Source organism: Pseudomonas sp. BN607 (assembly GCF_029871175.1).
In the GTDB taxonomy this organism is placed as follows: Bacteria; Pseudomonadota; Gammaproteobacteria; order Pseudomonadales; family Pseudomonadaceae; genus Aquipseudomonas.
Map to the genome: position 1 here is coordinate 115,344 of NZ_SSOE01000019.1, position 105,263 is coordinate 220,606.

The 105,263-nt window shown below is 62.6% G+C and carries 92 protein-coding genes and 1 tRNA gene (1 of these 93 only partly in view); 41 read left to right on the forward strand and 52 right to left on the reverse strand.

Annotated features, from left to right (window positions below; all coding sequences use genetic code 11):
- The 4 genes in view from rfaP to E8E68_RS02275 are tightly spaced (each overlapping or abutting the next) and all read left to right on the forward strand, a layout consistent with a single transcriptional unit that may run on beyond the window.
- Positions 1-747, forward strand: the 3' portion of a protein-coding gene (rfaP, locus tag E8E68_RS02260; protein ID WP_110745904.1) for a lipopolysaccharide core heptose(I) kinase RfaP. 60 nt of this gene lie to the left of the window's left edge; the window shows 747 of its 807 coding nt (coding positions 61-807); its start codon lies off the left edge, out of view; its stop codon occupies positions 745-747.
- On the forward strand, positions 747-1,481 hold the full coding sequence (locus E8E68_RS02265) for a lipopolysaccharide kinase InaA family protein (RefSeq protein ID WP_110745903.1): 735 nt from the start codon (positions 747-749) through the stop codon (positions 1,479-1,481). Before rfaP ends, E8E68_RS02265 begins: the two co-directional genes overlap by 1 nt.
- Positions 1,478-2,230, forward strand: a complete 753-nt coding sequence (locus tag E8E68_RS02270) for a lipopolysaccharide kinase InaA family protein (RefSeq protein WP_266030628.1) — start codon at positions 1,478-1,480, stop codon at positions 2,228-2,230. Before E8E68_RS02265 ends, E8E68_RS02270 begins: the two co-directional genes overlap by 4 nt.
- Positions 2,230-3,672, forward strand: coding sequence for a lipopolysaccharide kinase InaA family protein (locus tag E8E68_RS02275; protein WP_280339477.1), 1,443 nt, complete (start codon positions 2,230-2,232; stop codon positions 3,670-3,672). The genes E8E68_RS02270 and E8E68_RS02275 overlap by 1 nt, the downstream gene beginning before the upstream one ends.
- 18 nt (positions 3,673-3,690) lie before the next feature.
- Here the strand turns inward: E8E68_RS02275 and E8E68_RS02280 are convergent, their stop codons facing one another.
- The 8 genes from E8E68_RS02280 to E8E68_RS02315 all read right to left on the reverse strand — a co-directional run bounded on the left by E8E68_RS02280 (position 3,691) and on the right by E8E68_RS02315 (position 14,773).
- On the reverse strand, positions 3,691-6,477 hold the full coding sequence (locus E8E68_RS02280; RefSeq protein ID WP_280339479.1) for a DUF6543 domain-containing protein: 2,787 nt from the start codon (positions 6,475-6,477) through the stop codon (positions 3,691-3,693).
- A 67-nt stretch (positions 6,478-6,544) separates the two neighbouring features.
- The gene (locus E8E68_RS02285; protein WP_280339480.1) at positions 6,545-6,730 is read right to left on the reverse strand and encodes a hypothetical protein; all 186 of its coding nucleotides are present in this window, start codon (positions 6,728-6,730) and stop codon (positions 6,545-6,547) included.
- Entirely contained in the window at positions 6,727-7,839 is a 1,113-nt protein-coding gene (locus tag E8E68_RS02290) for a PepSY-associated TM helix domain-containing protein (protein WP_266030635.1), read from the reverse strand. Before E8E68_RS02290 ends, E8E68_RS02285 begins: the two co-directional genes overlap by 4 nt.
- A gap of 56 nt (positions 7,840-7,895) precedes the next feature.
- Positions 7,896-10,328 carry a TonB-dependent siderophore receptor gene (locus E8E68_RS02295; RefSeq protein WP_280339482.1) on the reverse strand — a complete coding sequence of 811 codons (2,433 nt, stop codon included), beginning with the start codon at positions 10,326-10,328 and terminating at the stop codon, positions 7,896-7,898.
- Between the two features lie 137 nt (positions 10,329-10,465).
- On the reverse strand, positions 10,466-11,422 hold the full coding sequence (locus E8E68_RS02300) for a FecR family protein (protein WP_280339484.1): 957 nt from the start codon (positions 11,420-11,422) through the stop codon (positions 10,466-10,468).
- Positions 11,419-11,937: an RNA polymerase sigma factor gene (locus tag E8E68_RS02305; protein WP_110745895.1), complete on the reverse strand. Its 519-nt coding sequence runs from the start codon at positions 11,935-11,937 to the stop codon at positions 11,419-11,421. The genes E8E68_RS02300 and E8E68_RS02305 overlap by 4 nt, the downstream gene beginning before the upstream one ends.
- Before the next feature lie 191 nt (positions 11,938-12,128).
- Positions 12,129-12,839 (reverse strand): 3'-5' exonuclease, encoded by a 711-nt coding sequence (locus E8E68_RS02310; RefSeq protein ID WP_110745894.1) that lies wholly within the window; start codon positions 12,837-12,839, stop codon positions 12,129-12,131.
- Positions 12,836-14,773, reverse strand: a complete 1,938-nt coding sequence (locus E8E68_RS02315) for a putative nucleotidyltransferase substrate binding domain-containing protein (protein ID WP_266030641.1) — start codon at positions 14,771-14,773, stop codon at positions 12,836-12,838. The genes E8E68_RS02310 and E8E68_RS02315 overlap by 4 nt, the downstream gene beginning before the upstream one ends.
- Before the next feature lie 116 nt (positions 14,774-14,889).
- Between E8E68_RS02315 and E8E68_RS02320 the strand changes: the two genes are divergently transcribed.
- A complete protein-coding gene (locus tag E8E68_RS02320) occupies positions 14,890-15,429 on the forward strand; it encodes a response regulator (RefSeq protein ID WP_110745892.1) in 540 nt (179 codons plus the stop codon).
- 44 nt (positions 15,430-15,473) lie between these two features.
- On the opposite strand, the gene E8E68_RS02325 is transcribed toward E8E68_RS02320, so the two are convergent.
- A complete protein-coding gene (locus E8E68_RS02325; RefSeq protein WP_266030644.1) occupies positions 15,474-17,651 on the reverse strand; it encodes a malate synthase G in 2,178 nt (725 codons plus the stop codon).
- 450 nt (positions 17,652-18,101) lie between these two features.
- On the opposite strand from E8E68_RS02325, the gene E8E68_RS02330 reads away from it, so the two are divergent.
- The gene (locus E8E68_RS02330) at positions 18,102-18,620 is read left to right on the forward strand and encodes an ACT domain-containing protein (protein WP_110745890.1); all 519 of its coding nucleotides are present in this window, start codon (positions 18,102-18,104) and stop codon (positions 18,618-18,620) included.
- A 240-nt stretch (positions 18,621-18,860) separates the two neighbouring features.
- Here E8E68_RS02330 and rarD read toward each other — a convergent pair whose 3' ends face one another.
- From rarD to E8E68_RS02350, 4 genes are all read right to left on the reverse strand, one after another.
- Positions 18,861-19,748: an EamA family transporter RarD gene (gene rarD / locus E8E68_RS02335; RefSeq protein ID WP_266030645.1), complete on the reverse strand. Its 888-nt coding sequence runs from the start codon at positions 19,746-19,748 to the stop codon at positions 18,861-18,863.
- Positions 19,749-19,812: 64 nt separating this feature from the next.
- Complete coding sequence (locus E8E68_RS02340) at positions 19,813-20,787, reverse strand: serine/threonine protein kinase (protein WP_280339489.1); 975 nt, start codon at positions 20,785-20,787, stop codon at positions 19,813-19,815.
- 78 nt (positions 20,788-20,865) lie between these two features.
- Positions 20,866-21,612: a TOBE domain-containing protein gene (locus E8E68_RS02345; protein ID WP_280339491.1), complete on the reverse strand. Its 747-nt coding sequence runs from the start codon at positions 21,610-21,612 to the stop codon at positions 20,866-20,868.
- Between the two features lie 95 nt (positions 21,613-21,707).
- Positions 21,708-22,439 carry a ComF family protein gene (locus E8E68_RS02350; RefSeq protein ID WP_280339493.1) on the reverse strand — a complete coding sequence of 244 codons (732 nt, stop codon included), beginning with the start codon at positions 22,437-22,439 and terminating at the stop codon, positions 21,708-21,710.
- An 89-nt stretch (positions 22,440-22,528) separates the two neighbouring features.
- On the opposite strand from E8E68_RS02350, the gene bioB reads away from it, so the two are divergent.
- The 9 genes from bioB to E8E68_RS02395 all read left to right on the forward strand — a co-directional run bounded on the left by bioB (position 22,529) and on the right by E8E68_RS02395 (position 32,909).
- The gene (bioB, locus tag E8E68_RS02355) at positions 22,529-23,587 is read left to right on the forward strand and encodes a biotin synthase BioB (protein WP_110745885.1); all 1,059 of its coding nucleotides are present in this window, start codon (positions 22,529-22,531) and stop codon (positions 23,585-23,587) included.
- Position 23,588: 1 nt separating this feature from the next.
- Positions 23,589-24,761 (forward strand): 8-amino-7-oxononanoate synthase, encoded by a 1,173-nt coding sequence (gene bioF / locus E8E68_RS02360; RefSeq protein ID WP_280339495.1) that lies wholly within the window; start codon positions 23,589-23,591, stop codon positions 24,759-24,761.
- Positions 24,754-25,485: an alpha/beta fold hydrolase gene (locus E8E68_RS02365; protein ID WP_266030656.1), complete on the forward strand. Its 732-nt coding sequence runs from the start codon at positions 24,754-24,756 to the stop codon at positions 25,483-25,485. Before bioF ends, E8E68_RS02365 begins: the two co-directional genes overlap by 8 nt.
- A complete protein-coding gene (gene bioC / locus E8E68_RS02370; RefSeq protein ID WP_266030657.1) occupies positions 25,478-26,296 on the forward strand; it encodes a malonyl-ACP O-methyltransferase BioC in 819 nt (272 codons plus the stop codon). Before E8E68_RS02365 ends, bioC begins: the two co-directional genes overlap by 8 nt.
- Before the next feature lie 10 nt (positions 26,297-26,306).
- On the forward strand, positions 26,307-26,987 hold the full coding sequence (bioD, locus tag E8E68_RS02375; RefSeq protein WP_110745881.1) for a dethiobiotin synthase: 681 nt from the start codon (positions 26,307-26,309) through the stop codon (positions 26,985-26,987).
- A gap of 140 nt (positions 26,988-27,127) precedes the next feature.
- A complete protein-coding gene (locus E8E68_RS02380; RefSeq protein WP_266030659.1) occupies positions 27,128-27,424 on the forward strand; it encodes a pyrroloquinoline quinone biosynthesis protein PqqE in 297 nt (98 codons plus the stop codon).
- Between the two features lie 302 nt (positions 27,425-27,726).
- Positions 27,727-29,532, forward strand: coding sequence for a phenylacyl-CoA dehydrogenase (locus E8E68_RS02385; RefSeq protein ID WP_266030661.1), 1,806 nt, complete (start codon positions 27,727-27,729; stop codon positions 29,530-29,532).
- 189 nt (positions 29,533-29,721) lie between these two features.
- Positions 29,722-31,005, forward strand: coding sequence for a GGDEF domain-containing protein (locus tag E8E68_RS02390; protein ID WP_280339499.1), 1,284 nt, complete (start codon positions 29,722-29,724; stop codon positions 31,003-31,005).
- Between the two features lie 125 nt (positions 31,006-31,130).
- Positions 31,131-32,909, forward strand: coding sequence for an acyl-CoA dehydrogenase C-terminal domain-containing protein (locus E8E68_RS02395; RefSeq protein ID WP_280339500.1), 1,779 nt, complete (start codon positions 31,131-31,133; stop codon positions 32,907-32,909).
- Between the two features lie 379 nt (positions 32,910-33,288).
- Here the strand turns inward: E8E68_RS02395 and E8E68_RS02400 are convergent, their stop codons facing one another.
- Positions 33,289-34,212 (reverse strand): LysR family transcriptional regulator, encoded by a 924-nt coding sequence (locus E8E68_RS02400; RefSeq protein ID WP_266030666.1) that lies wholly within the window; start codon positions 34,210-34,212, stop codon positions 33,289-33,291.
- A 210-nt stretch (positions 34,213-34,422) separates the two neighbouring features.
- On the opposite strand from E8E68_RS02400, the gene E8E68_RS02405 reads away from it, so the two are divergent.
- Positions 34,423-35,703, forward strand: coding sequence for an aminotransferase class III-fold pyridoxal phosphate-dependent enzyme (locus E8E68_RS02405; RefSeq protein ID WP_280339502.1), 1,281 nt, complete (start codon positions 34,423-34,425; stop codon positions 35,701-35,703).
- A 147-nt stretch (positions 35,704-35,850) separates the two neighbouring features.
- Positions 35,851-36,009: a YqaE/Pmp3 family membrane protein gene (locus E8E68_RS02410; protein WP_003177654.1), complete on the forward strand. Its 159-nt coding sequence runs from the start codon at positions 35,851-35,853 to the stop codon at positions 36,007-36,009.
- A 61-nt stretch (positions 36,010-36,070) separates the two neighbouring features.
- On the opposite strand, the gene E8E68_RS02415 is transcribed toward E8E68_RS02410, so the two are convergent.
- The 10 genes from E8E68_RS02415 to E8E68_RS02460 all read right to left on the reverse strand — a co-directional run bounded on the left by E8E68_RS02415 (position 36,071) and on the right by E8E68_RS02460 (position 47,076).
- A complete protein-coding gene (locus tag E8E68_RS02415) occupies positions 36,071-37,894 on the reverse strand; it encodes a S9 family peptidase (protein WP_280339504.1) in 1,824 nt (607 codons plus the stop codon).
- Entirely contained in the window at positions 37,860-39,020 is a 1,161-nt protein-coding gene (pqqE, locus tag E8E68_RS02420; protein WP_266030670.1) for a pyrroloquinoline quinone biosynthesis protein PqqE, read from the reverse strand. Before pqqE ends, E8E68_RS02415 begins: the two co-directional genes overlap by 35 nt.
- Positions 38,992-39,267, reverse strand: a complete 276-nt coding sequence (gene pqqD, locus E8E68_RS02425) for a pyrroloquinoline quinone biosynthesis peptide chaperone PqqD (RefSeq protein ID WP_266030673.1) — start codon at positions 39,265-39,267, stop codon at positions 38,992-38,994. The genes pqqE and pqqD overlap by 29 nt, the downstream gene beginning before the upstream one ends.
- The gene (gene pqqC / locus E8E68_RS02430; RefSeq protein WP_012270176.1) at positions 39,264-40,019 is read right to left on the reverse strand and encodes a pyrroloquinoline-quinone synthase PqqC; all 756 of its coding nucleotides are present in this window, start codon (positions 40,017-40,019) and stop codon (positions 39,264-39,266) included. Before pqqC ends, pqqD begins: the two co-directional genes overlap by 4 nt.
- Before the next feature lie 100 nt (positions 40,020-40,119).
- Entirely contained in the window at positions 40,120-41,031 is a 912-nt protein-coding gene (gene pqqB, locus E8E68_RS02435) for a pyrroloquinoline quinone biosynthesis protein PqqB (protein WP_110745871.1), read from the reverse strand.
- A gap of 83 nt (positions 41,032-41,114) precedes the next feature.
- On the reverse strand, positions 41,115-41,186 hold the full coding sequence (pqqA, locus tag E8E68_RS02440) for a pyrroloquinoline quinone precursor peptide PqqA (RefSeq protein ID WP_003243383.1): 72 nt from the start codon (positions 41,184-41,186) through the stop codon (positions 41,115-41,117).
- A gap of 158 nt (positions 41,187-41,344) precedes the next feature.
- The gene (gene pqqF, locus E8E68_RS02445) at positions 41,345-43,645 is read right to left on the reverse strand and encodes a pyrroloquinoline quinone biosynthesis protein PqqF (RefSeq protein WP_280339507.1); all 2,301 of its coding nucleotides are present in this window, start codon (positions 43,643-43,645) and stop codon (positions 41,345-41,347) included.
- 143 nt (positions 43,646-43,788) lie between these two features.
- The gene (locus E8E68_RS02450) at positions 43,789-44,583 is read right to left on the reverse strand and encodes a carbon-nitrogen hydrolase family protein (RefSeq protein WP_280339509.1); all 795 of its coding nucleotides are present in this window, start codon (positions 44,581-44,583) and stop codon (positions 43,789-43,791) included.
- Positions 44,584-44,597: 14 nt separating this feature from the next.
- Positions 44,598-46,280: an NAD(P)/FAD-dependent oxidoreductase gene (locus E8E68_RS02455; RefSeq protein WP_280339510.1), complete on the reverse strand. Its 1,683-nt coding sequence runs from the start codon at positions 46,278-46,280 to the stop codon at positions 44,598-44,600.
- Positions 46,281-46,614: 334 nt separating this feature from the next.
- The gene (locus E8E68_RS02460; protein ID WP_110745867.1) at positions 46,615-47,076 is read right to left on the reverse strand and encodes an Lrp/AsnC family transcriptional regulator; all 462 of its coding nucleotides are present in this window, start codon (positions 47,074-47,076) and stop codon (positions 46,615-46,617) included.
- Between the two features lie 172 nt (positions 47,077-47,248).
- Between E8E68_RS02460 and E8E68_RS02465 the strand changes: the two genes are divergently transcribed.
- Positions 47,249-47,803: a serine acetyltransferase gene (locus E8E68_RS02465; RefSeq protein WP_280339513.1), complete on the forward strand. Its 555-nt coding sequence runs from the start codon at positions 47,249-47,251 to the stop codon at positions 47,801-47,803.
- A 126-nt stretch (positions 47,804-47,929) separates the two neighbouring features.
- Here the strand turns inward: E8E68_RS02465 and E8E68_RS02470 are convergent.
- From E8E68_RS02470 to rpsU, 5 genes are all read right to left on the reverse strand, one after another.
- A tRNA-Ile gene (locus tag E8E68_RS02470) sits at positions 47,930-48,006 on the reverse strand.
- Positions 48,007-48,022: 16 nt separating this feature from the next.
- Positions 48,023-51,766 (reverse strand): bifunctional diguanylate cyclase/phosphodiesterase, encoded by a 3,744-nt coding sequence (locus E8E68_RS02475; RefSeq protein WP_280339515.1) that lies wholly within the window; start codon positions 51,764-51,766, stop codon positions 48,023-48,025.
- A gap of 223 nt (positions 51,767-51,989) precedes the next feature.
- On the reverse strand, positions 51,990-53,840 hold the full coding sequence (gene rpoD, locus E8E68_RS02480) for an RNA polymerase sigma factor RpoD (RefSeq protein WP_266030683.1): 1,851 nt from the start codon (positions 53,838-53,840) through the stop codon (positions 51,990-51,992).
- Positions 53,841-53,907: 67 nt separating this feature from the next.
- On the reverse strand, positions 53,908-55,890 hold the full coding sequence (gene dnaG, locus E8E68_RS02485) for a DNA primase (protein WP_280339518.1): 1,983 nt from the start codon (positions 55,888-55,890) through the stop codon (positions 53,908-53,910).
- 303 nt (positions 55,891-56,193) lie between these two features.
- Positions 56,194-56,409: a 30S ribosomal protein S21 gene (gene rpsU, locus E8E68_RS02490; RefSeq protein ID WP_003255575.1), complete on the reverse strand. Its 216-nt coding sequence runs from the start codon at positions 56,407-56,409 to the stop codon at positions 56,194-56,196.
- Positions 56,410-56,613: 204 nt separating this feature from the next.
- On the opposite strand from rpsU, the gene tsaD reads away from it, so the two are divergent.
- A complete protein-coding gene (tsaD, locus tag E8E68_RS02495) occupies positions 56,614-57,639 on the forward strand; it encodes a tRNA (adenosine(37)-N6)-threonylcarbamoyltransferase complex transferase subunit TsaD (protein ID WP_110745858.1) in 1,026 nt (341 codons plus the stop codon).
- A 3-nt stretch (positions 57,640-57,642) separates the two neighbouring features.
- On the opposite strand, the gene plsY is transcribed toward tsaD, so the two are convergent.
- Positions 57,643-58,212, reverse strand: a complete 570-nt coding sequence (gene plsY, locus E8E68_RS02500) for a glycerol-3-phosphate 1-O-acyltransferase PlsY (protein ID WP_266030684.1) — start codon at positions 58,210-58,212, stop codon at positions 57,643-57,645.
- A gap of 74 nt (positions 58,213-58,286) precedes the next feature.
- Here plsY and folB point away from each other — a divergent pair, with 74 nt between their 5' ends.
- Together folB and folK are read left to right on the forward strand one after the other, a co-directional pair.
- Positions 58,287-58,643, forward strand: coding sequence for a dihydroneopterin aldolase (gene folB / locus E8E68_RS02505; RefSeq protein ID WP_004576188.1), 357 nt, complete (start codon positions 58,287-58,289; stop codon positions 58,641-58,643).
- Positions 58,634-59,143 (forward strand): 2-amino-4-hydroxy-6-hydroxymethyldihydropteridine diphosphokinase, encoded by a 510-nt coding sequence (folK, locus tag E8E68_RS02510; protein ID WP_280339524.1) that lies wholly within the window; start codon positions 58,634-58,636, stop codon positions 59,141-59,143. Before folB ends, folK begins: the two co-directional genes overlap by 10 nt.
- A 64-nt stretch (positions 59,144-59,207) precedes the next feature.
- Here the strand turns inward: folK and E8E68_RS02515 are convergent, their stop codons facing one another.
- The 11 genes from E8E68_RS02515 to E8E68_RS02565 all read right to left on the reverse strand — a co-directional run bounded on the left by E8E68_RS02515 (position 59,208) and on the right by E8E68_RS02565 (position 73,200).
- Entirely contained in the window at positions 59,208-60,314 is a 1,107-nt protein-coding gene (locus E8E68_RS02515) for a multifunctional CCA addition/repair protein (protein ID WP_266030686.1), read from the reverse strand.
- A 55-nt stretch (positions 60,315-60,369) separates the two neighbouring features.
- On the reverse strand, positions 60,370-61,938 hold the full coding sequence (locus E8E68_RS02520) for a SpoVR family protein (RefSeq protein ID WP_110745853.1): 1,569 nt from the start codon (positions 61,936-61,938) through the stop codon (positions 60,370-60,372).
- Positions 61,935-63,209, reverse strand: coding sequence for a YeaH/YhbH family protein (locus tag E8E68_RS02525; protein ID WP_266030689.1), 1,275 nt, complete (start codon positions 63,207-63,209; stop codon positions 61,935-61,937). The genes E8E68_RS02520 and E8E68_RS02525 overlap by 4 nt, the downstream gene beginning before the upstream one ends.
- A gap of 130 nt (positions 63,210-63,339) precedes the next feature.
- Positions 63,340-65,262: a PrkA family serine protein kinase gene (locus E8E68_RS02530; protein WP_110745851.1), complete on the reverse strand. Its 1,923-nt coding sequence runs from the start codon at positions 65,260-65,262 to the stop codon at positions 63,340-63,342.
- Positions 65,263-65,545: 283 nt separating this feature from the next.
- Entirely contained in the window at positions 65,546-65,875 is a 330-nt protein-coding gene (gene glpE / locus E8E68_RS02535; protein ID WP_110745850.1) for a thiosulfate sulfurtransferase GlpE, read from the reverse strand.
- Between the two features lie 14 nt (positions 65,876-65,889).
- Positions 65,890-66,756, reverse strand: coding sequence for a symmetrical bis(5'-nucleosyl)-tetraphosphatase (locus E8E68_RS02540; protein ID WP_266030696.1), 867 nt, complete (start codon positions 66,754-66,756; stop codon positions 65,890-65,892).
- Entirely contained in the window at positions 66,756-67,136 is a 381-nt protein-coding gene (apaG, locus tag E8E68_RS02545; protein ID WP_110745848.1) for a Co2+/Mg2+ efflux protein ApaG, read from the reverse strand. The genes E8E68_RS02540 and apaG overlap by 1 nt, the downstream gene beginning before the upstream one ends.
- Positions 67,137-67,279: 143 nt before the next feature.
- Entirely contained in the window at positions 67,280-68,083 is an 804-nt protein-coding gene (gene rsmA, locus E8E68_RS02550; protein ID WP_266030697.1) for a 16S rRNA (adenine(1518)-N(6)/adenine(1519)-N(6))-dimethyltransferase RsmA, read from the reverse strand.
- The gene (gene pdxA / locus E8E68_RS02555; RefSeq protein WP_280339532.1) at positions 68,080-69,069 is read right to left on the reverse strand and encodes a 4-hydroxythreonine-4-phosphate dehydrogenase PdxA; all 990 of its coding nucleotides are present in this window, start codon (positions 69,067-69,069) and stop codon (positions 68,080-68,082) included. The genes rsmA and pdxA overlap by 4 nt, the downstream gene beginning before the upstream one ends.
- Positions 69,066-70,391, reverse strand: a complete 1,326-nt coding sequence (surA, locus tag E8E68_RS02560; protein ID WP_177410784.1) for a peptidylprolyl isomerase SurA — start codon at positions 70,389-70,391, stop codon at positions 69,066-69,068. Before surA ends, pdxA begins: the two co-directional genes overlap by 4 nt.
- Positions 70,366-73,200: an LPS-assembly protein LptD gene (locus tag E8E68_RS02565; protein ID WP_280339535.1), complete on the reverse strand. Its 2,835-nt coding sequence runs from the start codon at positions 73,198-73,200 to the stop codon at positions 70,366-70,368. The genes surA and E8E68_RS02565 overlap by 26 nt, the downstream gene beginning before the upstream one ends.
- A gap of 130 nt (positions 73,201-73,330) precedes the next feature.
- On the opposite strand from E8E68_RS02565, the gene E8E68_RS02570 reads away from it, so the two are divergent.
- Genes E8E68_RS02570 through E8E68_RS02580 form a run of 3 tightly spaced genes read left to right on the forward strand, consistent with a single transcriptional unit; the run spans position 73,331 to position 75,787 of the window.
- The gene (locus E8E68_RS02570; RefSeq protein ID WP_266030704.1) at positions 73,331-74,350 is read left to right on the forward strand and encodes a phosphotransferase; all 1,020 of its coding nucleotides are present in this window, start codon (positions 73,331-73,333) and stop codon (positions 74,348-74,350) included.
- Complete coding sequence (murU, locus tag E8E68_RS02575; protein ID WP_280339538.1) at positions 74,347-75,018, forward strand: N-acetylmuramate alpha-1-phosphate uridylyltransferase MurU; 672 nt, start codon at positions 74,347-74,349, stop codon at positions 75,016-75,018. Before E8E68_RS02570 ends, murU begins: the two co-directional genes overlap by 4 nt.
- Position 75,019: 1 nt before the next feature.
- Positions 75,020-75,787 carry a TerB family tellurite resistance protein gene (locus tag E8E68_RS02580; RefSeq protein ID WP_266030705.1) on the forward strand — a complete coding sequence of 256 codons (768 nt, stop codon included), beginning with the start codon at positions 75,020-75,022 and terminating at the stop codon, positions 75,785-75,787.
- Positions 75,788-75,825: 38 nt separating this feature from the next.
- On the opposite strand, the gene E8E68_RS02585 is transcribed toward E8E68_RS02580, so the two are convergent.
- Positions 75,826-76,824: an alpha/beta hydrolase family protein gene (locus E8E68_RS02585; protein WP_266030707.1), complete on the reverse strand. Its 999-nt coding sequence runs from the start codon at positions 76,822-76,824 to the stop codon at positions 75,826-75,828.
- Between the two features lie 95 nt (positions 76,825-76,919).
- On the opposite strand from E8E68_RS02585, the gene E8E68_RS02590 reads away from it, so the two are divergent.
- The 9 genes from E8E68_RS02590 (at position 76,920) to trpE (ending at position 87,704) form a co-directional block, all read left to right on the forward strand.
- Positions 76,920-79,307: a transporter substrate-binding domain-containing protein gene (locus E8E68_RS02590; protein WP_280339541.1), complete on the forward strand. Its 2,388-nt coding sequence runs from the start codon at positions 76,920-76,922 to the stop codon at positions 79,305-79,307.
- 10 nt (positions 79,308-79,317) lie between these two features.
- Positions 79,318-79,947 (forward strand): response regulator transcription factor, encoded by a 630-nt coding sequence (locus E8E68_RS02595; RefSeq protein WP_110747261.1) that lies wholly within the window; start codon positions 79,318-79,320, stop codon positions 79,945-79,947.
- A gap of 203 nt (positions 79,948-80,150) precedes the next feature.
- Complete coding sequence (locus E8E68_RS02600; protein WP_110747263.1) at positions 80,151-81,275, forward strand: ABC transporter ATP-binding protein; 1,125 nt, start codon at positions 80,151-80,153, stop codon at positions 81,273-81,275.
- 40 nt (positions 81,276-81,315) lie between these two features.
- Positions 81,316-82,350: an ABC transporter substrate-binding protein gene (locus E8E68_RS02605; RefSeq protein WP_266030711.1), complete on the forward strand. Its 1,035-nt coding sequence runs from the start codon at positions 81,316-81,318 to the stop codon at positions 82,348-82,350.
- Between the two features lie 61 nt (positions 82,351-82,411).
- The gene (locus tag E8E68_RS02610; RefSeq protein WP_266030713.1) at positions 82,412-83,659 is read left to right on the forward strand and encodes an ABC transporter permease; all 1,248 of its coding nucleotides are present in this window, start codon (positions 82,412-82,414) and stop codon (positions 83,657-83,659) included.
- Positions 83,660-83,670: 11 nt separating this feature from the next.
- Positions 83,671-84,498, forward strand: coding sequence for an ABC transporter permease (locus tag E8E68_RS02615; RefSeq protein ID WP_266030714.1), 828 nt, complete (start codon positions 83,671-83,673; stop codon positions 84,496-84,498).
- 165 nt (positions 84,499-84,663) lie between these two features.
- The gene (rpe, locus tag E8E68_RS02620) at positions 84,664-85,338 is read left to right on the forward strand and encodes a ribulose-phosphate 3-epimerase (RefSeq protein WP_027917448.1); all 675 of its coding nucleotides are present in this window, start codon (positions 84,664-84,666) and stop codon (positions 85,336-85,338) included.
- Positions 85,335-86,153: a phosphoglycolate phosphatase gene (locus E8E68_RS02625; protein WP_280339550.1), complete on the forward strand. Its 819-nt coding sequence runs from the start codon at positions 85,335-85,337 to the stop codon at positions 86,151-86,153. The genes rpe and E8E68_RS02625 overlap by 4 nt, the downstream gene beginning before the upstream one ends.
- Before the next feature lie 69 nt (positions 86,154-86,222).
- Positions 86,223-87,704: an anthranilate synthase component I gene (trpE, locus tag E8E68_RS02630; RefSeq protein ID WP_280339551.1), complete on the forward strand. Its 1,482-nt coding sequence runs from the start codon at positions 86,223-86,225 to the stop codon at positions 87,702-87,704.
- A 198-nt stretch (positions 87,705-87,902) separates the two neighbouring features.
- On the opposite strand, the gene estP is transcribed toward trpE, so the two are convergent.
- Positions 87,903-89,792: an esterase EstP gene (gene estP, locus E8E68_RS02635; RefSeq protein WP_280339552.1), complete on the reverse strand. Its 1,890-nt coding sequence runs from the start codon at positions 89,790-89,792 to the stop codon at positions 87,903-87,905.
- A 368-nt stretch (positions 89,793-90,160) separates the two neighbouring features.
- Here estP and E8E68_RS02640 point away from each other — a divergent pair, with 368 nt between their 5' ends.
- From E8E68_RS02640 to E8E68_RS02655, 4 genes are all read left to right on the forward strand, one after another.
- Positions 90,161-90,754: an aminodeoxychorismate/anthranilate synthase component II gene (locus E8E68_RS02640; RefSeq protein WP_110747287.1), complete on the forward strand. Its 594-nt coding sequence runs from the start codon at positions 90,161-90,163 to the stop codon at positions 90,752-90,754.
- Between the two features lie 9 nt (positions 90,755-90,763).
- Positions 90,764-91,813: an anthranilate phosphoribosyltransferase gene (trpD, locus tag E8E68_RS02645; RefSeq protein ID WP_266030725.1), complete on the forward strand. Its 1,050-nt coding sequence runs from the start codon at positions 90,764-90,766 to the stop codon at positions 91,811-91,813.
- Positions 91,810-92,643, forward strand: coding sequence for an indole-3-glycerol phosphate synthase TrpC (gene trpC, locus E8E68_RS02650; protein WP_110747293.1), 834 nt, complete (start codon positions 91,810-91,812; stop codon positions 92,641-92,643). The genes trpD and trpC overlap by 4 nt, the downstream gene beginning before the upstream one ends.
- Before the next feature lie 167 nt (positions 92,644-92,810).
- Complete coding sequence (locus E8E68_RS02655) at positions 92,811-93,515, forward strand: lipoate--protein ligase family protein (protein WP_110747323.1); 705 nt, start codon at positions 92,811-92,813, stop codon at positions 93,513-93,515.
- Here the strand turns inward: E8E68_RS02655 and crp are convergent.
- Positions 93,512-94,156 (reverse strand): cAMP-activated global transcriptional regulator CRP, encoded by a 645-nt coding sequence (crp, locus tag E8E68_RS02660; RefSeq protein ID WP_110747296.1) that lies wholly within the window; start codon positions 94,154-94,156, stop codon positions 93,512-93,514. The two genes, E8E68_RS02655 and crp, sit on opposite strands and share 4 nt — an antisense overlap.
- A gap of 191 nt (positions 94,157-94,347) precedes the next feature.
- On the opposite strand from crp, the gene E8E68_RS02665 reads away from it, so the two are divergent.
- Positions 94,348-94,770, forward strand: coding sequence for an OsmC family protein (locus E8E68_RS02665; protein WP_004376171.1), 423 nt, complete (start codon positions 94,348-94,350; stop codon positions 94,768-94,770).
- Between the two features lie 128 nt (positions 94,771-94,898).
- Here E8E68_RS02665 and E8E68_RS02670 read toward each other — a convergent pair whose 3' ends face one another.
- The 6 genes from E8E68_RS02670 to hemJ all read right to left on the reverse strand — a co-directional run bounded on the left by E8E68_RS02670 (position 94,899) and on the right by hemJ (position 99,325).
- Positions 94,899-95,939 carry a DUF2157 domain-containing protein gene (locus E8E68_RS02670; RefSeq protein ID WP_266030731.1) on the reverse strand — a complete coding sequence of 347 codons (1,041 nt, stop codon included), beginning with the start codon at positions 95,937-95,939 and terminating at the stop codon, positions 94,899-94,901.
- 10 nt (positions 95,940-95,949) lie between these two features.
- Positions 95,950-96,597 carry a 2-polyprenyl-3-methyl-6-methoxy-1,4-benzoquinone monooxygenase gene (coq7, locus tag E8E68_RS02675; protein ID WP_110747301.1) on the reverse strand — a complete coding sequence of 216 codons (648 nt, stop codon included), beginning with the start codon at positions 96,595-96,597 and terminating at the stop codon, positions 95,950-95,952.
- Positions 96,598-96,662: 65 nt separating this feature from the next.
- The gene (locus E8E68_RS02680) at positions 96,663-97,001 is read right to left on the reverse strand and encodes a histidine triad nucleotide-binding protein (protein WP_016484636.1); all 339 of its coding nucleotides are present in this window, start codon (positions 96,999-97,001) and stop codon (positions 96,663-96,665) included.
- A gap of 63 nt (positions 97,002-97,064) precedes the next feature.
- Positions 97,065-97,847, reverse strand: coding sequence for an SDR family oxidoreductase (locus E8E68_RS02685; protein WP_266030736.1), 783 nt, complete (start codon positions 97,845-97,847; stop codon positions 97,065-97,067).
- Between the two features lie 67 nt (positions 97,848-97,914).
- The gene (locus E8E68_RS02690) at positions 97,915-98,871 is read right to left on the reverse strand and encodes a nitronate monooxygenase family protein (protein ID WP_266030738.1); all 957 of its coding nucleotides are present in this window, start codon (positions 98,869-98,871) and stop codon (positions 97,915-97,917) included.
- Between the two features lie 28 nt (positions 98,872-98,899).
- Positions 98,900-99,325, reverse strand: coding sequence for a protoporphyrinogen oxidase HemJ (gene hemJ, locus E8E68_RS02695; protein ID WP_280339558.1), 426 nt, complete (start codon positions 99,323-99,325; stop codon positions 98,900-98,902).
- A 142-nt stretch (positions 99,326-99,467) separates the two neighbouring features.
- On the opposite strand from hemJ, the gene argC reads away from it, so the two are divergent.
- Both argC and erpA read left to right on the forward strand, forming a co-directional pair.
- Positions 99,468-100,502, forward strand: a complete 1,035-nt coding sequence (argC, locus tag E8E68_RS02700) for an N-acetyl-gamma-glutamyl-phosphate reductase (RefSeq protein ID WP_110747311.1) — start codon at positions 99,468-99,470, stop codon at positions 100,500-100,502.
- A gap of 147 nt (positions 100,503-100,649) precedes the next feature.
- On the forward strand, positions 100,650-101,000 hold the full coding sequence (erpA, locus tag E8E68_RS02705) for an iron-sulfur cluster insertion protein ErpA (RefSeq protein WP_003255511.1): 351 nt from the start codon (positions 100,650-100,652) through the stop codon (positions 100,998-101,000).
- Between the two features lie 59 nt (positions 101,001-101,059).
- Here erpA and E8E68_RS02710 read toward each other — a convergent pair whose 3' ends face one another.
- Both E8E68_RS02710 and E8E68_RS02715 read right to left on the reverse strand, forming a co-directional pair.
- A complete protein-coding gene (locus E8E68_RS02710) occupies positions 101,060-102,151 on the reverse strand; it encodes an anhydro-N-acetylmuramic acid kinase (protein WP_280339561.1) in 1,092 nt (363 codons plus the stop codon).
- Between the two features lie 3 nt (positions 102,152-102,154).
- Complete coding sequence (locus E8E68_RS02715) at positions 102,155-103,576, reverse strand: peptidoglycan DD-metalloendopeptidase family protein (RefSeq protein WP_110747317.1); 1,422 nt, start codon at positions 103,574-103,576, stop codon at positions 102,155-102,157.
- Between the two features lie 213 nt (positions 103,577-103,789).
- Here E8E68_RS02715 and tyrS point away from each other — a divergent pair, with 213 nt between their 5' ends.
- On the forward strand, positions 103,790-104,989 hold the full coding sequence (tyrS, locus tag E8E68_RS02720; protein ID WP_280339564.1) for a tyrosine--tRNA ligase: 1,200 nt from the start codon (positions 103,790-103,792) through the stop codon (positions 104,987-104,989).
- Positions 104,990-105,263 lie beyond the last annotated feature (274 nt).

Below are 105,263 nucleotides of genomic sequence, written 5' to 3' on the forward strand. Positions count from 1 at the left end.
GCCGTGGAGGAACTGCAAGGCGAGGTCTATCGCGAGCTGGAAGGGCGCCGCACGCTGCGTACCGAGGTGGCTGGCGAAGGCTTTTTCGTCAAGATCCACCGCGGCATCGGTTGGGGCGAGATCTTCAAGAACCTGTTCACTGCCAAGCTGCCAGTGCTGGGCGCCGGCCAGGAATGGCGGGCGATCCAGCGGCTGCATGAAGTGGGCGTGCCGACCATGACCGCAGTCGCCTACGGCGAGCGCGGCAGCAACCCGGCCGCGCAGCACTCGTTCATCATCACCGAAGAGCTGGCGCCGACCATCAGCCTGGAAGACTTCAGCATCGACTGGGTCAGGCAGCCGCCACAGCCACGCCTCAAGCGTGCGCTGATTGCCGAGGTGGCGAAGATGACCGGTGGCATGCACCGTGCCGGGGTCAACCACCGTGACTGCTACATCTGCCACTTCCTGCTGCACACCGACCGCCCGGTGACGGCGGATGACTTCAAGCTGTCGGTGATCGACCTGCACCGCGCGCAAACCCGGGCGACAATCAGCCGGCGCTGGCGCGACAAGGACCTGGCGGCGCTGTATTTCTCCGCGCTGGACATCGGCCTGACGCAACGGGACAAGCTGCGCTTCCTGCGTGGTTACTTCCAGCGCCCGCTGCGGCAGGTCCTCAAGGACGAAGCTGCTCTGCTTGCCTGGCTGGAGCGCAAGGCGCAGAAACTCTACGATCGCAAGCAACGCTATGGGGACGCACTCTGATGGCGAGTTGGACACTGGCGCCGGGCTACGAACACCTGGCGGCGGACTTCGGCAGCCTCGATGCAGTATTTGCCATCAAAGGCGAACGCCTGACCCGCGACCCGCTCAGCGAGGTGGTGCGCATCGAGCGTGACGGCGTCAACTATTACGTCAAACGTTATACCGGCGCCGGCAAGCACATGCGCCGCTACCTGGGTCGTCCGCGCATCAAGGCTGAATGGCAGAACCTCAAGCAGTTCGCCAAGTGGGGCATTCCCACGGCCGAAGTGGTGGCCTGGGGGCTGGAGCGCAAGGGCCTGGCCTTTGGTCGTGGGGCGATGATCACCCGCGAGTTGCCGAATACCGAAGACCTGTCGGCACTCGCCGAGCGCAACGATGCGCGCCTGGCCGACCGCGCCTGGGTCGACCACCTCAGCCGACAGCTGGCACGCCATACCCGGGTGATGCACGAGCACCGCTTCGCCCACAACGACCTCAAGTGGCGCAACCTGCTGGTCGATGACCAGGGCACGCTATTCTTCATCGACTGCCCCACTGGCGACTTCTGGCGCGGCTTCATGTGGCGGCACCGGATGATCAAGGACCTGGCATGCCTGGACAAAGTGGCCAAATACCACCTGTCGGCCACCCAGCGCCTGCGCTTCTACCTGCAATACCGTGGCCGTGACCGGCTGAATGTGCGCGACAAGAAGCGCATTCGCCAGGTGCTGGGCTTTTTCGAGGGAAGGGAATGACCGATTACCTGGCCAGCGCGGACGTCGCGCTGCTCAAACGCCATGGCCTGGACGATTTCGAGGCGCTGTGGGCGCTGCAACTGGACGCCGTGGATGAACCCAACACCGGCCGTGGCGGCTGGAGCAGCGTGTTCCGCCTGGAACTCGAAGGCAAAGGTTATTACCTCAAGCGCCAGAGCGACTACCTGACCCGCACCCTGCACAGGCCCTTTGGCGAGCCGACCTTCGCCCGCGAATTCCGCAACATCAGCCGCTATCAGAAGCTGCACATTCCGGCCCTGCAAGCGGTGTTCTACGGTGAGCGCAAACAGGCTGGCAAGCACCGGGCGATCCTGATGACGCGTGCCCTGGACGAATGGACTGACCTCGACAGCCTGCTGGCGCAATGGCCGCAACTGGGCAGTGCCGAGCGTACGGGCATCCTGCAGGCCTGCGGCCAGCTGGCGCGCACCCTGCACAGCGCCGGGCAGGTGCACGGCTGTTTCTACCCCAAGCACATTTTCCTGCGCCAACGCCGCGAAGGCTGGGACGCGCAATTGATCGACCTGGAAAAGACCCGGCCGCTGCTGTTCGGTATGCGTGACCGCCTCAAGGACCTGGAACCGCTGCTGCGCCGCGCCCAGGTATGGAGCGAGCAGGATGTGCGCACCTTGCTGGCCACCTACCTGGTACAACCGGCCGACAGCTCGTTGGTCGATACCTGGCTACAACGCCTGACGCAACGCCGTCGTGAAAAAGAGGCCCGTTGATGCGTTTGTCTGAACTGAAGGATGCCGGGCGCAGCCCGTCGCTACCCCTGAGTATCAACCTGGCCGATGCCGCCGGCAGTGCCGACCTGCAACTGCTGACCCTGCTGCGCGTATTGCCGGGCCAGCGCTATGTGGGTGCTGGCGTATGGCGTGGTACCCCGGTGCTGGCCAAGCTGCTGGTTGGCGGGAATGCCGCCAGGCATTTCCAGCGTGAGTTGCAGGGTGTGAAGTTGCTGGCCGAACAGGGTCTGACCACGCCGAAATTGCTGGCCGACGGCCTCAAGGAAGGCGAGGGTGGCTGGCTGCTGTTCGAGTTCCTCGATGGCGCCGAAAGCCTGGCTGACGCCTGGGCGGCGGTAGAAGCCCAGCCGGTGCTGGCCGACGAGCAGCACCTGGTGCTGGGCGAAGCGCTGACCGCCGTAGCGCGTATGCATGCCCAGGGCTTGTGGCAGGAAGACCTGCACCTGGATAACCTGCTGCGCCACGGCGGCAAGCTTTACCTGATCGACGGCGCTGGCATCAAGGCGGAAACGCCTGGCCAGCAGTTGTCGCGCCCACGGGTGCTGGAAAACCTCGGGGTCTTCTTCGCCCAACTGCCCAAACGGCTGGAGCCCTTCATCGAAGAGCTGCTGGTGCACTACCTGCTGGCCAACGCCGAGCATGCGTTACCCTTGGAGGCCCTGCAGAAACAGGTGGACAAGGTCCGTAACTGGCGCCAGAAGGATTACCTGGAAAAGGCTGGCCGCGAGTGCAGCCTGTTCAGCGTGCAGCGCACCCTCTCGGGCTTGCAGGCTATCCGCCGCAGTGAGGTCCAGGCCATGCAGCCGGTACTGGAGCAGGCCGATGCGCTGATCGACCAGGGCCATTTATACAAGACCGGTGGTGCTGCCAGCGTGGCGCGCATCGAGGTGAATGGTCGCCCGCTGGTGATCAAACGCTACAACATCAAGAACACCGCGCATTGGTTCAAGCGCTTCTGGCGCCCTAGCCGGGCGTGGCATTCATGGATCGAAGGCCACCGCCTGGAGTTTCTCGACATCGCCACGCCACGCCCTCTCGCGGTGCTGGAACAGCGGGTGCTGGGCCTGCGTAGCCGTGCCTATCTGGTCACCGAATATGTCGACGGCCCGGACCTGACGGCATGCTTCGCGCCCTACGTCGAAAGTGGCGATGCACCCGAGGTGCAGGTGGATGCCTTGGTCCATGTGATGCAGCAACTGATTCGCGAGCGTATCAGCCACGGGGACTTCAAAGGCCATAACCTGTTCTGGCACAACGGCCAGTGGTCGCTGATCGACCTTGATGCCATGTGCCAGCACGCCACCCAGCTCAGCTTCGCTCCGGCCTATGCCCGTGACCGGGCACGGCTGCTGCGCAACTGGCCGAGTGGCAGTGCCTTGCATCAGCGACTGGACCGGCTTTTGCCAAAACTGGTCGAGTAAGGCAGCCGGTTCGAGCCTTCATTGCGCTGGCGGTGGTTGGTCTGGCAGTGTCAGCCAGTCACTGCTGCGCCCTGCCTGGCGAACGCGTATCAGCCACTGGCCGTTTTCGTGACGCATCACCGCCCATGGCACCACCCCGGCATTGTTGGGGCTAGCCATCTGCAAGTGGTAATGATCCGGCAGCAGGTGGCGGCGTACCGGCAACTGCCCGTTCTCCAGCCCCAGGTACAACTGATCGTCAGCCTCGAAGAGCCCTTGTTCGATGTTCAGTGGCAGGCCGGCCACAGGCACTTGCAGGTAGCAGTCTTCCAGTAACTGCTTCAGGTCGGGGAGCCCGTCGTACCAGAGTACCGGTGAGTCGATGACCCACTGCCCGTCGGCCTTGCGCTTGAGCGGCTGCTGCAGGTAGGCGTCTGGCTGGCCAGGGTCGATGGCCCGCCAGCGGTAGCCATCGAAGCTGACCTGGTAATAGCGGTTGTCGTTGTCCTTGACGAAGTACAGCGATTGCCCGCCAAACGCCGAGCTTTGCTCGTATACACCTTCACCGTAGATACCGTCTATGCGATAGCGCAGGCTGCTGCTGCCCGGTTCTACCTGGAGGCGTGCGGGCAGCGGCAGTGGCGGTTGTTTGGGGATCCCGCGCAGGGATCGGCGTAGCACTCTGGAACCCAGAAAGCTGGTACCGGCATCGTTGAGGTGGCTAAGCGCCTGATAGGCATGTCGCATCATCCCTTCGACATCCTCTTGCTTGAAGGCCTCGGCGCCGTCCCAGATATCGATTGCCATGCGGCCGATCGAAAGCACCAGCAGCGCACGGTTCGGCAGCAGCAGGCTGATCAAGTCCAGTAAGCGCCAGCTCAGTACAATGACCGATTCCACGTTCACTTCCCTGGTCGTCATGCTATCGGCATCGGCCTGAGCGATCAGCGCCCGGGCTTCGGCCATGTAGTAGTCGAAGAAAAGGTCGTCCTTGATCTCGGGGGTCGTCAAATGCGTGCTCATGCGCCCCTTGTCCAGCAGCCGCTGCACCGTGGCGGCAGGCAGTAATGGCAGGCGCTGGGCCACGTAGGCTTTCAACGCGGGCTGTTGGCGCAATGTGCGGAGCAGTTCGCGGGTTGTTCGGAAACGGCGCCAGGCCCTGCGGTCCGGGGCATCCGGGGTGTACAGCACACATGCCGGAGACTTGTAGGTGATGCTGTTGAGCAGAAGCACGCCCTGCAGGGTATGGCCCATGATGTTCAGCTGCCGGACAGTGACCGGGTAGCCGGCTACCGGCGCACGCAAGGCATTGTGTGGTTGGTCCAACACTGCGCGCACCCAGTTGTAGCCGTGTTCGAAAGGGTCTTCGCCAAAGTGCCCTGCGTAGCGCGCCTTGACGGCTTCAGCGCGCATGCGTGCACGGTTGAGCTTGCTGTGCGCAGTGAGGCGCCATTTGCCCGCTCTGGAACTGATCAGTTGGGTGTGCAGGTACTTTGCGTAACTGTCACCCACGTTCAGTTCCCTGACCATGTGCTTGACATATTGCGGCGTGAGCCCGGCGGGCAAGACTTTGCCATGGGCATGGGTCACTCGGGCCGTAAGCCAGTAGTCGGTATCGAACCACGGCAAATTCTTGAGGGCGATCTCTTCGAGGGTGTTGATTTCCTCGACCATTTCCACCATCTCGTCGCCCACGCGTCGCATGCCTGCGTAGGTGACATAGGATGAGATGGCGAAGGGATGCATGATGGCGCCAGTGCGGCGGGCACGCACGACCACGATCTTGATATCGCGTGGATCTGCGGCGTACCCCAGCTCATGGCTCAGGCGCTCGCGAAGGCGTGCGTTGGCCCAGCCCAGCAGGCTATTGCGTTGCTTGAAGTCGTTGAGGCTCAGCACTCCCGGGGCGGCAGCCTGCTCGGCGATTGCCACCAGCTCTTGCATCGCCTGCATCATATGGCTCAGGCCTTGCGCAGAGGTATTGCGCAGCCAGTTCGGCAGGTTCTTCTCAAGCAATCGGGAGTAACGTGTCTGCAGGATGGGTTTGGCGCCGACTTCGTGCCCTAGCGCCAGGGCTTTATGTATTCGGGTGTGCTGGTCGGGTGAGCCGTTGCTCCACAAGCCGGTGTCACTCAGGCGTTGGCGTTGGGCTTCTATCACACTGTCGATCTGGGCCTCCAGCAGGCTGTCGGCGTACCAGTCATAGCGCAGGCGCTGTGACCGGCGAGCGCGGTCCGCCTGCGGGTCAGTGTACAGATGAAGCAGCGGTTTGCTCTGGAGTGGGTCTTCCAGACGTTCGCAAAGCTCCTGGTGCAGTGCGTCAAGGGAGTCGAAGGCCTCGATGCCTTGTGACAGGCTGCACAGCAAGGCAGCGCCTGCGGCATCCTGAGGCGTGAGCATGTGGCCCTCGGCGGTGCCGGCAACGATGATCAGTGTGCCTGGCAGGTAGCTTCGCCAGTTGGGCCGTAGGCCTTCCAGCAGAACGCGGTAGACCTGTGGCCTTTTGGCCAGGGGCATATGCCTGCGCTGGGAGGGGAGTGGCTGTTGCAGGCAGGCCCATAGTTGATCGGCTGAGCGGTAGCCCAAGGTCTCGTCGCCCAGGCGCAATTCAACCTCGGCCAGCATCAGCGCCTTGCGCAGTGCCAGCAGCTTTTGTCGTGGGGTTGCGCCCTGCTCATCGGCCGTGGTCCAGAAGCTGGCCAGTTCGCCGTGCAGCCAGGTGCGTGTGTCGGGATTGATGGGGTGCTGAAGGTCAACAGTCGGAAGGCCGCCGAGCAGGTCGCTGATCTGTCGGTCGATCTGTTCCAGTTGTTCGAGGGGGCGCATGTGGCGGGTCCTTGGTTGAGGAAAACCCCATGCTTGGCAATACCTGCGGTTGCGTGGCGGTAGCGGGCTAGCGCCCCCGACGCCACAGCAGTCCGCGCAGGCCCAACAGGGCCGGCAGGCCCAGGCCGGCCCATGCCAGAACGTCCCAGCCACCGTCGCCGAGCAGTGCGGCGAACAGGCCCAGGAACCCAAGCATGGCAATCAACGCTGGCCAGGCGAAGAGGCGTGCAGTGGGTTGCGACCTGTGGCTCATGCGCGCGCCTCCCTGGGCTTGCGCTGCTTGCCCCACCACAGGTAGAGGCCGCTGCCGAGCACGATGATGGTCAGCACGTCCAGCAAAGCCCAGAGGATTTGCATTGGTCGCCCGCCGTAATCGCCGAAATGCAAAGGCTGCGACAGGCCCAAGGCATCCATGTACCAGGGACGGTCGCCTACGGCAGTCACAGCAAGGGTGCGAGCATCGATCAATACCGGCGTGAACAGGTGCGAACTCAGGTGTGTGGCACCGTTCATGAATACCGCATAGTGGTGCTCGCTGGAGAAACGCGTGCCTGGAAAAGCGATGAAGTCCGGGCGCATGCCGGGGGCGGCCTGTTCGGCAATTTCCAGCAGGCGAGTGGCTGGGGCGCGATCGACGAGCGGCGGGGCGTCGCGGTAGGGTGCAACCATCGCTGCCAGGCTGTCGTTGCGCCAGGCCGCGATGACCAGGTCGGACAGCGCACTGATCACGCCCGTCACCCCCACGGTCAGCGCCCAGGCCAGGGTCACTACGCCGATCAGGTTGTGCAGGTCGAGCCAGCGCAGGCGGCGGGACTTGTCGTGGCGTACCGTGGCGAACTGCAGGCGGCGCATGAACGGTGCGTAGAGCACGGTGCCGGAGACGATGGCGACGATGAACAGCACGCCCATGAAGGCCAGCAGCAGCTTGCCGGGCAGGCCGGCGAACATGTCCACGTGCAGGCGCAGCATGATCATCATGAAGCCGCCATTGGCAGCCGGCATGGCCACTGCTTCGCCAGTGCGGGCGTCGAGCATGAAGGTGTGCGACAGGTTGGGGTCGGTGCCAGCGGTAGCGGCGGTGATAGCCACCACGCCGTTGGGTTCGTCCTCCTCGTAGCCGAAATACTGCACCACCTCGCCGGGACGGTGTTGTTCGGCTTTCAGTACAAGCTGCTGCAGGTCGAGGTGCGGGGTGCCAGCTGGCATTTCACGTAGTTCGGGTGCGTCGCCGAGCAGGTGTTCGAGTTCGTGGTGGAAGATCAGCGGCAGCCCGGTGAGTGCCAGCAACAACAGGAACAGGGTACAGACCAGGCTGCTCCAGGTATGGATCACGGACCAGCGGCGGATGGTTAGGCTTTTCATCACGGTACCGATTTTTGTCTGTTGGATCGTGGGGCCGCAAAGCGGCCCCCGCTCACTCAGAACTTGTAAGTGGCGCTGGCGACAACGCTGCGCTCATCGCCGTAGTAGCAGTAGTACGAGTCACAGGTAGAGAGGTAATCCTTGTTCAGCAGGTTGGTGGCATTGACCGCCACCGACGCGCCTTTCAGGCTGCTGTTCAGGCGACCCAGGTCGTAATGCACCGATGCATCGAACACGGTGTAGGCCTTGGCCTTGCCCAGGTAGGTATTGGCCTGGTCACCGTAGGTGTTGCCCGTGTAGCGCGCGCCCAGGCCGATGCCGAAGCCGTCGAGTACGCCGGAGTGCCAGGTGTAGTCACTCCATACCGAGGCTTGCTGGTTAGGCATCAATTGCAGGCGGTTACCTTTGTAGAGGCCGTCCTGCACTTCAGATTTGGCCAGGGTGTAAGCTGCAATCACTTTCAGGTTTTCGGTAACGTCGGAAACCGCTTCAAGCTCAAGGCCGTGGACTTTCACTTCGCCGGTCTGGCTGGTGACGGTTACGCCTCCCACGTTGTTGGTGACCGAGACGTTCTTCTGGGTCAAATCATACACAGCGGCCGAAAGCAGGGTGTTGGAGCCCGGTGGCTGGTACTTGACGCCCAGCTCCCACTGCTGGCCTTCGGTCGGCTTGAACGATTCGGTCGCGGAAGCGCTGGCATTGCTGGCAGGTTGGAAGGACTCGGCATACGAAAGATACGGCACGAAGCCCGAATCGAACACGTAGCTGATGGCCGCGTTGCCGCTGAATTTCTTGTCGCGCTGTGTATTGGTGGCATCGCCCTGGTTGAAGTACTTGGTACCGGTGTGCACCCAGTCCTCACGGCCGCCCAAGGTCAGCCGCCAGTTGCCAAGCGCCATCTGGTCCTGCACGTACAGGCCGGTCTGGCGGGATTTCTGGTTGTAGTCGTAGAACGCCGTGGAGCGGTCAGGGCGGGTGATCGGCACCCCGTACACCGGGTTGATCACGTTGCTGGCCGGCACGTTGAAGTCGAAGATCGACAGGTAGTTGGTGTTGATGCGCTGGTGATCCAGGCCAAGCAGCAGGGTGTGGGTAATGTCCCCGGTGGCGAAGTCGGCCTGGAAGTTATTGTCCACGGCGAACTGGCTGATGTCTTCGTCCGTGTTGGTCGATATGCGGCTGACTGTGCCATCGTCCTGTACTGGCGGCGAGCTGGCGTTGTAGCTGCCCGGGGTGATGGTCTGGAACGACAGGTCGGTCTTGGTGTAGCGCAGGTTCTGACGGAACTGCCACACGTCGTTGATGCGGTGTTCGAAGGCATAACCCAGTGCGTAGTAGGTGCGGTCGTAGAACTCGTAGTCCGGGTCACCCAGGTTCTTGTGGTGGGAGATCTTGCCGAACGGCATGTCGATCTTGGTGCCCTGGATCGGGCGGAACTGGCTGGTGGCACCGGTATCGTCGCGGGTGAACTGGGTCAGCAAGGTCAGCGTGGTGTCCTCGTCCATGTTCCAGGTCAGGCTTGGGGCAATGTTGTAGCGCTTGTCGTCGATATGGTCGATCTGCGTGCCGCCATCGCGGACTACACCACTGACGCCATACAGAAAGCGGCCTTCGTCGTCGATTTTGCCGGTGCTGGCGAAATTGATCTGGCGGTGGTTGTCGCTGCCGTACTGCAACTCGATTTCGTGCTCGCTCTCTGCTTGTGGGCGGCGGCTGACCATGTCCAGCAGGCCACCGGGCGGGGTCTGGCCATACAGCGAGGATGCCGGGCCCCGAAGCAGTGCAAGGCGGTCGAGGTTCCAGGTTTCGGCCTTCGGGTTGGCGTACACGCCGCGGGGCAGCGGCAGGCCATCGAGGAACTGGGTCGGTTCGAAGCCGCGCACGCGCATCCAGTCATAACGGGTGTCGCTGCCGAAACTGGCAGAGACGATGCCCGGCATGTAGCGCACGGCGTCGTCGAGGCTATGCACGCCACGGTCTTTCATCTGCTCGCGGGTGGCCACGGAGATTGACCGGGGGACTTCGACCAGCGCGGTGTCGGTCTTGGTGCCAGCAGCGGTGCGCTTGGCCAGGTAGCCTTCGACCGGCCCCCAGGCGCTTTCGCTCGCGCTGGTGGCATTCACCGTGGTTTCCGGCAAGGCCAGGCTGCCGTCCGGCACGGCCACCAGGCTGTAGCTGCCGACGCTGCTCTGCTGCAGTTGCAAGCCGGTGCCGAGCAAGGCTGCATGCAAGGCGCCGAGGCCGTCGTACTGGCCGCTTACAGGGGCCGAAATGCGACCGTTGACCAGTGCGGGGTCGATGGCCAGGGCGATGCCGGCCTGGCTGGCGATCTGGTTGAGAGTACTGGCCAGCGGCGCGCTGGGCAGGTTGTAGGCGCGCGGAGCAGATTGCTCGGCGGCCGACAGGGCAGTGCTGGCCAGTGGGGCAGCCAGACCAATGGCCAGGGCCATCAGGCTAGGGCGCAGGATACGATCAACGGCACGGGACATGCGGCGGTTCCTCGACGGGTAAGTACTTGCTGCATCCTTGCCGAGCGAGAGTTGAAAAGTGACAGGGCGAATCTGAAAAAAAGTGAGAATTATTTGGAGTTGGTTTTGTCGGTACCGGCCCTATAGCCGGTACGGGTTTACTTGGGAACGACGTTGATCCACCACTGGGTATGCCGCTCGATCTTCACCGGCAGTGCCGGTACCAGCGAGGCCAGCGCCAGGTCGGTGTCGGTCAGCGGGAAGCTGCCGGTCACGCGCAGGTCGGCGACCTTGGCGTCCACCCCAAGGTAGCCGCTGCGGTACTGGCCCAACACCGCCACCAGGTCGCCCAGGCGCACGTTGTCCACCACCAGCATGCCGCGGGTCCAGGCATCGGCACCGGCTGGTACCGCGCCGATCTGGCCAAGGCCGTTGGCGTTCATCAGCACCTGCTGGCCTTCGCTCAGCACTTGTTCGTCGCCGCTGTTGTGCGGCATGGCGGCAACCGAGGCTTGCAGCACTTCCAGCCGGGTGCCGTGCTCTTCCCGCCGCACCAGAAAGCGCGTACCCAGTGGGCGCAGACGGCCATCGTCAGTGCGCACCAGCAGCGGGCGTGGGTCAAGGTGGCCGGTTTCGACCGAGATTTCGCCCTGATGCAGCACGATGACCCGCTGGTTGCCTTGGTAGTCGATGTCCACGGCAGTGTGCGTGTTCAGGCTCAGCAGGGTGCCGTCTTCCAGGCGCAGGGTGCGCAGTTCACCGGTGGCGGTCCGCTGGTCGGCCAACCAGTAGGCAGGTGCCAGCGACGGTGCGCCTACCCAGGCCAGCAGCGAACCGAGCAGGAACATGCTGGCCAAGCCACCGCCCAACTTGCCGATGCGTCGGCGCAAGCTCACCCGCGATTGCAGCAGGGCCTGGCGAGCCGGCCCGGCCGCCGCGCCGACGCGCTGGTCCAAGGCGCCGAGCTGGCGCCAAGCGCGTGCGTGTTCCTCGCTGGCCGCATGCCAGCGCATGAATTCGTTGCGTTCATCAGGGGTGCCGCTGGCCTCGTCGAGGCTGAGTTTCCAGGCGATTGCGGCTTCCAGCACCCGTGACGAAACCGGTGCGTTGCTCACGTCGGCTCCCCATACAGGGCCACGTAGCACTGACGCATGCCTTGGGCGATGTACTGGCGCACCCGCGATACCGAAACGCCCAGGCGCTCGGCGATTTCGGCATGGCCCATGCCGTCCAGACGGTTGTGCAGGAATGCCGCGCGGGCCTTGCTGGACAGCTTGCCGAGCAGCCGGTCGATGGCCTTGAGGTCTTCGAGGATCAGGTGCTGCACTTCTGGCGAAGGGTGTTCGGCTTCCGGGATCAATGCCAGTTCCGCCAAATAGGCCTGCTCCAGTGCTGCGCGGCGGAAATGGTCGAACATCAGTCCCTTGGCTACGGCAGCGAGAAACGCGCGGGGTTCGCGCGGCGTGTCCAGCTGCTCGCGGCCGAGCAGGCGCACGAAGGTGTCCTGGCTCAGGTCTTCGGCACGTTGGCGGCAGGCCATGCTGCGTTGCAGCCAGGCGAGTAGCCAGCCGCGGTGGTCGCGGTACAGCGCACCGACCAGATCGGCGTGTGGGCTCTGTGCTGAAGACAAGCAGCGTCCCCCCCGGAACGTATGCATTAACTAACGATAATTATTCGCGATTGTTGCAGAGGGGAGGGGTTGGGTGCAATGGACGCTTATCGGATTGCCATCATGGGGTTTGGTTTGAGTTATGTGGCGCCGGTGAGATCGAGCGCCGCGCGGGCGGCGCTCGATCCCACCGGCGCTGCAATTTCCACGCCCTACAAACCGTGGCTCTGCACCTTGCGCCGTCGCCACCCGCGCAACCGCTGCTCCAGCTGCAACGGGCTGTCCAGCTGCTGGCGCCGGGCCTGGCTGAACAGGATCAGCGCCAGCTCTGCGGTCACCTGGGCATCGGCGCTGGCATGGTGACGCTCTTCTACCTGCAGACCAAAGCGAGCCACCCAGTCATCCAGCCCCGCCTCCCGCAGCACCGTGTCCGGGTTGAGCATCGGTGCCAGTTCGGCAACGTCGAGGAACATTGACTGCAAGCGATGCCCAAGGGTCTCTTTTAGCGCGCGGGCGAGCATGCGCTGGTCGAATGGCGCGTGAAACGCCAGCACCGGGCTGTTGCCAATGAAATCGAGTAAATCCAGCAAGGCCTCGGCCGGGTCGCACCCCGCAGCAAGGGCGCCGGGGCCCAGGCCGTGGATCAGCACGCTGGCGTTGGTTTTCTGTAAAGGTCGGTGCAGGGTACGTTCGAACTGCTGGGCAAAATCGATGGCGCCATCCTCGATCGCCACTGCGCCAATCGACAACACTTGGTCCCGGTTGGGGTTGAGCCCGCTGGTTTCCAGGTCCAGCACCACCCAGCGCTGTTCGCGCAGGGTACATACGCCCAGCGGCACGGGCTTGGGCAACTTGGCCAGGCGCTGGCGCGTGGCGTGGTCCAGTTCGGGTGCGCTGGGGCGCAGCCAGGCGAACAGGCTCATAGCTGGTACCGCAAGGCCAGGCTGCTTTGCAGGCGCTGGGCCTGGCGCAGCGACTCGCGCAGGATGCGCCGGTCCAGGTGATTGAGGCTGTCTGGGTCGAGCCGGTTGGAGTACGGCAGGTTGTCGCGGGTCTGGCGTTGGTGCTGCTGCATGCGGGTCTGCTGGATGAAGTGGTAGGCCTCTTCATAAGCGGCGCCGTCCAGTGGTTCGATCACCCCCTTGGCCACCAGCTGGCGCAAACGCTCCAGGGTATTGCAGGCGCCGATACCATTGGCCAGGGCCAGCAAACGGGCGCCGTCGACGAAGGGCGTCAGCCCTTGGACCTTGAGGTCGAGGGTGGCCGCCTTGTCGTTGCCTTGGCGGGTCAGCACGAACTCGCGCAGGCGGCCCACCGGCGGGCGCTGGCGCAGCGCGTTCTCGGCCATCATGCGTTGGAAGATGCGGTTGTCGGCTACCTGTGCCAGCAGGCCCTGGCGCAGTTGCTCGCAACCCTGATCGTCGCCCCATACCACGCGCAGGTCGAAGTAGATGCTCGAGCCCAGCAGATTCTCCGGGCTGGCTTCGCGGACAAAACCGGCAAACCGACGCGCCCACTCTTTGCGCGACAGGCATAGCTCCGGGTTGCCGGCCATGACATTGCCCATGCACAGGGTGAAGCCGCACTGGGCCAGGCACTGGTTGATGTATTGCGCCAGTGGCAGCAGGCGGGCGCGGATGGCGTCAGCCTCGGTTTTATCTTCGGCTTCGAAGAGGATGCCGTTGTCCTGGTCGGTGTGCAGGGTCTGTTCGCGGCGCCCCTCGCTACCAAAGCACAGCCAGCTGAATGGCACACCTGGGTCGCCACGCTCCGCAAGGGCCAGCTCGATGACTCGGCATACGGTGTGGTCGTTGAGCAGGGTGATGATCTGGGTGATCTGCGTCGACGATGCGCCGTGGGCGAGCATGCGCTCTACCAGTTGGCTGATCTCTCCGCGTAGCGAAACCAGGCTGTCCAGGCGTGGCGCATGGCGGATGGTGCGCGCCAGGTGCACCAGGTCGACCCGTTGCAGGGAGAACAGGTCGCGTTCGGAAACCACCCCGCACAGGCGGCGGTTGTCCACCAGGCACACGTGGGCGATATGCCTCTCGGTCATGGCCATGGCGGCATCGAAGGCGCTGGCCTGGGGGCTCAGATAGAACGGTTTAGCGGTCATGTGCCGCTCGATCGGCGCGCCCAGGTCGGCATCGGCCGCAGCCACCACCTGGCGAAGGTCACGCAGGGTGAAAATGCCGATGGGGTAGCGCTGCGGGTCGACTACCACGATGCTGCCGACCTGTTGCTCGTGCATCAGCCGCACGGCTTCGCGCAATGGCGTATCGGCGCTGCACACTACCGGGTGACGCATGGCCAGTTCACCCAGCGGTGTGTTCAGCGAATACTGGGTGCCAAGGGTTTCTACCGCACGTTGGCGCACTTGCTGGTTGACCTGGTCAAGGAGGCTGCTGACCCCGCGCAGGGCAAAATCCCGGAACACTTCCGACATCGAGAACACGCGGATGAATGCCGCCTTGTTCAGTTGCAGGCAAAAGGTGTCTTCCCCGGCCAGGTGCTCAGTGCGGGTTGCTCGCTCGCCCAACAGCGCGGCCAGCGGGAAGCACTCACCGCTGGTAATTTCGAAGGTGGTCTCGACCCCAGGTTTGACCAGGTGCTGGCGCTCGCCAACCACCCGCCCTTGCTTGACGATGTAGAAGTGCTCGACCGGGCCGTCGGCGGGCTTGACGATGCTTTCGCCGCAAGCATAAAAGCGCAGCTGGCACTGCTCGACCAGGTAGGCCAGGTGGCTGTGTTCCATTTGGTTGAACGGCGGAAAGCGCTGCAGAAACTGCAGCGTGCCCTGGATGTTCTGCAGCACTGCCGTCCTGCCTGCCTGGCTGTAGGCGTCATTTTTGCTCATGAAACTGACCGTATCGCTATGCCGAACTATATATATCTATATATAGGTACCGGCCATGTTGTTCTCTGCCTCCATGGTCGGCTTGCAGCGAAGTGGTGCCCATTGGACGTAAGTCTATGAGCGCCTCTGTCAAAGACCCGACGAAAGGCGAAACGGGTTACGCGAGTAATGTGGTCCTAAGGCTGAAGCGGAATTTTTTTGACGAGATGAGCATGCCTGAGCAAACCGACATACTGAGCGATGCCGAGCGCGAGGCGTTGGCCGTGGTCAGTGCGCCTGTGGCACCCAAGCCACTGGTGCTGGTGGTGGATGACAACGCGGTCAACCGTGAGGCGTTGATCCTTTACCTGAAAAGCCGGGGGATCGATTGCGTAGGTGCGGACGGTGCCGAGGAGGCCAGGTTGTACCTGCATTATCAGCAACGCATCGGGTTGATGATCACGGACTTGCGCATGCAGCCGGTCGACGGTCTTGACCTGATTCGTTGGATTCGCGAATCGGAAAGGGCGGCGTTATCGATCATCGTGGTGTCGGGCGACACCGATGTGAAAGAGGCCGTGGATGTGATGCATCTGGGGGTGGTGGATTTCCTGCTCAAGCCGGTGGACCTGGGCAAGCTGCTGGAGTTGGTGAAGAAAGAACTTAAAATCGACTGATGCGCAGTGGGGGCCGCAAAACGGCCCCCTGGCGCAGATGCTACTTACAACCCGTTACGCGCCTTGAACTCGCGGCGACGGCGGTGCAGTACCGGCTCGGTATAACCGTTCGGCTGCTTGCCACCTTCCACCACCAGCTCCACAGCCGCCTGGAACGCGACGTTGTCGTCGAAGTTCGGCGCCATCGGGCGGTACAGGGCGTCACCAGCGTTCTGCTGGTCAACCACCACGGCCATGCGCTTGAGGCTTTCCAGCACCTGCTCCTGGCTGACCACGCCGTGGCGCAGCCAGTTGGCCAGCAGCTGGGCCGAAATACGCAGGGTGGCGCGGTCTTCCATCAGGCCGACGTTGTTGATGTCCGGCACCTTCGAGCAACCCACACCCTGGTCGATCCAGCGAACCACGTAGCCGAGGATGCCCTGGGCGTTGTTGTCCAGCTCATTGCGGATCTCTTCGTCCGACCAGTTGGTGTCGGCAGCCAGCGGGATGGCCAGGATGTCGTCTACCGAAGCCGGGGTACGCGAGGCCAGTTCACGCTGGCGTGCCTGCACGTCAACCTTGTGGTAGTGCAGGGCATGCAGCGTGGCGGCAGTCGGCGACGGTACCCAGGCGGTGTTGGCGCCGGCCAGCGGGTGGGCGATCTTCTGCTCGAGCATGGCGGCCATCAGGTCCGGCATGGCCCACATGCCTTTGCCGATCTGGGCACGGCCCTGCAGGCCGGTGGCCAGGCCTACGTCGACGTTGTTGTTCTCGTACGCGCCGATCCACTTCTCGTTCTTCATGGCGCCCTTGCGCACCACGGCGCCGGCTTCCATCGAGGTGTGGATCTCGTCGCCGGTGCGGTCGAGGAAGCCGGTGTTGATGAACGCCACGCGCTCGGCAGCTGCCTTGATGCAGGACTTGAGGTTGACCGTGGTACGGCGTTCCTCGTCCATGATGCCGACCTTGACGGTGTTGCGCGGCATACCCAGCAGGTCTTCGACCTGGCTGAAGATCTCGGCGGCGAATGCCACCTCTTCAGGACCGTGCATCTTCGGCTTGACGATGTATACGCTGCCGCTGCGGGTGTTCTTGCGGCTGGTGTTGCCGTTGAGGTTGTGCAGGGCGATCAGGTTGGTGAAGAGGCCGTCCTGGATGCCTTCTGGGATCTCGTTGCCTTGGGCATCCAGAATCGCCGGGTTGGTCATCAGGTGGCCAACGTTACGCACGAACAGCAGCGAACGGCCGTGCAGGGTTACGCTGCCACCGTTGGGTGCGGCGTACTCGCGGTCCGGGTTCATGGTACGGGTGAAGGTCTTGCCACCCTTGCTCACGCTTTCGGCCAGGTCGCCTTTCATCAGGCCCAGCCAGTTGCGGTAGACGATGACCTTGTCGTCGGCGTCGACGGCGGCAACGGAGTCTTCGCAGTCCATGATGGTGGTCAGCGCCGACTCCATCAGGATGTCTTTGACGCCGGCCGCGTCGGTGCTGCCGACCGGGGTGCTGGCGTCGACCTGGATTTCGAAATGCAGGCCGTTGTGCTTGAGCAGCACGGCAGTCGGTGCCGCGGCGTCGCCGTGGAAGCCAATCAGCTGTGCGTCATCACGCAGGCCACTGTTGCTGCCGCCCTTCAGGGTGACCACCAGCTTGCCGCCTTCAATGCGGTAGGCGGTAGAGTCGACATGCGAGCCGGCAGCCAATGGCGCGGCTTCATCAAGGAAGGCGCGGGCGAAGGCGATGACTTTGTCGCCACGCAGCTTGTTGTAACCCTGGCCTTTCTCGGCGCCACCTTCATCGCTGATGGCGTCGGTGCCATACAACGCGTCGTACAGCGAACCCCAACGGGCGTTGGCGGCGTTCAGGGCGAAACGGGCGTTCATCACCGGAACAACCAGCTGTGGGCCGGCCATGTGGGCGATTTCTTCGTCCACGTTCTGGGTGGTGGCCTGGAAATCGTCGGCTTGTGGCAGCAGGTAGCCGATTTCCTGGAGGAATGCTTTGTAGGCTACGGCGTCGTGGGCCTGGCCTTTACGTGCCTGATGGTAGGCGTCGATCTTGGCTTGCAGCTCGTCGCGCTTGGCGAGCAGGGCTTTGTTCTTTGGAGCGAGGTCATTGATGATCTTCTCTGCACCCGCCCAGAACTGCTCGGCGACGATGCCGGTCCCGGGGATGGCTTCGTTGTTCACGAAGTCGTACAGGACCTTGGCGACCTGAAGGCCACCGACTTGAACGTATCCAGTCATTGCTTGCCTCACTCTGCTCAGCTATTTCGCTCTTCTGTATTAAGCCTGTAGCGCTTCTCTAAACACGTACCAGTGCTTGCTCCCGGGGGTGAGCCCGAGCGCGGCTGGGTGCAGCCTGCCAGACGGGCTGGCAGGCAGTGTGCGTATTTTCACAGGCGCCTTGGCAGACATCCAAACGACGTTTTGTAGTCCGCGCCACGGGATACTACATGAAGCAGTAGGCGGGGCAAAATCAGACTAAAAGCGCCGTTATGCGACCCGTTGGTCGCGTATGGTCACGCTGGGAATGGGTATGTTCGCAAAAAACTGGTGGATTGTTCCAGATAAATCTTGAAACAGTACACGATTGGCTGTGCGGATTGCCCTGCGGCAGGTTGCCGCGCCTTGCCTATACTGAGCGGATCCCCCGATTATCTGCCGCCCGGCGCGGTCCGACACGAGGAAGGGCTTGTGGATCATCTTGTACTGACTGTGATTGCCCCTGACAAGGCCGGCCAGGTCGAACGCATTGCCCAGTGCATCGCCGACCACAGTGGCAACTGGCTGGAAAGCCGCATGTCGCGCATGGCCGGCCAGTTTGCTGGCATCCTGCGGGTGGCGGTGCCGGCAGAGAATTACGCCGAACTCGTGGCCTCGCTGCAGGGGCTGGCCAGGTATGACATACGCGTGCTGATTGCCGAGAGCGGGATCGAGCCATCGTGCACCTGGAAGCCGATTGCCATGGAGCTGGTGGGTAATGATCGGCCGGGGATCGTGCGGGACATTACCCGCTTGCTGGCCGAGCTGCAGGTAAACGTCGAGCGGTTTTCCACAGAAGTGCGGCCGGCGCCGATGAGCAGTGAGCCGTTGTTTCACGCCGACGCATTGCTGGCGCTGCCGTTGACATTGCCGCTGGATGAACTGCAGCAGCGGCTGGAGAGCCTGGCGGATGACTTGATGGTGGAGTTGAAGCTGCGGGCGGAGGATTGATCAGGGATTGCCGAAGCGGCCCCCTGCGGTTATCCCGATATCACGGGGAAGGCCCTGTGGATAACCTGGGGGTGTACCTCTCCAGGCCAATAACGGCGTGCCTTCCACGGCTTTGATCAAAAAACATCCAGAAATCAGCAGCTTGTGCACAAACTACGGGGACGAGGGTGTGGATAACCTTTGGAGATGTCTCTGCAGGCCACGAACTACAGGGCCTGCAGAGTTTTGATTGTTTTTTGATCAGCTACGCTTGCGCAAACTCAACCACGCATCGACGCTGTATATCGCCAGGCCCGCCCAGATGAACATGAACGCCACCAGTGTGCTCGACGACAGATGTTCATCGAACAGTAGCACTGCTTGCAGCAGCACCAGGGTCGGCGCCAGGTATTGCAGGAAGCCCAACGTGGTGTATGGCAGGTGCCGCGCTGCTGCGTTGAAGCACACCAGCGGCACCAGAGTTACCGGCCCCGCTGCCATCAGCCACAAGGCCTCGCTGCTGGTGTAGAACGCGCCTTGGGCACTCATCGCCGCCGGGTGCAGCAATAGCCAGCCGAGCGCCAGCGGCACCAACATCCAGGTTTCCACCACCAAGCCGGGCAGCGCAGCCACCGGCGCCTGCTTGCGGATCAGCCCGTAGAAGCCGAAGCTCAGCGCCAGCGCCAGCGATACCCACGGTAGGCTCCCCACCTGCCATACCTGCTGGGCCACGCCGATGCCGGCCATGCTCACCGCCAGCCATTGCAGGCGGCGCAGGCGTTCGCCAAGAATCAGCATGCCCAGCAGCACGTTGATCAGCGGGTTGATGTAGTAACCCAGGCTGGCTTCGAGCATGCGGCCGTTGTTCACCGACCACACGTAGGTCAGCCAGTTACCGGCGATCAGCGCCCCGCTCAGGGCCAGGATGCCCAGCCGGCGTGGGTTTTCACGCAGTTCCCGCCACCAGCCGGGGTGTTTCCACACCAGCAGCAGTAGCGAGCCGAACAGCGCCGACCAGAGCACCCGGTGGACGATGATCTCTACCGCCGGGACGCTCTGTATTGCCTTGAAGTAGAGGGGGAACATGCCCCAGATGATGTAGGCGCTCAGGCCCAGAATGTACCCGCGACGCGGGTTTGCGGCGTGCATGCAGAATCCTTGCTTAGGTAGCTAAATAAAGCGACGCCTATTGTAGACAGAGGCGGGTACGCTTCTAGAACAATTTCAGCGGTGCTTCATCCAGTGCCGCCATTTGTTCGCGCAGGGCCAGAATCTGATCGCCCCAATAACGTGGCTGGCCGAACCAGGGGAAGCTGCGCGGGAACGCCGGATCATCCCAGCGGCGTGCCAGCCAGGCGCTGTAGTGCAGTTGGCGCAAGGCACGCAGCGGTTCGATCAGGGCCAGCTCGCGCGGGTCGAAATCGTGGAACTCGTTGTAGCCGTCGATCAGTTCGGCCAGTTGCCCTAGCCGCTCTTCGCGGTTACCGGCCAACATCATCCACAGGTCCTGCACCGCCGGGCCCATCCGGCAGTCGTCGAGGTCGACCACGTGATACACCTCGTCCCGGTGCATCAGGTTGCCAGGGTGCAGATCGCCGTGCAGGCGGATGAGCTGGTGCGGGGTACGGCTGTAGATGTCCTCGACGCGTTTGAGCAAGTCGCGAGCCACGGATTGGAACGCCGGTAGCAGTTCGCGCGGGACAAAATCGCCCTCCAGCAGGGTTTTCAGCGAGGCATGGCCGAAGTTGTCCACAGCCAGCGCTTCGCGGTGCTCGAAGGGTTTGCTGGCGCCCATGGCATGCAGGCGGCCAAGCAGCTGGCCCAGGCGGTAGAGCTGGTCGAGGTTACCCGGCTCTGGGGCATGCCCGCCGCGGCGAGGGAACAGGGTGAAGCGGAAGCCCTGGTGTTCGAACAATGTGCGGCCATCGTGCTGCAGGGGCGCAACCACCGGCACTTCACAGTCGGCCAGTTCGGCGGTAAAGCTGTGTTCTTCGAGTATCGCCGCATCGCTCCAGCGGCCTGGGCGGTAGAACTTGGCAATCAACGGCTGGGCGTCTTCGATGCCCACCTGATAGACGCGGTTCTCGTAGCTGTTCAGTGCCAGCACCCGGGCATCGCTGAGAAAGCCAATGCTTTCCACGGCGTCCAGGACCAGGTCGGGGGTGAGGGTGTCGAAGGGGTGGGACATGGGAACTCCGGGGGTAAGCGGCTGGAGGCCATGGTACCGCGTTATACCTGGGCCGGCCTCCTCGCGGGCGAGCCCCGGTTACGCAGGTATCCCTATCAACACATAAGAGGGATGGAATTGCACCCTTACCTGCTGCCCAGCCAGCCAATCAGCCTCGGCCATGGCACACAGCGTCTGCCCATTGCCAAGCGCCAACCTGACTTCACTGGGTTCATCGACCTCAGCCAATACTTCCTCCACTGTCGCCCGCAGGCAGTTGCTTCCCGCTTCTGCCTCTTCCTCCTCTGCCAGCAACCGCACCCACCCCGCCTTGAGCAGGGCCACCACCATCGTTCCCAGTGTCAGCTCAAGCCGCGCGGTGCTGTCGTGGGTGATCAGCGCCTCGATCTCCAGCCCGCCACCCAAGGCCAGGCTCACGCGGTCATAGCGGCCTTCTCGGCGCAATCCGCTGACCTGTCCCTGCAGTTGGTTACGCGCACTGGTGCGCAGCATGAGGCGCCCGAGCAGGTCGAGGTCGCTGGATTCTTCAGCGGCGTCGAGCATTTGCGCCTGCAGGGCCTGCAGCCTCTGATACAGGCGCAGAACGCGCTCACCTTCTGCAGACAGGCGCGCGCCGCCACCGCCGCGGCCACCGGTGCTGCGCTCGACCAAGGGCTGGCTGGCCAGGTTGTTGAGCTCATCGATGGCATCCCAGGCCGCTTTGTAGCTGATGCCAGCAGCCTTGGCGGCGCGGGTGATCGAGCCTTGCTCGGCAACGTGCTGCAGCAGCGCGATGCGCTGTGGGCGGCGGGCGATGTGCTGGGTGAGGAGGGTGGGTAGGGGCATAGGGAGTCAGTCGATGTAAGGGGTAGCCAAGTGTGAATTGCGCAGCCACAGCTGTCTCGCAAAATCCTGAGGTCGGTCCCACAGGGGCCGTCGAGTCATACATACCCCGGCTTGGGCGTTCGTGCCAGGCAATACACATCGACCTTGTGCGCCCCGGCCTCGCGCAGCACCTGGGCAATCGCCTGCGCGGTGGCACCGGTGGTCAACACATCATCGATGATGGCGACATGTTTGCCCGTCACGTCACCGGCGACCGTGAACGCCTGGCGCAAATTGCGCCGTCGTGCCTTGGCATCCAGCCATTGCTGCGCTGGCGTCTCGCGCGTGCGCAGCAACAACCGATCGTCGCAAGGTAGCCCCAGCTGCGATGACAACCAGCGCCCAAGCATCCCCGCCTGGTTGAACCCCCGCTCGCGTAGTCGACGCCTGGCCAAGGGTACAGGCAACAGCAGGTCGGGGCGTGGCAGGCCCTCAGCAAAGCGGTGCAGCAGCCCGTGCCCCAACAACTCGGCCAGCAACCGCCCCACAGGCCACAGCCGGTTGTGCTTGAAACGGCTGATCAATGTGTCCACCGGAAAGCCGAAATGCCACAGCGCAATGACCTGTTCGAATGCCGGCAAGCGGCGACAGCACTGGGCACAGGCCAGGTCCGCCATGGGCAGGGGCAGGGCGCAATAACGGCATTGGTCACCCAGCCAGGGCAGTTCTTGTTCGCAGGCCATGCACAGTGGGTAGTGCTGCCCGGCAGGTACATCACAAAGCAGACACATCTGATTAATAAGTGACCACTTGTAAACCAGCCTTTTCAAGTACGGTTGACAGTTCATGGGCCTTCCCTGACTATGCGAGCTATCCGTGATGCGCTGGCGGGCTTACCTGTCCCGGCGCCAGCTTCAGCCTAAACAAGGAAACGCCGATGAGCGCCAGCACAACTGCAACAATACGTCACGACTGGTCCCTGGCCGAGGTCAAGGCGCTGTTCCAGCAACCCTTCAACGACCTGCTGTTCCAGGCGCAGACCGTGCACCGCGCGCATTTCGACCCGAACCGCGTGCAGGTTTCGACCCTGCTGTCGATCAAGACCGGCGCCTGCCCGGAAGATTGCAAATATTGTCCGCAGTCCGGCCACTACAACACCGGGCTGGAAAAGCAAAAGCTGATGGAAGTGCAGAAGGTGCTGGAAGAAGCCGCCCGCGCCAAAGCCATCGGCTCTACCCGCTTCTGCATGGGCGCGGCGTGGAAGCACCCGTCGGCCAAGGACATGCCCTACGTGCTGGAGATGGTCAAAGGCGTGAAGGCCATGGGCCTGGAAACCTGCATGACCCTCGGCAAGCTCGATGAGGAGCAGACCAAGGCCCTGGCCCAGGCCGGCCTGGACTACTACAACCACAACCTCGACACCTCGCCAGAGTTCTACGGCAGCATCATCACCACCCGCACCTACAGCGAGCGCCTGCAGACCCTGGCCTATGTGCGTGACGCAGGGATGAAGATCTGCTCCGGCGGCATCCTTGGCATGGGCGAGTCGCTGGACGACCGCGCGGGCCTGCTGATCCAGCTGGCCAACCTGCCCGAGCACCCAGAGTCGGTGCCGATCAACATGCTGGTCAAGGTGGCCGGTACGCCGCTGGCCGAGGAAGAAGATGTCGACCCGTTCGACTTCATCCGCATGCTGGCAGTGGCCCGGCTGTTGATGCCCAAGTCGCACGTGCGCCTGTCCGCCGGCCGCGAGCAGATGAACGAGCAGATGCAGGCCCTGGCCTTCATGGCTGGCGCCAACTCGATCTTCTACGGCGAAAAACTGTTGACCACTGCCAACCCGCAGGCCGACAAGGACATGCAGCTGTTCGCACGCCTGGGCATCAAGCCCGAAGCGCGTGAAGAGCACGCCGATGAAGTGCACCAGGCTGCCATCGAGCAGGCGCTGGTCGAGCAGCGCAGCAGCGAGATGTTCTACAACGCCGCGACAGCCTGAGATGGCCTTTGACCTGGCGGCGCGCCTGGCCGAACGGCGCGCCGCAGACCTGTATCGGCAGCGGCCACTGCTGCAGAGCCCACAGGGGCCGGACGTGGTGGTCGACGGCCAGCGTTTGCTGGCTTTCTGCAGCAATGACTACCTGGGCCTGGCCAATCACCCCGATGTGATCGCGGCCTGGCAGGCGGGTGCCGAGCACTGGGGTGTCGGTGGCGGCGCTTCGCATCTGGTAATCGGCCACAGCTCTCCACACCATCGGGTGGAAGAGGCGTTGGCCGAACTCACCGGCCGCCCGCGTGCGCTGCTGTTCTCCACCGGTTACATGGCCAACCTCGGCGCCATCACTGCGCTGGTGGGGCAGGGCGACACCGTGCTGCAAGACCGTCTGAACCACGCCTCGCTACTGGACGGCGGGCTGCTCAGTGGTGCCCGCTTCAACCGTTACTTGCATAACGACCCGACCAGCCTGGTCAGCCGCCTGGACAAGGCCGTCGGCAATACCCTGGTGGTGACCGACGGTGTGTTCAGCATGGACGGCGACCTTGCCGACCTGCCGGCGCTGGCCGATGTCGCCCGTGCCCGCGGTGCCTGGCTGATGGTCGACGACGCCCATGGTCTGGGCACCCTGGGCGCTCAGGGCGGCGGTATTGTCGAGCACTTCGGCCTGGGCGTGGATGACGTGCCGGTGCTGATCGGCACGCTGGGCAAGGCCTGCGGTACTTCCGGTGCCTTTGTTGCCGGCAGCGAAGAGCTGATCGAGACGCTGGTGCAGTTCGCCCGCCCGTACATCTACACCACCAGCCAGCCACCTGCATTGGCCTGCGCCACGCTCAAGAGCCTGGAGCTGCTGCGCAGCGAAACCTGGCGCCGCGAGCACCTGGCGGCGTTGATCCGGCAGTTCCGCGAAGGCGCGCAGCAGATCGGTTTGCAATTGATGGACAGCCCGACGCCGATCCAGCCAATCGTCATTGGTGACAGCGCGCAGGCCCTGCGCCTGTCGCGCATGCTGCGCGAGCGGGGGTTGTTGGTCACTGCAATCCGCCCACCCACCGTGCCGGCTGGCAGTGCCCGCCTGCGGGTGACCCTGAGCGCCGCACACAGCGAGGCGCAGGTGCAGCTATTGTTGAATGCATTGGCCGAGTGTTATCCACAGTTGGAGAACGCCGATGCGTAATCGTCTTGTACTGCTGCCCGGCTGGGGCCTGGGCACTGCCTCACTGGAACCGCTGGCCGCCAGCCTGCGTGCCCAGGATGCCCGCTTGCAGGTTGAACTCATGCCCCTGCCGGAGTTGCCTCACAGCGACGTTGAGAGCTGGATCGAGCACCTCGACCGCAAGCTGCCCAGTGATGTCTGGCTAGGCGGCTGGTCATTGGGTGGCATGCTTGCCAGCGCGCTGGCGCACAAGCGGGGCGATCACTGCTGTGGCCTGCTGACGCTGGCCAGCAACCCCAGTTTCGTCGCCCGTGCCGATTGGCCGCATGGCATGGCCGAAGACACTTTTGGCACCTTTCTCGACGGCTGCCGCAGCCATACCCAAGTAACCCTCAAGCGCTTCCGCACCCTGTGCAGCGACGGCGCCCAGCAACCGCGAACCCTACTGCGCCAGCTGGGTGTCGGCGTGCCGGATACCGACCCGCTGTACCTGGCGACCGGCCTTGAAGTGCTGGCCAAGCTGGACACCCGCCAAGCCCTGCAGGCCTATGGCGGCCCGCAACTGCACCTGTTCGCCGGCAGCGATGCGCTGGTGCCGGCAGAGGCGGCAAAGGCATTGAGCGAACTGCTACCCGATGTGGAAGTGGGCCTGGTCGAAGACAGTTCCCACGCGTTCCTGCTGGAGTACCCGCAGGAGCTGGCGGCGGGCATCAAGAGTTTTCTGCATGAGAGTGGCGATGACTGACCTATCCCGTCCGACCCTGCCCGGCGCATTGCCCGACAAACGCCAGGTAGCGGCTTCGTTTTCCCGCGCTGCGGGAAGCTACGACAGCGTGGCTGCGCTGCAGCGTGCCGTCGGTTTGGGGCTGTTACAGCACTTGCCCGCGGGCCTGCAGCCATCGCGCTGGCTGGACCTGGGCAGTGGCACCGGCCACTTCAGCCGTATCCTGGCCGAACGTTTCACCCAGGCCAGCGGCGTAGCGGTCGATATTGCCGAAGGTATGCTGCGTCATGCCCGCAATGAGCAAGGTGGGGCGCACTATCACGTGGCCGGCGACGCCGAGCGCTTGCCGCTGCGCGATGCCAGTGTTGACCTGGTGTTCACTAGCCTGGCTGTGCAATGGTGCGACCAGTTCGCCAGTGTGCTGGCAGAAGCCCTGCGCGTGCTGCGCCCGGGTGGCGTGCTGGCTTTCAGTAGCCTGTGCGTGGGCACCCTCGATGAACTGCGCGCCAGCTGGCAGGCCGTGGATGGCCTGGTGCATGTGAACCGCTTCCGCCGTTTCGAGGACTACCAGCGCCTGTGTGCCGACAGTGGCTTCGAACACCTTGAGCTGCAGCGCTGCCCACACGTGCTGCATTACCCCGATGTGCGCAGCCTGACCCACGAACTGAAGGCGTTGGGTGCGCACAATCTTAACCCTGGGCGGCCTTCCGGCCTTACCGGGCGGGCACGCATGCAGGGCCTGTTGCAGGCTTATGAAGCATTTCGCCAGCCTGCGGGGCTGCCAGCCACCTATCAGGTGGTCTATGGTGTGTTGCGCAAGCCACAGGCGTAAGGGGAGCGAGATGAGCCAGGCCTATTTCATTGCCGGTACCGATACCGATGTCGGCAAGACCACCATTGCCGCCGGGCTGCTGCATGCGGCGCGCTCGCAGGGCATGAGCACCCTGGGCGCCAAGCCGGTGGCCTCTGGCTGTACGATGACGCCCAAAGGCTTACGCAACAGCGATGCGCAGGCCCTGATCGATGAAAGCACGATCAAGTTGCCTTATGAGCAGGTCAACCCGTTTGCCTTCGAGCCTGCCATCGCTCCGCATGTGGCGGCGCGCGAGGCGGGGGTGACGCTGGCAGTGCCGGAGCTGCTGGCGGCGATGCGCAACGTGTTGCAACAAAATGCCGACTTCACATTGATTGAAGGGGCGGGTGGCTGGCGTGTGCCATTGTCTGGTCTGGAGAACCTGTCCGACCTTGCCGTAGCGCTGAAGCTGCCAGTAATACTGGTCGTCGGGGTGCGGCTGGGGTGCATCAGCCATGCCTTGCTCAGTGCCGAGGCGATCGAGCGCGACGGGCTGCAGTTGGCGGGTTGGGTGGCCAACATCATCGAGCCGCGTACTTCAAGGCTGGAAGAGAACCTGGCCAGCCTGGCCGAACGGTTGCCTGCACCCTGCCTGGGGCGGGTACCCAAGCTCAAGCAGGCCAGTGCCGACATGGTGGCTGAACATCTGCACCTGGATCTGCTGGATTAGCTGTTTTCAGGCCCGGCTTCATCGCAGGGATACCCAAGGCCTATCAACTGGCACCGGGCCATTAGCGATTTAAACGGGCCTTTTCGCTGATCGCCTGCTTTAATTGGCGTGTTCCTATCCAGCGTCAATGGAGTCCTGACATGGAAATCACCGGTAGCTCCGCCTATTACGCGGGCTTGAGCGCAATCCAGTCCGGCCAGAACCGTCTCGATCAGGCCGCCGGCCAGATCGCCAATACCAGTGCTGAACGCACTGCCACCAGCCAATCCAGCGATTATCAGGCCGAACGCCTGCGCGCTGTGGACCGCAGCCAGCAGATGGACCTTGCTACCAGTGTCGTGCAACAGGCAGTGGGCAAGACCGAAGTCGAGCTTGGCGCAAAAGTGGTCAAGGCATCCGACGAAATGCTCGGCCGGATCATCGATACCTACGCCTGACACGCCGCGCCAATCAAGTTCCCTACCCGCTCAGCCCCTGTGGGAGCCTGTGCGAGAGGGCGTGCCCGCGCATCGGCAGGCATGCACCTCTTTTGCCTGGCCTGTCTGTTTAGCGGCATGTCGGCTCCCAAGAAGGGGGCTTTTGCCTGCGGTTGGCGCATACGCCATTTTCCGTGGCGTAAATGGCACCATAGTCCCTCCTTGACATAAGCGGGAGCTAAACGTAAGTTTCAAACAACTGTTTGACAGACGTCGCGCCGAGCGCGAGTCACCCCACAGAACTCACCTAGAGGTTCATCGCAATGCCTGATTACAAAGCCCCCTTGCGTGATATCCGCTTCGTTCGCGACGAGCTGCTCGGCTACGAGGCGCACTATCAGAGCCTGCCGGGTTGCCAGGACGCAACGCCCGACATGGTCGATGCGATCCTTGAAGAAGGCGCGAAGTTCTGTGAGCAGGTGTTGTCGCCGCTGAACCGCGTGGGTGACCAGGAAGGCTGCACCTGGAGTGAGTCGGGTGTGAAAACCCCGACCGGCTTCAAAGAGGCGTACCAGCAGTTCGTAGAAGGCGGCTGGCCGAGCCTGGCGCACGACGTCGAGCACGGCGGCCAAGGCCTGCCGGAGTCGCTGGGCCTGGCCCTGAGCGAAATGGTTGGCGGTTCGAACTGGTCGTGGGGCATGTACCCAGGCCTGTCGCATGGCGCGATGAACACTATTTCTGCGCACGGCACTGCCGAGCAGCAGCACACCTACCTGACCAAGCTGGTGTCTGGCGAGTGGACCGGCACCATGTGCCTGACCGAGCCGCACTGCGGTACTGACCTGGGCATGCTGCGCACCAAGGCCGAGCCACAGGCCGACGGCAGCTACAAGGTGTCGGGCACCAAGATATTCATTTCGGCCGGTGAGCATGACATGGCCGAGAACATCGTCCATATCGTCCTGGCCCGCCTGCCGGACGCACCGGCCGGTACCAAGGGTATCTCGCTGTTCATCGTGCCGAAGTTCCTGCCCAACGCCGCAGGCGGTGTGGGCGAGCGCAACGGCGTGAGCTGCGGCTCGATCGAACACAAGATGGGTATCCACGGCAACGCTACCTGCGTAATGAACTTCGACGCAGCCACCGGCTACCTGATTGGCCCAGCCAACAAAGGCCTGAACTGCATGTTCACCTTCATGAACACTGCACGCCTGGGTACCGCGCTGCAAGGCTTGGCCCACGCCGAAGTGGCGTTCCAGGGCGGCCTGAAGTACGCCCGTGAGCGCCTGCAGATGCGTTCCCTGACTGGCCCGAAAGCGCCGGACAAGGCTGCCGACCCGATCATCGTCCACCCGGACGTGCGTCGCATGCTGCTGACCATGAAAGCCTTCGCCGAAGGCAACCGCGCGATGGTGTACTTCACCGCCAAGCAGGTGGACATCGTCAAGTACAGCCAGGACGAAGAAGAGCGCAAGAAGGCTGACGCCCTGCTGGCGTTCCTGACCCCGATTGCCAAGGCGTTCATGACCGAAGTCGGTTTCGAGGCCGCCAACCACGGCGTGCAGATCTATGGCGGCCACGGCTTCATCGCCGAGTGGGGTATGGAGCAGAACGTACGCGACAGCCGTATCTCGATGCTGTACGAAGGCACCACCGGCATCCAGGCCCTCGACCTGCTCGGCCGCAAGGTGCTGATGACCCAAGGCGAAGCCTTGAAGGGCTTCACCAAGATCGTGCACAAGTTCTGCCAGGCCCAGGAAGGCGTTGAGGCGGTGAAGGAATTCGTCGAGCCACTGGCCGCGATCAACAAGGAATGGGGCGAGCTGACCATGAAAGTGGGCATGGCTGCCATGAAGGATCGTGAAGAGGTGGGTGCGGCCTCGGTTGATTACCTGATGTATTCCGGCTACGCCTGCCTTGCCTACTTCTGGGCCGACATCGCCCGTCTGGCCGCCGAAAAACTGGCAGCCGGCACCAGCGAAGAGGCGTTCTACACCGCTAAGCTGCAGACGGCGCGCTTCTACTTCCAGCGCATCCTGCCACGTACCCGTACCCATGTGGCGACCATGCTGTCGGGTGCCAACAACCTGATGGCAATGGACGAAGAAAACTTCGGCCTGTCCTACTGACCCTGGCGCGGTAGCCAAAACCCGCCTGCCCTCACCGGCAGGCGGGTTTTTTATTTTTTCAGGTTCAGCACGGCCCTTTGCTGGAGGCCGGCGCTTCGTTCATTGAATCGCAAACTCAACTGTTCATGTGCACTGCCGATGAAGTAAGGGCACAATGCCATCATTGATCTGCCGGGTTGGAGATTACCCTTGTTTCGTCTTAACGCTGTACGCGCAAGCCACTTCCTGCCTTCACTGCTCCTGTTGGTGGCAGGGCTCGCCGCAGCCTATGTGAGAGACCTCAGTGTTTTCTTCACATCGCTGTTCAACGTCCTGCCCACCTTGGTCCTGCTACTGGGGGGCGCCTATTGCGCGGTGTACCGCCGTCAGCGTGAGCTGTTCCTGATGCTCACGGTGTACATTGCCTACTTTCTGCTCGATACGCAGACGGACTTCTACCGTGACCATGGCCGCGTGCGCGAGGACGCCGCGGTGATCTTCCACCTGGTGTGCCTGCTGCTGCCGGCGCTGTTCGGGCTGTACGGAGCCTGGCAGGAACGCACCCACCTGCTGCAGGACCTGATCGCCCGTGGCGCCGTGCTGTTCGCTGTCGGCAGCGTGGCAGTGGCCCTGGAGCAAAGCTACCCCGAGGCGTTGCTCAGCTGGCTGGCGGAGATCCGCTGGCCGGCGTTGCATGGCCAGTGGATGAGCCTGATCCAGCTGGTCTACCCGCTGTTCTTCGGTGTGTTCATCCTGCTGGTGGTGCAATACCTGCGCGCCCCACGGCCGCTGCACGCGGCGCAGGTGATTGGCCTGCTGGGCATCTTCTGGATGCTGCCGCAAACCTTCATCCTGCCGTTCACCCTGAACATCATGTGCAGCCAGGTGATGCTGATGATTGCAGCTGCGGTCGCTCACGAGGCTTACCAAATGGCCTTCCGCGACGAACTGACCGGGCTGCCGGGGCGGCGTGCGCTGAACGAGCGCATGCAGCGTCTGGGGCGCAATTATGTGATCGCAATGACCGACGTCGACCACTTCAAGAAATTCAACGACACCCACGGCCACGACGTCGGCGACCAGGTGCTGCGCCTGGTCGCCAGCCGCTTGTCCAAGGTCACCGGCGGTGGCCGCGCCTACCGTTATGGTGGCGAGGAATTCGCCTTGGTGTTTGCCGGCAAGACCGCCGAGGAATGCGTGCCGCACGTCGAGGCCGTGCGCGAAGTGATCGCCAACTACGTGATGCACCTGCGCGACCAGCATAGCCGCCCGCAGGATGATAGCGCCGGGCGCCAACGCCGCGCGGGCAGCAGCGGTGGCACGGTGTCGGTCACCATCAGCATTGGCGTGGCCGAGCGCCAGGCCGATCATCGCAACCCCGATGCGGTATTGAAGTGCGCGGACCAGGCGCTGTACAGCGCCAAAGGCGCAGGGCGCAATTGTGTCATGGTGCACGGTCAGCAATCGCTGCGCGGAGCCGTGCGCACTGCGTGACCAAAATTGACTGTACAGTCTACTGATGACCCTATGTCTCGTAAAAGTTGTTCGGTTACACTGGCAGTAACCCCAGTGTCGCGGTTCCTCCGAGACCGCCCCGACCCGACTATCGAGAGGTTGTCATGGCTGACTATAAAGCGCCCCTGCGCGACATGCGCTTCGTACTCAATGAAGTGTTCAACGTGGCCGAGCAGTGGGCGCAGTTGCCCGGGCTGGCCGAAGTTGTCGATGCCGATACGGCCATGGCCGTGCTGGAAGAAGCCGGCAAGGTCACCGCCAGGTCTATCGCACCGCTCAGCCGCGCGGCCGATGAAGAGGGTTGCCACTGGGACAACGGCGCGGTACGCACCCCGGCCGGCTTCACAGAGGCCTACAACACCTACGCCGAAGGCGGCTGGGTAGGTGTGGGCGGCGACCCGGTGTTCGGTGGCATGGGCATGCCCAAGGCCATCTCGGCCCAGGTCGAGGAAATGGTCAATGCGTCCAGCCTGTCCTTCGGGTTGTACCCGATGCTGACCGCCGGTGCCTGCCTGTCGATCAACGCCCATGCCAGTGAAGCGTTGAAGGAAAAATACCTGCCGAACATGTATGCCGGCGTTTGGGCTGGCTCCATGTGCCTGACCGAGCCGCATGCCGGCACCGACCTGGGCATCATTCGCACCAAGGCCGAACCGCAGGCTGACGGCAGCTACAAGGTCAGCGGCACCAAGATATTCATCACCGGTGGCGAGCATGACCTGACCGAAAACATCATCCACCTGGTGCTGGCCAAGCTGCCGGATGCACCGGCGGGGCCGAAAGGCATTTCACTGTTCCTGGTGCCGAAGTTCCTGGTGAACGAAGACGGTAGCCTGGGCGCGCGCAACCCGGCTACCTGCGGCTCGATCGAGCACAAGATGGGCATCCAGGCCTCGGCTACCTGCGTGATGAACTTCGACGAGGCAGTCGGCTACATCGTCGGTGAGCCGAACAAGGGCTTGGCGGCCATGTTCACCATGATGAACTACGAGCGCCTGGGCGTTGGTATCCAGGGCCTGGCCTCGGCTGAGCGTTCCTACCAGAACGCCGTGGAATACGCCCGCGACCGCCTGCAGAGCCGCGCCCCGACCGGCCCGCAGGCCAAGGACAAGGCCGCCGACCCGATCATCGTCCACCCGGACGTGCGGCGCATGCTGCTGACCATGAAGGCGCTTATCGAGGGTGGCCGCGCCTTCTCCACCTATGTGGCCATGCAGTTGGACAGTGCCAAGTTCAGTGAAGACGCCAGTGTGCGCAAACGCAGCGAAGAGCTGGTGGCACTGCTGACGCCAGTGGCCAAAGCCTTCCTCACTGACCTGGGCCTGGAGTGCACCGTGCATGGCCAGCAGGTATTTGGCGGGCATGGCTATATTCGCGAGTGGGGCCAAGAGCAGTTGGTACGTGATGTGCGCATCACCCAGATCTACGAAGGCACCAACGGTATTCAGGCCCTCGACTTGATGGGGCGCAAGGTGGTGGCGAGCGGCGGGGCCTACTACAAGCTGTTCTCTGACGAGATTCGCCAGTTCATTGCCAGCGCGGGTAGCGAGCTGAATGAGTTTGCCAAGCCCTTGGCAGCTTCGCTCGACCAGCTCGATGGGCTGACCGAGTGGGTGCTGCAGCAAGCCAAAGGGAACCCGAATGAAATTGGCGCGGCGTCGGTCGAGTACCTGCATGCCTTTGGCTATGTTGCCTATGGCTACATGTGGGCACTGATGGCGCGGGCTGCGCAGGCGGGTGAGGGGGATGCTGCGTTCTATTCGGGCAAGCTGGGTACCGCGCGGTTCTACTTTGCACGTTTGCTGCCACGGGTGGATTCGCTGGTGGCATCGGTGAAGGCGGGGAGCGAGTCGCTTTACCTGCTGGATGCCGAGCAGTTCTGACAGATTCTGGGGCCGCTTTGCGGCCCATCGCGACGCAAGGCCGCTCCCACAGGTATCGCGTAGATTTGGACAGTTGCGCGGTCCCATGTGGGAGCGGCCTTGTGTCGCGATGGGCTGCGCAGCAGCCCCAATTCCCGGTATATCTGGGAATAAATCCCTTTGTAAGCTTTTTCCTACACGACGTGGTGACTTTTCACCACTGTTCTCAGATTGGATCCACGGTTAATCTTTAACACATGGACGTTGCGCAGGAAGCGCAAAGGACAGATCAAGGACGACGACGAAGGACCACCTGCCAGGATGGCGGGGCGATACGGATGTCACAGGGAAACAGTCTGGGAAACCCCGCTTCGGCGGGGTTTTCTTTGTGCGCGTTTTTTCAGGCCAGCACATCCAGCGGCGATGCTCCCAACAGCCGGACATCCGCCTCTTCCTCGAGCAGCGTGCGCAGCAGCTCCACCGAGGCCTGCTGGCGCTGGGCATCGCGGAACACCAGGCCAACCTTCAGCGGCACCCGCGGCTCGCTCAACGGCTTCCACAGCAAGCCCTGATCATCTTCGGCAGCGTCCTTGGCCCGGCCCGGCAGAATCGTTGCCAGCGCCGTGTGCGCCAGGCTGTCGAGAATCCCCGCCATGTTGTTCATCTCTGCCTGCACCTGCGGCCGTCGCCCTTGGCTGGCCAGCTGCGCCTGCCAGATCTGGCGGATCTGGAACTCCTCGCCCAGCATCAGCATGGGCAATTCGGCGGCTTGGCGGATGGACACCTTCTTGAAGTCCTTCAGTGGGTGTGTGGCCGGGATCACCAGTTGCAGCTCATCCTCATACAACAGCAGGCCATGCAAGCCAGGCTGGCGCGGCGGCAGGTAGCTGATGCCGATGTCCAGGCTGCCGTTGAGCAAGCGCCTCTCGATCTCCAGCCCCGATAGTTCGTAGATCTGCACGACAAGGTGCGGCTGCGCCTTGCGCAGCCGTTCCAGCAGCTGCGGTACCAGGCTTGGCCGCACGGTCTGCAATACACCGATGGCCAAGGTGCGCAGCGACTGGCCCTTGAAGTTGCGCATGGCCTCATGGGCGCGTTGCAGGCCGTCGAGTAGCGGCAGGGCATGGTTGTACAAGGTATGGGCCGCCAGGGTCGGCAGCAGGCGCTTGTTGCTGCGCTCGAACAGGCTCAGGTCAAGGCTATGTTCCAGCTGACGGATCTGCTGTGAAAGCGCCGGCTGGGACAGCGACAGGCGCTCGGCGGCGCGGCCGACATGGCCTTCTTCGTAGACCGCGACGAAATAACGCAGTTGGCGGAAATCCATAAGTAACACTTATCGAAAATGCTGGAAAAACGAAATGGTCGAAAACCCTTCTGAGGCCTAGTCTATCGCCGTATTCCAACGGGTTACAGCGATCAATCGATCGATTGTTACCCCGGATGAAAAACACTTTTGATAGGCAAGGCAAAATATCGAGTGGCGGCACCAAGACCGCCCCGTGCCCGCCCCTTACCGTGCATGGCTGGAGCCCTGATGAACCTGTTCAACCTGCGCCGCTCGGCCGCTGTTGCGGCCGCCGAGCCCAAGCGCGCGGCGGTGATCGTGCCGCCAGCCGACGAGATATCGCGGGAGCGCCTGATGCCCAGCGCGGAACGCGCAGCGCAGGTTTTCGTGCGTGGCCAGGGCTCATGGTTATGGGACAGCGACGGGCATGCCTATCTGGATTTCACCCAAGGTGGCGCGGTGAACAGCCTGGGCCACAGCCCCAGCGCGTTGGTGAAGGCGCTGGGCAATCAGGCCCAGGCATTGATCAACCCGGGTTCTGGCTTTCACAGCCGTGGCCTGCTAGGGCTGGTCAACCGCCTGTGCCAGAGCACCGGCAGCGACCAGGCCTATTTGCTCAACAGCGGTGCCGAAGCTTGCGAGGGCGCGATCAAGCTGGCGCGCAAGTGGGGCCAGCTGCACCGCAACGGCGCCTATCACATCATCACCGCTACCCAGGCCTGCCATGGCCGCAGCCTGGGCGCACTGTCGGCGTCTGACCCCCTGCCGTGCAACCGCTGCGAGCCCGGCCTGCCGGGTTTCAGCAAAGTGCCGTTCAATGACCTGGCGGCCCTGCACGCCGAGGTGGACTCGCGCACCGTGGCGATCATGCTGGAACCTGTCCAGGGCGAGGCAGGGGTAATTCCGGCCACACAGGAATACCTCAAGGGTGTGGAAACGCTGTGCCGCGAACTGGGCATCCTGCTGATCCTCGATGAGGTGCAGACCGGCATTGGCCGCTGTGGCGCGCTGCTGGCCGAAGAAACCTACGGGGTGCGCGCCGACATCATCACCTTGGGCAAGGGCCTGGGCGGCGGCGTACCGCTGGCGGCGTTGCTGGCCCGAGGTACTGCGTGCTGCGCTGCGCCGGGCGAGCTGGAAGGCAGCCACCACGGCAACGCGCTGATGTGCGCCGCAGGCCTGGCCGTGCTGGATACCGTGCTGGAGCCTGGTTTCTTTGCCCAGGTGCAAGACCATGGCCGCCATTTGCGCGAAGGGCTGAGCCGCCTGGCCGGGCGCTATGGCCAGGGCGAAGTGCGCGGGCAAGGGCTGCTGTGGGCGCTGCAACTGAAAGAAAACCTGGCCCGCGAGCTGGTGGCGGCGGCCTTGCACGAAGGCTTGCTGCTGAATGCTCCCCAAACGGATGTGGTGCGCTTTTCACCGGCCCTGACCGTGAGCAAAGGCAACATCAATGAAATGCTGCTGCGCCTGGCACGTGCCTTCACCCGCCTGCATGCCCAGCAGCAGGCCCGCCACGTAGTGCCGGCATAGCGGCCTGGCAAAGAATTCAACGAACCGTCTGGCGTTCCTGCGCATCGCCCCTGGCCTGTTTCATTCGGCCCGGGGCGTTTTTTTTTGCCTGTGGAACCTCTGTGGCGGGCGGCTAGTCTTTGATGTAACCCTTTAGGAGAGACTCGCATGGACTTTATTCGCATCATCATCGCCATTCTTCTGCCACCGCTGGGCGTGTTTCTGCAGGTGGGGTTTGGCGGAGCGTTCTGGCTGAATATTCTGCTGACCCTGCTGGGGTACATTCCGGGTATCGTGCATGCGGTGTATATCATCGCCAAGCGCTGATACAGGCAGAGATTGGCCCCTGTAGGAGCAGCACAAGGTTGCTTCTACAGGGTGCGCTGGGCTACTGCATCAACACCCGGCAATAGAATTTCCACTCTTCCTCCAAGGCGTGCGCCAGGTTCTCCGCGTTGCGGAACCCATGCCGCTCCCCCGCATAAAAGTGCCCTTCAGCGTCGATCCCGTTGGCCTGCAACGCTGCCAACATCGAGCGTGTCTGCTCCGGCACCACTACCGCATCCAGCTCGCCCTGGAAGAAAATCACCGGCACCTTGATCTGCTCCGCATGCATCAGCGGCGTGCGCTGGTGATAGCGTTCAGCGTCCTGCTGCGGGTCGCCGATCAGCCAATTCAGGTAATCCCCCTCGAACTTGTGGGTGGCACGGCCCAGGGCTACCGGGTCGCTGACCCCGTACAGGCTGGCGCCCGCGCGAAACATGTCATGGAACGCCAACGCGCAGAGCGTGGTGTAGCCCCCGGCGCTACCGCCGCGGATGAACGCCTTGCGTTTGTCGACCACCCCTTGAGCCGCCAGGTATTCGACCACCGCGCAGGCATCGGCCACATCGCTTTCACCCCAGCGTAGGTGCAGTGCCTGGCGGTATTCCCGGCCATAGCCGGTGCTGCCCCGGTAGTTGAGATCGGCCACGGCAAAGCCGCGCTGGGTCCAATATTGGATGCGTGGGTCGAGCACGGGATAGCAAGCCGAGGTTGGCCCGCCGTGAATGAATACGACCAGGGGTGCTGCACCTTTCGACTGCGCCGGCGGGTAGAAGAAACCATGGGCCAGTTCGCCTTCACCGCCATAGTGGATCGACTGAGGCAGACTGATTTGCCCTGCCGGCAGTATTTCGGCACCACCGGCCAGCACGCGCACTTCGTGGTTGCTGCGGTCAATGGCAATGACTGCCGGCGGGCTGATGGGCGAGGCGGCAATGGCATAGAGGTTCTCGGCGTCCATGGCCAGGCTGCGAAAGCGTGTATAGGCACTGGCGAAGCGCTCCATGCGGCCGTCTTCACCACGTAGACCCAATTGCCCGAAGCCTTCTTCGAACCAGCTGGCCAAGTAGCGTTGCGGGCCCAGTGCCAACCAGGTACAGGTGCCCAATTGCCAAGGCGCAGCCGCATGGTCTGCCGGTGCGGCAGGCAACGCCTGCCATTGGCCATCGACCTCACCCCAAGGTTGCCAGAAGCCATTGCGATCGGACAGGCAGTAGAGCCGCCCTTCGCCATCGAAGCGTGGCTGTTGCAGCGATTCCTCTGCGGCGGCTACACAGTGCGCCGGCCCCCAGTGGCCGCTGGCATCCCTCTCGCGATACATCAGCCGGGTGACGGTCCAGGGCTGTGCCGGGCGATCCCATTCGACCCATGCCAGGCGCTGGCCATCGGCACTGACAGTAGGCGAGGCGTAAAAGTCGGCGCCCTCTGCAAGCACCTCGCGGCTGCTGTTAGCCAATGCGACCAGGCGATGCTCTACCTGCTCGGCATGGCGTTCTTCGACGGCCAACACTTGGCCGTCGTGCCACTGCACATCGCCGTAGCGGCAGCTGACATCCTGAGTCAGCGCACGCGGTAGCGAATCGTCCAGCGGCTGGGTGTAGACCTGCTGGTCCTTTTCGTTGACGAACACCAGCCCGTCGCCACCCAGGCAGAAGCTGCCGCCGCCATACTCATAGACCCGGCTACGTACGCTGAAACCGTCCGGGGTGAGGCAGCGGGCCTGGTAGTGCAGCCAGTGCCAGACACGGCAAGCACCATCGGCGGGTCGGAACTCGTTCCAGAACAGCCCGTCGGCACTGACTTTGAGTTCAGCGAAGTCGGTGCCGGCAGCAACCGCCTGTGCCGCGCTGAATTCAGCCACGGGCGATGACACGGGAGTTTCGATCATTGCGGAAAGTCATCTGTTCAATGGCGAGCTCGGCGGTTTCCGCCTCCTCGCGGGCCTTGAGGATGATGCCGTGCTCGGCCGACTTGGCGCACACCGGGTCGGCGTTGCTGGCATCACCGGTCAGCATGAAGGCCTGGCAGCGACAGCCGCCGAAGTCCTTTTCCTTCTCGTCGCAGGAGCGGCACGGTTCGCGCATCCACTCGTATCCCCGGAAGCGGTTGAAACCGAACGACTCATACCAGATATGGTGCAGGTCGTGGTCGCGTACGTTGGGGAACTGCACCGGCAGCTGGCGGGCGCCGTGGCAGGGCAGCGCGGTGCCGTCCGGGGTAATGGTGAGGAACAGATTGCCCCAGCCGTTCATGCAGGCCTTGGGGCGTTCTTCATAGTAGTCCGGGGTGACGAATATCAGCTTGCACGGGTTGCCATCGGCCTTCAGCTTGTCGCGGTATTCGTTGGTGATGCGCTCGGCCCGTTCCAGCTGCGCTCGGGTTGGCAGCAGGCCCAGGCGGTTGAGGTGCGCCCAGCCGTAGAACTGGCAAGTAGCCAGCTCGACGAAATCGGCCTCAAGGGCGATACACAGCTCGATGATGCGGTCGACCTTGTCGATGTTGTGCCGGTGGGTGACGAAGTTGAGCACCATCGGGTAGCCGTGGGCTTTCACTGCACGGGCCATTTCAAGCTTCTGCGCAAAGGCCTTCTTCGAGCCGGCCAGCAGGTTGTTGACCTGTTCATCGCTGGCCTGGAAGCTGATCTGGATATGGTCCAGGCCGGCCTTCTTGAAGTCGGCGATTCGCGCTTCTGTCAGGCCGATGCCCGAAGTGATCAGGTTGGTGTAGTAACCCAGCCGTCGGGCCTCACCGATCAGCTCGACGAGGTCCTGGCGTACCAGTGGTTCACCGCCGGAAAAGCCGATTTGCGCGGCGCCCATTTGCCGAGCCTCGGCCATTACCTTGAACCACTGTTCGGTGCTCAGCTCCTGGCCCTGGGCGGCGAAGTCCAGCGGGTTAGAGCAGTAAGGGCACTGCAGCGGGCAGCGGTAGGTCAGCTCGGCGAGCAGCCACAGCGGCAGGCCGACTTCGGGCGTAGGCGGCACATCAGGCGAGGACGATCCAGTGTTCGGCACGGGCCACCTCCATAAACTGCTCGATGTCTTCGGCTACTTCGGGCACATCGGGGAATTGCTGCTCGAGTTCGCTGATGATTGCGGCCACGTCGCGCTGGCCGTCGATCAGGCCACCGATCAGGCTGGCGCTGTCGTTCAGCTTGATCATGCCTTCGGGGTAGAGCAACACATGGCCCTTTTGCGCTGGCTCGTACTGGAAGCGGTAGCCTGGCCGCCAGCTCGGCACCTGATTGCGATCAAAACTCATAGGGTAATCCCCTTGTGCCACACCCGGTCCTGGGTGACGGAGTGATAAGGCGGGCGGTTCAGCTCGTAGGCCATGCTCATGGCGTCGAGCATGCTCCAGAGGATATCCAGCTTGAACTGCAAGATCTCCAGCATACGCTCCTGGCCCGCGCGGGTGGTGTAGTGCTGCAAGGTAATCGCCAGGCCGTGCTCCACGTCACGCCGGGCCTGGCCCAGGCGGGTGCGGAAGTACTCGTAGCCAGCGGGGTCGATCCACGGGTAGTGCTGCGGCCAGCTGTCCAGGCGTGACTGGTGGATTTGCGGGGCGAACAATTCGGTCAGCGAGCTGCTGGCCGCTTCCTGCCAGCTGGCCCGCCGGGCAAAGTTGACGTAGGCGTCCACGGCAAAGCGCACGCCAGGCAATACCAGTTCTTGCGAGCGCAATTGGTCCGGATCCAGCCCGACCGCCTGGCCCAGGCGCAACCAGGCTTCGATGCCGCCATCCTCACCGGGGGCACCATCGTGGTCGAGCAGGCGCTGGATCCACTCGCGGCGCACTTCACGGTCCGGGCAGTTGGCCAGGATCGCAGCATCCTTCATCGGGATGTTGACCTGATAGTAGAAACGGTTGGCAACCCAGCCCTGGATCTGCTCGCGGGTGGCGCGACCTTGGTACATCGCCACGTGGTAGGGGTGGTGAATGTGGTAGTAGGCGCCCTTGGCGCGCAGGGCCTGCTCGAATTCGGCAGGGGACATTGGCAGTGCGTCGCTCATTCGGCTGGCTCCTGTAAAGCGATTGTCAGGCCTGACACTATTCACCCTGTGGAAGCGGGCAGGCCGCTTCCATAGAGTCTGTGTCGCTTCACGGACTGTTTTACAACTCGATGCTCATGCCGTCGAAGGCCACTTCCACGCCCCGGCGCAACACTTCGGCGCGTTCGGGCGAGTCTTCATCGAGAATCGGGTTGGTGTTGTTGATGTGGATAAGCACTTTGCGCTGGCGCGGGAAGGCATCGAGCACCTCCAGCATGCCGCCCGGGCCGTTCTGCGCCAGGTGGCCCATCTCGCGGCCAGTGCGAGTGCCGACACCACGGCGTTGCATTTCATCGTCCTCCCACAGGGTGCCGTCGACCAGCAGGCAGTCGGCGCCGTGCATCATCGCCAGCAGCTTTTCGTCGACCTGGCCCAGGCCCGGGGCGTAGAACAGCTTGCCGCCAGTGCGGGTGTCCTCGACCAGCAAACCGAGGTTGTCGCCCGGGTGGGGGTCGAAGCGATGCGGCGAGTAAGGTGGTGCGGCGCTGCGCAGCGGGAACGGGGTGAAGCGCAGGTTGGGGCATGCGTCGATCACGAAGCTGCCTTGCAGTTCGATGCGGTTCCACTGCAGGCCGCCGTTCCAGTGGCTGAGCATGTTGAACAGCGGGAAGCCGGTGGTGAGGTCCTGGTGGACCATGTCGGTGCACCACACCTGATGCGGACAGCCTTCGCGCAGGCTCAGCAGGCCGGTGGTGTGGTCGATCTGGCTGTCCAGCAGGACGATGGCGTTAATACCGGTGTCGCGCAGGGCACGGGCCGGCTGCATGGGCGCAAAGGCCTGCAGCTGGGCGCGGATGTCGGGCGAGGCATTGCAGAGCACCCAGTGGACGCCGTCGTCAGACAGGGCGATGGACGATTGGGTGCGCGCCGTCGCACGCAGGGTACCGTCACGGTAGCCCTTGCAGTTGGCGCAGTTGCAGTTCCACTGCGGGAACCCGCCACCGGCGGCGGAGCCGAGAACCTGAATGTACATGGCCACTCTCTTTGCTGTGCGAAATCCGTATCTGAAAAACGAAAACGCCCCGGCGGGCCGAGGCGTGGAACCGTAAGCCGGGCTTAGCGGTTAGCGAAGTACATGGTGACTTCGAAGCCGATACGCAGATCAGTGTATGCAGGTTTGGTCCACATGGGATTACTCCTTCCGGATGGGTTTGAGGTTGCTCAGCTACTACTTGGGTACCGCCAGACGCAGGAGGTTCCCGGAACTGGGATTGCGCTATCTTACAAGAAAAATTTGTACCGAAAGGTTAATTATTCGAAAAGTGCCATTGCAGTTGGCGTAACAATTAATGCCTTGCGACCTGCCAGGAAGTATCTGGCGCGGCAGCGTTGGCCAGGCATAGCCAGCTGGCACCCGCATCGAGCAGGTTGCCTAGCAACTGGTCCAGATCCGACTGCCGCGTGTTCAGGATAGCTGCGCGTAGGGTATCCAACCTGACGGGTTGTGTGGCCAGGTGTGTCTGCCATGCCCATTCGGCGACGTCTGCGTTGGCCATGGCGGCCTCGTCGAATTGTTCGGCCAACGCCTGGCGAGCTGCCGGGTCAAGGGTAACGCCTTGGCCTAGCAAGGTGCGCAGGTGGTCGAGGACCTGTGCCTGGCTGGTGTGTGGTGATTGCACCCCGAACAGCAGGCCGCCGACGCCTTCGACCTGACGAAAGGCGCTGAAAATCGCATAGCCAAGTTGCAGCTCGACCCGCAGGCGTTGGTAGATCGGCCCTTGTAGCAACTGGGCGAGCAAGCGGCCCGGCGCTTCTTCGGCCGCCGCCAGGGGGCAGAACAGCAGCAGGGCGTGTTCACTGCCTGACACAGCGGCGTGCTGCCAGCGATGGTTGACCCAGCTGGGCACAGGCTCAGGTTGCCCGCCTTGCCCCGGGCAGTGCTGCAAAACGTTCCCCAAGGTATTTAATGCGGCATCGTCGAAGCCTGCGGCCAAGCCCTGCCAGTGCGACTGCTGCCACAGGTGGTCGAGTTGATCTTGTTGCAGCGTGCAGGCAGGTGCGGCGGCGGGCAGGGTGCCCAGTACTGCATCCGGCAGCTGCTTGAGCAAGGCCCGAATCGGGATCAGGGCCGGCGGCTGCGGTGTGCAGGGCTGCCAGCAGCTAGCTGGCGGCTTGACCACCAATGCCAAGGCTTGCTCCACGGCGTGCAACACCGCTGCCGGCTGCCCGGTGCAGCGTAACTGCCAGTATTCCCCGGCAGTCGTGAACTGCAGTTGCACCGAGGCCCTTGCACAGCGTTCTTGCAGGGGCACCAGTGCCTGTTCAAGCACGCCGTGCAGGTGATGGCGCAGCGGCGAAGGTACGTGCCAGCGCAGATAGAGTGCCGCGTATTGGCGGGCAGCAGGGAGCTGGTCACAGATTTTCAGTGCTGCAGGCACAGGCTGCGTGCTGGCGTGGGGCAAATCAGCCATCAGCAATGGTTCGACCTGGGGCAATTGCCACTGGCCTTGATCGCTGCGTGGCAAGCCATCAAGCAAGGCACGCAGCGCCTGCAAGCCCTGTGCATCCAGTTTGGCGAACGGCTGGCCGGAGCTGTCCCGGCGGGCGAGTTCAAGCGCACTGGCGGCCTGCTCGCGGCTGCGCAGCAGCAGGCCGAATTCCTGGTTCAACTGCTCAAGATCAGCCCGGTGGATGAGCCCGAACCAACCGTGCAGCAGGGTGCAGGCGTCGTCCGGGCAGGCGTCGGCGCTGAGCTTCAGGTCGAGCTGCCACAACAGTTGCCCGGCATGGGCATACAGTTTTTCGGCCTTGAAGCCCTGCACCCAGCCACGTTCGCGAAGTGCACCCAGCCAAGTGCCGGGGCGGCTGTCGTCAAGGCAGGCTATCAGCAGTTCCAGCGCCTGCTCGGCCCCGCTGGGAAGGTGCTCGTGCGAGAAGACCAGCGGGGTAGCCGTCGCTGGCAGTGGCGGCGGCGGCATTTGCGGCACCTGCTCACCTGCGGCGAATAGCTCGGCATGTTGTCGGCCAAGTTGCTCAAGCTCATCCAGCGGCTGCGGCCCGCACAGGCTCAAGGTGACCTGGCCGCCTTGGTAGAAACGCTCGTGAAAGCCTGCAAGCGCTTGCTGGAAGGCTGGATGCTGCAGGGCCAGCGTGTATCGATTGCCTGCCTGAAAACTACCCAGCGGATGCCCCGGTGACACTGACTGCAGTAAGGCGAACTGCTGCTGGGCCTGGGGGTTGCGCGACCAGGCGATGAACTCGGCGTGGATCACTTCCCGCTCGCGGCGTTGGCGTTCAATGCCCAGGTCCGGGGCGGCCAACATCTGGCACAGGCGCTCAAGGCCTCCGCTCAGGGCATTGGGTGGCACTTCGAAGAAAAAGTCGGTGGCACGTTCGCGGGTGCTGGCGTTGACCTGGCCGCCCAGAGCCTGCACATAGCGCATCAAGCCATCTTCCAGCGGGAAGCGCTTGGTGCCCAGAAAGAACAGGTGCTCAAGGAAATGCGCCAGGCCGGGCCATTGCGTCGGGGCATCGTGGCTGCCCGCGTGCACCCGCAGTGCGGCGGCCGAACGCTTCAGGCGCGGGGCGTGGCGCAGGGTCAGTTGCAGGCCGTTGGCGAGGGTGAGGTGGCGGGTGGTTTCAGGCATGGGAACTCCGGGCAGGTGTTCATGCTAACCCATTTGTGTGAGCAGGCCCGGCCTCTTCGCGGGCGGGCCCGCTCCCACAGGTTCAGTGTGATGTGCAGATCGACACCAATTCTGTGGGAGTGGCCATACCCGCGAGTGGGCCGTCAGCCTCTACGCAGGTGCAGCGCCTGGCGCAGGTCTGTCAGGTAAGGAAATGCCTCCCGCCCCTGCACCACCCGCTCATGTTCCAGTTCCGCCAGCAGCAGGCACTCATCCCGCCCGGCCATCGCCAGCAGGCTGCCATCCGGGCCGATGATGCTGCTCTGCCCGCAATAATGGATCGGGTCTTCCGCGCCGCAATAGTTGGCATACACCAGGTAGCACTGGTTTTCCTGCGCCCGCGCCCTCACGGTGACCTGGCATATGAAGTCGTACGGGGTCATGTTCGCCGTCGGTACCAGGATCAGTTCGGCACCGTCCAGCGCCAAGCGTCGGGCATTCTCCGGGAACTCGATGTCGTAACAGATCAGCAGCCCGACCTTCCAGCCCTCCAGTTCCACCACCGGGAAGTGATCGGAGCCGGCGCTGAACATCGAGCGGTCTAGCTCTCCGAACAGGTGAGTCTTGCGGTAGTTGCTCAGGTTGCGGCCCTGTGCATCGATCAACTGCACACTGTTGTAGATCGCCCCATCATCGCCACGCTCGGGGTAGCCATAGACGATAGCGATACGGTGCGCCTGGGCAATCTCCACCACGTCCATCGCCGCTGGGCCATCGTTGGCTTCGGCCAGCCGCTCCACCTGGGCCAGGCCGATGTTATAGCCGGTCAGGAACATTTCCGGGCACACCAGCAGCTGTGCGCCGCGTTTGGCTGCCAGCTGCGCCTGGTCGCGCAGCCGTTGCAGGTTGCCGGGCACGTCCAGTGGCTTGGGTTCGCCCTGGAACAGAGCAATGAGCATGGCGTCTCCTTGTGTCAGTCTGCCAGGGCGATCGGGCCGATTTCATCGAACACGTCACCCGGGCCTGGGTTGTCCGGGTGGGTGCTGCCACCGAAGTGATTCATGATACCCCACACCGCATTCAGCGATGTCTGCACTGCGCCTTCCACCCAGGCCGGCGTCCACGACACGTCGTCACCGGCGATGAACATGCCGCGCTGCTCGGCTGGCATGTCCTGCTGCATGAAGTGCGCGTACATGCGCTGGTTATAGCGGTAGTGGCCCGGCAGTGCGCCCTTGAAGGCGCCCAGGAAATGCGGGTCGGCCTCCCAGGAAATGGTGATCGGGTCGCCGATGATATGCCCGGCAATGTCGGTCTTCGGGTAGATTTTCTTCAGCGCATCCAGGGCCAGTTGCACGCGCTTTTCCACCGGGTGCGGCAGCATCTTCAACGCATCGCTCATCCACGCGTAGGACAGGCAGATCACCCCCGGTTTGTCGTCACCGTTGTCGAACAGGTAGGTGCCGCGGGTGAGCCGGTCGGTAAGGGTCATGCTCATCAAGTCGCGCCCGGTTTGCGGGTCCTTGTCCTTCCAGAACGGCCGGTCGACCATGACGAAGGTCTTGGACGACTGCATGTAGCGGGTGCGGTCCAGGGCCATCCACATCTTCTGCGAGAACAGCGATTCCTCGCAGTCGATCTGGGTGGTCAGCAGCCAGGTCTGGCAGGTGGCGAGCACGGCGCTGTAGTGGCGGGTATCCCCCCAGTTGTCGGTGACGGCCAGGCGGCCATCAGCGGCGCGTGCGATGCGCTTCACCCCGGTACGTGGCGCGCCACCATGCAGCGCGCTCAGGCTGGTGCCCTCTAGCCAATGTACGCAGCGCTCCGGCACATGGCGCCAGATACCTTGTGGCACTTGCTCCACCCCGCCGACCACCAGGTGCTGGTGATCGTCGCAGTTGGTCATCACCACGCGGAAAATTTCCAGCATCGAGTTGGGGAAGTCCGAGTCCCAGCCGCCGGTGCCGAAGCCGACCTGTCCGAACACTTCGCGGTGCTGGAAGCTCAGCTTGGCGAATGAACGCGAGGTAGCGACGAAGTCATAGAAAGTGCGGTCGTCCCACAGCGGTACCAGCTTGTTCCACAGCGCTTTCAGGCGCGGTACGTCACGGTCGCGGATGGCTTGCTGGATATCGGCGAACTGGGCACCGCTTTCCAGCGCGTCGGCCCAGGCATCAGCGACTTCGTGGAACAGTTGCGGCAGGTCTGTGGCTTTTTCGGCGTAGTAGGTCTGGCCTTCCAGGTCGATCACGGTGCTGCCCGACGCCGGGGTCAGCGGGTTGGGGAAAGGCTTGGTCTCCAGGCCCAGCTTGTCTACGTAGTGATAGAAGGCGGTGGACGACACCGGGAAACGCATGCCACCGAGTTCGGCGATGATCCCGTCGGTGCCGTTGAAGGCTTGCGAGCGCAGCCGGCCGCCCAGCTTGGAGGCCTCGTACACCACCGGCTTCAAGCCCATTTTCATCAGCTCGTAGGCCGCCACCAGGCCAGCGATACCGGCACCTACGATGGCCACTTCCTCACCATGGCGCTCAGCCGGAATGCTGCCCAGGCCTGCCGGATGCTCCAGCCAGTCGTCGAAGGCGAAGGGGAAGTCCGGGCCGAAGATGGTGATCGGCTTCTTGCCGTCGGCGGGGTGGCGGTTTTTCTTGTTCATGAAGTGACCTTGCCAGAGAGGCTGGGCGGGTAGCGGAGCCTGAGTATAGGAGATGCCTGGGGGTCATTTTAGGGAGTGGGCTGTTCGTTATTAAGGTGCAGAGTGTTGTCTTAATGTCGTTTGTTTCGTCTATTTGACGATAGTGATGTTGTTTTTGACGAAGTGCTTGTCTTTAGCTTTGGGGTGGGTGTGAAATCGAGCGCCGCCCGCGCGGCGCTCGATCTCACAGGCGCTGCAAATGTCTGGCTCTTACCACCTGTCAAACTGCAACCCACCACACAAAGTCCTTCGGCAATTCTGCAGGGACTGCTCGACGGGCAGGAGGCCTGATTGATCACAGCGGTTGCCCGCGATCCACCTTGCTGCTGAGAATGATCGACGTGGTGGTCTTTTCCACGCCGTCGACGCTGCCGATCTGGTCGAGCAATTGGTCCAGTTGTTCAGGCGAGTCTGTACGCAACCAGGCCACATAGTCGAACTCGCCGCTTACCGCACACAGCTGCTGCACTTGCCCCATGGCACTCAGGCGCCGCACCACCTCCTTCCCGGAACGCGGCTGCACCTTGATCCCGACATACGCCTGCAGCCCGCCGCCTGTCACGCTTTGGCCCAGGCGTACCCCATAGCCGGAAATAACCTTGTTCTTCTCCAGCCGCTCCAGTCGCGAGTTGACGGTAGTGCGGGCGATACCCAGCTGGCGGGCGAGGGTGGCAACGCTTTCGCGGGCGTTGATCTGCAATAGGGCAATCAGCTGGCGGTCGATTTCATCCAGCGTGATGGAGCGGAAGTCCGACATGGCAAGTCTCTACGGTTGGCCTGATAGCCTAGCCAGCCAGTGCCAGTCAGGGCAAGGCTAGTTCCCCACCCCCTGCTAACGCGGTCCCACAATGGGAACGCATACGCTCCGGGGGCTGCGTCTTCGGCAGTAATTCGGCATGATGAAGTGCTAGTCCAACTGGAACCTGAGCGTGAACCTCGACCACCTGCTCGAATGCTGGCGACTGGAAGTCTCCAACAAGAAAAGGCCCGGACGCCGCATCAGCCTGCTGTTCAACGTGCTGCGCCGCGCACGCAAGGACAACAAACTACATTTTCTCTTCACTTACCGCCTGGCCCAATATCTGGACGCTCGCGGTGGCCTTGCCCGGCGCCACGCTAGGCGCATGCAGCAGCGCCTCAACCTGAAGTACGCCGTGGATATCGACATCTGCGCCCAGATCGCCCCCGGCCTGCGCATCGCGCACCTGCCGGGTGTGGTGATTACCCGGCACGTGAGCATCGGGCGCAATTTCTTCATCCGCCAGAACTGCTCGATCGGCATCAAGACCCTGGGGCTGGATGAGTACGCCCTGCGCATTGGTGACAACGTCAGCATGGGTGCCGGCAGTTGCATCGTTGCCGACCGTATCGACATTGGCGATGACGTGGTGATTGGCGCGATGTCGTTGGTTAACCGAGATATTCCGGCAGGTATGACTTTCTATAACCAGCGGCAGGTCAAGATGTGGTTGCGGGAGGGGTAGGGGATCGTTGCCTGGCAGCGATGGGCAAGGAACAGTCCCTACCTTACTGCGTACGATGGAGATGCGAGCGTAGCCATCTGATCGCCAGACAAGAAAAAGCCGCGCATTGCGCGGCTTTCTGGTATCTGGTGGGCCCACACGGACTCGAACCGTGGACCAAAGGATTATGAGTCCTCTGCTCTAACCAACTGAGCTATAGGCCCTCAGTAAGTGGCCGGATTATAACGAGGGTTTCGCAGCTGTGCCATCTGAAAGATCCGATAGTGCTATGCGAAGAAACGTAGCCGCGAACTCTTCTGGCGGCAGCGGCAGGCTGACGATGTAGCCTTGGATTTGTTCGCACCCTTCGGCCGCCAGAAAACGCTGCTGGGCCTGGTTCTCCACACCTTCTGCAATGATCGTCAACTGCATGCTGCGGCCCAGTGCGATGATTGCGCGGGCGATGGCGGCATCGTGGGGATCGTCGGGCAGGCCGCGGATGAACGACTTGTCGATCTTGAGGATGTCCAGTGGCAGGCGCTTGAGGTAGCTGAGCGAGGAATAGCCCGTGCCGAAGTCGTCGATGGCCAGCTGTACGCCGAGTTTCTTCAACTGGTACAGCACGGCCAGGGCCTCTTCGGCCTGGCTCATGATGAAGTTTTCCGTGATCTCCAGCTGCAAGTCGCCGGCCTTGAGTTGGTAGTGCTTGAGCAGTTGCTCGATGCGCCGGGCCAGGTGCGGGTGGCGTAGCTGGGCGCCGGCGAGGTTGATCGACAGCGGGCCGAATGGTTCGTAGTGCTGCTTCCAGGCCTGCATCTGCCGGCAGGCTTGCTCCAGCACCCAGTCACCGAGCTGGAGAATGGTGCCGTTTTCTTCCGCCAGGTGGATGAAGTGCTCTGGCGGCACTTCACCGAAGGTCGGGTGGCTCCAGCGGATCAGCGCTTCGGCGCCCACCAGGTTCTGGGTCTTGAGGCTGAGCTTGGGCTGGAAGCACAGGCTCATTTCGTTGCGTTCCACGGCGCGGCGCAGTTCATGTTCCAGGGCAATGCGCTCACTGGCCTGGGCGGTGAGGTCGAGGGTGTAGGCTTCGACGCGGTTGCGGCCCTTGGCTTTGGAGCGATACATGGCGGCGTCGGCATTGCGGATCAGCGTGGCGACGTCGGTGCCGTCCTGTGGATAAAGGCTGATGCCGATGCTGGCGCTGGTAAAGAACTCGTGCTCGCCAGCCTGGAACGGTGCGTTGAAGCAGGCCAGCAGTTTGTTGGCGATGGTGCTGGCGTCGCTCGGCTTGTGCAGGCCGGGCAGCAGGATAATGAACTCGTCGCCGCCCAGGCGGGCCACGGTGTCTACGTCGCGTACCTGCTCCTTAAGGCGCTGGGCGATACCCTTGAGCAGCAAGTCGCCGACCGGGTGGCCGAGGCTGTCGTTGATGTGCTTGAAGCGGTCGAGGTCGAGGAACAGCACCGCGCCCTGGCGGTTGGATACCTGCGCGCAGGTGAGCACAGCCTGCAGGCGATTTTCGAACAGGGCGCGGTTGGGCAAGCCGGTCAGTGGATCGTGGTGGGCCTGGTAGTCGAGTTTGGCCTGGGCGTGCTTGATGCTGGAGATGTCGGCGAAAACCGCCACAAAGTGGGTGACCTCGCGTTCGCTGTTGCGCACGGCGCTGATGGTTAGCCAACTGGGGTACAGTTCACCGTTCTTGCGCTTGTTGTAGATTTCGCCCTGCCAGTGGCCTTCAGCGGTCAGCTGGTGCCACATGGCGACATAGAAGGCACTGTCGTGCTGGCCGGAGGCGAGCAGGCGTGGGGTCTGGCCGAGGGCTTCGATCTCGCTGTAGCCGGTGATTTCGCTGAAGGCGCGGTTGACGGCACTGATGCGCTGGTCGATGTCGGTAATCAGCACGCCTTCGGCGGTGTTCTCGAATACGGTGGCGGCCAGCTGCAGTTTTTCCTGCATCAGGTGGCGTTCGGTGATGTCACGGGCGATGGTCAGCATGCAGTCCACGCCGGTAATCGGCAGCGGCCGCGCAGATAGCTCACAAAGGCGGATCTGCCCGTCGCTGCGGCGGATATGGCAGGTGAAATCGCGCACGAAGCCGTCGCGGTTGAGCTGGTCGATCAGGCGCTTGCGCTCGTTGAGGTCGACCCAGATGCCCAGGTCCAGTGACGTCTGGTCAATGGTCGGGTTGAGGTCGTAGCCGGTGAGGCGGCAGAAGCCTTCGTTTACTTCCAGCAGCAAACCGTCGCTCTGGCGTGACAGCAGCAGGCCGTCGGGTGACGCATGGAACGCCTTGGCGAATTTTTCTTCCGAGGTTTGCAGTTGCTGCTGAGTTTCCTTGAGCTGGCTGATGTCGCGTACCGCCACCACCAGCGCCGGCGTGCCGTCGAGTTCGAAGGTTTCGGCGGAGGTCAGGCCGGTGAACAGTTGGCCGTTGCTACGGCGGAAGCTCATCTCCAGATTGCGGATACCGCCCTGGTGCAAGCGTTCGAGCACCAGCGGCCCGCTGCCTTCAACACCCCACAGGTTAAGGTCGGTGGCTGTGCGGCCAATCACCTGGCCCGGCGTCAGGCCGATCTGTTCTTCAAAAGCCTCGTTTACCTCCAGCAGGCAGCCATCACTGTGGCGCGCTATCAGCAGGATATCGGGGCACTGCTGGAATACCGAAGCGAACTTCTGCTCGGACAGGCGCAGGGCGTCCTCGGTACGCTTGGTTTCGCTGATGTCGATCATCAAACCGCGCATTACCGGCTGATGGCCGTGCTCGATCATGCTGACAATATTGCGCACCCACAGTGGCTGGCCATCGGCGCGTATTACCCGGTAGTCCAGGCTGTGGTCACGCCCGGCGGCGGTTTCACTGTCGCAGTACGCCTGAGCCCAGAGGGCGTCCTCCGGGTGCAGTATGTTGCGCCAGAAGCCAGGTTTCAGCCAGTCAGCCAGGGGGTAGCCCAGCAGGCCTTCGGCATGCGGCGATACATAGCTGTAGGTGAAGTCGTTGGCATCTGCTTCCCAGGCGATGGCTGACAGGCTCTCGACCAGGCCGCGATAGTGGTACTCGCTGCTGCGCAGCTCCTGTTCCAAGGCAATGCGTCGGGAAATTTCCGAGCTGAGCCGACGGTTGATGCGGATGACCACGGCCAGTACGCCCATCAACAACAGCACTGTCGGCAAGCCGTACACCAGCAAATCCGACCAGAACATCCGCTGGTCTACCACATTGCCCACCCAACGCTGCTGGATCTGGCTGATTTCGCTGCTGCTCATGTCGGCCATCACTTTATCCAGAATGCCGACCAGCACCTGGTTGTTGCGGGGCACGGCCATGGCCAGCTGATAGCGGTATGGCGTTTCGCCGCTGACATAGAGGCCATCAAGCTTCAACTGGCGCAGGCTCCAGATGCTTGACGCGAGGTCACCGACGACAGCGTCCACCTGGTCAGTGGCCAAGGCCTGCAATGTCGAGCTGACGTTGGGCAGGGCGACCAGGTTGAGATCGGGGTGGTGGGTACGTAGCAGCTCGTGCGGCGCGTAGTTTTCGACCACCGCGACTTTCAGGCCATACAGGTCATCCAGGTTTCGCGGTTGCGCGCCGCCTTTGTGCGCGAGGATCACGATGGGGAAATCGAGATAGGGGCGGGTGAAGGCCAGGTAAACCTGGCGTTCGGGGGTGGACATGATGCCTGGCAGCAGGTCGATGCGGTTTTCCCGCGCCTGCGCCAGTACCTCGGTCCAGCTGCTGGGCTCGACCGGCTTGAACGCTACGCCCAGGCGTTGCTGGATCGTGGCGATGTAATCGGCGGCCAGTCCCTGGTAACGGCCCTCCTGGTCGCGAAACTCGAACGGTGGCCAAGAGGCGTCTACGCCCAGGCTGAGCTGCGGGTGGGCAGCCAGCCAGGCTTTCTCCTCGTCTGTCAGGGTCAGCGCGCCGGCCGTTGTGTTCCACAAAACCAGGAGCAGCAACAGGATGGCCGGCTTGAAGGGCATGGCGGCCTCGCATTCAGATGGTCTGAAGTCGAGTGTAGACGGGCATTGCGGCAGGTGTACGGTGGAAGGAGGGGTCTTTTGTCCGATACAACAGGGCCTTGCGGCCTTGGGTAGGGCACATTGCCTTCATGGCATGCACCGCTCCTGCAACGATCACCATAAAAACCGGATTCTGCGCGACAGGCGGAAAAGAAAAACCCCGGCCTGGGCCGGGGTTTTGTCATCACTCGTCGAGGAAGCTGCGCAAGTGCTCGCTGCGAGTCGGGTGGCGCAGTTTGCGCAACGCCTTCGCTTCGATCTGACGGATACGCTCACGCGTTACGTCAAACTGCTTGCCCACCTCTTCAAGGGTGTGGTCCGTGTTCATGTCGATACCGAAACGCATGCGCAGCACTTTGGCTTCGCGTGCGGTCAGCCCTGAGAGCACGTCACGGGTAGCTTCTTTCAGGCTTTCGACCGTGGCCACGTCAATCGGGGACTGCATGGTCGAGTCCTCGATGAAGTCGCCCAGGTGCGAATCTTCGTCGTCACCGATCGGGGTTTCCATGGAGATCGGCTCTTTGGCAATCTTCAGTACCTTGCGGATCTTGTCCTCAGGCATTTCCATGCGCTCGCCCAGCTCTTCCGGGGTCGGTTCGCGACCCATTTCCTGCAGCATCTGCCGGGAAATACGGTTGAGCTTGTTGATCGTCTCGATCATGTGCACCGGAATACGGATGGTGCGTGCCTGGTCGGCGATCGAACGGGTGATCGCCTGACGAATCCACCAGGTGGCATAGGTCGAGAACTTGTAGCCGCGACGGTATTCGAACTTGTCCACCGCTTTCATCAAGCCGATGTTGCCTTCCTGGATCAGGTCGAGGAACTGCAGGCCACGGTTGGTGTACTTCTTGGCGATGGAGATCACCAGACGCAGGTTCGCCTCGACCATTTCTTTCTTGGCGCGGCGGGCCTTGGCTTCACCGATCGACATGCGACGGTTGATTTCCTTGATCTCGGCAACGGTCAGGCCGGTTTCGGTCTCAAGGTCGATCAGTTTCTGCTGGCAAGCGACGATGGCAGCGTCCTTTTCACCCAGGGCTGCAGCCCATTTGGTGTTGCGCTTGGCCAGGTCACCGCTCCAGGTCTGGTCGGTTTCGTTGCTCGGGAACATGCGCAGGAAGTCGGCGCGTGGCATGCGGGCATCACGGACGCAAAGCTGCATGATGGCGCGTTCTTGCTGGCGCAGACGGTTCAAGGCGTCACGTACACGTTCAACCAGTACTTCGAACTGCTTCGGTACCAGCTTGATCGGCATGAACAGGTCAGCCAGGGCCTGCAGGGCCTCGATGCTTTCCTTGTGGCCGCGACCGTTTTTCTTCAGGACCTTGTTGGTGACCTGAAGCTGGTCGTTGACCGCGCCGAAGCGCTGGGCTGCGACAACTGGGTCGGGACCGCTTTCGGCCTCTTCCTCGTCGTCACTGCCTTCGCTTTCTTCGTCTTCGTCGTCCGATTCTTCCTTGGCCGCAGGGGCCTTGGCACCGGGGACCGGCACTTCGTCGGTCGGGGCGGCGATATTGTCATCAGGGTCGATGTAACCACTGAGGACATCGGACAGACGGCCGCCTTCGGCGGTGACGCGGTCATATTCGCCGAGAATGTAGTCGACAGTACCCGGGAAGTGGGCGATAGCGCCCATGACTTCACGGATGCCTTCCTCGATACGCTTGGCGATTTCGATCTCGCCTTCGCGTGTCAGCAGCTCGACAGTACCCATTTCGCGCATGTACATGCGCACCGGGTCGGTCGTGCGGCCGATATCGGTTTCAACTGCCGCCAACGCAGCAGCGGCTTCTTCGGCCGCGGCTTCGTCGGTGTCGGCTTCCGCCAACAGAAGGGCATCCGCATCCGGAGCACTCTCGAATACGTTGATCCCCATGTCGTTGATCATGCGGATGATGTCTTCCACCTGTTCTGGATCTGAAATATCCTCAGGCAGGTGGTCGTTGACCTCCGCGTAAGTCAGGTAGCCCTGCTCACGACCGCGGGTGATCAACTCTTTGATACGAGACTGCTGTTGCGCTTTTCCGGACATAACACCCTATCCACTGAAGGTCTTGGCGGGCAAAAAACAAGCCGAGGATTATACCCGAGCATGGGCCTCACGCGCCAGATGAGGTCGGCGTTTGTGCGGGAACATTCCGGCTCAGCAGGGCGAGGAGCTGGGTTTTTTCCTCGCTGGTCAATTCGCTTTGACGTGATTTCCTGAGCAGTTGTTCCAGGCTGCGCTCGCGTTGGCGGGCGGACAAGCTAGTTATAGTGTCGAAAAACTGTTGTTCAAGGTTGTCGGCCACGATCAGCCATTCCTTTTCTGCCAGGGCCCGCAGCAGGCGGCCCTGTTCGGTGCCATGCCAGCGTGCGATCAACTGCATTGAGCTTAGCCCAGGATTTTTCTGTGCGGCTTCGATCAGTGATACCAGCAGCTGGCTGTACAGGTGTTCTTCGTCGGCGAAGTGGCTGGCGTCTTCAACCTTGCCGGCCAGTAGTGGGTGGTGCAGCAAGGTGCGCAGGGCCGCCAGCGTAGGTGGCTCAACCGGCGCGGGCACCCGCGGAGGCGCTTCGTCGCGGTGCTGCCAGGGCTTGCCGCCCTTGCGATTCTTGTCCCACGGTTTGTCGCTCCACGGCTTCTTGCTGCCACCCTTGTTCGGCTTCCACTCCTGCTCCTGGTGTACAGGGGCATGGTCGTACTGTGGCATGTCGCCGTAGTCGGGGGTGTAGCTGGCCATGGCGTCATAGTCATAACCAGGGTCGTAGTCCGGCACGCTGTTGGCAGCTGGCGCCTGCTGCGCCAGTTGCTCTACCTGCTGTGGGTCGAGGCCGGTAATTTCCTTCAGGCGGTTGCGCATCAACTGGCGCAGGTTGGCGCCGGGGATCTTTTCGATCAACGGTGCGGCCAGGGTTGCCATGTGCGCCTTGCCTTCCAGCGAGCGCGGGTCGGCTTCGACGCCCAGTTGCTCGAAGAAGTAGTCAGCCAGCGGCTGGGCGTGTTGGTTGATGCGGGCCATGAAGGCATCGGTGCCTTCGGCGCGCACCAGGCTGTCCGGGTCTTCGCCTTCGGGCAGGAACAGGAAGCGCGCACGGCGGCCGTCCTGCAGGTTCGACAAGGTCGACTCCAGCGCTCGCCAAGCGGCCTTGCGCCCGGCCTGGTCACCGTCGAAGCAGAACAGCACGCTGGGCACCACGCGGAACAGCCGCTTGAGGTGCTCTTCGCTGGTGGCGGTGCCGAGGGTGGCCACGGCATTACGCAGGCCTTGCTGGGCAAGCGCGATGACGTCCATGTAGCCCTCGACCACGATGATTTCATCGAGGTTGCGGTTGTGCTTGCGCGCTTCGTAAAGCCCGTACAGTTCCTGGCCCTTGTGGAACACCGGGGTTTCCGGGGAGTTCAGGTACTTGGGCTTGTCGTCGCCGAGCACCCGGCCACCGAAGGCGATGATGCGCCCGCGGCTGTCGCGGATCGGGAACATCACTCGGTCGCGGAAGCGGTCGTAGCGCTTGCCGCTTTCGGCGTTCTCGATCAGCAGGCCGGCGTCGATCATCACCTTCTGTTGCAGGGTATCGGCACCCAGGTGCTTGAGCAGGTTGTCCCAGCCGGGCGGGGCAAAGCCCAGGCCGAAGTCGCGGGCGATTTCCCCGGACAGGCCGCGGCCCTTGAGGTAATCCACCGCCGCCTTGCGAGTCGGGTGGCTGCGCAGGGCCTGGCGGTAGAATTCCGAGGCGGCATCCAGCAGTGGGTACAGCGGCGAATCGGTAGGCTGGCGGGGCTTGTTGTCTCGGCGGCCTTGTTCGCGGGGTACTTCCATGCCTGCTGCGCGGGCCAGTTCCTCGACCGCCTGGGGGAAGTCCAGGTTGTCGTGGTCCATCACGAAGCCCAGGGCGTTGCCACCGGCGCCGCAGCCGAAGCAGTAGTAGAACTGCTTGTCGGGGCTGACCGTGAAGGAAGGGGTCTTTTCCTTGTGGAACGGGCAGCAGGCGGAGTAGTTCTTGCCGGTCTTTTTCAGTTGGACGCGCGAACTTACCACGTCGACGATGTCGAGGCGGTTGATCAGGTCGTCAATGAAACTCTGGGGAATCAGCCCGGCCATGGCAGTCTCGTCATCTGGCAACTGGCAAGTCTAATCGCTCGCGCGCCGAATGGGGCGGGTGCCGCTTGGGGAAGTGCGAGGGAATGTGTGCTCGTCGCCAGCCCTGGGGGCTCGTCAGTCGGACGTGCACGTCTGGTCATACAGCAAGGAGGACCAGCTCTGACGTTTCAGGCAGGTTGCCCTTTATGCAGTTCGCATGAAGCTTGTGCAGGGCCTTGGGCTAGCTGCCCAAGTGTAAAAAGACCACTGCCATCGCCCGGCGGTTAGCCGGGCAGGGCAGAAGCTTTGCGATGAACGTCTGTATTAGTACAGACGAACGGCGCGGCGCTGTTCGCGCTGAACTTTCTTGGCGTGACGCTTAACAGCAGCTGCTGCTTTGCGCTTACGCTCTGCGGTCGGCTTCTCGTAAAACTCGCGGCTACGAACTTCAGCCAGTACACCGGCTTTTTCGCAGGAGCGCTTGAAACGACGCAGAGCTACGTCGAAGGGTTCGTTCTCTTTAACTTTGACGGCTGGCATCCAGGGCTACCTTAATTCATTACCGGGGTAGACGTGCTCCTGGCAAAACAAAGGTGTGCTGGAGAACGTCGGTTTTCAAGGGTTGCGGATGTTAACCCTTAGCAAGCCGGAATGCAAAGCCTCTGATCGAAAACCGCTGGTCGGCATCCGACACGGGGACTATCATGCGCGGCTTCGAACTCAGCCCCCACAAGGGACGAACCCATGCTAGTACTGGGATTGGAAACATCCTGCGACGAAACTGGCGTCGCATTATACGACAGTGAGCGCGGTTTGTTGGCCGACGCACTGTTCAGCCAGATCGACCTGCACCGCGTCTTTGGCGGGGTAGTGCCCGAGCTTGCCTCGCGTGACCACGTCAAGCGCATGCTGCCACTCATCCGCCAGGTGCTGGACGAGGCGGGCTGTGTCGCCACCGAAATCGACGCCATCGCCTACACCGCGGGCCCCGGCCTGGTCGGGGCCTTGCTGGTCGGCGCCTCCTGCGCCCAGGCGCTGGCTTTTGCCTGGGACATTCCGGCCATTGGCGTGCACCACATGGAAGGCCACCTGCTGGCGCCCATGCTCGAAGAAAACCCACCGGCGTTTCCGTTCGTCGCTTTGTTGGTTTCTGGCGGTCACACCCAGCTGGTCCGGGTCGATGGTATCGGCCAGTACGAGCTGTTGGGCGAGAGCCTGGATGACGCCGCTGGCGAGGCATTCGACAAGACTGCCAAGCTGATCGGACTCAACTACCCAGGCGGCCCGGAAATCGCGCGCCTGGCAGAGCAGGGCGTGCCTGGCCGCTTCGTGTTCCCGCGGCCGATGACCGATCGTCCGGGCCTGGAGTTCAGCTTCAGCGGCCTCAAGACGTTCGCCCTGAACACCTGGCAGCAATGCAAGGATGCTGGCGACGACGGTGAGCAAACCCGTTGCGACGTGTCCCTGGCATTCCAGCAGGCGGTGGTGGAGACTTTGACCATCAAGTGCAAGCGTGCCCTCAAGCAGACCGGCCTCAAGCGCCTGGTCATCGCGGGTGGCGTAAGCGCCAACAAGGCACTGCGTGCTTCGCTGGAAGATATGCTTGCCGGCATGAAAGGCAACGTCTATTACGCGCGTCCGCAGTTCTGCACAGACAATGGCGCGATGATCGCCTACGCCGGTTGCCAGCGACTGCTGGCCGGGCAGCAGCAGGACCTGGCGATCAGCGTGCAGGCGCGTTGGCCGATGGAGCAGTTGCCGCCGCTGTAAAGATCAGAAGTGGCGCTCGCGCCCGGCAAACAGGTCGCGCAGGTTGTTGCGGTGGCGCCAGACAATCATCACCGTCAGCACGCTGATCGGCAGCAGCGCCTCTGGCTCGCGCCAGGCCAGCAATGGCAGGGTCAACGGCGTGGCGATAAGCGCCGCCAGCGAGCTGGTGCGGGTAAGGTAGAAGGTCAGCAGCCAGGCGCCGATGGCCAGCAGTGCAGCCGGGAAGTACAGGCCCATGAGCATGCCGGCGGCGGTTGCCACGCCCTTGCCGCCGCGGAAGCAGAAATACAGCGGGAACAGGTGGCCCAGCACCGCGCACACGCCCACCCAGGCCTGTGCCTGCAGGTCCAGCCCGGCAAGGCGGGCAAGCAATACTGGCACCAGGCCCTTGCACAGGTCGCCAAGCAGGGTCAGGATCGCCATTTTACGGCCTGCCAGGCGTAGCATGTTGGTGGCGCCGGCATTGCCTGAGCCGCTGGAACGCGGGTCCGGGCTGCCCGAAAGGCGGCTGAGGACAATGGCGAAGGACAGCGAGCCGAGCAGGTAGGCGAGCAACGCCAGTAACCAAAACATGCTAACTATTCCGGGCGAGGACGCCCTGATTCTAACGGCGCCAGTCGCCCTTGTCGTGCTGTGGAGAGAAGTGCTTGGACAGAGTGTTCATCGAAGGCCTGGAAGTCGATACCGTCATTGGTGCCTATGACTGGGAGCGGGATATTCGCCAGTGCTTGCGCCTGGACCTGAGCTTTGCCTGGGACAACCGCCCGGCGGCCGCTGGTGATGACCTGAACTTGGCGCTTGACTACGCCAGCGTTTCGGCGCGCATCCAGGCGTTTGCCGAGCAGGCCCGTTTCGAGTTGGTAGAAACCTTTGCCGAGCGCCTGGTGGCCACCTTGATGGACGAGTTCCACATCCCTTGGGTGCGCTTGAAACTGACCAAGCCAGGCGCGGTACCGGCAGCCCGTGGTGGTGTAGGCGTGGAGATCGAGCGCGGATGTCTCTGAGCACGGTTTACCTGGGCCTGGGTAGCAATATCGACCGTGAGGCGCATTTGTGTGCCGGGCTCGACGCGCTGGCCGGCATCCTTACCGACATGCGCTGTTCGCCGGCGTTCGAAAGCCAGGCGGTAGGGATCAAGAGCGGCCCATTCATCAATTTCGTGGTCACCGGAAAAACCGCGTTGCCGTTGATGGAGCTGGACCGTCGGCTGAAGTTCATCGAGGCCGATAATGGCCGTTATGCGCCGGACCGCAGAGGCTTGCCGCTGGATATCGACGTGCTGATGTATGACGACCTGCATGGCACGTTCGATGGGCTGGTGTTGCCCCGGGCCGAGATACTGAAGAACGCTTTCGTGCTGTGGCCGCTGTCGTTGCTGGCCCCTCAGCTGATGCATCCGGGTGCGGGCAAAACCATGGCCCAGTTGTGGCAAGAGGCGCAGATTGACCAGGTACTGGCCCCGGTCGCCTTCGAGTGGCGCGGGTTGCAGCTGACGCCTGCCTGACGGTCTGGCGCGGCACGGTATCTGTGGGCGCGCCTCAAGGCCGCCACCACAGATACCGCGCTGGTCAACTGAATTTGTAAGCCTCAAGCGCTTTCAGCCGCTCAGCTTTGAGCGCTTCCCCCAGTGCCTGGCCCGTCAGCCCGGCCTGCACCAACGGCTTCACATCCACCGCGCGCGCCGCCACGGCTGCGCCCCGCAGGTAATCGCCCTGTGGATAACCCTGCTCGCCATCGCCCAGCGCTGCCATCTCGCAAACGACCACAAAATCCTCGAACCGCTGCGGCCGTCGGTAAACATCGAACTTCTGCAAAAGCTCCAGCAGTGCCGTGGCAGGCAGTTCCCGCGCCTGATTGGCTTGCGCCAGGCATTCCCCTGTCAGCAAGGCCAGTTCCTGACATTCCCGCGGTGCCTTCAGGCGCTGGTTGACGGCTTTGATCGATGCAGGTGCCAGCCCCCGTAGCAGGCAGGCCCAGCGCACGTGCAGGGGCTGTTCATGTGCCGCAGCCTGCTCCAGGGCCGCCAAGGCCTGGGCATCGTCAGCAAGCTCAGGCAGCAGGGCCGGCAGGGCGTCGCAATCGCGCAGCACCTGGAAGAACACCTGTGGCTGCGCTTCCATCAGCGCCCGCTCGATTTCCTTCCAGCTGCGCTCGGCGGTCAGTGCCTGCAACTCGCCCGAGGCGCTGATCTGGCGCATCAGCTCCAGCGTCTGGTCGGCAACCTGGAAACCCAGCGGGGCGTATCGGGCAGCAAAGCGGGCAACGCGCAGAACGCGTAGCGGATCTTCAGCGAACGCCGGGGAAACATGGCGTAACAGGCGTTGATCCAGATCTTGCTTTCCGTTGTGCGGGTCATACACCGTGCCGGCTTCATCCTCGGCCATGGCATTGATGGTGAGGTCGCGGCGGATCAGGTCTTCTTCGAGGGTCACGTCGGGGCTGGCGTGAAAGGTGAACCCACCATAACCACGCCCGCTCTTGCGTTCGGTACGGGCAAGGGCGTACTCCTCACCGGTTTTCGGGTGCAGGAACACGGGGAAATCGGCACCGACCGGGCGATAGCCCTTGGCGAGCATTTCTTCGACACTGGCGCCGACCACCAGCCAGTCGATATCGCTGACCGGGCGGCCGAGCAGGCGGTCGCGCACGGCGCCGCCAACTTTGTAGATGTGCATGTGCAACTCTCCATAACTGCCGACAGGATAACCCGTCGGCAGTCATGGTGTTGCGCTACAGGTGGTGGATAACGGCAAGGTCCATGCGGCCGTAATCGGCACTTTCGCCGTGTTCGCCGCGTGGTGGCATGTGGTGGGTCTTCATTACCTGCTCGCCTTGCACGGTCTCCAGGTGAATATCGAAGCCCCACAGGCGGTGCAGGTGCTTGAGCACCTCCTCGGTCGAGTCGCCCAGCGGTTTGCGATTGTGCTGCTGGTGGCGCAGGGTCAGCGAGCGGTCGCCGCGGCGGTCGACGCTCCAGATCTGCACGTTCGGTTCACGGTTGCCAAGGTTGTACTGCGCTGCCAGTTGTTCGCGAATCACCCGGTAGCCGGCCTCGTCATGAATGGCGGGCACCAGCAAATCGTCACGCTGGTCATCATCGAGGATGCTGAACAGCTTGAGGTCGCGCATCACCTTGGGCGACAAGTACTGCAGGATGAAGCTTTCGTCCTTGAAGCTGCTCATGGCGAATTTGATGGTAGAAAGCCAATCACTGCCGGCAATCTCGGGGAACCAGTGGCGATCTTCCTCGGTGGGGTTTTCGCACATACGGCGGATGTCGGTGTACATCGCAAAGCCCAGCGCATAAGGATTGATGCCGCTGTAGTAGGGACTGTCGAAGCCAGGCTGGAACACCACGCTGGTGTGCGACTGCAAGAACTCCATCATGAAGCCTTCAGTGATCAGCCCCTCGTCGTACAGGTCGTTCATCAGGGTGTAGTGCCAGAACGTTGCCCAGCCTTCGTTCATCACCTGGGTCTGGCGTTGCGGGTAGAAGTACTGGGCGATCTTGCGCACGATGCGCACCACCTCGCGCTGCCAAGGTTCGAGCAGCGGGGCATTCTTTTCGATGAAGTACAGGATGTTTTCCTGCGGTTCGGCGGGGAAGCGCCCCTCATCGCGGTCGTTACCTTTTTCCGCGCTTTTCGGAATGGTTCGCCACAGGTCGTTGATCTGCCGCTGAAGGTGCTCTTCGCGCTCCTGTTGCCGGCGCCGCTCCTCTTCGGCGGAAATCGGATAAGGCCGCTTGTAGCGGTCGACACCGTAGTTCATCAGCGCGTGGCAGGAGTCGATCAAGTCTTCCACTGCATCGATGCCGTGACGCTCTTCGCACTGGGCGATGTACTGCTTGGCGAACACCAGGTAATCGATGATCGAGCTGGCATCGGTCCAGGTTCGGAACAGGTAGTTGCCTTTGAAGAAGCTGTTATGCCCGTAACAGGCGTGGGCGATCACCAGTGCCTGCATGCACATGGTGTTTTCTTCCATCAGGTAGGCGATGCACGGGTCGGAGTTGATCACGATCTCGTAGGCCAGGCCCATTTGGCCACGGCTATAAGACTTTTCCGTGCTGAGAAACTGCTTGCCATAGGACCAGTGGTGGTAGCCCAGCGGCATGCCGACCGAGGCGTAGGCATCCATCATCTGCTCGGCCGTGATCACCTCGATCTGGTTGGGATAGGTGTCCAGGGCGTAACGTTCGGCCAGGCGGCTGATTTCCCGGTCGTAGGTCTGGATCAGTTCGAACGTCCACTCGGACCCGGTGGAAATGGGTTGGCGTCTCTGTGCTCTGGCGGTCATGTGGCTAACCTGCGCTGGAAGAGTTCACGGAAGACCGGGTAGATGTCGCCGGCCGATACCAGCTGCTGTTGGGCAAACGTATCGGGGAATGCTTCGCCGATGCGCTCGTACTCATACCACAGCGCTTGGTGCTCACGGGGGGTGATCTCAACGTAAGTGTAGTACTGCACATGCGGCATGATCTGCTTGGACAGGATCTCGCGGCAGATCGGCGAGTCGTCGTTCCAGTTATCGCCGTCGGAGGCCTGTGCGGCGTAGATATTCCAGTCGCTGGCCGGGTAGCGCTCCGCCATGATCTCCTGCATCAGCTTGAGCGCGCTGGAGACGATGGTGCCGCCGGTCTCCCGCGAGTAGAAGAACTCCTCCTCGTCGACCTCACGGGCACTGGTGTGGTGGCGAATGAACACCACCTCGATGCGATCGTAATTTCGCTTGAGGAACAGGTACAGCAGGATGAAGAAGCGCTTGGCGATGTCCTTGGTGGCCTGGGTCATCGAGCCGGACACGTCCATCAGGCAGAACATCACTGCCTTCGAACTGGGGTTGGGCTGCTTGACCAGCAGGTTGTACTTGAGGTCGAAGGTGTCGAGGAAGGGCAGGCGGTTGATGCGCGCCTTCAGGCGTTCAATTTCCTGTTCGACTTCCTGGATGTCGGTGAAGTTATCCGGTTCTTCGACCTTCAGCCGGGCGAGTTCCTTCTGCGCCTCGCGCAGCAGGGCGCGGCTGCTGCCGGTCAGGGCGATGCGCCGGGCGTGGGCCGAGCGCAGGGTACGCACGATGTTGATGCGCGACGGGTTGCCTTCGTTGGCGATACCGGCGCGTACGGTCTTGAAGGTGTCGGCACCGGTCAGGTGACGCTTGACCAGATTGGGCAGTTCGAGGTCTTCGAACATGAATTCAAGAAACTCTTCCTGGGTGATCTGGAAGACGAATTCATCCATGCCCTCGCCGGAATTGCCGGCCTTGCCACGGCCGCCACCGCCACCAGCACCGCCTTGCGGCCGCGGGATGTGCTCACCGGCGGTGAACTCTTTGTTGCCTGGGTGCACGATGGTCTGCTTGCCCCCGCGACCGTGGTGCAGCACCGGTTCGTCGATATCGCGGCCGGGAATGCTGATCTGCTCGCCGTGTTCCATGTCCATGATGGAACGGCGGCTGACCGCCTCTTCGACGGCCTTCTTGATGTGTTCACGGTACCGCCGCAGAAAGCGCTGGCGGTTGACCGTGCTCTTGTTCTTGCCGTTCAGGCGTCGGTCGATAACGTAGCTCATGGTCCCTCCGGTAGCTGGGAACAGCTGCACGCTTCAAGCTACGAGCTGCTGCATGTAAAGCCAGCAAAGCAGCTGCCGCCGCCCAGGGCTGGTCTAGCAGCCCTGGGCGCACGGTGTATGGCTTGTCGCTTTATTGCGATTTCCTGACCCGCAGGTACCATTCCGACAGCAGGCGCACCTGTTTGTCGGTGTAACCACGCTCCACCATCCGGGTGACGAAGTCGTTGTGTTTCTTCTGGTCCTCTTTGCTGGCCTTGGCGTTGAAACTGATGACCGGCAGCAGGTCTTCGGTGTTGGAGAACATTTTCTTCTCGATCACCACCCGCAGCTTTTCATAGCTCAGCCAGCTTGGGTTCTTGCCGTTGTTGTTGGCGCGTGCGCGCAGTACGAAGTTGACGATCTCGTTGCGGAAGTCTTTCGGGTTGCTGATGCCGGCCGGTTTCTCGATCTTCTCCAGCTCCTCGTTGAGAGCGATGCGGTTGAGGATTTCGCCGGTTTCCGGGTCGCGGTATTCCTGGTCCTGGATCCAGAAGTCGGCGTAGAGCACGTAGCGGTCGAAGATGTTCTGGCCGTATTCGCTGTAGGACTCCAGGTAGGCAGTCTGGATTTCCTTGCCGATGAACTCGATGTAGCGCGGAGCCAGGTATTCCTTCAGATAGCGCAGGTAGCGCTCGCGGACCTCGGCCGGGAACTGTTCCTGTTCGATCTGCTGTTCCAGCACATACAGCAGGTGTACCGGGTTGGCCGCCACTTCATGCGGGTCGAAGTTGAAGACTTTTGACAGGATCTTGAAGGCGAAGCGGGTCGACAGACCATTCATGCCTTCGTCCACACCTGCGGAGTCGCGGTACTCCTGGATCGATTTGGCCTTCGGATCGGTGTCCTTGAGGTTCTCCCCGTCATACACGCGCATTTTCGAGTAAATGTTGGAGTTTTCCGGCTCTTTCAGGCGTGAGAGCACGGTGAACTGAGCCAGCATCTTCAAGGTATCCGGCGCGCAGTGGGCCTTGGCCAGCGAGCTGTTGATCAGCAGTTTGTCGTAGATCTTGATCTCGTCGCTGACGCGCAGGCAGTACGGTACCTTGACGATGTAGATCCGGTCGATGAACGCCTCGTTGTTCTTGTTGTTGCGGAAGGTGTGCCACTCCGATTCGTTGGAGTGCGCCAGCAGGATACCGGTATAGGGAATGGCCCCCAGGCCCTCGGTGCTGTTGTAGTTACCTTCCTGGGTAGCGGTGAGCAGGGGGTGCAGGACCTTGATCGGCGCCTTGAACATTTCGACGAACTCCATCAGGCCCTGGTTGGCCCGGCACAGTGCGCCCGAGTAGCTGTAGGCATCGGCGTCGTTCTGTGGGAATTCCTCGAGTTTGCGGATATCCACCTTGCCGACCAGCGCCGAGATGTCCTGGTTGTTTTCGTCACCCGGCTCGGTTTTGGCGATGGCGATCTGGTTGAGGATGGAAGGGTACAGCTTCACCACCCTGAATTTGCTGATATCGCCGCCAAACTCCTGCAGGCGCTTGGTGGCCCAGGGCGACATGATGGTGTTCAGGTAGCGCCGCGAGATGCCGTACTCTTCCTCGAGAATGGCCCCGTCTTCGGTGGCATTGAACAAGCCCAAGGGCGACTCGAACACCGGCGAGCCCTTGATCGCATAAAACGGCACCTTTTCCATCAGCTGCTTGAGTTTTTCGGCCAGCGACGACTTGCCGCCGCCTACCGGGCCCAGCAGGTAGAGGATCTGTTTCTTCTCTTCCAGGCCTTGGGCGGCGTGGCGGAAGTACGACACGATCTGGTCGATGCACTCTTCCATGCCATGGAAGTCGGCAAAGGCCGGATAGCGGCGAATCACCTTGTTGGAGAAGATGCGCGACAGCCTGGAGTTGGTAGAGGTGTCGATCAGCTCTGGCTCACCGATGGCCAGCAACAGCCGTTCGGCCGCCGATGCGTAGGCACTGCGATCCTCTTTGCACAGCTCGAGGTACTCCTGCAGCGAGAGTTCTTCCTGGCGCGTAGACTCGAAACGTTGTTGGAAGTGGCTAAAAATACTCATGACGTCACCTCGCTCGATACGTGGAGACGACGCCGGATCAGTCAGCTGATGCTGGCATGCAACCGGGTTCGCCGGTTGCTGTATACCCCCCAGAACACCCTGTAACGCTACCGATGACCCGCACGCCGGTGTACCGGCTCTCCCCTTTTTTGGATGGCCTGAGCTTAAGCGTAGTTGGTTATCCGCAAGGTCAAGGGGCGAGGAGCATAGAAGTTACGAACGACCGTTCGTCTGATAAGGCGCAAGCCCGCACGGGGCGCGGGCTGCAGTAAAAATGAAAAAATTATTCGGCGCTGTCCTGGGCGGTCTCGGCCGGGTAGGTGGCGCGCCACAGTTCAAAGCCGCCGTCGACGCTGTACACCTCAGAGAAGCCTTGGCCTGCCAGGTAGGCAGCGGCGCTCTGGCTGGAGTTGCCGTGGTAGCACACCACCAGGGTCGGGGCATCGAGGTCGGCGTTGCGGATGAAGTCGGCCACCGAATGGTTATCCAGGTGGCGGGCGCCAGTGATGTGGCCGGCAGCGAAGGCCTGCGGGTCGCGAATGTCGACGACTACCGCACCTTGCGCGCGCAGGGCCAGTGCCTGTTCGGGAGGGATGCGCTTGAATTCGCTCATGGGTACGGCTCTCTTCAGGGTTGATCGTTCAGTGTAGTGGGTTGTGCCGGTGGGCGGACGGTGCCGTCGTCGGCGCAGTCGCAGCGGTGGTATTCACCACTGTCGACGTTGTACAGGGTCATGGCGCCGCCCCATACGCAGCCCGTGTCCAGGGCAATGACGTCAGGCTGCTGGACACGCCCTTCCAAGGCCGCCCAGTGGCCGAAGATGATCTTCACGTGGCGTGAGCGGCGGTCCTTGTGGGCAAACCAGGGCTTGTAGCCTTTAGGGGCAGTGCCAATGCCTTCTTTGCTCTTGAGGTCGAGTTTGCCCTCGGCGGTACAGAAGCGCATTCGCGTGAAATAGTTGGTGATGACCCTCAGGCGCTCGATGCCGGTGAGGTTCTTGCTCCACTTGTTCGGCTCGTTGCCATACATGCCGTCCAGATAGAGCTTCAGGCGACCATCGTCGCGCAGCACCTGCTCCACCTCCTCAGCCAGCTTCAGGGCCTGCCCCAGCGTCCACTGCGGCGGGATGCCGGCATGCGACATGGCAATGCCCCTGGCTTCATCGTAATGCAGCAGCTTTTGCTGGCGTAGCCAGTCGAACAGCTGGTCGGCATCTGGCGCTTCGATGATCTCGCGCAGGGTATCGCTTTTCTTCAAGCGCTCGACGTTGTGCCAGGCGGCCAGCAGGTGCAGGTCATGGTTGCCCAGCACGCAGACCAGCGACTGGCGGATCGAGTACAGGAAGCGCAGGGTTTCCAGTGACTCGGGGCCGCGGTTGACCAGGTCGCCGACCAGCCATAGGCGGTCGACGGCTGGGTTGAAGCTGACGCGTTCCAGCAGGCACTTCAGCGGCTGCAGGCAGCCCTGCAGGTCACCGACGGCATAGGTGGCCATCAGTGCAGGGCCCCTGGTACCGCCAGGCGGAACGGGGCGATCTGGGCGTCGAAGCGTTTGCCGTCTTCGGCGAACATCTGGTAGCTGCCCTGCATGGTGCCCACGCGGGTGCTGATGACTGCGCCGCTGCTGTAGGTGTGGCTCTGGCCGGGGTCGATGTTGGGCTGCTGGCCGACTACGCCGGCACCGCGTACTTCCTCGACCTCGCCGTCACCGTTGGTGATCAGCCAGTGGCGCGACAGCAGCTTCGCCTTGAGCGAGCCGTTGTTCTGCACGGTGATGGTGTAGGCGAACGCGAAACGACTGTTTTCGGGGTCGGATTGTTCTTTGAGGTAGCGGGTCACGACGCTGACGTCGATTTGATAGCGGGGGTCGGACATGCAAGGGCCTTGGCGAACTGACGCAATAATGCAGTCTAGGCCATTGGCAGGGGGGAGGGCCAGCGGTGAGGGGACTTGGGGGTTGGGTTGTATGTTCTGGCCTGTTAGCGGGCACGCCCGCTAACAGGTCGGTACAGGCTGGATCAGGATTGTTGCTGATCAGCCAGCTGGTCGGCCAGGCGCACGAAAGCGGCGAGGTCCAGCTGTTCAGGGCGCAGGCTGCCGTCCACGCCGGCTGCCTCGATGGCCGCGCTGTCGAGCAGGCCTTTGAGGGTATTGCGCAATGTCTTGCGACGCTGGTTGAAGGCCTCGCGAACGACGCGCTCCAGTAGCAGGTGGTCCTTGGCCGGGAACGGCAGCACCTCATGGGGTACCAGGCGCACGATCGCGGAGTCCACTTTCGGCGGCGGGTTGAAGGCACCCGGGCCAACGTTGAACAGGTGCTCCACGCGGCAATGGTACTGCACCATGATCGACAGGCGCCCCCAGTCACCACCACCCGGGCCGGCAGCCATGCGTTCGACCACTTCCTTCTGCAGCATGAAGTGCATGTCGCGGATCAAGCCGGCATGGCTGAGCAGGTGGAAGATGAGCGGGGTAGAAATGTTGTAGGGCAGGTTGCCCACTACCTTGAGGCTGCGCGGTGGCACGCCCAGCTGGTTGAAGTCGAACTTCAGGGCGTCGCCCTGGTGCAGGCGGAAGTTGCCCCGATCGGCGAACTTGTGCTGCAGGATCGGCACCAGGTCTTTGTCCAGTTCCACCACATCCAGCTGTGCGCCGCTGCCCAGCAGGCCCTCGGTCAGGGCACCCTGGCCCGGGCCGATTTCCAGCAGGTGCTCGCCAGCCTTGGCGTTGATGGCACGCAGGATGCGGTCGATGATGCCGGCGTCGTGCAGGAAGTTCTGGCCGAAGCGCTTGCGCGCCCGGTGTTGGTATTGCTCGTTCATGGTCGGTTCTCGGCCATCTGGTAGGCGGTTTCCAGCGCGACGCGCAGGCTGCCGGTGTCGACCTTGCCGCTGCCGGCCAGGTCCAGGGCGGTGCCGTGGTCAACCGAGGTGCGGATGATCGGCAGGCCCAGGGTCACGTTCACCGCAGCGCCAAAGCCCTTGTACTTGAGTACGGGCAGGCCCTGGTCGTGGTACATCGCCAGCACCGCGTCGCAGTGCTCCAGATATTTGGGGGTAAACAGGGTATCGGCCGGCAACGGCCCGCGCAGGTCCATGCCTTCGCTGCGCAGGCGGGCCAGTGTCGGCTCGATGATGTCGATTTCTTCGCGGCCCAGGTGGCCGCCTTCACCCGCGTGCGGGTTGAGGCCGCACACCAGGATACGCGGGCTGGCAATGCCGAACTTGTCGCGCATGTCGGCATGCAGGATACGGGTAACGCGCTCGATGCGCTCGGCAGTGATGGCGTCGGCAATGTCGCGCAGTGGCAGGTGCGTGGTCACCAGGGCCACGCGCAGGCCACGGGTAGCCAGCATCATCACCACTTGCGCGGTGTGGGTCAGTTCGGCCAGGAATTCGGTATGCCCGGAAAAGGCGATACCGCTTTCGTTGATCACGCCCTTGTGTACCGGAGCGGTGATCATCCCGGCGAAGTGCCCGTCCAGGCAGCCCTTGCCTGCGCGGGTGAGGGTTTCCAGTACGAACGCGGCATTGGCCTTGTCCAGCTGGCCTGCCGTCACCGGGGCTGCAAGGGGGGTATCCCAGACGTACAGGCTACCTGCTGGCGCCGGCTGCTCGGGCCAATGGCCCGGCGCGACCGGCAGCAGGTCGACGGCCAGCCCCAGCTGCGTGGCCCGCTCGGCGAGCAGGTCACGGCTGGTGATGGCAATCAGGGGGTGGGGCTGGGCGTCTGCGGCGAGCAGCAAGCAAAGGTCGGGACCTATGCCGGCCGGCTCGCCGGGGGTGACGGCAAAGCGCAGGGGCTTCACTGGGCGGCCTGGTCGGCGCCAGGCAGCTTGATTTCAACGTAGGCTTCGTCGCGGATCTGGCGCAGCCAGGTTTGCAGCTCTTCGTCGTACTTGCGGTTGCGCAGTACGCTCAGGGCCTGCTGTTCGCGCGCCTGCTCGGTGCTGTCGGTGGCGCGGCGCCCCAGCACTTCCAGAACATGCCAGCCGTACTGGGTCTTGAACGGTTTGGTCACGACGCCTTGTTGGGCGTTGGCCATCTGCTCGCGGAACTCCGGTACCAGGCTGTTCGGGTCTACCCAGTTGAGGTCGCCGCCGTTGAGTGCCGAACCTGGGTCTTCCGAGAAGCTCTTCGCCAGTTCGCCGAAGTCTTCGCCGTTCTTGATGCGGTCGTACAGGCGCTCGGCCAGTTGCTCGGTGGCCGCATCGCTGCGGATCTCGCTTGGCTTGATCAGGATGTGGCGCACGTGCACTTCGTCACGCAGTACGTTCTCGCTGCCGCCACGCTTCTCCTCGAGCTTGAGGATGATGAAGCCGTTAGGGATGCGGATCGGCTGGGTGATTTCACCCACCGGCATGCTGCTGAGCATCTTGGCGAAGTCCGGTGGCAGCTGGCCGGCTTTACGCCAGCCCATTTCGCCGCCTTCCAGGGCGTTTTCGCTGGCGGAACGGGCAATGGCCATCTGGCCGAAGTCCGCGCCTTGCTTGAGCTGCTGGTACACATCGCCGACCTGGCGTGCAGCGGCCTGGATGGCCTCCGAGTTGGCGGCCTCCGGGGTCGGGATCAGGATGTTGGCCAGGCGATACTCTTCCGACATCTGCATCTTGCCCATGTCCGAGTTGAGGAAGTTTTTCACTTCCTGCTCCGAAACCTGGATGCGTTCGGCGACGCGGCGCTGGCGCACGCGGCTGATGATCATCTCGCGTTTGACCTGCTCGCGGGCGTCATCGAACGACAGCCCGTCGTGGGCCAGGGCGGCGCGGAACTGGTCCAGCGACATGCCGTTGCGCTGGGCAATGGTGCCGATGGCCTGGTTCAGCTCTTCGTCAGTGATGCGGATGCCGGAGCGTTCGCCGATCTGCAACTGCAGGTTCTCGACGATCAGGCGTTCCAGTACCTGCTGTTCCAGAGCGCTGGTCGGCGGCACGCCGCCGCCGCGTTTGGCGATGGTTTGCTGCACCTCATGGACGCGCTGGTCCAGCTGGCTTTGCATGACCACGTCGTTGTCGACGATGGCCACCACGCGATCAAGGGGTTGTACCGCGGCATGCACCGCGCCACTCAGCATTGCAACGCCCAGCAACGCCGGGCGCAGTCGATCAATAAGCTTGGTCTTCACGTTCACGGTAACCTTGAATGCCTTGGTCGAGGAAAGATTCGACCTTGTTGCCAACTACGCCACCGAGGCCTTTCAGGACGATCTGAAGGAAGACACCGTGGTCGCCTTGTTCGTTCTGTGGCAGCGCTTGGCTGAAGTCGTCGTAATCGATCCAGTAACGGTTGATCAGGCGCAGCTTCCAGCAGCAGTTGTCATACTCGAAACCGCCCATGGCTTCCAGGGTGCGGTTACGGTTGTAGTCATGCTGCCAGCGAGCGATGACGCTCCACTGCGGAACGATCGGCCAGATGACCGAGAAGTCATGCTGCTGGATCTTGTAGTAGTCCTTCACATAGTTAGCACTGCCCGGGGTGCCATAGTCGCCGCCGCCCACTTTCCAGGTACCCGTCGTGGAGTCGTAGGCGATGGTGTCGTTACGGTAGCGATAACCGAGGTTGACCACCTTGTTCGGGTTGTCTTCAGGCTGGTAGTGGAACATCGCGGCGCCCGAGCGTGGGCTGCGGGTGTCCGGGTCCCAGTTGTAGTTCGAATTGAAGCGCCAGTCGCGGTTGAAGTAGTAGTTGTACATCAGCGCGTACGGCGACACATTCGACTGCGAGTCGGTGCGGGTGCGGTAGTCGATACCCGGCAGCTGGACTTTGCGATCCTTGAAGTAATAGGCCTGGCCGATGCTGAGGTTCTGTCGCTCGAAGCCATTCTCTTCGATCCAGCGGGTTGTCACGCCCAGCGAAAGTTTGTTCTCGTCGCCGATACGGTCGATGCCGCTGAAGCGGTTATCGCGGAACAGCGAGTCGTAGCTGAACACCGTTTCGCCCGTGCTGAACAGCGGGATATCGGTCTGATCTTTGTATGGTACGTAGAGGTAGAACAGCCGCGGCTCAAGGGTTTGGCGGTAGTTGGTACCGAACAACGAGGTGTTACGGTCGAAATACAGGCCACTGTCGACACTAAGAATCGGAATATCCCGGTTCTGGTTGCTCTTGAAGTCACCGTAAAGATCGATCCGTTCGGGATGATCGATAAGGTCTTGCTTACCCTTACTATCCAGATCAAGATCATAGTGGGTGTACATATACTTCAGCTTCGGCGTGATGTAGCCGTAGCTCGCTTCCATAGGCAGACTCATGGAAGGCGCGACGTTCAGACGCGTACCGTTGGAGCGGGCGTTACCGAAGATATTCTGGTCCAGACGGCGCCCGCCCAGCACGTCTCCGGTTACAGGATCGACTACAACCCCGGCAGTTGTATCCGGTTGGCCATCCTCGTTGAACACCAGGTCATTCTTCAGGTCGCGCTCAAAACGAACGGCTTCGGTTTCATATCCGAAGTTCAAGCCGCCAGGCTCGAACGGCAGCTTACCGTTCAGGGTAATCTGCGGCAGGCGATCATAAGGTGTGATCTTCGAGATGGTGGCCATCTCGTACGCATGCACGTTCAGGCGCGCGGTGTATCCCTCGCCACGGTATGTAAGCGCACCCTGCTGATTCAGCAGGTCCTTGCTCTCAACACCGATCTGGTCGGATTCCAGGTCCTGGAAGTAGAACGGGTCGCTGATGTCGGTGTAGTCCACCTCGGTCATCAGGCGCTCGTTCAGCCCGCCCTTATGCTGCCAGTTGACCATCCAGCGCTGATCTTTGTAATCAGTCTGGTCTTTGCGGTCGTCGTTCTTGTCGTTCAGGTAGGCGCCGCCGAACTGGCCTTCGCTCGAAGGCGTCAGGTAGCGGAACTCGCCTTCCATCAGCAGGCCGCGCTTGGCCATGTAGCGAGGGTACAACGTGGCGTCATAGTTCGGCGCCAGGTTGAAGTAGTACGGCGTGACCAGCATGAAGCCGGTGTCGCTGCTGGTGCTGAACGATGGCGGCAGGAAGCCGGACTGGCGACGGTCGTCGATCGGGAAGTAGATGTACGGTGTGTAGAACACCGGGAAATCCTTGACCCGCAGCGTGACGTTGGTCGCAGTACCGAAACCGGTGGCCGGGTTCAGCGTGATGTTGTTGCCCTTCAGCTGCCAGGCGTTGCTGCCTGGTTCGCAAGTGGTGTACGTACCGTCCTTGAGGCGGATGATGGCGTTTTCGCCACGCTTGGCGTACAGGGCGCTGCCGCGGATGTGCGACTTGTGCATCACGTATTCGGCGTTGTCGACCTGAGCTTCGCCGGTGTCGAGCTGAATTTGTGCCTCGTCACCGACCACCAGCGAGCCGTTGTCACGGATCTTGACGTTGCCCTTGAGCTCGCCCCGGTTCTCGGTCTGGTAGAGGTTGGCCTCGTCGGCCTCGGCCTGCATGCTGCCCTGGCGCATCACCACGTCACCGGCAAGCGTCGCGATCTGCTGCTCCTGCTGGTACTTGGATACCTTGGCGTTGATGTAGGTCGGCGACTCGTCCTTTGGCGTGGTGTCGGCCATGCCCGGGCGGGTTGGCTCGATATACGCGCCACCGCAGTACGGGCCGGTTTCGGCCAACTGTGCGGCGGTGAGCTTTTCACGCGGAACCCAGTCCAGGTGGCTGTAGTCTTCGCTGCGCGACTTCAGGGCACGGCCTTTGGCCTCGGTAACCAGCATTGGCCGGTCCGCGGTTTCGCCTTCGCTCGCGGCTTCAGTGCCGGAGCTGACAGCAGCACCCTCGTGCACCGGGCGCGGCGGCAGGTTGTTGACTGGAGCCTTGGGCTTGCAGTCCCAACCACCGGCGGCGGACACTTGGCAGTCGAACTGTTCGGCTGCTACCACGTATGACGTGGCCAAAGGTTGCAGGGCCAGCAGACCGCCGGTTACCAGCAACGGAAACTTTCTACGAAACGCGGGGGATTTCAATGCCATCTTATTAGTCCGGGCTTCCTGCGTGCCATCTGCCCGCGTGTGGGGCCGCACGCCTCTCGATGGTCTGAAAAAGATGCTGGATAATAAAGCATGACCCGCTTGACGGCTAGGGCCGTCGGAGACCCTTGTAATGCCTGAACACGATGTACGCCTGCAACAACTGACGGTCTGGCTCGCTGAGCAGCTCAATGATCTTTTCCGGAACAACGCCTGGGGCGAAGTGCCCGCAGGCAGCCTGACCGCAGCCAGCAGCGACGCCAGCTTCCGTCGTTACTTCCGCTGGCAGGGCGCTGGCCACAGTTTCGTGGTGATGGATGCACCGCCGCCCCAGGAGAACTGCCGACCGTTCGTCGCCATCGATCACCTGCTGGCCAGCGCCGGCGTGCATGTGCCGCTGATTCACGCTCAGGACCTGGAGCGCGGGTTCCTGCTGCTGGGCGACCTGGGCCACCAGACATACCTAGACATCATCGATGCCGACAACGCCGACAGCCTGTTTGCCGACGCCATCGACGCGCTGCTGAAATTCCAACGTCTGCCGATGGACGCGCAGTTGCCCTGCTACGACGACGCCCTGCTGCGCCGCGAAGTTGAACTGTTCCCCGAATGGTACGTGGGGCGTGAGCTTGGCCTGGCCCTCAGCGATAGCCAGAAGGCCACCTGGCAGCGCGTCAGCCAGCAGTTGATCGACAGCGCCCTGGCGCAGCCCAAGGTGCTGGTGCACCGCGACTACATGCCGCGCAACCTGATGCAGAGCAGCCCGAACCCTGGCGTGCTGGACTTCCAGGATGCTGTGTACGGCCCGGTCACCTACGACATCACCTGCCTGTTCAAGGATGCCTTCCTCAGCTGGCCCCAGGCGCGGGTCGAAGGCTGGCTGCGTGATTACTGGCAGAAAGCATTGGCTGCCGGCATCCCGGTGCAGCCTGATTTCGAGGCCTTCCAGCGCGCCAGCGACCTGATGGGTGTACAGCGGCACCTCAAGGTGATCGGCATTTTCGCGCGCATCTGCCACCGCGACGGCAAGCCGCGTTACCTGGGCGACGTGCCGCGTTTCTTCGCCTATATAGAAGAAGTGATCGGTCGCCGGCCCGAATTGGCGGAGCTGGGTGAACTGATTGCCGAGTTGCAGGCCGGAGCGCGTGCATGAAGGCAATGATCCTGGCAGCGGGTAAAGGCGAGCGCATGCGCCCGCTGACCCTGCATACCCCGAAACCGCTGGTCCCGGTCGCCGGCCAGCCGCTGATCGAATACCACCTGCGCGCACTGGCGACTGCGGGCGTTACCGAGGTGGTGATCAACCATGCCTGGCTCGGCCAGCAAATCGAAGATCACCTGGGAGATGGCAGCCGTTTCGGCCTGGGCATCCGCTACTCGCCTGAGGGTGAGCCGCTGGAAACCGGCGGCGGCATCTTCAAGGCGCTGCCTTTGCTGGGTGATGCGCCCTTCCTGTTGGTGAACGGCGATGTCTGGACCGACTACGACTTCGCACGTCTGCTGGTTCCCCGGCAGGGCCTGGCTCACCTGGTGCTGGTCGATAACCCAGGCCATCATGGCCGTGGCGACTTCCGCCTGGCGGGCGAGCAGGTGGTTGATGGCGACGACGCACCGGGCACGCTGACTTTCAGTGGCATCTCGGTGCTGCACCCGGCGCTGTTCGAGGGTTGCCAGGCCGGGGCCTTCAAGCTGGCCCCGTTGCTGCGCCAGGCCATGGCGGCCGGGCAGGTCACGGGTGAGCACCACCGCGGCCACTGGGTGGACGTTGGTACGCTCGAGCGCCTGGCCGAAGCCGAGCGCCTGATCGGCGAGCGCGCCTGACATGTGGTGGGCAGGCACACTGATTGGCGCCGGCGCCGGCTTCGCCGTGGCGAGTATCCCCGGCGCCCTGCTCGGCGTGGTGCTCGGCCAGGCTTTTGACCGCCATTTGCGCCTGCAAGGATGGGAGGACATGCGCGAACGGCTGAGTGGGCGCCCGGCATTGGCTGACGACGAATTGCTGTTCGTGATGCTCGGGCGCCTGGCCAAGAGCGATGGCCGGGTAGCCGAGCAGCATATTCGGCAGGCACGCCAGGAAATGGTGCGCCTGGACTTGGCCGAGCCTGCCCGCTTGCGCGCCATCAATGCGTTCAACCGCGGCAAGGCGGGCAAAGACCGCCTGGGCGGCCATCTGCGCCGTATTCGCGAGCAGCCACATGCGGCAGAAGGGACCTTGCGGGCTTGCTGGCGCATGGTCTGGGCCGACGGCAAGATGGGTAACAAGGAGCGCGAACTGTTGCTGGACTGGGGCCAGCAACTGGGCCTCAGCCGGCGCCAAGTGCAGGCCATGTCGCTGGACTACGAACCACGCAAGGCTGCCGGAACGGAAGGGGTGGCCATGACCTATGCGGCGGCGCTGCGCTTGCTGGCGGTCGAGGCGGATACCGATGTCGACAAGATCAAGCAGGCGTATCGCCGGCTGGTCAGTCGGCATCACCCGGACAAGCTGGCAGGTACCGGTGCCAGCGAGGCGCAGGTACGTGAGGCAACCGAGCGCACCCGCGAGTTGCACCAGGCCTATGCCATGATCCGCAAGCGGCGGGGGCTTTGAAATAGCCGGAGCCGCAGAGCGGCCCCGGCGATCTCGGCTCAGCCCTGCGGGCTCATCCACCCCCGCACCCGGCGGAACAATTGCTCTTGCTCGGCCGCCTTGTTCCCAGGCATGGCCATCAGCGACAACTGGCGGTACTGGCTGTCTTTCTGCCGCTTGCTGGCTTGCAGCCGCAACTCGGCTGCGCTGCGATCGCTACTGCGGGTGACGTAGTAGATATCGGCTGTAGGCACCGTCAAAGTCGGCGCCAGGCTTTCCAGGTCATGCTCCACCCGCGCCGGCGTCTGCGCAGCCACCATTACCAGCTTCTGCACCTGCGGCGGTTGCTTCTCGCTCAGGTAGCGGGCTGCCCAATATGCACCGCTGCCATGGCCGATCAGCACGATGCTGCGCGCATTGTGCTGCTGGGCAAACGCCACGGCGGCATCCAGGCGGGCAAAAATGCGTTCGGCATCGGCCGGGTCGGTCTGTTCGCTGGCCAACTCGGCATCGGTGCTTTGCGCAGTGTCGGCATCGGCCGCAGTGGCCTGGGCGACGTTGGCGTTGGCGTCGGCGGGTACGTCCTTGGCCGGTGCGCTTTCACCTTGGGGTTTTTCGGGCTCGGCGGCTGGCTTGGCCTCCACCCGTGCCTGCGGGCTGTCGGCGAGCAGGTCGGGCAGGCTTATGCTCAGGCTGTGCCAGCCAATGTCGGGGAATTTTTGCCGTAGGGGGCCAACGGCATTTGGCCAGTCAGCCGTTTCACCGGCGCCGGGGACGATGATCACAGCCCCTTGCGGGTCACTGTCGTTGGCCGGTTTCCACAGGGCCAGGAAGCTGTCGGCACCCGCTTGCAGGGTTTGCTGCTCGGCCTTGGGCACCAGCCGCTCGAGGGCCTGGGCATCTTCTTGGCTACGCTCCAGAAGCGGCGGGCGCGGCGCTTCGGCAGCGGGGGCGGCAGCGGCGGCAGGTGGTTTTTCGGCGTCGGCGGCCAGGGCACCGAGTGGAAGGATCGAGGCCAGGCAGCACATTGCCAGCGTCGTGCGATAAAGTGTGGACATGAGTCAACCCAAGGCCAGAATGATACCGGCAGCCTAATAGTATTTGCCCGTGACGGCCATGCTGCAGGGCCGCCTTTGCCAAGACGAGCGTGTAGATGAAGCGAGTGCATCGCCTGTTGGTTATCGGCTGCTTGTGGCTGCCCTTGATTGCATTTGCGAGGCCTGAGGCGCTGCCCGCCGTTGTGCTGGAGCCTGGCCAACAGCAGTGGCTGGACACGCACCGCAGTTTGCGGGTCGGCCTGGTGCTGCAGGCACCCTATGCACAATTTGACCGGCGGCTGCAGCAACTCTACGGGGCCAATGTGGAGCTGGTCAGCAGCCTGGCGCAGGTGCTACAGCTGGACCTTACCTGGCGCAACTTCAGCGACCAGGCCAGCCTGGAGCATGCCCTGCAGAACGGCGAAATCGACTTTGCCCCGGGGCTTACCCAGACCCCGGCCAGCCTGCGCTTGTGGTTGTTCAGCGACCCCTACATGCGCGTACCGCAATTGGTGGTAGGGCCGCGCACCGGGGCCATGGCCTTGGAGCTGGAACGGCTTGAGCCCGAGCAGCGCGTGGCGGTGCGCATGCCAAGCCAGCTGGCGGATTACCTGCGCAGTAACTACGGCAACCTCAACCTGCAGGGCGTACCCAACGAGCGGGAGGCATTGCAACTGGTAGTGGGCGGCCAAGCCAGTTTCGCGGTGCTGGATGAAGCGCAGCTCAGCCGCTTGTCACGTGAGAGCGAGTTCGGCGAGCTGGCAGTGGTTGGTGATATCGGCCTGCCGCAGCTGCTGCGAATCGGTTCGCGACGCGATTGGCCGCTGTTGGCCGATGTGCTTGAACGCGGCCTGCAGGCGCTGCCGGCCAAAGAACTGGAGCAACTGCACCAGCGTTGGCTGCAGCCGAAGTACCCGCGCCTGAGTGAATCGCCTGGTTTCTGGCAGAACCTGGCCTTGCTGCTCGGCATGCTGTTGTTGTGTGCTTTGGCCACCCTGGTGTGGCAACGCAGGCAGCAACGTCAGCTGGAGCGCAGCCTGCTGACCACGCGTGAGAGCCTGGTGGAGCGCCAGGTGCGCGAAGAGGCATTGCGCTTGAGCCAGTTCGCCATCGACCAAAGCACGGTGGGCATCCTCTGGGTCAACTGGGACAGCCATGTGCGCTACGCCAACCACGCCGCCGAGCGCATGCTGGGTTATGCCGAGGGCGAGTTGCTGGAGCAGCCGCTGAGCGCCTTCGAGCCAAGCCTGAACATGGACCGCTGGCTGGAGCTGTGGAAGGGTGCGCGCGCTGGGGCGGGTGGTGTCGGCCAGTTCGAAACGCAGTGCCGTCGGGCTGACCACAGCTTGCTGCCGGTGGAGCTGTCCCTGAGTTTTCTGCGCTTTCGTGATTCCGAGTACCTGGTGGTCTACCTTGCCGATGTCACCGAGCGCCACCGTGCCCTGGCGGCCCTGCGCGAAAGCGAGGCGCGGCTCAAAGGCATCGCCGGCAACGTACCAGGGCTGGTGTTTCGGCTGGAGCGTGACCCGGCCGAGGGCGACCTGGAATTCCCCTACATCAGCGAGGGCAGCGAGGCTTTGGTGGGCTATGCACCCAGCGAGATTCAGCACCCGCAGATGGGCCTGCGCAACCTCGTGCACCCCGAAGACCGCGCCGATTACCATCGGGTGCAGGACTTGGCGCTCGCCAGCGATCAGGACTGGTCCTGGCAGGGGCGCATCCTTACCCGCGAAGGTGAACAGCGCTGGGCCGACATCAAGGCCAGTGCCCGGCACCTGGGTAACGGCCAGGTGGTATGGGACGGTGTGGTGTGGGATATCACCCAGGGCAAGCGGGCCGAGTTGGCGTTGGCCAAATCCCAGGAGCAGCTACGCGAGCTGTCGGCCCACCTGGAGAGCGTGCGCGAGGAGGAGAAGGCCCGCATCGCCCGGGAAGTGCATGATGAGCTGGGGCAGATGCTCACCGTGCTCAAGCTGGAGGTGTCGATGTGCGAGCTGGCTTTCGCCGAGTTGGACCCGGGCCTGAACGAGCGCCTGGCCAGCATGAAGCGTCTGATCGCCCAGTTGTTCCAGCTGGTACGCGACGTGGCCACCGCTTTGCGCCCGCCGATCCTCGATGCCGGCATTGCCTCGGCCATCGAGTGGCAGGCACGGCGGTTTGAGGCGCGCACGCAGATCCCTTGTCTGGTGCAAGTACCGGATAATCTGCCAGCATTGAGCGATGCCAAGGCCACCGGGTTGTTCCGCATCCTCCAGGAAGCGCTGACCAACGTGATGCGTCACGCCCAGGCCCATACTGTGGAGATTGAGCTGGTGCGTGAGAACGGGCAGTTGCGCATGACCGTCAGCGATGACGGCCAGGGGTTTTGCCGTGAGCAGACCAGGCCCACCTCGTTTGGCCTGGTAGGGGTACGCGAGCGGGTGCTGATGCTGGGCGGCAGCATGGTTCTGGACAGTCAACCGGGCGAAGGCACCAGCCTGAGCGTGGCCATTCCGTTGGAGTAGGAGAACAAGCGTGATTCGAGTGCTGGTGGCTGAAGACCACACCATTGTCCGCGAAGGCATCAAGCAGTTGATTGGCCTGGCCAAGGACATGCAGGTGGTGGGGGAGGCCGGCAATGGCGAGCAGTTGCTCGAAACCCTGCGGCACACGCCCTGCGAGGTGGTACTGCTGGATATCTCGATGCCGGGGGTGAACGGCCTGGAGGCCATTCCGCGGATCCGCGCGCTGCACGATGCGCCGGCGATCCTGATGCTGTCGATGCACGATGAAGCGCAGATGGCGGCCCGGGCGCTGAAAGCCGGCGCGGCGGGTTATGCCACCAAAGACAGTGACCCGGCGCTGTTGCTGACCGCGATTCGCCGGGTAGCCGGTGGCGGGCGCTATATTGACCCGGCACTGGCCGACCGCATGGTGTTCGAAGTCGGCCTGACCGAGTCCCGGCCCTTGCATACGCTACTGTCAGAGCGGGAGTTTTCGGTGTTCGAGCGCCTGGCTCAGGGCGCCAACGTCAACGACATCGCCCAGCAGCTGGCGCTGTCGAGCAAAACCATCAGCACCCACAAGGCGCGGTTGATGCAGAAGCTCAAGGTGAACTCGCTGGCGGAGCTGGTGAAGTACGCCATGGAGCACAAGCTGGTCTGATTGCGACATGTCTTGCGGCCTGTAGCGAGTCCCTGTGGGAGCAGGGCGCGGGGGAGCATTCCAATCCCGCCATTGTTGTAGGGCAATCCCTACAACGAATTTTCCATTCGGATGATGGCATTCTCTCAGCACCCCCGATTTCCGGGCGCTTGCGCCTCTTCTACTCTTTTGCCTACGCAGTCATCCAACAAGAAGGTGCAGGCATGAGCGAGGCGAAGTCGAACGCTGCAACCAGCGAAACGCTGGTCAGCTTCCGTGGTGTGCAGAAGAGCTACGACGGCGAGTCGCTGATCGTCAAAGACCTCAACCTGGATATCCGCAAGGGCGAATTCCTCACCCTGCTTGGCCCGTCCGGTTCGGGCAAGACCACCAGCCTGATGATGCTGGCCGGCTTCGAAACCCCCACCGCCGGCGAAATTCAGCTGGCCGGGCGCTCGATCAACAACGTGCCGCCGCACAAACGCGACATCGGCATGGTGTTCCAGAACTACGCGCTGTTTCCGCACATGACCGTTGCCGAGAACCTGGCCTTCCCCCTGAGCGTGCGCAACCTGAGCAAGACCGACATCAGCGAGCGCGTCAAGCGCGTGCTGAACATGGTCCAGCTCGATGCCTTTGCCAAACGCTACCCGGGCCAGCTGTCCGGCGGCCAGCAGCAGCGCGTGGCGCTGGCCCGCGCACTGGTGTTCGAGCCGCAGCTGGTGCTGATGGATGAACCGTTGGGCGCCCTGGACAAACAACTGCGTGAACACATGCAGATGGAAATCAAGCACATCCACCAGCGCCTGGGCGTGACCGTGGTTTACGTGACCCACGACCAGGGTGAAGCACTGACCATGTCCGACCGTGTGGCGGTGTTCCACCAGGGCGAAATCCAGCAGATCGCCGACCCGCGCACGCTGTACGAAGAACCCTGCAACACCTTTGTTGCCAACTTCATCGGCGAGAACAACCGTATCAACGGCACCCTGCTGGCCAGCGATGGCAAGCGCTGCCAGGTGCAGTTGCCACGTGGTGAGCGGGTCGAGGCGCTGGCGGTGAATGTCGGCCAGGCCGGCGAGCCGGTGACCCTGTCTATCCGCCCGGAGCGGGTGCGCCTGAATGGCCACAGCGAAAGCTGCGTCAACCGCTTTTCTGGCCGGGTGGCCGAATTCATTTACCTGGGCGACCACGTGCGGGTGCGCCTGGAAGTTTGCGGCAAGGGCGACTTCTTCGTGAAACAGCCAATTGCCGAGCTCGACCCGGCCCTGGCCGTGGGCGATGTGGTACCGCTGGGCTGGGAGGTGGAGCACGCCCGCGCGCTCGATCCGATTGCCGAAGCCCATTGATGGATTGCTTCACCAACCCTGTACTGTGGAGAGAATAATAATGCGCAAGCAGTTGAAACTGACCGCCCTGGCCCTGGGGCTGTTCGCCGCTGGCCAGGCCATGGCCGCAGACCTCACCGTGATCTCGTTCGGCGGCGCTAACAAGGCTGCCCAGGTCAAAGCGTTCTACGAGCCATGGGAGAAGGCGGGTAATGGCAAGATCGTCGCCGGTGAGTACAACGGCGAAATGGCCAAGGTCAAGGCGATGGTCGACACCAAGAGCGTGTCGTGGAACCTGGTAGAGGTTGAGTCGCCAGAGCTGGCGCGCGGTTGCGATGAGGGCATGTTCGAAGAGCTCGACCCAGCCCTGTTCGGCAGCGAGGACGACTACGTGCCCGGTGCCATCCAGCCTTGCGGTGTGGGCTTCTTCGTCTGGTCCACGGTCATGGCCTACAACGCCGACAAGCTCAAGACCGCACCTACCAGTTGGGCCGATTTCTGGGATACCAAGCAGTTCCCGGGCAAGCGTGGCCTGCGCAAAGGCGCCAAGTACACGTTGGAATTCGCACTGATGGCTGACGGTGTTGCGCCCAAGGACGTCTACAAAGTGCTGGCGACCAAGGAAGGCCAGGACCGCGCCTTCAAAAAACTCGATGAACTCAAGCCCAGCATTCAGTGGTGGGAAGCTGGCGCACAGCCACCGCAATTCCTGGCTTCAGGCGACGTGGTCATGAGCTCTGCCTACAACGGCCGTATTGCCGCTGTGCAAAAAGAGAGCAACCTCAAGGTGGTGTGGAACGGCGGCATCTACGACTTCGATGCATGGGCAATTCCTAAAGGCGCCAAGAACGTCGAAGAGGCGAAGAAATTCATCGCCTACAGCGTCAAGCCCGAGCAGCAGAAGATTTACTCCGAGAACATCGCCTACGGCCCGGCCAACGCCAAGGCGGTGAGCCTGCTGTCGGAAGAGGTGAAGAAGGACATGCCGACCACGCCTGAAAACATCGCCAACCAGGTACAAATCGACGTGGCCTTCTGGGCTGACAACAGCGAGCAGCTGGAGCAACGCTTCAACGCCTGGGCTGCGAAGAAGTAAACGACCAGCCTAAGGGGGCCGCTTTGCGGCCCCAATTCAGTTTCGTATCGCGGAGTTCGCCATGGCCATTGCAGTGCCCCTCAACGAAGGCGCAGGTCCAAGTCTCAAGCAGCGCCTCAAGCACGCCGAGCGGGTCAACCGCTGGAAGGCGCAGGCGTTGATCGCGCCGCTGGCGCTGTTCCTTTTGCTGGTGTTCCTGGTGCCGATCGCGGCGCTGCTGTACAAGAGCGTCGGCAACCCGGAGGTGGTCGGCGGCCTGCCGCGTACGGTTGAGGTCATCAGCCAGTGGGATGGCAAGAGCCTGCCCGGCGAGGATGTGTACAAGGCGCTCAGCCAAGACCTGGCCGAGTCGCGCAAGAACCAGACCCTGGGCGACCTCTCCAAGCGCCTGAACATGGAACTGGCCGGCTACCGCAGCTTGTTGACCAAGACAGCGCGGGCCTTGCCGTTCAAAAGCGAACCTGCCTCCTATAAAGATGCGCTGCAAACCCTCGACGAGCGCTGGGGCGACCCGGCCTATTGGCAGGCGATTCGCCGTAACACCAGCACCGTGACCTCGTTCTACTTGCTGGCTTCGCTCGACCATCGTATCGACGACCTTGGCGAACTGGCCAAGGCTACCCCGGACCAGGCCATTTACCTGGACATCTTTGCCCGCACCCTGTGGATGGGTGTGGTGATTACCGCCATCTGCCTGGTGCTGGCATACCCGCTGGCATACCTGCTGGCCAACCTGCCGACCCGGCAGAGCAACCTGCTGATGATTTTGGTGCTGCTGCCGTTCTGGACTTCGATCCTGGTGCGGGTGGCAGCGTGGATCGTGTTGCTGCAGTCCGGCGGCCTGATCAACAGCGCGCTGATGGCAATAGGCATCATCGACCAGCCGCTGGAACTGGTGTTCAACCGCACCGGTGTGTACATCTCGATGGTGCATATCCTGCTGCCGTTCATGATCCTGCCGCTGTACAGCGTGATGAAGGGCATTTCGCCGAGCTACATGCGCGCGGCGATCTCCCTGGGCTGCCACCCGTTCGCCAGCTTCTGGCGGGTTTACTTTCCGCAAACCTACGCCGGTGTAGGCGCCGGTTGCCTGTTGGTGTTCATCCTGGCCATCGGCTACTACATCACCCCGGCGCTGCTGGGCAGCCCGAACGACCAGATGGTCAGCTACTTCGTGGCCTTCTATACCAACACCAGCATCAACTGGGGCATGGCTACCGCACTGGGTGGGCTGTTGCTGCTGGCGACCGTGCTGTTGTACCTGATCTATAGCTGGCTGGTCGGCGCCAGCCGCCTGCGCCTGAGCTGAGGAGCCTTGTCATGCTGAGCCCTTACATGTCGCCCGTGGAGCGGGTCTGGTACTACAGCCTGCGCATTCTATGCGGCCTGATCCTGCTATTCCTGATCTTGCCAGTGCTGGTGATCGTGCCGCTGTCGTTCAACAGTGGCAGCTTCCTGGTGTATCCGCTGCAGGGCTTCTCGCTGCAGTGGTATCAGGACTTCTTTGGCTCGGCCGAGTGGATGCGGGCGCTGAAGAACAGCATCATCGTCGCCCCGGCGGCCACGGTGCTGGCCATGGTGTTCGGCACCCTGGCGGCCATCGGCCTGACCCGTGGAGACTTTCCCGGAAAATCGCTGGTCATGGCGCTGGTGATTTCGCCGATGGTGGTACCGGTGGTGATCATCGGTGTGGCCAGCTACCTGTTCTTCGCGCCGCTTGGCATGGGCAACAGCTTCACCTCGCTGATCCTGGTGCATGCGGTGCTGGGTGTGCCGTTCGTCATCATCACCGTGTCGGCGACCTTGCAGGGCTTCAACTACAACCTGGTGCGTGCGGCAGCCAGCCTGGGGGCTTCGCCACTGCTGACCTTCCGCCGGGTCACCCTGCCGCTGATTGCCCCCGGGGTAATCTCGGGAGCGCTGTTCGCGTTTGCCACCTCGTTCGACGAAGTAGTGGTGACGCTGTTCCTCGCCGGGCCGGAGCAGGCCACCCTGCCGCGGCAGATGTTCAGCGGTATTCGCGAAAACCTGAGCCCGACCATTGCGGCGGCGGCGACCTTGCTGATTGCTTTCTCGGTAGTGTTGCTGCTGACCCTGGAATGGCTCCGCGGGCGTAGCGAGAAGCTCAGGACTCAACAACCTGCCTGACGATGGCCGGCGTCTTCGCGGCTAAAGCCGCTCCCACAGGGCTTGCATACCCTTTTGGGGGCGGCTTTAGCCGCGAAGACGCCGGTGCAGGTTGACGCTAATCAGACCTCATCCACTTCCCTGAGTTACAATGCGCGCCACCGTGATTCTGCCAACAGGTGCGCCATGCAGCCCTACGCTATTGCCCCCTCCATTCTCTCTGCCGATTTCGCCCGCCTGGGTGAGGACGTCGACAAGGTATTGGCTGCGGGTGCCGACATCGTCCACTTCGATGTCATGGACAACCACTACGTTCCCAACCTGACCATCGGCCCGATGGTGTGCACCGCCCTGCGTAAGTACGGCGTCACCGCACCCATCGACGTGCACCTGATGGTCAGCCCGGTCGATCGCATCATCGGCGACTTCATCGAAGCCGGCGCCACCTACATCACCTTCCACCCGGAAGCATCGCAGCACATCGACCGTTCGCTGCAGCTGATCAAGGACGGTGGCTGCAAGGCTGGCCTGGTGTTCAACCCGGCCACCAGCCTGGACGCCCTGAAGTACGTGATGGACAAGGTCGACATGGTGCTGCTGATGAGCGTCAACCCAGGCTTCGGCGGGCAGAAGTTTATCCCCGGCACCCTCGACAAGCTGCGTGAGGCGCGTGCGCTGATCGATGCCAGCGGCCGTGATATCCGTCTGGAAATCGACGGTGGTGTCAACGTCAACAACATCCGCGAGATCGCTGCTGCTGGCGCCGACACCTTCGTGGCCGGTTCCGCGATCTTCAATGCCCCGGACTACCAGGAAGTCATCGCCAAGATGCGCGCCGAACTGGCCCAGGCCCGCCCATGAGCGGCTTCGAGCAGCTGTTCCCGGGGACGCTGCCCAGGCTGGTGATGTTCGATCTGGACGGTACCCTGATCGACTCCGTGCCAGACCTGGCCGCCGCCGTGGACCGCATGCTGCTCGAACTGGGGCGCCCGCCTGCAGGCCTTGAGGCGGTGCGCCACTGGGTTGGTAACGGCGCCCAGGTGCTGGTGCGCCGTGCCTTGGCCGGTGGCATCGAGCATGAAACCGTGGATGATGCCCTGGTCGAACAGGGCCTGGCGCTGTTCATGGACGCCTATGCCGAAAGCCATGAGCTCACCGTGCTCTACCCCGGTGTGAAAGACACCCTGCGTTGGTTGCAGAAGCAGGGCGTGGAAATGGCGCTGATCACCAACAAGCCAGAGCGCTTCGTCGCCCCCTTGCTGGACCAGATGAAGATCGGTCGCTACTTTCGCTGGATCATCGGCGGTGACACGCTGCCGCAGAAAAAGCCCGACCCGGCGGCGCTGCTGTTCGTCATGCAAATGGCCGGCGTTACCCCGCAGCAATCGCTGTTCGTCGGCGACTCGCGTAGTGATGTACTGGCGGCCAAGGCGGCAGGCGTGCAGTGCGTGGGCCTGACCTACGGCTACAACCATGGGCGGCCGATCCACGACGAAACTCCCAGCCTGGTGATCGACGACCTCCGCGCATTGCTGCCCGGTTGCGCAGACCCGGCCACTGGGATAACGTTGGCGGACCTTCAAGCCTCACAAGACAGAGAGTCCACCGTGGCGGTTACTGGCAAATTCTGGATGAAAGTCATCAAGGCCCTGGCCCGTTGGCGTTGGCGCGCCTGACTTGAGCCTGCCGGCGCGTGCCGGCCCGTCCGTTTGCCTGACCTATTGCTGCTTGCCACGAGGCTACTCATGAACCGCGAAGAATTCCTGCGCCTGGCTGCTGCCGGCTACAACCGCATTCCCCTGGCCTGTGAAACCTTGGCCGACTTCGACACGCCGCTGTCGATTTACCTGAAACTGGCTGACCAGCCCAACTCATACCTGCTTGAATCGGTGCAAGGCGGCGAGAAGTGGGGCCGCTACTCGATGATCGGCCTGCCCTCGCGCACCGTGATGCGCGTGCATGGCTACCACGTCAGCGTCCTGCAGGACGGCGTCGAGGTGGAAAGCCATGATGTCGAAGACCCGCTGGCGTTCGTCGAGCGCTTCAAGGACCGCTACAAGGTTGCCGATATCCCTGGCCTGCCACGTTTCAACGGTGGCCTGGTTGGCTACTTCGGCTACGACTGTGTGCGCTACGTGGAAAAACGCCTGGGTGCGAGCCCCAACCCGGATCCGTTGGGCGTGCCGGACATTCTGCTGATGGTGTCCGACGCCGTAGTGGTGTTCGACAACCTGGCCGGCAAGATGCACGCCATCGTGCTGGTCGACCCGGCTGAAGAGCAGGCTTTCGAGCAAGGCCAAGCCCGTCTGAAAGGCTTGCTGGAAACCTTGCGCCAGCCAATCACTCCGCGCCGAGGCCTGGACTTGAGCGGCCCGCAGGCTGCCGAGCCGGAATTCCGCTCCAGCTACACCCGTGAGGACTACGAGAACGCCGTCGGCCGAATCAAGGAGTACATCCTGGCCGGTGACTGCATGCAGGTAGTGCCGTCGCAGCGCATGTCGATCGACTTCAAGGCTGCGCCTATCGACCTCTACCGCGCGTTGCGCTGCTTCAACCCCACGCCGTACATGTACTTCTTCAACTTTGGTGACTTCCATGTGGTCGGCAGCTCGCCCGAGGTGCTGGTGCGTGTCGAAGACAACCTGGTCACGGTGCGCCCTATCGCTGGTACCCGCCCGCGTGGAGCGACCGAGGAGGCCGACCGCGCGCTGGAAGACGACCTGCTGTCGGACGACAAGGAGATTGCCGAGCACCTGATGCTGATCGACCTGGGACGCAACGACGTGGGCCGGGTGTCCTCGACCGGTAGCGTGCGCCTGACCGAGAAAATGGTGATCGAGCGTTACTCCAACGTCATGCACATTGTGTCCAACGTCACCGGCCAGCTACGTGAAGGGCTGACGGCGATGGATGCACTGCGGGCGATCCTGCCAGCCGGTACGCTTTCGGGGGCGCCGAAGATTCGTGCGATGGAGATCATCGACGAACTGGAGCCGGTCAAGCGTGGGGTTTATGGTGGTGCCGTCGGCTACTTTGCCTGGAACGGTAACATGGATACCGCGATTGCCATTCGTACGGCAGTGATCAAGGACGGCGAGCTGCATGTGCAGGCCGGGGGTGGCATCGTTGCCGACTCGGTACCGGCACTGGAGTGGGAAGAAACCATCAACAAGCGCCGGGCGATGTTCCGGGCGGTGGCGTTGGCAGAGCAGACGTCCACCCGATAAATTGATCGGGGCTGCGCTGTCACGCAGAGAACACTTGTGATTGTGGGAGCGGGCTCGTCCCGCGAAGGGGGCCGCGCGGTGCATGGCACCGGCGTTGCCGGTGTTCGCGGGGCAAGCCCGCTCCCACAGAGTCCTTGCCAAACCAATACTATGGGTGCGGGTTTGCCCGCGAATGAACCGTAAACCGGCCCTGGCAGTTTAAAAGTCCACGCTGACTCCCAGGCTGATCCCCTGCTGCGTCAACTCATCACTCTTGCGCCAGTTGTAGTTACCGCGCAAATGCACCCCCGCCACCACTTCATGGCTTACCCCCAGGCTCGCCCGGGTCAGGTCGCTGTGAGGGGTATACCCGGTCAGGGTGAAGTCGTTCGACGGCAGGCTGGTCAGGTGCATCGTCACATCCTGCTGGTCATCCTCGAACTCATGCTCCTGTGCCACCTCGGCAAACAGCCGGGTACTCGGCAGCACCTGCACACTGCCCAGCAATCCCACGCCTAAACGGCGTGATGTACGCTCTTGGTCATCGAAGCCCAGCGCCGTCGAGCGCCCACTCTTCTCGTCGTAGCCATCCACCTTGACCCGTGCATAGTCGGCACTGATGAAAGGCGCTAGCTGCCAACTGCTGCTATCGGCCGCCAGGTTGTAGCCCAGACGTCCGGACATCGCCCAGGCTTCGCCATCGGTGTCGCCCTTTTCGCTACGATCGTTCACGCCAAGAGCGAAGGTGCGCTTGAGGTCGCTGTAGTCCAAGTGCCCGGCAGTCACCGCCGCATCGGCCCACCAGCGGTCCTGGCGGTACTGGGCAAAGGCGCTGGCCAGATAGCTGTCCATTTTGTAGTCCGAGTCTTGCTCGCCGGCTTCCAGCTTCTGGTGGTACACACCGCCGGCCAAGCCTACGCGCCAGGCGTCGTTCAGGCGGTAACTGCCGCCCACGGTCAGGTTGTAGCCGCGGCCATCGCCGCTGGCTGCACTGCGTTGCCCGTCGAAGTCCAGATCCTGCGCGCCTGTGGCGACAAAGGCCTGCCACTGGCCAACCGCCTGCCAAGGTGCCTGCCACTGGTTGCGCAGTTCATCCTGATGGGCGCGCAGGCTGGCGTGGGCAATTTCCGGCAGCAGGGTCAATTCCCACGGAGCCGACAGGATCGAGTAGGCGTAGTCGGCAATCAATTGCTGGCCTGCGATGGTGGGGTGTACCGAGTCGTTGAACAGCAGCTTGGTGGGGTCTGGCGTGGTGCCGTTGATGCCGTAAACCGGGTTTTCCACACAACTTTCGCCGCTGTAGCAGGTGCCGACCAGGTTCTGGTCGCTGGCCAGGCCGAACTGGCTGGGGCTGGCCAATGCCTCACTCAACAGCACGGGGATGTTCAGCGGGATGATCTCGGCATCGACCTGCCGCAGCTGGCTGAGCAGCGACTGGTTGAAGGCACCGGACAGCAATGACAGCGGGTTTTGTTGCGGGGTACCGCTGAAATTAGGCGTTTGGCCAAGGTCGGGCAACAGCCAGACCACGATGTAGCGCGCGCCACCTTGCTGCAGAGCCTGCGCGCTGGCCGCCAGGCGGGCACCAGCGGCTATCGCGTCAGCTGGGCTGTTTACCAGGCCTTGCAGGAAGTCGTTGCCGCCGCCGGTGAGGTAGTACAACGCGTTGGGATCGGCGCGCAGGCCGTTGGCCAGGTAGCCGGGGCGCTCGCGCAGCACCAACCCGGCATTGGAGTTTCCTGGTGGGATGACGGTCTGTGAGGTTTCGGTGATTGAATCGAGAATCTGCTGGGTCGTGTAGCCGCCGACCGCCCAGTTATTGCCGTCGGGCCGAATGCCGACCGAGGTGGATGGATTCAACGCGTCCGGGTCTATGCCCAGCCGCCCGCCGAGGATCATTGGTGACACGGGTGCAAAGTTGCCGTCGGCATCGCGGTTGGTGAAGCGGGCTCCCGAAGTGCCGCCCGTCAGGTCGGGGAATTGCCCGGCATCAGCGAGGCTGTCGCCGAACACGACCAGCGTGGAGTAGGGCGAGGGGGCAGCGAACGCCTGGCTGCAGGCCAGGGTGAGTGTGGCGAGGGTAAAGCGCAATAACGGGGCTTTTCGCATCGGGGAACATCCTTTTCTTTATTTTTATCAGGACAACCCGATCGACCTTAGCAAATCACAGGGCATCCCTCCCAAGTCCATTCGTTTCCCCGTGTTTACAGGCATATTGCGCCCGTCGCCCCGGTAGGCTACTGTGCCGGGACGTATAAGCGAGACCTATCCTGTGTTGATCGTCAGCAAACTCTTGATGCGCGTAATCAAGGCCCACGCCCGTTGGCGTTGGCGCGCCTGACTTTATCCCCTGCCGGCCCGTCCGGCTCGCCCCCGTTTGCCTTCCAGTCTACCGCCTTGTAAAGGCCAAGCTGCGCCTGTGGCAGGAGCAGGAAGGTTCAAATTTTGAAGTCAGTAGATTCAAGAGGTTTAACCCGATGTTACTGATGATCGACAATTACGACTCTTTTACTTACAACGTCGTTCAGTACCTTGGCGAGCTGGGTGCCGAGGTCAAGGTCATTCGCAATGACGAAATGACCATCGCCCAGATCGAAGCCCTTAACCCCGAGCGCATCGTCGTATCCCCAGGGCCGTGCACGCCGAGCGAGGCGGGCGTGTCCATCGAGGCCATCCTGCACTTTGCCGGCAAGCTGCCGATCCTGGGCGTGTGCCTGGGGCACCAGTCCATCGGCCAGGCCTTTGGCGGTGATGTGGTGCGTGCCCGCCAGGTGATGCACGGCAAGACCAGCCCGGTACACCATCGCGACCTGGGCGTGTTCACCGGCCTCAACCACCCGCTGACCGTGACCCGCTACCACTCGCTGGTGGTCAAGCGCGAAACCTTGCCCGAGTGCCTGGAAGTGACCGCATGGACCGCCCATGCTGACGGTTCGGTCGATGAGATCATGGGGCTGCGCCACAAGACGCTGAATATCGAGGGGGTGCAGTTCCACCCCGAGTCGATCCTGACTGAACAGGGCCACGAGCTGTTCGCCAATTTCCTCAAGCAGACCGGCGGCCGCCGCTAAGGATCGAACATGGATATCAAGAGCGCGTTGAGCCGTATCGTCGGCCAGCTGGACCTTTCCACCGAAGAAATGCGCGATGTCATGCGCCAGATCATGACCGGCCAGTGCAGCGAAGCGCAGATCGGTGCCTTCCTGATGGGCATGCGCATGAAAAGCGAGAGCATCGACGAAATCGTCGGTGCCGTCTCGGTCATGCGCGAGCTGGCCGACAAGGTCGAACTGCAGAGCCTCGATGGTGTAGTCGATATCGTCGGTACCGGCGGTGATGGCGCCAACATTTTCAACGTTTCCACCGCTTCGTCCTTCGTCCTGGCAGCGGCGGGCTGCCCCGTGGCCAAGCATGGCAATCGCGCGGTGTCGGGGAAAAGCGGCAGTGCTGACCTGCTGGAAGCTGCCGGCATCTACCTGAACCTGACGCCAACGCAAGTGGCCCGCTGCATCGACAGTTTGGGGATAGGCTTCATGTTCGCGCAAAGCCACCATTCGGCCATGAAACATGCCGCCGGCCCGCGTCGCGATCTGGGCCTGCGTACCCTGTTCAACATGCTCGGCCCGCTTACGAATCCGGCCGGAGTGAAGCACCAGGTGGTCGGCGTATTTGCCCAGGCCCTGTGCCGCCCCCTGGCCGAAGTGCTGCAACGGCTGGGCAGCAAGCACGTGCTGGTGGTGCACTCCAAGGACGGCCTGGACGAGTTCAGCCTGGCTGCCCCCACCTTTGTTGCCGAGCTCAAGAACGACGAAATCACTGAATACTGGGTCGAGCCGGAAGACCTCGGCATGAAAAGCCAGAGCCTGCATGGCCTGGCCGTCGAGAGCCCGCAGGCGTCGCTGGAACTGATCCGCGATGCACTGGGCCGGCGCAAGACTGAAAACGGCCAGAAAGCCGCCGAGATGATCGTGCTCAACGCTGGCGCAGCATTGTATGCCGCTGACCATGCCATGAGCCTGAAAGCCGGTGTAGAACTGGCCCATGACGTCCTGCACACAGGCCTGGCCTGGGAGAAGCTGCAGGAACTGGGCGCCTTTACTGCAGTATTCAAGGTGGAGAACGAAGCATGAGTGTGCCGACGGTGCTGGAAAGGATCATTGCCCGCAAGTTCCAGGAAGTGGCCGAGCGCAGCGCGCGCATCAGTCTGGCTGAGCTGGAGGGCCTGGCCAAGGCCGCCGATGCTCCCCGTGGCTTCGCCAATGCCTTGATCGAGCAGGCTAAACGCAAGCAGCCAGCGGTGATTGCCGAAATCAAGAAGGCTTCGCCAAGCAAGGGTGTGATCCGCGAAAACTTCGTACCGGCGGAAATCGCTGTCAGCTACGAGAAGGGCGGCGCTACCTGCCTGTCGGTGCTGACCGATGTCGATTACTTCCAGGGTGCCGATGAGTACTTGCAGCAGGCTCGCGCAGAGGTTTCGCTGCCGGTGATCCGCAAGGACTTCATGGTCGACCCGTACCAGATCGTCGAAGCCCGGGCCCTGGGTGCAGACTGTGTACTGCTGATCGTGTCGGCGCTGGATGACGTGAAGATGGCCGAGCTGGCCGCCACTGCCAAGGACGTCGGCCTCGATGTTTTGGTAGAAGTGCACGATGGTGATGAGCTTGAGCGCGCGCTGAAAACGCTGGATACACCGCTGGTAGGGGTGAACAACCGCAACCTGCACACGTTCGAGGTCAGCCTTGAAACCACCCTCGACCTGCTGCCGCGCATTCCGCGTGATCGCCTGGCGATTACCGAGAGCGGTATTCTGAACCGGGCCGATGTGGAACTGATGGCGATCAACGAGGTTTACTCGTTCCTGGTGGGTGAGGCGTTCATGCGCGCCGAACAGCCAGGGCTTGAGTTGCAACGGCTGTTCTTCCCGGATCAGGTGAAGAAGACTGTTCAGCAACTGGACTGATCAAACGAAGCCGGCTTTCTTGCCGGCTTTTTTGTATGCCTGCACTAGCCCGTTCGCTGGCTCGACCGCTCCCACAGGATGGTCACCGCCTTATGGACCTGAGATGCACCAGTGGGAGCGGGCGTGCCGGCGAAAAGGCCATCAATTACAACATCAAAGGTGGATCAATGACCGATCAACCCCTGGCCTTGACCGTTGAACAAGGCCTGCACGCCGAGCAGGAACTGCTGGCAGCCGTATGCCGCGGCGAGCGCGACAATGGTGTGCTGTTCTGGCGCCCCACCGACCATGCGCTGGTCATGCCCCGGCGCATGAGCCGCCTGGACAATTTCGAGGCTGCCTGCGCTGAGCTGGCCATCGCCGGCTGGCCCGTGCTGCTACGCGAAACCGGCGGTGAGCCGGTGCCGCAGTCGCATTCGACCGTGAACGTTGCACTGGTCTACGTCGCCCCACGCAGCGAAGGCGACCACGGCCGTATCGAAAACGCCTACGAGCGCCTGTGCCTGCCGCTGTGCGACGTGTTGCGCGAGTGGGGCGGGGTAGCCTCGGTAGGGGAAATCGACGGGGCGTTCTGCGATGGCCGCTATAACGTCAACCTGAACGGCCGCAAGCTGGTTGGCACGGCCCAGCGATGGCGCCAAGGCCTGGGCGGCAAACGCCCGGTGGTGCTGGTGCACGGGGCGTTGCTGCTGGACAACGAGCGTGAATCGATGGTGGCAGCGGTGAACCGCTTCAACGAGTGCTGCGAGCTGGAGCAACGCTGCAGGGCCGATGCGCACATTGCCTTGCACGAGGTGGCCCCTGCTGCGCCGTGGTTCGAACGCCTGTCACAGGCCTATGCCAAGGTGCTAGCCGAGCTGCCGAAGGACTAGCGGGTACCGTAGACCACCATGGTCTTACCCTTGACCTGCACCAGGCTGCGCTCTTCGAGGTCCTTGAGGACGCGGCCGACCATTTCCCGCGAGCAGCCGACGATCCGGCCGATTTCCTGGCGGGTGATCTTGATCTGCATGCCGTCTGGGTGGGTCATGGCGTCGGGCTGCTTGCACAGCTCCAGCAGGCAACGGGCAACCCGACCGGTCACATCAAAAAATGCCAGGTCGCCAACCTTGCGCGTGGTGTTGCGCAGGCGCTGGGCCATCTGGCTGCCCAGCGCATAGAGGATGTCCGGGTCTTGGCGCGTCAGTTCGCGAAACTTGTCGTAGCTGATCTCGGCCACTTCGCATTCGGTCTTGGCACGTACCCAGGCGCTTCGCTGCTGTTCACCGTCAACCGGCTCGAACAGGCCAAGCTCGCCAAAGAAGTCGCCGTTGTTGAGGTAAGCGATGATCATTTCGTGGCCGTCGTCGTCCTCGATGATGATGGTTACCGAACCCTTGATGATGAACGACAGTGTCTCGGCCCGGTCGCCGGCGCAGATGATGTTGCTTTTGGCGGTGTAGCGGCGGCGCTGGCAATGCACCAGCAGTTTGTCGATGTTCTTGATCTTGGCGGGTAGGGCAGAGGCGACCATCACGAAATCCTGTTCGATACGAGGCATAGGCTTTTTGTAGAGGCTGGCTGGCGTAAAGCGCCAGTCATTTGGCGCCAGCTTATCAGACACTACGGTATGTTTCGGTAGTAAACCGACACGTCACGTACTTTTCCCACAGCCGCACAAGGTCTAAGCTGACACCCTTTTCCGAAAATCAGGAGTCCAGGTAGATGAAGGCACGTATCCAGTGGGCCGGTGAGGCGATGTTCCTCGGCGAATCGGGGAGCGGCCATGTCGTCGTGATGGATGGCCCGCCCGAGGCCGGTGGCCGCAACCTGGGTGTGCGCCCGATGGAAATGCTGCTGTTGGGCCTGGGTGGCTGCAGCAGCTTTGACGTGGTCAGCATCCTGAAGAAGTCGCGCCAGGCGGTGGAAAGCTGCGAGGCGTTCCTGGAAGCCGAGCGCGCCAGTGAAGACCCGAAGGTCTTTACCAAGATCCACATGAACTTTGTGGTGAAAGGGCGTGGGCTGAAAGAGGCGCAGGTCAAGCGGGCGGTGGAGCTGTCGGCGGAGAAGTACTGCTCGGCGTCCATCATGCTGGAGCGTGCCGGGGTCGAGATTACCCATGGGTACGAGATTGTAGAACTGGGTTGATCGTACACCTGGGCTGCGTGGCAGCCCTTGTGGGAGCGGGTTTACCCGCGAAGCAGGCAACGCGGTGGATGGCATCTGCTGCGTCGTTGTTCGCGGCTGAATTCGCCCCACATGGAGCCCTGCGACTTTTAGTTGCGCAGGGCTGGAAGGGCCATCCGTAACCATTGCGGGAGACTGCTTCTGAGCGCCTGGCTCAACCGCTCTCGCCGCTTCTGGTAACCCAGCCCCAGCCAGATGACCCCCAGCCCGATCAAGGTCACCACCACCGGGAATAGCAGCGATTCGGCAAACACCTCGTACGACAGGTACCCCAGGTAAGCCGCTACCCCTAAAGCCCCGAACACCATGAACACCGGCCGGCGCAGCAGCACCGCGATGCCCATCAGCGCAATGTTGATCAGGCAATACAGGGCCTTGCCCAGTTCGCTGCCACTGTCCAGCAACGTGAGACCACCCCAGAATGCCGCCAACCCGGCCAGGTAACCCCAGCGGGCGTAGTCCTCACGCGTGCGGCCGTCCACCACCAGGAACACCGCCAGCATCCCAAGCCCGAACCACAGCGACACCTCACGGCGCTGCTCCCAGCTGAACGGCGAGCCGAAGAACCATTCGCTCAGGTCCATCGACATGAACCACAAGGCCACGGCAATCGGCATGACGATGAACGGGTAGGGAATCAACCGCAGCATCAGCACCCCCGCAACTACCGTGGCCGCTTCCATTGCCAGCCAACCGCCTTGCACGTAGGTGTAGTACTGGTGGTAGTTGGCTTGTGCATCATCCATTGGCCACCAGCCCGCCAGGCGCTCGATGGCGAAGACCGCCAGTGGCACGATACTGACCGCGACCGCTGCCAGTACGCCGGCGGCCACAGGCTGGGCACGACGCTGCAGGTTCAGGGCGAACCAGGTGGTCAGCAGGATGTACAGGCTGGCAATGACCAGCAATGCGCCGTCGCCGATACTCATCCAGGCTTCGGTGAGCAACCAGCCCATGGCTGCCATGATCAGCATGGCGCCAAAGTAGAAGGCAACATGGGCCAGCTGGAAGCTGCCGCGTGCTGCGGGCTGCTGGCGCAGGAAGGTCAGCAGGGCGTGGTCCTGGCCCGGCTGGAGTATGCCGGCTTGCACGGCGCGCGCCAGGTCCTTGGCGTCGAATCGGTCCGTCATGGGTAAACCTTCAGATGCGATAGGTGCTCTTGGTCATGACCTTGGCCAGCAAGCTCATGCCGAAGCGCACAGGGGCAGGGAAGCGGTAGCCACCGGCTTCCAGGGCAGACTCGGCGTGCTGTTCTTCGTCGATGCGCATCTGCTCGAGAATGGCCCGGGACTTTTCGTCTTCGTGCGGGATCTGCTCAAGATGCTCGTCCAGATGCTTGCACACCTGATGCTCGGTAGCGGCCACGAATCCCAGGCTGACCTTGTCGCTGACCAGCCCGGCGAGCGCGCCGATGCCGAACGACATGCCGTAGAACAGCGGGTTGAGCACGCTAGGGTGGCTGTTCAGCTGGCGAATCCGCTGCTCGCACCAGGCCAGGTGGTCGATTTCTTCCTCAGCGGCATGCTCCATGGCCTTGCGCACTTCGGGCAGCTTGGCGGTCAGGGCCTGGCCCTGGTACAGCGCCTGGGCGCACACCTCACCGGTGTGGTTGATGCGCATCAGCCCGGCAATATGGCGGGACTGCTGTTCGTCCAGGTCGGTGTCTGGCTGGATGATGGCCGGCGATGGCCGGGCGGGTTGGCCGCTGAAGGGCAGCAAGGTGCGCATGGCGGTATCGGCCTGCAGCAACAAGCGGTCGAGCGGCGAGTAGTGACGTTCGGTAGCCATCGGGCACCTCCGCAAGAATGTGCCCGACAGTTTACCGCAATAGCGGCAGGGTCGCTTGCCGTGGATCAGCCCGGTGGCCAGTTCATCTGGCGCTGGCCAAGCACGTGCATATGAATGTGGTAGACGGTCTGCCCGCCTTTGGGGTTGCAGTTCATGACCACACGGAAGCCTTCCTCGCAACCTTGCTCGACAGCCAGGCGTTGGGCGGTGAACAGAATGTGGCCAGCCAGGGCCTTGTCTTCTTCGGTCAGGTCATTCAGCGTACGGATGTGCTTTTTCGGGATGACCAGGAAATGTACCGGCGCTGCGGGTGCAATGTCCTTGAAGGCCAGGACCTGGTCGTCTTCGTAGATGATATCCGCCGGGATTTCCCGGTTGATGATTTTGAGGAATAGATCGTCCACAGCACTTGCTCCATGGTGAGGGTCGGGCCGAGTGTACTCAGCCGCGCGCCGATCGCCCAGTGGCTATTCCATGCCGGCCGGGCAATAGCGGCGGTGAATGACTCCAGCCAGCTTGCGCACCAGCCAGCGCGGCAGCAGGCGCGGGGCGAAAGCCAACCAGCGGTTGCGCCGGCCAGGCATGATCAGCGTGCGGTTCTTGTCCAGGGCACGTACGGTGTACAGCGCCACTTCCTCGGGGCTGAGGCAGCGTGGCTTGCCATCCAGGCGGGCAATCCGCCGACGCGCCGATCGCACCGGGCCGGGGCACAATACCGAGACCTTGATGCCGGTGCGCTTGAGTTCTTCGCGCAGGGCCTGGGAAAAACTCAGCACATAGGCCTTGCTGGCAGCGTAGGTGGCCATCCACGGACCAGGCGCCATGCCGGCCAGCCCAGCGACGTTGAGGATCTGCCCGCCGCCTTGTATGGCCATCAGGTTGCCGATGGCGTGGCACAGGCGGCTCAGGGCCAGCACATTTACCTCCAGCAGGTCTTGTTCATCGGCCCACTCATGGGCAAGGAACGGCCCGTAGGTGCGCTGGCCTGCACAATTGACCAGCAGGTCGATACGTCGCTCGCCCTCTTCCAGTTCCAGTACGAAGCCCGACAGGCGCAGTGGCTGGCTCAGGTCGCACGCGCGGAACAGTACCTCGACACCGAAACGCTGAGTCAACTCCATGGCCACCGGTTCCAGCGTTTCGCGCTGGCGTGCCACCAGGATCAGGTTGCGCCCGCGCCGTGCCAGTGCTTCCGCCAGGGCCAGGCCCAGGCCGCTGGAAGCACCAGTAATCATGGCGTAACGGGTCATGCAAAGCTCCTGGGGGCGGAAGAGGGCGCTTAGTGTACAGCTTGCCCGAGCAAGGTGTTGCCTTTTGCTACAAGGCCCCTGGGCGCAGAGCCTGGCAACGCTCAATGGCCTGCCGGTACTCGTCGCGCAGGCGCGCTATCAATGTGCTGGTGCCAGGCAGGTCATCGATACTGCCGACCCCCTGGCCCGCCGACCAGACGGTCTTCCATGCCTTGGCTTCGTCGTCGATTGGCTTGAGCTTGCCTTGTTCGTGCCCGCCCTTGAGCGCGTTCATGTCGTAGCCGGCTTGCTCCAGGCTAGGGCGCAGGAAGCTGGCGGGGACGCCGGATACTGCCGGTGTGTGGACGATGTCGGCGGCGTGGGTATCCAGCAGCATCTGTTTGTAGGCGTTCTGGGCCTGGCTTTCTGTCGTGGCAATAAAGCGCGTGCCCATGTACGCCAGGTCAGCCCCCAGCAGTTGCGCGGCGAGGATTTCGTGGCCATGGTTTATACACCCTGCCAGCAGCAGGGTCTTGTCGAAGAACTGGCGAATTTCTGCGGCCAGCGCGAAAGGGCTCCAGGTGCCGGCATGCCCGCCCGCGCCGGCAGCAACGGCAATCAGGCCATCGACACCGGCTTCGGCGGCCTTTTCCGCATGGCGGCGGGTGGTGACATCATGGAACACCAGGCCGCCGTAGCCGTGTACGGCATCGACCACTTCCTTCACTGCGCCCAGGCTGGTAATGACGATCGGCACCCGGTGCTCTACGCACAAGGCCAAGTCGGCTTGCAGGCGCGGGTTGGTCGGGTGGACGATCAGGTTCACCGCATAGGGCGCCGGGGCCTGCAGTTGCTCCAGGCCAGTCTCGATTTCTTCCAGCCACGCCTTGAAGCCAGCGCTGTCACGCTGGTTCAAGGCCGGGAAGCTCCCAACGACGCCGCTAGCGCAGCAGGCCAGAACCAGCTTGGGGTTGGAAATCAGGAACATCGGTGCGGCAACCACTGGCAGGCGCAGGCGTTCTTCGAGCGAGGCAGGTAGCGACATGGCAAGGCTCCTTGGTGGGGTGGCTATGTCAGAACGGCTTGACCACCACCAGAATTACGATGCCCAGCAGGAACAGCACAGGCACTTCGTTGAACCAGCGGTAGTAAACGTGGCTGCGAGTATTGGTGCCATTGGCGAAGCGTTTGCGCAGGGCGCCGCACACGTGATGGTAGCCGGTCAGCAGAATCACCAGGGTCAGCTTGGCATGCAGCCAGCCCTGGCTCAGCCAGCCGGGGGTGAGGTAGAGCATCCAGGCGCCGAACACGTAAGTGGCGATCATCGCTGGGTTCATGATGCCGCGGTACAGCTTGCGCTCCATGGTCACGAAGCGTTCCTGGCTGACGCTGTCCTGGCTCTGGGCGTGGTAGACAAACAGTCGCGGCAGGTAAAACAGGCCGGCGAACCAGCAGACCACGCTGACGATATGCAGCGCTTTGATCCATAGGTAAAGCATGGAGGGAGTTCCTTCAGGTAATCACGGTCGTCAGATAGTAGTGGTCAAGCGCCCGAAGGGTCACCCGGAGAGTTGTTACAGGCGCCTTGCCCCCCTATTATCGTGCGCTTTCCAGACGGCTCGTTGATAAGGGGCAAGCGTTATGATCAAGGTCGGTATCGTCGGCGGCACGGGTTACACCGGCGTCGAACTGTTGCGTCTGCTGGCACAGCATCCACAGGCCGAAGTGGCGGTCATCACTTCGCGCTCCGAGGCGGGCGTGGCGGTGGCGGACATGTACCCGAACCTGCGTGGCCACTATGACGGGCTGGCGTTCAGCGTACCGGACAGCAAGGCGCTGGGGGCCTGCGATGTGGTGTTCTTCGCCACCCCGCATGGTGTTGCCCACGCCCTGGCCGGTGAGCTGCTGGCGGCCGGCACCAAGGTGATCGACCTGTCTGCCGACTTCCGCCTGCAGGATGCCGCCGAGTGGGGCAAGTGGTATGGGCAGCCGCATGGCGCGCCTGAGCTGCTCAAGGACGCGGTATACGGCCTGCCAGAAGTGAACCGCGAGAAGATCCGCCAGGCGCGTCTGATCGCTGTGCCGGGTTGCTACCCGACTGCCACCCAGCTGGGCTTCCTGCCGCTGCTGGAAGCGGGCCTGGCCGACCCGTCGCGCCTGATCGCCGACTGCAAGTCGGGTGTCAGCGGCGCTGGCCGTGGCGCCGCGGTGGGTTCGCTGTTCTGCGAAGCCGGCGAGAGCATGAAGGCCTATGCAGTCAAGGGGCATCGTCACCTGCCAGAGATCAGCCAGGGCCTGCGCCTGGCCGCTGGCAAGGATATCGGCCTGACCTTCGTGCCGCACCTGACGCCGATGATCCGTGGCATCCATGCCACCCTGTACGCGAACGTGGTCGATACCTCGGTCGACCTGCAGGCGCTGTTCGAGAAACGCTACGCCGATGAACCGTTCGTCGACGTGATGCCAGCAGGCAGCCATCCGGAAACCCGAAGCGTGCGTGGTGCCAACGTCTGCCGCATTGCCGTTCATCGTCCGCAGGGTGGTGACCTGGTAGTGGTGCTGTCGGTAATCGACAACCTGGTCAAGGGCGCTTCCGGCCAGGCGGTACAGAACCTCAACATCCTGTTCGGGCTGGATGAGCGCATGGGCCTGTCCCATGCCGGCTTGCTGCCGTAAGGCCGCCAGCACTGGAAAAGGCCCGCGTCGTGCGGGCCTTTTTGCAGGTCGCGACTAAAGCCGCACAATTCTTGACCGATTTTCTCGGGAAAGCGGATAATGCGCGTCATCGAGTTTTATGGCGGCTACCGCGCCGGGAGAATCAACATGAGCGTCGAAACCTTCACCCCTACCGGTCTGGAATTTACCCACGGGGCAGCCCAGAAGGTGAAGAACCTGGTCAATGAGGAAGGCAATGAGCGTCTGAAGCTGCGAGTGTTCGTTACCGGTGGCGGTTGCTCGGGCTTCCAGTACGGCTTCACCTTCGATGAAGACGTGGCCGAAGATGACACCATCGTCGAGCGTGAGGGCGTGTCCCTGGTGGTCGACCCGATGAGCTTCCAGTACCTGGCGGGTGCTGAGGTGGACTATCAGGAAGGCCTGGAAGGCTCGCGCTTCGTGATCAAGAACCCGAATGCCGCGACCACCTGCGGTTGCGGGTCGTCGTTCTCGATCTAAGGGCTGGGCATACGAAAACGCCGCGCAATTGCGCGGCGTTTTGCTTTCTGGCGTAGCGGCTATGCCGGGTAGATCGCGCCCAGTATGCGCAGGCCCTTGGCGGCAGTGACGCTGGGGCGGTTGGCGGCGATACCCTCCAGGCAGCAGTGAGCCAGCCAGGCGAAGGCCATGGCTTCGACCCAGTCCGGGTCTACGCCATAGGCGCCAGTGCTTGCCACACGGGCCGCGGGTAGCAGTTGGCCAAGACGGGCCATCAGTGCGCCGTTGCGGGCGCCCCCACCACAGACCAACAGCGCCTCGGTGCCTTGCTGGGCTTTGCCAAGCGAATCGATGACGCTGCGTGCGGTCAGCTCCAGCAGTGTCGCCTGCACGTCCTGGGCCCGGTATGCCGGCAGGTTGGCCAGGTGGCGATCCAGCCAAGGCAGGTTGAACACCTCGCGGCCGGTACTCTTGGGGCCGCTGCCGGCAAAGAACGGGTCAGCCATCAGTGCGCTGAGCAAGCTGGGCTGCGCCACACCCGAGGCAGCCCAGGCACCATTTGCATCGTAGGCGTGGCCGTACTCGCGCTCGATCCAGGCATCCAGCAGCACGTTCCCCGGGCCGCAATCGAACCCATGAACCGGCTTGTCCTGCTCGATCAGGCTTAGATTGCTGAAACCGCCTACGTTGAGGATTGCCAGGCGTCGGCCAAGCTGGCTGAACAGGGTTTCGTGGAAGGCCGGTACCAGTGGCGCGCCCTGGCCGCCGGCAGCCACATCGCGACGGCGGAAGTCGGCGACCACGCTGATGCCGGTCAGCTCGGCGAGCAGTGCGGGGTTACCGATCTGTACAGTAAAGCCGCGGGCCGGTTCATGGCGAATGGTCTGGCCGTGGCTGCCGATGGCGCGAACGGCGTCAGGCTTCAGCCCCTGGCGAGCCAGCAGTTGGCGGATACCTTCGCCGGCCAGGCTGGCCCAGCGATTTTCCGCCAGTGCTGCTCGGGCAATCTCGTCAGGGCCGCTGCTGCACAGGGCGAGCAGGTCCTGGCGCAGGTCTGGGGGCATGGGCAGGTAGTGAGTGGCGAGCAGTTCAAGCTGCTCGCCTTGTTCGATCAGGGCGATGTCCAGGCCATCGAGGCTGGTACCGGACATCACCCCCAGGTAGAGCGCCATGGCTTAGCGCTTGTTCGCTGCGAGCAGGGTGGCCTTTTCCTGATCCATGCGGGCGATCAGCGGCTGGCTCTGCTGCAGGAAGCGCTGACGTTCGTTCTTGGCGATCGGGTCAGCCATTGGCACCTTCTGGCTCAGCGGGTCGACGTGCACGCCGTTGACCTGGAACTCGTAGTGCAGGTGTGGTCCGGTGGACAGGCCGGTAGTGCCAATGTAGCCAATGATCTGGCCCTGTTTGACCGTACTGCCGGTCTTGATGCCTTTGGCAAAGCCCTGCATGTGGCCATACAGCGTCTTGTAGCGGTTGCCATGTTGGATGATCACGGTATTGCCGTAGCCACCACGGCGCCCGGCCAGTTCGATGCGACCGTCACCGGCTGCCTTGATCGGGGTACCGCGTGGGGCCGCGTAGTCGACGCCTTTATGGGCGCGGATCTTGTTCAGGATGGGGTGCTTGCGACCGGCGGAGAAGCGCGAGCTGATGCGGGCGAAGTCCACCGGGGTACGGATGAATGCCTTGCGCAGGCTGTTGCCGTCGGCGGTGTAGTAGGTAGTGTTGCCCTGCTTGTTGGTGTAGCGCACGGCAGTGTAGGTTTTGCCGCGGTTGGTGAAGCGCGCAGACAGGATGTTACCGGTGCCGACGACCTTGCCGTCCATCACCTTCTGTTCGTAGACCACGTCGAACTCGTCCCCTGGGCGAATATCCTGGGCGAAGTCGATGTCGTAGCCCAGCACGCGGGCCATGTCCATGGTCATGCTGTGGGACAGGCCGGCGCGCTGGGCCGAAGCTGACAGCGAGCTCTTGATCACGCCGTGGGCATAGGCGGTGCGTATCACCGGCTTGCTGATTTCACGGTTGAATGCGTAGCCGTTGGCGGTTTTGGTCAGGCGAATGGTTTCGAGGTTGCTGACTTTGCTGTGCAGGCTGGCCAACTGGCCATCCTTGTCGAGCTCGAATTGCAAGACCTGGCCATGCTTGAGCTGGCTGAATTGCTTGGCCTGCTTGTTGCTGGCCAGCAAGTCATGCACCGCATTGGCTGGCAGGCCGACCTTGGCGAACAGGGTGGACAGCGTATCGCCGCGGGCTACGGTGACTTCACGGTGGCCAGGCTCCTTGGCGGTCTCGGCAACCGGTTCGGCGGCCGGGGCCTGCTGATCGGCCTTCTGGGTTTCGGGGGTAGCCTCTTCTATCTGGGCGAAAGGCGAGCCTTGCTCACCTTCGGCTTGCACCAGTGGCGCGGCGCGGGATTCGTCTTTCAGCTGCTCGGCAGGGCTTTCGAGCTCGAGGTTGAGGGTGGTTTTCTTGGCTTCCACTTCGCTGGAGGGAAATACCAGCAAAGCCAGGCTGAGCAGGGCGGCGATGCCGCTGGCGGCCAACAGATGGCTCTTCGGATAAAGCGGGGGCGCTTTAGGCGGTTCGTTGGTCATGGGTAAAGTGACTTTGAAAAAAGTGAAATGGAAAAGATGAATGACATGATGAAGATGAAATAACTGTATAAAATATAACCAAATCCATTTTCACGCAAGGGCGCGTAGACGCCGCAAGCCCGTGCTCGGGTCACATTCCTTTGCGAAACTTGTATTTGACGGCCGATCTTGTATGGTTGGCTCCCCCTGAATCTGAGCCTTGCGGGTTTGTCTATGAAGTCGGTTGAAGAGCAGCTGGCGCTTATCAAGCGCGGTGCGGAAGAAGTACTGGTCGAGTCGGAACTGGTGGAGAAGCTCAAGCGCGGCCAACCTCTGCGCATCAAGGCCGGCTTCGACCCGACCGCCCCGGACCTGCACCTGGGTCACACGGTGCTGATCAACAAGCTGCGCCAGTTCCAGGATCTGGGGCACCAGGTCATCTTCCTGATCGGTGACTTCACCGGCATGATCGGCGACCCGAGCGGCAAGAGCGCCACGCGCCCACCGCTGACCCGCGAGCAGGTGCTGGACAATGCCGAGACTTACAAGCAGCAGGTATTCAAGATTCTCGACCCGGCCAAGACTGAAGTCGCGTTCAATTCCACGTGGATGGACAAGCTGACCCCTGCCGACTTCATTCGCCTGGCTTCGCAGTACACCGTCGCGCGCATGCTGGAGCGTGATGACTTCGACAAGCGCTACACCACCAATCAGCCGATCGCCATTCACGAGTTCCTCTATCCGCTGGTGCAGGGCTACGATTCGGTAGCGCTGAAAGCGGACGTCGAGCTGGGCGGTACCGACCAGAAGTTCAACCTGCTGATGGGGCGTGAACTGCAGCGGTCTTATGGTCAGGAAGCGCAGAACATCGTGACCATGCCACTGCTCGAAGGGCTCGACGGCGTGAAGAAGATGTCGAAGTCGCTGGGGAATTATGTCGGCATCCAGGAAGCGCCAGGGGTGATGTACAGCAAGCTGGTGTCGATCCCGGATACCCTGATGTGGCGTTACTTCGAGCTGCTGAGCTTCCGCTCGATGGAAGAAATCGAGCAGTACCGGGCCGATGTTGCCAATGGCGCCAACCCGCGTGACATCAAGATCAAGCTGGCGGAAGAAATTGTGGCGCGCTTCCATGGTGAGGAGGCGGCGGCCAATGCTCACCGTGCTGCCGGTAACCGTATGAAGGAAGGCGAGCTGCCGGAAGACTTGCCGGAGATCGAAGTGGCTGCGGCGGAAGACCTGCCAATTGCTGCGGTGCTGAACCGGGCTGGTCTGGTCAAGAACTCTGCACAGGCGCGAGACTTGCTGAATAGCGGCGCGGTGAAAGTGGATGGTGCAGTGGTCGACAAGGACTTCATGTTTGTCCTTGGTGCTACCCATGTGTGTCAGGCGGGCAAGAAGTCGTTTGGCCGGGTTAGCCTGAAGGCTGAGTGATTGCCTAGGTGATGTAGCTATATAGAAGCGGGGAGGCCGGTAGGCCTCCCCGCTTTGTTTTCAGCAATGTTAAGGTTTCTTGAAATTAAAGGTTGACGGCCTTTCGAATCCCCTTATAATGCGCCCCACTTCCAGCGACAACGGAACGACAAACTCCTTGAGATTCAATGAGTTAGGCGGTTCGGAAGGTGCTGTAAGGGCTACGATCTACTGATCGCCAGCGGTTGAGATGATGGTTGACAGCGCTTTCAAGTGCTGTATGATTCGCCTCCCG

Coding starts and splice junctions, on each gene's coding strand:
- E8E68_RS02580 (WP_266030705.1), top strand. CDS start 75,020: ATGTGGTGGGCAGGCACACTGATTGGCGCCGGCGCCGGCTTCGCCGTG.
- murU (WP_280339538.1), top strand. CDS start 74,347: ATGAAGGCAATGATCCTGGCAGCGGGTAAAGGCGAGCGCATGCGCCCG.
- E8E68_RS02570 (WP_266030704.1), top strand. CDS start 73,331: ATGCCTGAACACGATGTACGCCTGCAACAACTGACGGTCTGGCTCGCT.
- E8E68_RS02325 (WP_266030644.1), bottom strand. CDS start 17,651: ATGACTGGATACGTTCAAGTCGGTGGCCTTCAGGTCGCCAAGGTCCTG.
- E8E68_RS02540 (WP_266030696.1), bottom strand. CDS start 66,756: ATGGCCACCTATGCCGTCGGTGACCTGCAGGGCTGCCTGCAGCCGCTG.
- rpe (WP_027917448.1), top strand. CDS start 84,664: ATGCAGCCCTACGCTATTGCCCCCTCCATTCTCTCTGCCGATTTCGCC.
- E8E68_RS02565 (WP_280339535.1), bottom strand. CDS start 73,200: ATGGCATTGAAATCCCCCGCGTTTCGTAGAAAGTTTCCGTTGCTGGTA.
- E8E68_RS02410 (WP_003177654.1), top strand. CDS start 35,851: ATGGACTTTATTCGCATCATCATCGCCATTCTTCTGCCACCGCTGGGC.
- pqqC (WP_012270176.1), bottom strand. CDS start 40,019: ATGAGCGACGCACTGCCAATGTCCCCTGCCGAATTCGAGCAGGCCCTG.
- crp (WP_110747296.1), bottom strand. CDS start 94,156: ATGGTCGCCTCTGCCCTACCCGCCAAGATCAAGAACATCGACAAACTG.
- dnaG (WP_280339518.1), bottom strand. CDS start 55,890: ATGGCCGGGCTGATTCCCCAGAGTTTCATTGACGACCTGATCAACCGC.
- trpC (WP_110747293.1), top strand. CDS start 91,810: ATGAGTGTGCCGACGGTGCTGGAAAGGATCATTGCCCGCAAGTTCCAG.
- E8E68_RS02405 (WP_280339502.1), top strand. CDS start 34,423: ATGAACCTGTTCAACCTGCGCCGCTCGGCCGCTGTTGCGGCCGCCGAG.
- E8E68_RS02280 (WP_280339479.1), bottom strand. CDS start 6,477: ATGCGCCCCCTCGAACAACTGGAACAGATCGACCGACAGATCAGCGAC.
- E8E68_RS02670 (WP_266030731.1), bottom strand. CDS start 95,939: ATGACGGACCGATTCGACGCCAAGGACCTGGCGCGCGCCGTGCAAGCC.
- E8E68_RS02610 (WP_266030713.1), top strand. CDS start 82,412: ATGGCCATTGCAGTGCCCCTCAACGAAGGCGCAGGTCCAAGTCTCAAG.
- E8E68_RS02640 (WP_110747287.1), top strand. CDS start 90,161: ATGTTACTGATGATCGACAATTACGACTCTTTTACTTACAACGTCGTT.
- bioF (WP_280339495.1), top strand. CDS start 23,589: ATGGCCTTTGACCTGGCGGCGCGCCTGGCCGAACGGCGCGCCGCAGAC.
- rsmA (WP_266030697.1), bottom strand. CDS start 68,083: ATGAACGAGCAATACCAACACCGGGCGCGCAAGCGCTTCGGCCAGAAC.
- rarD (WP_266030645.1), bottom strand. CDS start 19,748: ATGCACGCCGCAAACCCGCGTCGCGGGTACATTCTGGGCCTGAGCGCC.
- argC (WP_110747311.1), top strand. CDS start 99,468: ATGATCAAGGTCGGTATCGTCGGCGGCACGGGTTACACCGGCGTCGAA.
- E8E68_RS02415 (WP_280339504.1), bottom strand. CDS start 37,894: ATGATCGAAACTCCCGTGTCATCGCCCGTGGCTGAATTCAGCGCGGCA.
- E8E68_RS02625 (WP_280339550.1), top strand. CDS start 85,335: ATGAGCGGCTTCGAGCAGCTGTTCCCGGGGACGCTGCCCAGGCTGGTG.
- tyrS (WP_280339564.1), top strand. CDS start 103,790: ATGAAGTCGGTTGAAGAGCAGCTGGCGCTTATCAAGCGCGGTGCGGAA.
- pqqB (WP_110745871.1), bottom strand. CDS start 41,031: ATGTACATTCAGGTTCTCGGCTCCGCCGCCGGTGGCGGGTTCCCGCAG.
- E8E68_RS02525 (WP_266030689.1), bottom strand. CDS start 63,209: ATGAGCTACGTTATCGACCGACGCCTGAACGGCAAGAACAAGAGCACG.
- E8E68_RS02605 (WP_266030711.1), top strand. CDS start 81,316: ATGCGCAAGCAGTTGAAACTGACCGCCCTGGCCCTGGGGCTGTTCGCC.
- E8E68_RS02665 (WP_004376171.1), top strand. CDS start 94,348: ATGAAGGCACGTATCCAGTGGGCCGGTGAGGCGATGTTCCTCGGCGAA.
- E8E68_RS02320 (WP_110745892.1), top strand. CDS start 14,890: ATGAGCGCCTCTGTCAAAGACCCGACGAAAGGCGAAACGGGTTACGCG.
- plsY (WP_266030684.1), bottom strand. CDS start 58,212: ATGTTTTGGTTACTGGCGTTGCTCGCCTACCTGCTCGGCTCGCTGTCC.
- E8E68_RS02520 (WP_110745853.1), bottom strand. CDS start 61,938: ATGACCGCCAGAGCACAGAGACGCCAACCCATTTCCACCGGGTCCGAG.
- E8E68_RS02655 (WP_110747323.1), top strand. CDS start 92,811: ATGACCGATCAACCCCTGGCCTTGACCGTTGAACAAGGCCTGCACGCC.
- E8E68_RS02400 (WP_266030666.1), bottom strand. CDS start 34,212: ATGGATTTCCGCCAACTGCGTTATTTCGTCGCGGTCTACGAAGAAGGC.
- erpA (WP_003255511.1), top strand. CDS start 100,650: ATGAGCGTCGAAACCTTCACCCCTACCGGTCTGGAATTTACCCACGGG.
- E8E68_RS02315 (WP_266030641.1), bottom strand. CDS start 14,773: ATGAGCAAAAATGACGCCTACAGCCAGGCAGGCAGGACGGCAGTGCTG.
- tsaD (WP_110745858.1), top strand. CDS start 56,614: ATGCTAGTACTGGGATTGGAAACATCCTGCGACGAAACTGGCGTCGCA.
- coq7 (WP_110747301.1), bottom strand. CDS start 96,597: ATGGCTACCGAACGTCACTACTCGCCGCTCGACCGCTTGTTGCTGCAG.
- hemJ (WP_280339558.1), bottom strand. CDS start 99,325: ATGCTTTACCTATGGATCAAAGCGCTGCATATCGTCAGCGTGGTCTGC.
- E8E68_RS02685 (WP_266030736.1), bottom strand. CDS start 97,847: ATGACCCGTTACGCCATGATTACTGGTGCTTCCAGCGGCCTGGGCCTG.
- bioD (WP_110745881.1), top strand. CDS start 26,307: ATGAGCCAGGCCTATTTCATTGCCGGTACCGATACCGATGTCGGCAAG.
- E8E68_RS02380 (WP_266030659.1), top strand. CDS start 27,128: ATGGAAATCACCGGTAGCTCCGCCTATTACGCGGGCTTGAGCGCAATC.
- pqqD (WP_266030673.1), bottom strand. CDS start 39,267: ATGAGTTTTGATCGCAATCAGGTGCCGAGCTGGCGGCCAGGCTACCGC.
- trpD (WP_266030725.1), top strand. CDS start 90,764: ATGGATATCAAGAGCGCGTTGAGCCGTATCGTCGGCCAGCTGGACCTT.
- E8E68_RS02450 (WP_280339509.1), bottom strand. CDS start 44,583: ATGCTCATTGCTCTGTTCCAGGGCGAACCCAAGCCACTGGACGTGCCC.
- E8E68_RS02615 (WP_266030714.1), top strand. CDS start 83,671: ATGCTGAGCCCTTACATGTCGCCCGTGGAGCGGGTCTGGTACTACAGC.
- E8E68_RS02350 (WP_280339493.1), bottom strand. CDS start 22,439: ATGAACTGTCAACCGTACTTGAAAAGGCTGGTTTACAAGTGGTCACTT.
- E8E68_RS02590 (WP_280339541.1), top strand. CDS start 76,920: ATGAAGCGAGTGCATCGCCTGTTGGTTATCGGCTGCTTGTGGCTGCCC.
- E8E68_RS02265 (WP_110745903.1), top strand. CDS start 747: ATGGCGAGTTGGACACTGGCGCCGGGCTACGAACACCTGGCGGCGGAC.
- E8E68_RS02455 (WP_280339510.1), bottom strand. CDS start 46,280: ATGAACAAGAAAAACCGCCACCCCGCCGACGGCAAGAAGCCGATCACC.
- E8E68_RS02585 (WP_266030707.1), bottom strand. CDS start 76,824: ATGTCCACACTTTATCGCACGACGCTGGCAATGTGCTGCCTGGCCTCG.
- E8E68_RS02275 (WP_280339477.1), top strand. CDS start 2,230: ATGCGTTTGTCTGAACTGAAGGATGCCGGGCGCAGCCCGTCGCTACCC.
- folK (WP_280339524.1), top strand. CDS start 58,634: ATGTCTCTGAGCACGGTTTACCTGGGCCTGGGTAGCAATATCGACCGT.
- pqqF (WP_280339507.1), bottom strand. CDS start 43,645: ATGCCTGAAACCACCCGCCACCTCACCCTCGCCAACGGCCTGCAACTG.
- E8E68_RS02345 (WP_280339491.1), bottom strand. CDS start 21,612: ATGCCCCTACCCACCCTCCTCACCCAGCACATCGCCCGCCGCCCACAG.
- E8E68_RS02310 (WP_110745894.1), bottom strand. CDS start 12,839: ATGAGCCTGTTCGCCTGGCTGCGCCCCAGCGCACCCGAACTGGACCAC.
- E8E68_RS02715 (WP_110747317.1), bottom strand. CDS start 103,576: ATGACCAACGAACCGCCTAAAGCGCCCCCGCTTTATCCGAAGAGCCAT.
- E8E68_RS02515 (WP_266030686.1), bottom strand. CDS start 60,314: ATGCACATCTACAAAGTTGGCGGCGCCGTGCGCGACCGCCTGCTCGGC.
- estP (WP_280339552.1), bottom strand. CDS start 89,792: ATGCGAAAAGCCCCGTTATTGCGCTTTACCCTCGCCACACTCACCCTG.
- E8E68_RS02395 (WP_280339500.1), top strand. CDS start 31,131: ATGGCTGACTATAAAGCGCCCCTGCGCGACATGCGCTTCGTACTCAAT.
- E8E68_RS02475 (WP_280339515.1), bottom strand. CDS start 51,766: ATGCCCTTCAAGCCGGCCATCCTGTTGCTGCTCCTGGTTTTGTGGAAC.
- E8E68_RS02285 (WP_280339480.1), bottom strand. CDS start 6,730: ATGAGCCACAGGTCGCAACCCACTGCACGCCTCTTCGCCTGGCCAGCG.
- bioC (WP_266030657.1), top strand. CDS start 25,478: ATGACTGACCTATCCCGTCCGACCCTGCCCGGCGCATTGCCCGACAAA.
- E8E68_RS02530 (WP_110745851.1), bottom strand. CDS start 65,262: ATGAGTATTTTTAGCCACTTCCAACAACGTTTCGAGTCTACGCGCCAG.
- rpsU (WP_003255575.1), bottom strand. CDS start 56,409: ATGCCAGCCGTCAAAGTTAAAGAGAACGAACCCTTCGACGTAGCTCTG.
- E8E68_RS02290 (WP_266030635.1), bottom strand. CDS start 7,839: ATGAAAAGCCTAACCATCCGCCGCTGGTCCGTGATCCATACCTGGAGC.
- E8E68_RS02600 (WP_110747263.1), top strand. CDS start 80,151: ATGAGCGAGGCGAAGTCGAACGCTGCAACCAGCGAAACGCTGGTCAGC.
- E8E68_RS02690 (WP_266030738.1), bottom strand. CDS start 98,871: ATGTCGCTACCTGCCTCGCTCGAAGAACGCCTGCGCCTGCCAGTGGTT.
- glpE (WP_110745850.1), bottom strand. CDS start 65,875: ATGAGCGAATTCAAGCGCATCCCTCCCGAACAGGCACTGGCCCTGCGC.
- E8E68_RS02365 (WP_266030656.1), top strand. CDS start 24,754: ATGCGTAATCGTCTTGTACTGCTGCCCGGCTGGGGCCTGGGCACTGCC.
- bioB (WP_110745885.1), top strand. CDS start 22,529: ATGAGCGCCAGCACAACTGCAACAATACGTCACGACTGGTCCCTGGCC.
- E8E68_RS02710 (WP_280339561.1), bottom strand. CDS start 102,151: ATGGCGCTCTACCTGGGGGTGATGTCCGGTACCAGCCTCGATGGCCTG.
- apaG (WP_110745848.1), bottom strand. CDS start 67,136: ATGTCCGACCCCCGCTATCAAATCGACGTCAGCGTCGTGACCCGCTAC.
- E8E68_RS02295 (WP_280339482.1), bottom strand. CDS start 10,328: ATGTCCCGTGCCGTTGATCGTATCCTGCGCCCTAGCCTGATGGCCCTG.
- trpE (WP_280339551.1), top strand. CDS start 86,223: ATGAACCGCGAAGAATTCCTGCGCCTGGCTGCTGCCGGCTACAACCGC.
- E8E68_RS02460 (WP_110745867.1), bottom strand. CDS start 47,076: ATGTCGGACTTCCGCTCCATCACGCTGGATGAAATCGACCGCCAGCTG.
- E8E68_RS02270 (WP_266030628.1), top strand. CDS start 1,478: ATGACCGATTACCTGGCCAGCGCGGACGTCGCGCTGCTCAAACGCCAT.
- E8E68_RS02385 (WP_266030661.1), top strand. CDS start 27,727: ATGCCTGATTACAAAGCCCCCTTGCGTGATATCCGCTTCGTTCGCGAC.
- rpoD (WP_266030683.1), bottom strand. CDS start 53,840: ATGTCCGGAAAAGCGCAACAGCAGTCTCGTATCAAAGAGTTGATCACC.
- E8E68_RS02340 (WP_280339489.1), bottom strand. CDS start 20,787: ATGTCCCACCCCTTCGACACCCTCACCCCCGACCTGGTCCTGGACGCC.